The 115,343-nt window shown below is 42.1% G+C and carries 101 protein-coding genes, 1 tRNA gene and 1 pseudogene (2 of these 103 running past the window's edge); 49 read left to right on the forward strand and 54 right to left on the reverse strand.

Annotated features, from left to right (window positions below):
• The 3 genes from PSYCG_RS10610 to PSYCG_RS10620 form a co-directional block, all read right to left on the reverse strand.
• On the reverse strand, positions 1-529 hold the 5' portion of the coding sequence (locus PSYCG_RS10610) for a hypothetical protein (protein WP_020444195.1). 467 nt of this gene lie to the left of the window's left edge; only the first 529 of its 996 coding nucleotides appear in the window; the start codon lies at positions 527-529; the stop codon falls past the left edge of the window.
• 81 nt (positions 530-610) lie between these two features.
• Positions 611-1,453, reverse strand: coding sequence for an SDR family oxidoreductase (locus PSYCG_RS10615; protein WP_020444196.1), 843 nt, complete (start codon positions 1,451-1,453; stop codon positions 611-613).
• 49 nt (positions 1,454-1,502) lie between these two features.
• Complete coding sequence (locus tag PSYCG_RS10620; RefSeq protein WP_227500743.1) at positions 1,503-3,581, reverse strand: DUF4105 domain-containing protein; 2,079 nt, start codon at positions 3,579-3,581, stop codon at positions 1,503-1,505.
• A gap of 217 nt (positions 3,582-3,798) precedes the next feature.
• On the opposite strand from PSYCG_RS10620, the gene ampD reads away from it, so the two are divergent.
• The 4 genes from ampD (at position 3,799) to PSYCG_RS10640 (ending at position 7,418) form a co-directional block, all read left to right on the forward strand.
• Positions 3,799-4,386: a 1,6-anhydro-N-acetylmuramyl-L-alanine amidase AmpD gene (gene ampD / locus PSYCG_RS10625; protein WP_020444198.1), complete on the forward strand. Its 588-nt coding sequence runs from the start codon at positions 3,799-3,801 to the stop codon at positions 4,384-4,386.
• Between the two features lie 45 nt (positions 4,387-4,431).
• Positions 4,432-4,950 (forward strand): hypothetical protein, encoded by a 519-nt coding sequence (locus PSYCG_RS10630; protein WP_020444199.1) that lies wholly within the window; start codon positions 4,432-4,434, stop codon positions 4,948-4,950.
• 180 nt (positions 4,951-5,130) lie between these two features.
• On the forward strand, positions 5,131-6,681 hold the full coding sequence (gene murJ, locus PSYCG_RS10635) for a murein biosynthesis integral membrane protein MurJ (protein WP_020444200.1): 1,551 nt from the start codon (positions 5,131-5,133) through the stop codon (positions 6,679-6,681).
• A gap of 122 nt (positions 6,682-6,803) precedes the next feature.
• Positions 6,804-7,418, forward strand: coding sequence for a hypothetical protein (locus PSYCG_RS10640; RefSeq protein ID WP_020444201.1), 615 nt, complete (start codon positions 6,804-6,806; stop codon positions 7,416-7,418).
• 39 nt (positions 7,419-7,457) lie between these two features.
• Here the strand turns inward: PSYCG_RS10640 and PSYCG_RS10645 are convergent, their stop codons facing one another.
• The gene (locus tag PSYCG_RS10645) at positions 7,458-8,093 is read right to left on the reverse strand and encodes a GNAT family N-acetyltransferase (RefSeq protein WP_020444202.1); all 636 of its coding nucleotides are present in this window, start codon (positions 8,091-8,093) and stop codon (positions 7,458-7,460) included.
• Between the two features lie 255 nt (positions 8,094-8,348).
• On the opposite strand from PSYCG_RS10645, the gene ribF reads away from it, so the two are divergent.
• Complete coding sequence (gene ribF, locus PSYCG_RS10650; RefSeq protein ID WP_020444203.1) at positions 8,349-9,392, forward strand: bifunctional riboflavin kinase/FAD synthetase; 1,044 nt, start codon at positions 8,349-8,351, stop codon at positions 9,390-9,392.
• Between the two features lie 114 nt (positions 9,393-9,506).
• Here ribF and PSYCG_RS10655 read toward each other — a convergent pair whose 3' ends face one another.
• From PSYCG_RS10655 to PSYCG_RS10670, 4 genes are all read right to left on the reverse strand, one after another.
• A complete protein-coding gene (locus PSYCG_RS10655; protein ID WP_020444204.1) occupies positions 9,507-9,746 on the reverse strand; it encodes a DUF2789 domain-containing protein in 240 nt (79 codons plus the stop codon).
• 293 nt (positions 9,747-10,039) lie between these two features.
• Complete coding sequence (locus tag PSYCG_RS10660) at positions 10,040-11,023, reverse strand: malate dehydrogenase (protein WP_041772642.1); 984 nt, start codon at positions 11,021-11,023, stop codon at positions 10,040-10,042.
• 297 nt (positions 11,024-11,320) lie between these two features.
• Positions 11,321-11,980: a ribonuclease T2 gene (locus tag PSYCG_RS10665; protein WP_020444206.1), complete on the reverse strand. Its 660-nt coding sequence runs from the start codon at positions 11,978-11,980 to the stop codon at positions 11,321-11,323.
• 457 nt (positions 11,981-12,437) lie between these two features.
• Complete coding sequence (locus tag PSYCG_RS10670; protein ID WP_020444207.1) at positions 12,438-14,630, reverse strand: lytic transglycosylase domain-containing protein; 2,193 nt, start codon at positions 14,628-14,630, stop codon at positions 12,438-12,440.
• A 475-nt stretch (positions 14,631-15,105) separates the two neighbouring features.
• On the opposite strand from PSYCG_RS10670, the gene miaB reads away from it, so the two are divergent.
• The gene (gene miaB, locus PSYCG_RS10675; RefSeq protein ID WP_020444208.1) at positions 15,106-16,596 is read left to right on the forward strand and encodes a tRNA (N6-isopentenyl adenosine(37)-C2)-methylthiotransferase MiaB; all 1,491 of its coding nucleotides are present in this window, start codon (positions 15,106-15,108) and stop codon (positions 16,594-16,596) included.
• Between the two features lie 247 nt (positions 16,597-16,843).
• On the opposite strand, the gene PSYCG_RS10680 is transcribed toward miaB, so the two are convergent.
• The 4 genes from PSYCG_RS10680 to PSYCG_RS10695 form a co-directional block, all read right to left on the reverse strand.
• Positions 16,844-17,593, reverse strand: coding sequence for a LysE family translocator (locus PSYCG_RS10680; protein ID WP_020444209.1), 750 nt, complete (start codon positions 17,591-17,593; stop codon positions 16,844-16,846).
• Positions 17,594-17,695: 102 nt separating this feature from the next.
• A complete protein-coding gene (gene argE / locus PSYCG_RS10685) occupies positions 17,696-18,946 on the reverse strand; it encodes an acetylornithine deacetylase (RefSeq protein ID WP_020444210.1) in 1,251 nt (416 codons plus the stop codon).
• 34 nt (positions 18,947-18,980) lie between these two features.
• On the reverse strand, positions 18,981-19,478 hold the full coding sequence (locus tag PSYCG_RS10690; protein WP_020444211.1) for a nucleoside deaminase: 498 nt from the start codon (positions 19,476-19,478) through the stop codon (positions 18,981-18,983).
• 96 nt (positions 19,479-19,574) lie between these two features.
• The gene (locus tag PSYCG_RS10695; protein ID WP_020444212.1) at positions 19,575-20,240 is read right to left on the reverse strand and encodes a UPF0149 family protein; all 666 of its coding nucleotides are present in this window, start codon (positions 20,238-20,240) and stop codon (positions 19,575-19,577) included.
• 214 nt (positions 20,241-20,454) lie between these two features.
• On the opposite strand from PSYCG_RS10695, the gene PSYCG_RS10700 reads away from it, so the two are divergent.
• Entirely contained in the window at positions 20,455-20,898 is a 444-nt protein-coding gene (locus PSYCG_RS10700) for a hypothetical protein (protein ID WP_011514369.1), read from the forward strand.
• A 107-nt stretch (positions 20,899-21,005) separates the two neighbouring features.
• Complete coding sequence (locus tag PSYCG_RS10705) at positions 21,006-21,485, forward strand: cell division protein ZapA (RefSeq protein WP_020444213.1); 480 nt, start codon at positions 21,006-21,008, stop codon at positions 21,483-21,485.
• Positions 21,486-21,579: 94 nt separating this feature from the next.
• On the opposite strand, the gene PSYCG_RS10710 is transcribed toward PSYCG_RS10705, so the two are convergent.
• The 4 genes from PSYCG_RS10710 to PSYCG_RS10725 form a co-directional block, all read right to left on the reverse strand.
• The gene (locus PSYCG_RS10710) at positions 21,580-21,906 is read right to left on the reverse strand and encodes a hypothetical protein (RefSeq protein WP_020444214.1); all 327 of its coding nucleotides are present in this window, start codon (positions 21,904-21,906) and stop codon (positions 21,580-21,582) included.
• A 149-nt stretch (positions 21,907-22,055) separates the two neighbouring features.
• Positions 22,056-24,149 carry a glycine--tRNA ligase subunit beta gene (gene glyS, locus PSYCG_RS10715; RefSeq protein ID WP_020444215.1) on the reverse strand — a complete coding sequence of 698 codons (2,094 nt, stop codon included), beginning with the start codon at positions 24,147-24,149 and terminating at the stop codon, positions 22,056-22,058.
• A 9-nt stretch (positions 24,150-24,158) separates the two neighbouring features.
• Positions 24,159-25,139 carry a glycine--tRNA ligase subunit alpha gene (gene glyQ, locus PSYCG_RS10720; protein ID WP_187289147.1) on the reverse strand — a complete coding sequence of 327 codons (981 nt, stop codon included), beginning with the start codon at positions 25,137-25,139 and terminating at the stop codon, positions 24,159-24,161.
• Positions 25,140-25,592: 453 nt separating this feature from the next.
• On the reverse strand, positions 25,593-25,805 hold the full coding sequence (locus tag PSYCG_RS10725) for a PspC domain-containing protein (protein WP_020444217.1): 213 nt from the start codon (positions 25,803-25,805) through the stop codon (positions 25,593-25,595).
• Positions 25,806-26,368: 563 nt separating this feature from the next.
• Here PSYCG_RS10725 and nadR point away from each other — a divergent pair.
• From nadR to PSYCG_RS10740, 3 genes are all read left to right on the forward strand, one after another.
• Positions 26,369-27,415 carry a multifunctional transcriptional regulator/nicotinamide-nucleotide adenylyltransferase/ribosylnicotinamide kinase NadR gene (nadR, locus tag PSYCG_RS10730; RefSeq protein WP_020444218.1) on the forward strand — a complete coding sequence of 349 codons (1,047 nt, stop codon included), beginning with the start codon at positions 26,369-26,371 and terminating at the stop codon, positions 27,413-27,415.
• Positions 27,416-27,476: 61 nt separating this feature from the next.
• Entirely contained in the window at positions 27,477-28,238 is a 762-nt protein-coding gene (gene pnuC / locus PSYCG_RS10735; protein WP_020444219.1) for a nicotinamide riboside transporter PnuC, read from the forward strand.
• 199 nt (positions 28,239-28,437) lie between these two features.
• Positions 28,438-28,893, forward strand: coding sequence for a DUF962 domain-containing protein (locus PSYCG_RS10740; RefSeq protein ID WP_020444220.1), 456 nt, complete (start codon positions 28,438-28,440; stop codon positions 28,891-28,893).
• Positions 28,894-29,149: 256 nt separating this feature from the next.
• Here PSYCG_RS10740 and PSYCG_RS10745 read toward each other — a convergent pair whose 3' ends face one another.
• Positions 29,150-29,941 (reverse strand): glucose 1-dehydrogenase, encoded by a 792-nt coding sequence (locus PSYCG_RS10745; RefSeq protein WP_020444221.1) that lies wholly within the window; start codon positions 29,939-29,941, stop codon positions 29,150-29,152.
• Positions 29,942-30,294: 353 nt separating this feature from the next.
• Positions 30,295-30,369: transfer RNA gene (locus PSYCG_RS10750), tRNA-Gly, on the reverse strand.
• Between the two features lie 498 nt (positions 30,370-30,867).
• On the opposite strand from PSYCG_RS10750, the gene PSYCG_RS10755 reads away from it, so the two are divergent.
• The 4 genes from PSYCG_RS10755 to PSYCG_RS10770 all read left to right on the forward strand — a co-directional run bounded on the left by PSYCG_RS10755 (position 30,868) and on the right by PSYCG_RS10770 (position 33,202).
• A complete protein-coding gene (locus tag PSYCG_RS10755; protein WP_011514379.1) occupies positions 30,868-31,680 on the forward strand; it encodes a M48 family metallopeptidase in 813 nt (270 codons plus the stop codon).
• Positions 31,681-31,888: 208 nt separating this feature from the next.
• The gene (locus PSYCG_RS10760; RefSeq protein WP_011514380.1) at positions 31,889-32,233 is read left to right on the forward strand and encodes a BolA family protein; all 345 of its coding nucleotides are present in this window, start codon (positions 31,889-31,891) and stop codon (positions 32,231-32,233) included.
• Between the two features lie 74 nt (positions 32,234-32,307).
• On the forward strand, positions 32,308-32,667 hold the full coding sequence (locus tag PSYCG_RS10765; protein WP_011514381.1) for a SirB2 family protein: 360 nt from the start codon (positions 32,308-32,310) through the stop codon (positions 32,665-32,667).
• A 133-nt stretch (positions 32,668-32,800) separates the two neighbouring features.
• Entirely contained in the window at positions 32,801-33,202 is a 402-nt protein-coding gene (locus tag PSYCG_RS10770) for a hypothetical protein (RefSeq protein WP_011514382.1), read from the forward strand.
• A gap of 118 nt (positions 33,203-33,320) precedes the next feature.
• Here PSYCG_RS10770 and trxA read toward each other — a convergent pair whose 3' ends face one another.
• Complete coding sequence (gene trxA / locus PSYCG_RS10775; protein ID WP_020444223.1) at positions 33,321-33,755, reverse strand: thioredoxin; 435 nt, start codon at positions 33,753-33,755, stop codon at positions 33,321-33,323.
• Between the two features lie 90 nt (positions 33,756-33,845).
• A complete protein-coding gene (locus tag PSYCG_RS10780; RefSeq protein WP_020444224.1) occupies positions 33,846-34,718 on the reverse strand; it encodes an MBL fold metallo-hydrolase in 873 nt (290 codons plus the stop codon).
• Positions 34,719-34,909: 191 nt separating this feature from the next.
• Between PSYCG_RS10780 and PSYCG_RS10785 the strand changes: the two genes are divergently transcribed.
• The 6 genes from PSYCG_RS10785 to PSYCG_RS10810 all read left to right on the forward strand — a co-directional run bounded on the left by PSYCG_RS10785 (position 34,910) and on the right by PSYCG_RS10810 (position 41,120).
• Complete coding sequence (locus tag PSYCG_RS10785) at positions 34,910-35,353, forward strand: ArsR/SmtB family transcription factor (protein WP_020444225.1); 444 nt, start codon at positions 34,910-34,912, stop codon at positions 35,351-35,353.
• Positions 35,354-35,423: 70 nt separating this feature from the next.
• A complete protein-coding gene (locus tag PSYCG_RS10790; RefSeq protein ID WP_020444226.1) occupies positions 35,424-37,136 on the forward strand; it encodes a SulP family inorganic anion transporter in 1,713 nt (570 codons plus the stop codon).
• A 177-nt stretch (positions 37,137-37,313) separates the two neighbouring features.
• A complete protein-coding gene (locus PSYCG_RS10795) occupies positions 37,314-37,640 on the forward strand; it encodes a beta-lactamase hydrolase domain-containing protein (RefSeq protein WP_020444227.1) in 327 nt (108 codons plus the stop codon).
• Positions 37,641-37,763: 123 nt separating this feature from the next.
• Positions 37,764-38,096 carry a TIGR01244 family sulfur transferase gene (locus PSYCG_RS10800; protein ID WP_020444228.1) on the forward strand — a complete coding sequence of 111 codons (333 nt, stop codon included), beginning with the start codon at positions 37,764-37,766 and terminating at the stop codon, positions 38,094-38,096.
• 169 nt (positions 38,097-38,265) lie between these two features.
• Positions 38,266-39,123, forward strand: coding sequence for a bile acid:sodium symporter family protein (locus tag PSYCG_RS10805; RefSeq protein ID WP_020444229.1), 858 nt, complete (start codon positions 38,266-38,268; stop codon positions 39,121-39,123).
• A 461-nt stretch (positions 39,124-39,584) separates the two neighbouring features.
• Complete coding sequence (locus PSYCG_RS10810) at positions 39,585-41,120, forward strand: reverse transcriptase domain-containing protein (protein WP_020444230.1); 1,536 nt, start codon at positions 39,585-39,587, stop codon at positions 41,118-41,120.
• Between the two features lie 91 nt (positions 41,121-41,211).
• Here PSYCG_RS10810 and ahpF read toward each other — a convergent pair whose 3' ends face one another.
• Positions 41,212-42,789, reverse strand: coding sequence for an alkyl hydroperoxide reductase subunit F (gene ahpF / locus PSYCG_RS10815; RefSeq protein WP_020444231.1), 1,578 nt, complete (start codon positions 42,787-42,789; stop codon positions 41,212-41,214).
• Positions 42,790-43,313: 524 nt separating this feature from the next.
• Here ahpF and PSYCG_RS10820 point away from each other — a divergent pair.
• The gene (locus PSYCG_RS10820) at positions 43,314-43,562 is read left to right on the forward strand and encodes a YdcH family protein (protein ID WP_020444232.1); all 249 of its coding nucleotides are present in this window, start codon (positions 43,314-43,316) and stop codon (positions 43,560-43,562) included.
• A gap of 157 nt (positions 43,563-43,719) precedes the next feature.
• Here the strand turns inward: PSYCG_RS10820 and ahpC are convergent, their stop codons facing one another.
• Complete coding sequence (gene ahpC, locus PSYCG_RS10825) at positions 43,720-44,286, reverse strand: alkyl hydroperoxide reductase subunit C (RefSeq protein WP_011514393.1); 567 nt, start codon at positions 44,284-44,286, stop codon at positions 43,720-43,722.
• A 278-nt stretch (positions 44,287-44,564) separates the two neighbouring features.
• Here ahpC and PSYCG_RS10830 point away from each other — a divergent pair, with 278 nt between their 5' ends.
• Positions 44,565-45,473, forward strand: coding sequence for a hydrogen peroxide-inducible genes activator (locus tag PSYCG_RS10830; RefSeq protein WP_020444233.1), 909 nt, complete (start codon positions 44,565-44,567; stop codon positions 45,471-45,473).
• Positions 45,474-45,518: 45 nt separating this feature from the next.
• Complete coding sequence (locus PSYCG_RS10835) at positions 45,519-46,190, forward strand: hypothetical protein (RefSeq protein WP_020444234.1); 672 nt, start codon at positions 45,519-45,521, stop codon at positions 46,188-46,190.
• Here PSYCG_RS10835 and PSYCG_RS10840 read toward each other — a convergent pair.
• The 7 genes from PSYCG_RS10840 to PSYCG_RS13725 all read right to left on the reverse strand — a co-directional run bounded on the left by PSYCG_RS10840 (position 46,168) and on the right by PSYCG_RS13725 (position 54,784).
• Entirely contained in the window at positions 46,168-46,773 is a 606-nt protein-coding gene (locus PSYCG_RS10840; RefSeq protein WP_020444235.1) for a methyltransferase domain-containing protein, read from the reverse strand. The two genes, PSYCG_RS10835 and PSYCG_RS10840, sit on opposite strands and share 23 nt — an antisense overlap.
• A gap of 106 nt (positions 46,774-46,879) precedes the next feature.
• Positions 46,880-47,548 carry a M48 family metallopeptidase gene (locus PSYCG_RS10845; RefSeq protein WP_020444236.1) on the reverse strand — a complete coding sequence of 223 codons (669 nt, stop codon included), beginning with the start codon at positions 47,546-47,548 and terminating at the stop codon, positions 46,880-46,882.
• Between the two features lies 1 nt (position 47,549).
• Positions 47,550-49,127: a DUF1513 domain-containing protein gene (locus PSYCG_RS10850; protein WP_020444237.1), complete on the reverse strand. Its 1,578-nt coding sequence runs from the start codon at positions 49,125-49,127 to the stop codon at positions 47,550-47,552.
• A 3-nt stretch (positions 49,128-49,130) separates the two neighbouring features.
• Complete coding sequence (locus PSYCG_RS10855; RefSeq protein ID WP_020444238.1) at positions 49,131-50,294, reverse strand: imelysin family protein; 1,164 nt, start codon at positions 50,292-50,294, stop codon at positions 49,131-49,133.
• A 121-nt stretch (positions 50,295-50,415) separates the two neighbouring features.
• A complete protein-coding gene (locus PSYCG_RS10860; RefSeq protein WP_020444239.1) occupies positions 50,416-52,089 on the reverse strand; it encodes a di-heme oxidoredictase family protein in 1,674 nt (557 codons plus the stop codon).
• Between the two features lie 279 nt (positions 52,090-52,368).
• Positions 52,369-53,817: an imelysin family protein gene (locus PSYCG_RS10865; protein WP_020444240.1), complete on the reverse strand. Its 1,449-nt coding sequence runs from the start codon at positions 53,815-53,817 to the stop codon at positions 52,369-52,371.
• A gap of 313 nt (positions 53,818-54,130) precedes the next feature.
• Positions 54,131-54,784: an OmpA family protein gene (locus tag PSYCG_RS13725; protein WP_020444242.1), complete on the reverse strand. Its 654-nt coding sequence runs from the start codon at positions 54,782-54,784 to the stop codon at positions 54,131-54,133.
• Positions 54,785-55,390: 606 nt separating this feature from the next.
• Here PSYCG_RS13725 and PSYCG_RS10875 point away from each other — a divergent pair.
• From PSYCG_RS10875 to minE, 5 genes are all read left to right on the forward strand, one after another.
• Complete coding sequence (locus PSYCG_RS10875) at positions 55,391-56,359, forward strand: acyltransferase (protein WP_020444243.1); 969 nt, start codon at positions 55,391-55,393, stop codon at positions 56,357-56,359.
• 181 nt (positions 56,360-56,540) lie between these two features.
• Positions 56,541-57,656, forward strand: a complete 1,116-nt coding sequence (locus PSYCG_RS10880; protein ID WP_020444244.1) for a hypothetical protein — start codon at positions 56,541-56,543, stop codon at positions 57,654-57,656.
• An 86-nt stretch (positions 57,657-57,742) separates the two neighbouring features.
• A complete protein-coding gene (minC, locus tag PSYCG_RS10885; protein ID WP_020444245.1) occupies positions 57,743-58,615 on the forward strand; it encodes a septum site-determining protein MinC in 873 nt (290 codons plus the stop codon).
• Between the two features lie 338 nt (positions 58,616-58,953).
• The gene (gene minD / locus PSYCG_RS10890) at positions 58,954-59,766 is read left to right on the forward strand and encodes a septum site-determining protein MinD (protein ID WP_011514406.1); all 813 of its coding nucleotides are present in this window, start codon (positions 58,954-58,956) and stop codon (positions 59,764-59,766) included.
• 2 nt (positions 59,767-59,768) lie between these two features.
• Positions 59,769-60,056, forward strand: a complete 288-nt coding sequence (gene minE, locus PSYCG_RS10895) for a cell division topological specificity factor MinE (protein ID WP_011514407.1) — start codon at positions 59,769-59,771, stop codon at positions 60,054-60,056.
• A gap of 174 nt (positions 60,057-60,230) precedes the next feature.
• Here minE and PSYCG_RS10900 read toward each other — a convergent pair whose 3' ends face one another.
• The 9 genes and pseudogenes from PSYCG_RS10900 to pilG form a co-directional block, all read right to left on the reverse strand.
• Complete coding sequence (locus PSYCG_RS10900) at positions 60,231-60,758, reverse strand: cytochrome b (protein WP_041772309.1); 528 nt, start codon at positions 60,756-60,758, stop codon at positions 60,231-60,233.
• 85 nt (positions 60,759-60,843) lie between these two features.
• On the reverse strand, positions 60,844-61,338 hold the full coding sequence (locus PSYCG_RS10905) for a hypothetical protein (RefSeq protein ID WP_020444247.1): 495 nt from the start codon (positions 61,336-61,338) through the stop codon (positions 60,844-60,846).
• 5 nt (positions 61,339-61,343) lie between these two features.
• Entirely contained in the window at positions 61,344-62,354 is a 1,011-nt protein-coding gene (locus PSYCG_RS10910) for a chemotaxis protein CheB (protein WP_020444248.1), read from the reverse strand.
• A complete protein-coding gene (locus PSYCG_RS10915; protein ID WP_020444249.1) occupies positions 62,347-69,252 on the reverse strand; it encodes an Hpt domain-containing protein in 6,906 nt (2,301 codons plus the stop codon). Before PSYCG_RS10915 ends, PSYCG_RS10910 begins: the two co-directional genes overlap by 8 nt.
• Before the next feature lie 30 nt (positions 69,253-69,282).
• A complete protein-coding gene (locus PSYCG_RS10920; RefSeq protein ID WP_020444250.1) occupies positions 69,283-70,251 on the reverse strand; it encodes a CheR family methyltransferase in 969 nt (322 codons plus the stop codon).
• Positions 70,252-70,440: 189 nt separating this feature from the next.
• Positions 70,441-71,445 (reverse strand): annotated as a pseudogene (locus PSYCG_RS10925) (methyl-accepting chemotaxis protein); the annotation flags it as partial.
• A 526-nt stretch (positions 71,446-71,971) separates the two neighbouring features.
• A complete protein-coding gene (locus PSYCG_RS10930; RefSeq protein ID WP_020444252.1) occupies positions 71,972-72,502 on the reverse strand; it encodes a chemotaxis protein CheW in 531 nt (176 codons plus the stop codon).
• 3 nt (positions 72,503-72,505) lie between these two features.
• The gene (locus tag PSYCG_RS10935) at positions 72,506-72,868 is read right to left on the reverse strand and encodes a response regulator (protein ID WP_011514415.1); all 363 of its coding nucleotides are present in this window, start codon (positions 72,866-72,868) and stop codon (positions 72,506-72,508) included.
• Between the two features lie 165 nt (positions 72,869-73,033).
• Complete coding sequence (gene pilG, locus PSYCG_RS10940) at positions 73,034-73,411, reverse strand: twitching motility response regulator PilG (protein WP_011514416.1); 378 nt, start codon at positions 73,409-73,411, stop codon at positions 73,034-73,036.
• A gap of 659 nt (positions 73,412-74,070) precedes the next feature.
• Here pilG and PSYCG_RS10945 point away from each other — a divergent pair.
• The 7 genes from PSYCG_RS10945 to PSYCG_RS10975 all read left to right on the forward strand — a co-directional run bounded on the left by PSYCG_RS10945 (position 74,071) and on the right by PSYCG_RS10975 (position 82,704).
• Positions 74,071-75,282 carry an efflux RND transporter periplasmic adaptor subunit gene (locus PSYCG_RS10945; RefSeq protein WP_041772647.1) on the forward strand — a complete coding sequence of 404 codons (1,212 nt, stop codon included), beginning with the start codon at positions 74,071-74,073 and terminating at the stop codon, positions 75,280-75,282.
• Positions 75,283-75,564: 282 nt separating this feature from the next.
• On the forward strand, positions 75,565-76,287 hold the full coding sequence (locus PSYCG_RS10950; RefSeq protein ID WP_011514418.1) for a response regulator transcription factor: 723 nt from the start codon (positions 75,565-75,567) through the stop codon (positions 76,285-76,287).
• Positions 76,288-76,424: 137 nt separating this feature from the next.
• Positions 76,425-78,518, forward strand: a complete 2,094-nt coding sequence (locus PSYCG_RS10955; RefSeq protein WP_020444254.1) for a sensor histidine kinase — start codon at positions 76,425-76,427, stop codon at positions 78,516-78,518.
• A gap of 322 nt (positions 78,519-78,840) precedes the next feature.
• Positions 78,841-79,611 carry a methionine ABC transporter ATP-binding protein gene (locus tag PSYCG_RS10960; protein ID WP_020444255.1) on the forward strand — a complete coding sequence of 257 codons (771 nt, stop codon included), beginning with the start codon at positions 78,841-78,843 and terminating at the stop codon, positions 79,609-79,611.
• 19 nt (positions 79,612-79,630) lie between these two features.
• Positions 79,631-80,317 carry a methionine ABC transporter permease gene (locus PSYCG_RS10965; RefSeq protein WP_020444256.1) on the forward strand — a complete coding sequence of 229 codons (687 nt, stop codon included), beginning with the start codon at positions 79,631-79,633 and terminating at the stop codon, positions 80,315-80,317.
• Between the two features lie 266 nt (positions 80,318-80,583).
• The gene (locus PSYCG_RS10970; RefSeq protein WP_020444257.1) at positions 80,584-81,537 is read left to right on the forward strand and encodes a MetQ/NlpA family ABC transporter substrate-binding protein; all 954 of its coding nucleotides are present in this window, start codon (positions 80,584-80,586) and stop codon (positions 81,535-81,537) included.
• Between the two features lie 318 nt (positions 81,538-81,855).
• Entirely contained in the window at positions 81,856-82,704 is an 849-nt protein-coding gene (locus tag PSYCG_RS10975) for an aldo/keto reductase (RefSeq protein ID WP_020444258.1), read from the forward strand.
• Positions 82,705-82,819: 115 nt separating this feature from the next.
• Here PSYCG_RS10975 and ccmE read toward each other — a convergent pair whose 3' ends face one another.
• The 5 genes from ccmE to ccmA all read right to left on the reverse strand — a co-directional run bounded on the left by ccmE (position 82,820) and on the right by ccmA (position 86,246).
• The gene (gene ccmE, locus PSYCG_RS10980) at positions 82,820-83,320 is read right to left on the reverse strand and encodes a cytochrome c maturation protein CcmE (protein ID WP_020444259.1); all 501 of its coding nucleotides are present in this window, start codon (positions 83,318-83,320) and stop codon (positions 82,820-82,822) included.
• Positions 83,321-83,571: 251 nt separating this feature from the next.
• Entirely contained in the window at positions 83,572-83,793 is a 222-nt protein-coding gene (gene ccmD / locus PSYCG_RS10985) for a heme exporter protein CcmD (RefSeq protein ID WP_011514425.1), read from the reverse strand.
• A 44-nt stretch (positions 83,794-83,837) separates the two neighbouring features.
• Positions 83,838-84,626: a heme ABC transporter permease CcmC gene (gene ccmC / locus PSYCG_RS10990; RefSeq protein WP_020444260.1), complete on the reverse strand. Its 789-nt coding sequence runs from the start codon at positions 84,624-84,626 to the stop codon at positions 83,838-83,840.
• A gap of 207 nt (positions 84,627-84,833) precedes the next feature.
• The gene (locus PSYCG_RS10995; protein WP_187289148.1) at positions 84,834-85,490 is read right to left on the reverse strand and encodes a heme exporter protein CcmB; all 657 of its coding nucleotides are present in this window, start codon (positions 85,488-85,490) and stop codon (positions 84,834-84,836) included.
• A 126-nt stretch (positions 85,491-85,616) separates the two neighbouring features.
• Positions 85,617-86,246 (reverse strand): heme ABC exporter ATP-binding protein CcmA, encoded by a 630-nt coding sequence (ccmA, locus tag PSYCG_RS11000; RefSeq protein WP_020444262.1) that lies wholly within the window; start codon positions 86,244-86,246, stop codon positions 85,617-85,619.
• Positions 86,247-86,377: 131 nt separating this feature from the next.
• Here ccmA and PSYCG_RS11005 point away from each other — a divergent pair, with 131 nt between their 5' ends.
• The 3 genes from PSYCG_RS11005 to PSYCG_RS11015 all read left to right on the forward strand — a co-directional run bounded on the left by PSYCG_RS11005 (position 86,378) and on the right by PSYCG_RS11015 (position 89,423).
• The gene (locus PSYCG_RS11005; protein ID WP_227500744.1) at positions 86,378-87,415 is read left to right on the forward strand and encodes a hypothetical protein; all 1,038 of its coding nucleotides are present in this window, start codon (positions 86,378-86,380) and stop codon (positions 87,413-87,415) included.
• A gap of 74 nt (positions 87,416-87,489) precedes the next feature.
• Positions 87,490-88,410: a YbjN domain-containing protein gene (locus PSYCG_RS11010; RefSeq protein WP_020444264.1), complete on the forward strand. Its 921-nt coding sequence runs from the start codon at positions 87,490-87,492 to the stop codon at positions 88,408-88,410.
• A gap of 95 nt (positions 88,411-88,505) precedes the next feature.
• Positions 88,506-89,423, forward strand: coding sequence for a histone deacetylase (locus PSYCG_RS11015; RefSeq protein ID WP_020444265.1), 918 nt, complete (start codon positions 88,506-88,508; stop codon positions 89,421-89,423).
• Positions 89,424-89,453: 30 nt separating this feature from the next.
• On the opposite strand, the gene PSYCG_RS11020 is transcribed toward PSYCG_RS11015, so the two are convergent.
• Together PSYCG_RS11020 and coaBC are read right to left on the reverse strand one after the other, a co-directional pair.
• Entirely contained in the window at positions 89,454-90,230 is a 777-nt protein-coding gene (locus PSYCG_RS11020; RefSeq protein ID WP_020444266.1) for a sulfite exporter TauE/SafE family protein, read from the reverse strand.
• A gap of 126 nt (positions 90,231-90,356) precedes the next feature.
• Entirely contained in the window at positions 90,357-91,724 is a 1,368-nt protein-coding gene (coaBC, locus tag PSYCG_RS11025) for a bifunctional phosphopantothenoylcysteine decarboxylase/phosphopantothenate--cysteine ligase CoaBC (RefSeq protein WP_020444267.1), read from the reverse strand.
• 118 nt (positions 91,725-91,842) lie between these two features.
• Between coaBC and radC the strand changes: the two genes are divergently transcribed.
• The 3 genes from radC (at position 91,843) to PSYCG_RS11040 (ending at position 97,545) form a co-directional block, all read left to right on the forward strand.
• Positions 91,843-92,526: a RadC family protein gene (radC, locus tag PSYCG_RS11030; RefSeq protein ID WP_020444268.1), complete on the forward strand. Its 684-nt coding sequence runs from the start codon at positions 91,843-91,845 to the stop codon at positions 92,524-92,526.
• Between the two features lie 320 nt (positions 92,527-92,846).
• Entirely contained in the window at positions 92,847-95,786 is a 2,940-nt protein-coding gene (locus PSYCG_RS11035) for an acyl-CoA dehydrogenase (protein WP_020444269.1), read from the forward strand.
• A 385-nt stretch (positions 95,787-96,171) separates the two neighbouring features.
• The gene (locus PSYCG_RS11040; protein WP_020444271.1) at positions 96,172-97,545 is read left to right on the forward strand and encodes a dicarboxylate/amino acid:cation symporter; all 1,374 of its coding nucleotides are present in this window, start codon (positions 96,172-96,174) and stop codon (positions 97,543-97,545) included.
• A 126-nt stretch (positions 97,546-97,671) separates the two neighbouring features.
• Here the strand turns inward: PSYCG_RS11040 and PSYCG_RS11045 are convergent, their stop codons facing one another.
• Positions 97,672-98,427 carry a TSUP family transporter gene (locus PSYCG_RS11045; RefSeq protein ID WP_041772313.1) on the reverse strand — a complete coding sequence of 252 codons (756 nt, stop codon included), beginning with the start codon at positions 98,425-98,427 and terminating at the stop codon, positions 97,672-97,674.
• Between the two features lie 566 nt (positions 98,428-98,993).
• On the opposite strand from PSYCG_RS11045, the gene nhaA reads away from it, so the two are divergent.
• Positions 98,994-100,196: a Na+/H+ antiporter NhaA gene (gene nhaA, locus PSYCG_RS11050; RefSeq protein ID WP_011514438.1), complete on the forward strand. Its 1,203-nt coding sequence runs from the start codon at positions 98,994-98,996 to the stop codon at positions 100,194-100,196.
• A gap of 78 nt (positions 100,197-100,274) precedes the next feature.
• Complete coding sequence (locus tag PSYCG_RS11055) at positions 100,275-101,639, forward strand: oxygenase MpaB family protein (protein WP_020444273.1); 1,365 nt, start codon at positions 100,275-100,277, stop codon at positions 101,637-101,639.
• 84 nt (positions 101,640-101,723) lie between these two features.
• On the opposite strand, the gene PSYCG_RS11060 is transcribed toward PSYCG_RS11055, so the two are convergent.
• Positions 101,724-102,461: an NUDIX hydrolase gene (locus tag PSYCG_RS11060; RefSeq protein ID WP_020444274.1), complete on the reverse strand. Its 738-nt coding sequence runs from the start codon at positions 102,459-102,461 to the stop codon at positions 101,724-101,726.
• 159 nt (positions 102,462-102,620) lie between these two features.
• Here PSYCG_RS11060 and PSYCG_RS11065 point away from each other — a divergent pair, with 159 nt between their 5' ends.
• The 3 genes from PSYCG_RS11065 to PSYCG_RS11075 all read left to right on the forward strand — a co-directional run bounded on the left by PSYCG_RS11065 (position 102,621) and on the right by PSYCG_RS11075 (position 105,475).
• The gene (locus tag PSYCG_RS11065) at positions 102,621-103,142 is read left to right on the forward strand and encodes an HPP family protein (RefSeq protein WP_041772315.1); all 522 of its coding nucleotides are present in this window, start codon (positions 102,621-102,623) and stop codon (positions 103,140-103,142) included.
• A gap of 318 nt (positions 103,143-103,460) precedes the next feature.
• Positions 103,461-104,024, forward strand: a complete 564-nt coding sequence (locus tag PSYCG_RS11070; RefSeq protein WP_011514442.1) for an NUDIX hydrolase — start codon at positions 103,461-103,463, stop codon at positions 104,022-104,024.
• 131 nt (positions 104,025-104,155) lie between these two features.
• Complete coding sequence (locus PSYCG_RS11075; protein WP_020444276.1) at positions 104,156-105,475, forward strand: serine hydrolase domain-containing protein; 1,320 nt, start codon at positions 104,156-104,158, stop codon at positions 105,473-105,475.
• A 114-nt stretch (positions 105,476-105,589) separates the two neighbouring features.
• On the opposite strand, the gene PSYCG_RS11080 is transcribed toward PSYCG_RS11075, so the two are convergent.
• On the reverse strand, positions 105,590-108,652 hold the full coding sequence (locus PSYCG_RS11080) for an insulinase family protein (protein WP_020444277.1): 3,063 nt from the start codon (positions 108,650-108,652) through the stop codon (positions 105,590-105,592).
• Positions 108,653-109,015: 363 nt separating this feature from the next.
• On the opposite strand from PSYCG_RS11080, the gene PSYCG_RS11085 reads away from it, so the two are divergent.
• Positions 109,016-109,477 (forward strand): universal stress protein, encoded by a 462-nt coding sequence (locus PSYCG_RS11085; RefSeq protein WP_011514445.1) that lies wholly within the window; start codon positions 109,016-109,018, stop codon positions 109,475-109,477.
• Positions 109,478-109,647: 170 nt separating this feature from the next.
• Here the strand turns inward: PSYCG_RS11085 and PSYCG_RS11090 are convergent, their stop codons facing one another.
• Entirely contained in the window at positions 109,648-110,589 is a 942-nt protein-coding gene (locus PSYCG_RS11090; protein WP_020444278.1) for a LysR substrate-binding domain-containing protein, read from the reverse strand.
• A gap of 227 nt (positions 110,590-110,816) precedes the next feature.
• Between PSYCG_RS11090 and PSYCG_RS11095 the strand changes: the two genes are divergently transcribed.
• Positions 110,817-111,902, forward strand: a complete 1,086-nt coding sequence (locus tag PSYCG_RS11095; RefSeq protein WP_020444279.1) for a YeiH family protein — start codon at positions 110,817-110,819, stop codon at positions 111,900-111,902.
• 253 nt (positions 111,903-112,155) lie between these two features.
• On the opposite strand, the gene PSYCG_RS11100 is transcribed toward PSYCG_RS11095, so the two are convergent.
• The 5 genes from PSYCG_RS11100 to PSYCG_RS11120 form a co-directional block, all read right to left on the reverse strand.
• Positions 112,156-112,365, reverse strand: a complete 210-nt coding sequence (locus tag PSYCG_RS11100; RefSeq protein WP_010201661.1) for a cold-shock protein — start codon at positions 112,363-112,365, stop codon at positions 112,156-112,158.
• A gap of 245 nt (positions 112,366-112,610) precedes the next feature.
• Positions 112,611-113,033: a YbaN family protein gene (locus tag PSYCG_RS11105; RefSeq protein WP_020444281.1), complete on the reverse strand. Its 423-nt coding sequence runs from the start codon at positions 113,031-113,033 to the stop codon at positions 112,611-112,613.
• Between the two features lie 166 nt (positions 113,034-113,199).
• Positions 113,200-113,610, reverse strand: coding sequence for a hypothetical protein (locus tag PSYCG_RS11110; RefSeq protein WP_020444282.1), 411 nt, complete (start codon positions 113,608-113,610; stop codon positions 113,200-113,202).
• Positions 113,611-113,626: 16 nt separating this feature from the next.
• Positions 113,627-114,922, reverse strand: coding sequence for a VWA domain-containing protein (locus PSYCG_RS11115; protein WP_020444283.1), 1,296 nt, complete (start codon positions 114,920-114,922; stop codon positions 113,627-113,629).
• Between the two features lie 8 nt (positions 114,923-114,930).
• On the reverse strand, positions 114,931-115,343 hold the end of the coding sequence (locus PSYCG_RS11120; RefSeq protein WP_020444284.1) for a hypothetical protein. The gene runs 1,222 nt beyond the window's last position; 413 of the gene's 1,635 nt are visible here — the last part of the coding sequence; its start codon lies off the right edge, out of view; it ends in the stop codon at positions 114,931-114,933.

The following is a 115,343-nucleotide window of genomic DNA, read 5'->3' on the forward strand; positions in this document are numbered from 1 at the left end:
TGGTTTTAGCATTAATATCTTTATCACTCTCTTCGCTCTCCGTCTCTGAAAATCCATAACGATTCAATCTTGGATACGCCCGAATTGCTTGTTGAATATCTGACATATCTAGCAAAACCATCTCATTTAACGACGACATTAATGGCTGCTCGCTCTGATTGTGATAAAAACTATCAGGCAGCGCTATCAATTTAGCAGCGTTTAGTAATGATAAATGTTCTGCTAATGCCTCTGACGCAATAAGCGACCATTTTGACAAGCTGTCCTTATCAGGCTGATAAAAACGGGCAGCATTGCCATATAATCGGCGTAATTGCCCATTTAAGCGTCGCGCTGGTTCTGGAATATCCGTTAGCGGTCTTGCAGGATCTAATGGCACTTGCGTCGGATCAAAATTAGGATGGACAATCGCAGGCTGGTCACTACTGAATAAAACGGCTGATTGCGCCGCATTATTATTTGCAAACTGACCCTCTGCCACAAGATCAACACTGAATAAACCCTCATCAGAAGTAAAAGGCTGGGTCATGAAATCTCCCTAAGTGAGTGCTATTATAAAACAGCATCCATGAACAATATATTTGAAAACGTATTTAAGCGCTATAGCAACTTATGAGTCTTGATGATGCAAAATATCTTCATATCCCATTTGCCAATCAGGATACGTCAGCCACGCTAACGGAATATTGCTATGTAGGCGCTTTCCGGTCATGGCGCTATTCTTATCATCAAGTACTGGCAGTGCTTCACCCAGTCGCTCACATAGCCAAGTGGTCAGCGTAAAGGAAGTCACTGGCAAATAATCGGTTGCAATATAAACAGGCTTTGGTACCTCTATCGTCAGTACTTTGGCGATAATATTGACCAAATCAGAGTCCATAATGCGATTGGTCCACACGCCAGCTACTATCGGCTTTTTCTCTGACTCTTTAGCTTTACGCACACGCATTAAGCGCTCGCGCCCATAAATACCACTTGGGCGGATGATAATTGCTTTATCATCAAAACCTTGTTTCAGCATTTGCTCTGCTTGCAATATCACCTGTGATGCTTCGCGTTTAGGCAGCATCGGCACGGTATCTTTATCGATCCATTCACCGTTATCTTGCCCATAGATACCAGTTGAAGAAATAAAAACAATGCGCTGAAGATTGGCTAGTTTATCCGCAAGCAACGCTAGATGCTGGTTAATCGCCAAGTAACTATTGTGATAACCATTGGTTGAGTACTCATCAGGGGTGACGATGATAGCAATATGAGTAAAGTCTTGCAGTTGCTCAGCGCTAAGCGTCAACGCATCTGCTTGCATAAATTTAGCTTTATCATCCAGTGCGTAATGCTGTCTCTCATTACGTGCCAGCCCTGTGACATTTAAGCCATCTTGCGCAAGCTTATTGGTCACTGGTAATCCAATGTCACCTTGACCGATAATTAATATATTATGCGTATTCATCATAATTCCTGCCTGCCTTTGAAGATGCTGCTAAAAATACTGGTGGCTGCTAAAAATAACGTCGATATGACAGCTGTATATCGTCATTGGCATCAATGCGATCTTGCCATTCATAATTGGCATTGATACGTAATGCTTGTTTTTTATCGATATCGTATTGCAGCCCTAAGCTTGATATCGGCTGCCAATAATGACCGCGCACATTAGAGTCGTCGCTGCTGCCATGATACCAATATGGCAATTGCAATTCAGCCTGTGCACGTAACTGATTGTTAATCTGATAACGGCAGCCAGCGTTTACGCCTACGCCGACACGAAAGCCTTTATTGATACCACGCCCCGTTTGCGCGGTACCTGCCAAAAAGGTATAACAAAGCTGCGGCGGCATCTCGCCTGTACCTGCACTAGGCGTACCAAATGCCCATGACCAACCAGACTCATAGCCCAAGCTTCCAACTAAATGGTCAGTACCGTCTTGCTGCGAGCCATCGTTTACACGCGTGGCCTCTATACTCGCGCCCCAGGTTTTGCCCTTCTTAGCCGAATTGACAGGGTTAAAAGAACGCCCTTTAATCAAAGTCAAATTCTGTAACACCACACTTTTTGGCTGATTGGCTTTATCATTATCTGTGTCATACAAACGCACAGTCGCAGAAGCACCTTCTAAATCAAAGAACTGTGGAAAACCAGACGGATGATCAAGGGTATCGTGATAGCCTGCGCGCGCGCCAAGATCGATGTAATTATTATCGCCGCGCTGACCAATGCCAATACTGCCCATTTGCAGCGAATGTCGATTGAGAGGATTGGTATCTGAGACCGCAATCTGGTGAGTCAGTAACGTCTGACCGTCAGATGACATGCTCGAAACTTTATTGAGCTGGGCCGACTTAATCTCATTAACCGTCTGTTTTGGGTTGTTATGGTAGCCGAGCTGCTCACGCTCCTGTTTGACTTTGTTCAATTGCGCTTGGCGTAAGGTACTATCAGCCGGCGTATAATTGGTGCTAGCAAGAAAACCTTCTTTGTTCAGCAGCTGTACCACATCTGACGGAATAACGGCATAAGGCAGCTGACTTAATAAGTGCTGCTCTGGACGTACCACATCTATCAAGCGCAAAATCTCAGAGGCGCAGTTGTCAGAGGTAAAGTAATAGGGCAATTTTAAATCTTTGGTTTCCCAAACGTGCAATATGATTTGCTGTACTTCCTCTGGGGTCAAATCCAATTGATATGTCCACGCATCACGCTCATCGTCTTGCAGATATTTAGCCAGCTTTTCTGGATAAGGGGCAATCTCGATCAGATTGTTATAACCGCCCGTCATAGATTTGATGGCATACAATACAAAGTTATCTTTGGTATCGCCATCGACCGTATCATTTAGCGCATAAGCATGATGAATTTGGCTTGGATCAGCCACACTTGCTTTTGAATCGATACGCAACAAGGTATGAGCAAAAGCAGACAGAGGATTGTCTAAGTATTCTTGGGCAAACATAATAGACAGCTGCTCAGGTGCGAGTTTCTGCATCCAAGCTGTCAGCTCTGGACAAGTTACCTGCATCGCTGACTTCTCAATAGCCAAGGTATCACTTAGCCATTTTGCTCTTGCTGGGAAACGGCATAGCGCAGAGTTGCTATTACTAGCTTGGACAGTATTATTAGTTTTAGAGTTATTAGCCATTTCATCAGCAAAGGCAACAAGCATCGCATCAAGCTCAGCGCCTGAATCCTCACGCCCATTTGGGCTCAAAAAGAAGCGAGCATCATCGACCGCACTGATATTTTTATTTTTGCCAAACAAGCCTTTTTTCTCATCAGAGAAATATAATAAGCGGCGCCACGTCGTATCTTGGGCAAGATTCTTTGTCTTAGCCTGCTCACGCCATAGATTTAGCAGCTGATTTGCATCTGTTTCGGCTTTAGCATTGTTATTATTAGTATTGGCATCGGTATTAAGCGCAAGCTCACCAGTCGTAACCAGTGATGCAGGCGTTGGTAAAAATGCTTGTGCTTGCGCAGTTAGCAGCAGTCCAGCTATCGCCAATGACAAACGTGCACGGCGGCTAAGCTGTATTGGCGTACCATCTAGCGCAATACGATTTGAAACTGAGTGTATGGACATAAGTAAAATCTCGCACTGTAAAGGTGATACGCTTATCGCGTGATGGACGCTCATTAAAAATTTGAACATTTATGAGTAACAATAGACTTTTAGCAAAATATTATTGACGTCTCTCTTGTTTATACTGAAATGACGATATATTTGCTATTTATTTATACAAAATTTACGATAAAACGCATTCTTCTGCTGATTAATAACCACGATAAAAGAGAGCATTATGTCTATAGCATCATCAATGACTATCAACGAGGGTCAATTATCTGCCGCCACGTGGCTTGCATCGCCAAACACTAATAAAAGACCTGAACATATCAGCATTAATACAATTGTTATTCACAATATTAGCCTACCGCCTAACGAGTTTGGCACGTGCGGTTCTGATGGCAACCACTACGTCAAAGCCTTGTTCACCAATCAATTAGACTGGGACGCCCATCCTTATTTTCAGACAATAAAAGGCGCTGAAGTTTCCGCACATTTATTTATCGAGCGTGACGGTACTATCACCCAGTTTGTGAATTTTAACGAGCGTGCATGGCATGCCGGCAGGTCGAGCTATCTTGGTCGAGCCGAATGTAATGATTATAGCATTGGCATTGAGCTTGAAGGGTCAGATTTTGTGCCCTTTAGCGCGGCGCAGTATGAATCATTGGCAAACGCAATCGTCGCAATCTATGACGCGTATCCCAAAACCCGTCGGCATCTGACTGGTCATAGTGACATTGCACCCGGTCGCAAGACTGACCCCGGTGATTGTTTTGAATGGACGAAATTGCGTGAAATGGTAGCTGCGCTATCAAAGTAATCATTTCTTGATTTTAATAATGACTATTTATCGATTGGAAAAATTATGACTTGGATTGAAGTGGTCGATTCGGCAGTAAAAATAGGTTTAGGCGCATTGATAGCAGGCGTTATTGCTTTTCTATTATCCTCAACACAACATCGTAATGAGCTTAAAAAAGCTAAAGTAGACCGCGAGTTTGAAATGCTAAAAGAAGTCGCAGAAAAAGTTGAGAATTTTAATACTATTGCTCTGAATTATTGGGCATTTGCCACTGATTGGCGGCGTAGACTGGTTCCAGATTCATCTCTTCCTAAATCTAACGGATTCCTAGATTCTCAAAATAAATTATTCGATAGCTTTAGTGAGCTAACGAAAGCAGAATCTTTATTACTACTATTTGGCTATGGTAGTGCTCAAATTAAGCTTAGAGAATATGGCGAAACAGTTATAGCTCTTAAAAAGAGAGTCGAGTCTGTAGATATACCTTTCGACCATAATGATACAGCCAATTATAGAAAATCTATGATTGATAAACGTTCTGAGCTATTTAGACTTCTAAATGAAATCTATAAAACTATTTAATCCTCAATTTACTTTTCGCAATGAAAAATAGCCGCACATCTCATCAACGTTTTTTAACACTTGATATTCCATATTCAATGCATTTACCTAGGTTATGAAAGTGCTATAATCTGACAGTTTTTTTGACTCTCGTAAATCAGCAAGCAACCATCACTAAACAAATTGGCATAATAGGTTCTCATGGCAAAAAGTCGGTTATTTCGTTCAACCATGGTAGTCAGTAGTATGACTATGCTGTCGCGTATTTTAGGTCTGGTACGCGATATTGTGTTATTAGGCGTCTTTGGCGCTGGCGGTCTGATGGACGCTTTCTTGGTCGCCTTTAAGATACCGAACTTTCTGCGACGCCTGTTTGCTGAAGGCGCATTTAGTCAGGCCTTTGTACCTGTTTTATCTGAATATAAAGAAAAATATAGTCTACGAGAAGTACAGATATTAGTCAGTCGCACGTCAGGCGCGCTGATGTTAATTCTATCGATGCTTACCGTAGTGGTTATTTTAATGGCACCGTGGGTCGTGACTTTATTTGCGCCCGGTTTTTCTGATCAACCTGATAAGTTTGCGATTACCGCTGAGCTGTTACGCCTAACCTTCCCTTACTTATTATTTATTTCCATGACCGCTTTTGCCAGTGGCATTTTACAAAGTTACGGACGTTTTGCGGCACCTGCCTTTGCACCTGTATTACTCAATCTGTGTATGATTGGTGGCGCGCTGGTTTTTGCACCTATGTTTGAGACGCCCATTATGGCGCTCGGTTATGCGGTCGCTATCGCTGGTTTATTACAGCTCCTACTGCAATTGCCACAGTTATCCCAGCAAAAACTACTGGTGATGCCCAAAATCGACTTCCAGCATGAAGGCGTCAGACGCATATTAAAGCTGATGCTACCTGCTATCTTTGGGGTATCGGTTACTCAAATTAATCTGCTATTAAATACTATCTTTGCCTCTTTGATGATTGGCGGCTCAGTCTCGTGGCTATATGCCGCTGAGCGTATGAGCGAGTTACCACTTGGTTTAATTGGCGTGGCAATTGGTACAGTCATTTTGCCCAGCCTATCAAAAAGTGAAGCCCAAAAAGACGATGTCAGTTTTAAAAAGACCATCGATTGGGCAGCTCGCTTAATTATCTTAGTCGGTGTACCTGCATCGGCAGCACTGTTTATTCTGTCTGACGTGCTTATGCAAGCGCTATTTTTACGTGGCGAATTTACTTTACGTGATGCGCAAATGAGTTCGCTTGCGCTAAGAAGCATGGCGGGTGGCATCTTAGGCTTTATGTTGATTAAAGTCTTTGCCCCTGCGTTTTTTGCTCGTCAAGATATCCGCACACCCGTCAGAATCGGTATTATTTCCGTTTTTGCTAATATGATTTTTAGTGTTATCTTCATTGGGATATTTTACTTCCTTGAGATTCCATTGCATGGCGGTCTGGCACTTGCGACGACTGGCGCCTCATTTGTGAATGCAGGCTTACTGTATTACTTCTTACATAAGCGTGATATTTTCCGTTTTGGAAGTCACTGGAAAAAACTGTTTGCGCAGTTTGCAATCTCTACCAGTGCCATGATCGCTGTGCTTTATATCATGCTACCGTACTTTCCAACCGATAAGGCACAGTGGCAACGTTTGGTTGCGCTGCTGATTATGTGTGTGGTCGGTGCGCTGGTTTACGGCGGAGTATTATTGGCAACAGGCTTCCGTCCTCGCCAGCTCAAACATGGTTAAAAGGGTGTAATAAATTATTGGTTTACCAAACCAAAACAAGCTCAATATGAGAATTGACAGTGCATACTGCTGATAGTTGCCATAATGGCTTATTGTTAAATTACTCAATATTAAGGTTTTATATGACTACTCAGCAGCTTGCAGCTCAACGCTTACCTATGATTTTTGCGACTGGTCTACTCAGTGCTGGACTATTAATAAGCGGTTGTAGCGACAATAACAAGGTAGAGAACCAGCCAGCAGACGAGACAACAGACGGCTCATCTGCCGTAAATACTGTTAACAGCACGGATGATGTCGATAGTACACCTGATGTTAATAAGACTGATAGCATAGCTAACAGTGATACGGCTAAGACAGATAACGACATCGTCAGTCAAGATATCAGCCCTATCGCAGCAGCTGTAAAAGAGCCAAGTATACTAACCAATCGAACCGAAGTAGGTACACCAGAAAATACAGTGAAACTAGCGCTTGATACCTTATATTATGGCGACGTTAAAAAAGCGGCGTCATACTATAAAGTCGATATGGAGAATTTCGCTGAAGAGTTAAAAAACACTCAGTTTGCCTTTAAGCAGACGGTTGAAGCGGTCACTATTATTGATACCAAATACAATAGCGATAAAACAAAAGCCACGGTCACAGGTGAGCTAAGATTAAAAGGTCAAAGTGAGCCTGCGCCTTTGGCTTATGAGCTGCAAAAAATCAATGGTGAATGGAAAATTTTGGGGTAAAAAATGCTTATTTAAAGCAGGAATGTAACCATAGTTATCTTAGATATTATTGTCATTATCTAGCACCCGTTTACCCAGCATCACCACATCAGCGATAAATCCATCCATATCACAAACTTGTGGCATCAACCCCCATTGCTCAAAGCCAAGCTTACGAAATAACCCCAAGCTTGGCTGGTTATGGGCAAAAATAAGCGCTGCAACATTACGAATACCGAGGCTTGGTGCTTGCTGTAACATCCAGCGAAGCAATAAACTGCCTAGACCTCGACTATGATAGTTGTTGTGAATATAAATGCTGATCTCGCTACTAATATGATAAGCCGGACGCGCATACAAATCACTAAAGCTGCCCCATGCGACAATTGACGGGTGTTTTTTATGCATATCGTCTTCCACAGCTATATCTATCATTCTAACGACATAGATAGGTCGTGTTGCACTCTCGATATGTTCTACAAACCAAGCTGCCCGCTCTTCATAGGTCACTGGTTCTAGATTGGCTGTTGCCTGCTTACCAGCAATACTTTGATTATAAATGGCTAAAACTTCAGATAAATCATCTGCAGTCGCATACTGCACCATAAATGTATCGCCAAACTTATTCGTCAATATAGGCAAATTAGTCCGATCAAAAATAGGTTTAGAATGTGGGTTAGCTGTTATTGCAGACATAGCACCTCCGTAATGGGTTATTCATCGTTAATAGTTTGATCACCCTATAAAGCGATATCTAGGTAGTCAAACAAGCTTCAGTCAGTAAAATAACTGTGATATAAAACGGACAATACCGTTCTGCCATTATCAGCAGACTATAGGATGTTAGTCTGGCTATTTTACTTTATAATGGCTGATTTTAAACACATCGATTTTATATCCAAATGTGTTTTTCATTTTTTATCTGGTTTCATCTATCATAGCTGAACATTTATGAATACCTATTTTCTTGAGCAACTGCTGGCGTCTTCAGACGCTTCGCCTACCAATACCAACCCAGTAGCTTTAGCGCCCTGTGTGCTCACTATTGGCAATTTTGATGGCGTGCATTTGGGACATCAAGCGATGCTTACTCAAGTGCGCGAACTTGCAAAGGCGCGTAATCTTGGCTCTGCCGTGATGATATTTGAGCCACAGCCAAGAGAGTTCTTTGCTCCTGCTGCTGCCCCAGCCCGTTTAACCAATCTTGCTGAAAAGCAAGCGTTGCTAGCAGAATATGGCGTTGAAACCTTGATTGTGGCAGGCTTCGACAACGAATTTCGCTCATTATCAGCGCAGGCATTTGCAGATATTTTAGCACAGCGTTTAAATGTACAAGCCTTGGTATTGGGTGATGATTTTAAATTTGGGCATGATCGTACTGGTGACAGTCAGTTTTTACGCGATTATGGTTTGCATGTGACCAATCTAGATACGATTACTGACGATAATCATAAAGCAGCACGCATCAGCTCCACTCGTATTCGGGATCTCTTATTGGCAGGTGATATCAATGCGGCTAATGCATTACTTGGTCGAGATTACGCTATTACTGGCACGGTCGTTGGCGGTGATAAAATTGGTCGTACCATGGACTTCCCGACCGCTAATATTGACCTAAAACGTATTAAGCCTGCCTTACATGGTATTTTTGCGGTCGATGTGGTTAGCGTAGATAGTGATGGCAATGTTATACCAAGCGATTTAGTCAAACGTGCAGATGATGGTCATAAAGGCATAGCAGGTTTGCAGGCACACAGTTTGTTTGGTACTGCTAATATCGGCACTAGACCTTCCGTCGACAAAACCCATGATTGGCGTTTGGAAGTACACTTTCCACAACTACAAGCCGACTTATATGGTTTAACCTTGCAGGTGCGTTTTTTGCATTATTTGCATGGAGAACGTCATTACGAAAGTTTGGATGCGCTAAAAGAAGGTATTCATCATGATGTACAAGAATTGATTGAATGGCGAGACAAGCAAACGGACGGTTAAGTAGTGACCCTTTTAAGCAAATCATTGATAAATAAAAACCCACAACTTTAAAGGTTGTGGGTTTTTTAATGGCTGGTCTATTATCAGGATATTTTTTATTGCCTAACTGATAACTTACGCCTGTGGGTGCAAACGTACATTCAATTCATCAATCACTTCTACCCACGCTGCATCTTTTTCCCACTCTTCTTGTAGGAACATACGTTGGTTGTCATTCCAGATACTGGCTTCTGTCAATTTTTCTTCTTTTGCTAATTGATTGTTTTCAATAAAACGATCAATCGCTTCGTCTGAGCTCTCAAGACCCAACTGAGCAAACAGATCATTCATATTATATTCAGGTTCGCCTAACATACATTTTCTCCTTAAATGGCAAAATTTACTTATGCTTATTATTTAAATGAACCTGATTATTGTAGCAAGCTTTATAGTAATAGCTGTTAATCAACGTTTATCTAACGTTATCAATTGTATTAACCTTTAAGCATTATGCGGAAATAGGAATCATAAGTAGGCTATGTATCGATGAAATATAAATAATGCTGACAGCACGCTAAAATTCAAACAAAAAAAGCCCTCATTTATCATGAGGGCTTTTTACTTAGTGCTGAATATAAACAGCCCTAATATGACAATAGCCTAAAAGCTTACGGTAATAAGTGTGCTACTGCATCACGCTCTTCGCTCAGCTCTTGCTCAGTGGCTGCCATTTTCTCTTTTGAGAAATCTGATGACACATCAACGCCATCTACGATAGACCAATCGCCGTTAGCACAAGTTACTGGGAATGAGTAAATCAAACCTTTAGCAATACCATACTCACCGTTTGAATAGACACCCATAGATACCCAATCATTCTCATCAGTACCCATTACCCACGTACGTACGTGTGCGATAGCAGCATTGGCAGCAGAAGCGGCAGATGATGCACCGCGTGCTTTGATGATTGCAGCGCCACGTTGTTGTACTTCTGGGATATAAGTACCTTCATACCATGCGCGATCAACCAAGTCTAACGCCGGTTTGCCATTTACAGTGCTCGCCGTCAAATCAGGATACTGAGTTGATGAATGGTTACCCCAGATGATCATTTTCTTCAAGTCATTAACCGTGCTGTCAGTCTTGCCAGCTAACTGTGCCATTGCACGGTTATGATCTAGGCGAGTCATGGCAGTGAAGTTACGTGGATCTAAATCCGGTGCGTTACGCTGAGCGATAACAGCGTTGGTGTTAGCAGGATTACCTACTACTAATACTTTAACATCACGGCTTGCAACATCATTCAATGCTTTACCTTGCGCTGAGAAAATCGCAGCATTGGCTTCTAGCAAATCCTTACGTTCCATACCAGGACCACGAGGGCGTGAGCCTACGAGTAACGCATAATCGACATCTTTAAAAGCCACAGTCGCATCATCAGTTTGGACGACACCAGCCAATAATGGGAATGCACAGTCTTCTAATTCCATGACCACACCCTTTAGGGCATCAAGTGCTGGAGCGATTTCAAGTAATTGCAGAATCACTGGCTGATCTTTACCTAGCATCTCGCCAGAAGCAATACGAAATAACATAGCATAGCTGATATTACCAGCGGCACCAGTCACGGCAACGCGTACAGGCTGTTTCATTGACATTGAATACTCCCTAATTATTGATTAGATATTCACGATTCTAATTGGTGATTATCGATTTAGATAGCGATTTACTCGCTGAATGCTTACTCGATTAATATAGTAGTCATAAACCGAGAGCTAGTGTAGCACTTCAGTCTATTAAGCGTCTAGATAAAGCCATAAACCCATCCCTAACTATATTGTTACATTTTATACGATGATATATTGGCAATTTATATAGCAGGATAGAAATAGGTTAAACGTAGGGTAGGCGATGTAAAAGGAGAGATAATCAAACCAGACAAAGAAGGATTATTTACCGCCTGAAATAACGAATTTACTGCCACAATTGTCCACGACATTATGACAGTTGCCAAATTCACTGCCTTCATAACAGACATGTACATCCGTCAATATCATTTGACGTTGCGTACCTGCCTGACAAATCAGATCGACACTAGCAGGAGTCATACCACTATTCAAGCTGGTCATTTGACCGATAAAACGAGATTTTAATACCGTATAACTATTGCCCGTGTTTAGCTCATTTGGCAGCTTGAGAGCGCCCGCATAGTTAGTGATTTGGCGGAAGTAATTACTGGAGCTTAATGGACTACAAGCGCCATAACGTTGCCACGCTTGGGTACGCACTGTGGTATCGGGCATAATACGATTGACGACTTTTAGCTGTAGCGGTGTGATACGCGGTTCACTACCACGTCCGCAGCGTTCTCCATAACCCATGTCCAAACCAGACACAGTCAAAGAATAGCCTTCGAGACACTGACGCATACGTGAACGCGTTGGTTGCAAGTTACATAATGCTGGTGTCATCTCAATCATCAGCACGCGATGACCACTTTTACTCGCGTTAGCCGCTTGGGCAGACATAGCCATTGTCCCTTGCAACAGTAGCAAAGTGGCGATACTAAAAGCTGTCCAACCGCTATAGTTATACTGTTTACTTGTCATATTGTCACTTACGTACTCTGATATCACTGTTTTTTGGCATCAAGCCCAGTTTGGTTTAGAGAGTTAACCGATGCCTAGCGTGCAACGATATAGGCAGATTGAGGTATTTTTATTATGTGAAGGTAAAGTATTGAGTAATTATAAAAATCAGCTTTTGCAAAATAGCTTCTAGATTCGGGTAGTATTACTCAAATTGGCTAATCAAGCTCAAAGCAAAGATTGATTACCTCAAAAACACCTTATGAAAAAATCACTCATAATGACAACAATGGTAGCAAAAACTCTCTTTTAATCTATAGCAAAAACGTAAACATGCATGATAGATGAATCATCTATATTGACCATTGTCATTATTAAAAAAATTTGGTCGTCAAAATACGATTGCTAAGCTAACAAATTGCAGCTGTAAAAAAACCATTAACCTTTTATCGTTAATGGTTTTTTACTATTACTCAAATTAAAATGCGGCAGGTACGGTACCCATACGCTGAGTGATTGGCTGACCATTACCTAATAAGCTGCTATAGATGGTGGCATTTTCCATCACATGTTTGACATAATTCCGTGTTTCAGGAAAAGCAATAGACTCAACGTACTGATCCGCCGCCAGTGAGCCATAGGTTGGCTGCCAACGCTTGGCATTGTTTGGACCAGCATTGTAGCCCGCCGTCGCCAATACAGGCTGACTGTTTAGCTTCCCAAAGATATCACCCATATACCATGTGCCATAACGGATATTGGTATCACCGCTATTGGCACGACTTGCGCTATATGTCTCGCCCAAATTACGAGCAATATATTTTGCGGTATCTGGCATGACTTGCATCAGTCCACTTGCGCCGACATTTGAGCGCGCAGAGGCTACAAATCGGCTCTCTTGACGCATGATGCCATATGCCCAAGCGGGATCGATACCAGCCGACTGACTATAGCGTACTACAGCATCTTGGTGCGGCATCGGATGCGATATTGCAAGACTATTGACGTTGTCAGTATTGTCAATGGCATATATCGCACGGTCTAGCCAGCCCATATCATAGGCTTGACGCGCTGCTGCAATGATTAATTTTTCATCACGGTTATCACGTGCTTTTTTGACCGCCCAGTTCCACTCACGATTGGCATAAGCTCGGCTGGCATCAGCGTTATATAACGCAAATGCACGGGCAAAATGTTGATTTTGCATGACGCGCGCACGATCCGCGCTACTGACATTAGGTAAATTACTACCCCCCAAACGGCTGGCATCAAAACGTTGACCAACTTTTTCCTTTGCCATCAAACCATAATATTCGTTACTTTTAGCGAGATTTTGATACATTTTCTTAGCAGTATTGCGCTTGCTGCCATCATTTGACTGCTCATAAGCACGTGCCAGCCAATATTGCCATTGATTGGCTTTTTGGGTTTCGGCATCCATTCTTGAGATGGCTTCGACCACATCATCCCAGCGACTAAAACGAATCGCTGCCATGGCATAATATTCTGCTTCTTCAAAACTAAAGTCATTGTCTAAGCTGTTACGGAACCAGTCTACGGCTTCAACGTTAAAGCCATCATCGGTATTGTGATTCATGCGTTGCACACCAAGAGTACGATAAGCTGCGCGGCGAGTATCATCGGTTAACAGTTTGGCTGAACGCTGATTGTCTTGCTTTATATCAAACTCTAACTGCAACGCCGCCTCACGATAAGACTTTTCGGCAACACGTCCCATCGCATAAAGGTACAAATATTGATTGGTTTGGCTGGCAGGTTCGCGGGCGAAACGACTAAAGAACGATGATGGATTAAGCTGGATGTCACTCAGTGATGCATAAGGAATGGGCATACCTAAGCGCGAAGATAACGCCATGATATCACCGGTTTTGCCTTTACGCAGCATACGTTTGAGGCGAGAAACTCTCTCTGGATTGCTAATTAAGGCGTTATTATTCATCTCAAGCGCTAGCTGATCACATAGAGCTGGCTGTTTTTTGGTGGTCAACCAGACATCAGACTTCGCTGCCATAGCACGCATGGTATCGCCGCCATTATTAAACCCAAGCGCAACCGCGCACTTCTCACTGTCATCGGCATTGGTGATCAGATTTGCCACTTGGCGCACGGCAGCATAATCATTTGAACCCGCTTTGGTTTCAGCAAAATCAGCAGCCAGTTTTTCTGCCATGACCGTATCTGGGTATTGGCGCACAAACTGCGACACTGCCGCAGGGCTTTGCGAATTCAAATCTACATTCATCCGCCAGTAAGTAGGATACATGGCAAATAAGCCACCGCTCATAACTTGCTCATAATCATAAAGCGCATTGACATCGCCGCGCTCTGCCGCAATGGCTGCTGCGGTGAATGAACCCACGCCATTATCTGATTGATAAGCATTGTTTTGTTGAGAAGTGTTTTGTTGACTGTTTGGTTGATAGCCATCAGGCTGATAGCGCTCTACTTGATATTTGCCTTGTTGCTCAGAACTGCCGCTCTCACCCCATGTCAATTCTGCACAGGCTACTTGCGAAAAGCCCAAAGCACCGACAGCCGCTGCCAAGCTCAGCGCGCTTTTTTTAAGCGTCATTGTTTTAGAACTCTTATGCGTATTATTTTGATATATATTTTTATCAATCATATCAGGAGCAACCTGCGGCTTTTTCATACTGACTCTCTTTTATAGTGGGTCTTATATAATGGGTCTTAAATAATATTTTAAAAAGGCTTTTAAAAAAGTGACTCTAATCAAATGATTCTAAAATATAGGTTTAAAAAATACATTCCTAAATCGATATTTTAGACAGATAGAAATCAGGATTTATTCAATGACGCTAATAGGATGGCATTCATCATACTATACTCGTTGCACTTTCAACCATAAGCTTTACTTTTCATTAATAAATTGGATAGCACCGCGTAACACGAAGGTGTTATCGCGTACAAATCGGCATCAATCATTATGCATCTTAGTTATAACCAAATAACGATCGATAAGCAATTGATACTATTATAAATAATCCAATCTACTTATAATAATGAGCAGACGCTAACTTTTCACATTAGCGCGGGGTTGTGATAAAATACGCCACCTGTTAATCGGCTAGCCCGCTATATTTTTGGTCAATCATGGACTTATCCTTATGAGTGTTACTGTATTCAATCCCCGCATCGATGACGCTGCTGCCTCTGACATTACCGCTGTCACGCCTGCGGTCACTGCACTCAATGAACTAAGTTCAGCACAAGCTCCTGTAAAATCAACTACCAAAAAGGTATTTGTCACCACCCAAGGCTGTCAGATGAATGTCTATGACTCGGGCAAAATGCTTGATGTGCTTGGTGACTCACATGGTATGGAAGTGACGCATAATATCGACGAAGCCGATGTACTGCTGATGAATACTTGCTCCATTCGCGAAAAAGCCCAAGAAAAAGTCTTTTCAGAATTGGGTCGCTGGCGCAAATTGAAAGAAAAACGCCCTGATCTTGTTATTGGTGTTGGTGGTTGTGTGGCTTCGCAAGAAGGCGATAACATTCAAAAGCGCGCGCCTTATGTCGATATGGTATTCGGTCCGCAAACGTTGCACCGTTTGCCAGAGCTGTATGACCAATCGCATGAGCAACGTGAGATTGCGCCTAAGAACCGTATTGGTACGGTGGATGTATCCTTCCCAAGTATCGAAAAGTTTGATTTTTTACCAGAGCCAAGAGTAGAAGGATTTAAAGCTTTTGTTTCCATTATGGAAGGCTGCTCTAAGTATTGCTCATTCTGCGTCGTGCCTTATACACGTGGTGAAGAATTGTCACGTCCACTGGACGATGTATTGGCTGAAATTGACAGCTTAGCGGCACAAGGTGTGCGTGAAATCAATCTACTCGGTCAAAACGTTAATGGCTATCGCGGCGAAAAAGACGATGGCAGTATTTGCCGTTTCGCAGAACTCTTACATTATGTGTCACACGTCGATGGTGTTGAGCGTATTCGTTATACAACCAGCCATCCGCTAGAGTTCACTGATGATATCATTGACGCTTACGCGCAACTGCCAGAGCTGGTATCACACTTGCATCTGCCTGTACAAAGCGGCTCAAATGCGATATTGGCAGCAATGAAGCGCAATCATACGATTGATGTTTATATTAATCAAATTAATAAGCTCAAAGCCATACGTCCTGATATTCACTTATCTAGCGACTTTATCATTGGCTTCCCAGGTGAAACAGATCAAGATTTCCAAGATACGCTGAACTTGGCAAAAGAGTTAAACTTTGATCACTCTTATAGCTTTATCTATTCTAAGCGTCCAGGTACGCCAGCAGCAGAACTACCGGACGATGTGAGCTTCAAAATTAAGAAAGAGCGCTTGGCAGAATTCCAAAAAGTTATTATCGACTCAACGCTTGCTAAAACCCATGAGATGGTCGGCACCACGACTCGCGTCTTAGTCGAGCAAGTCGCCAATCGTCATCCTGATTGTTTAATTGGTACAGCAGACAATACCCGTACCGTAATGTTCCCTTATGCGATAGATGAAATGGATGAGATGTTGGGTAAAATTGTGAGCGTACGTATTACCGATTTTGTGAGTCCGCACATGGTAAAAGGCGAGATTGAAGCAGTTTTGGCTTAATCATTGGTGCAAATAAAATATCGAAAAAGCCGTTCACTATTCATTAGTGAACGGCTTTTTTATGACTAAATATCAGCCTTGATATGAATATAGTCAAACCACTATAAATCAAACACAGTGCCACTGGGATAAGTTTTGCGCCGCCTCTGTCTGCGCAGGCACAGCAAGCAAGAAAAATTTATACCAGTAGCGCGTTATAATATTTGTACTTATTTTATTTAAGACTGAATATGATTAATCGCGACTTTTAAATCATAAAACTATTGAACACATCAGCCAATAAAGCGACTGCAATTAATATAAATATAATGCCGCAACCACGATTGAGCCAAGCTAAACGCTTACCAACATCTAACCACCCTGCCAGCTTTTTACCGCCTAATGTATATATTATCTGCCAAATCGTCTCACTGAGAAACAGTCCTAAGGTAAGCACAATATATTGCGGCCATAGTGGCGCACCAAAATTAATGAATTTAGGAAAGAAGGCTGCAAAAAATAAAATTGCCTTTGGGTTAGAAAGTGATACCCACATGCCTGTGCGAAATAGCATAGCATTACTAGGTGCCATCTTGACCGCAGCACTAGAGAGCGAGCGCGGCTTGAGTGTCTCAGATTTATGAATGCTATCAGGGCGATTTGAGCTTGTTGCTAACTCTGCGCTAATTTCTTCGCTCATAGCATTGGCGTCATTCATTAAGCTACTATTGCTGCCACTATCACGCCACGATGCAACACCCAAATAAATAAGGTAAATGGCACCGACTGTCTTAATGACCGTCAATAACCATGGCGACTGACGGCTAATGACATCCAAGCCTAGTAGCGTCGAGAGCAACAGGATAAACAGCCCAAGGCTGAGACCTGCCAGCGTCCATAATGTCCGCTTGACCCCGTAATTAATCCCATACTGAAATGCCAGTAGCATATTCGGGCCCGGTGTCGCTGAGATAAAAAACGTACTTGCAAAAAATACCGCAAACAGATGCCAAGACATCAACCAACCCCTACTGTTTTATTTTAAACTGACTAAACGAAAAAATAAACACCGCCATAAAGACGGTGTTTATTATACCAACCACGACCTAAACCTTGCGGTTTATCTATCCATAGTACAACTTTCTAATAGACGCTGTAAGAAGCTATCACAGCGCTCAATCTCATTTAACTTAACATATTCATCGGCTTTATGCGCCTGTTCAATACTGCCGGGACCACAGATAATCGTTGGGATACCGCTATTAGTAAACTGCCCGCCTTCGGTAGCGTAAGCAACTTTATGGCGTTGAGTGTCACCTGTCAGTGCCACTATCAATTCTTGTAGCTCAGCACTATCATTATCTGTCATTGCCGGTACGCTTTCTTCTTGCATCAGCTCAATGCCGGTATCGGCAGCGCGCGCTTGCATCTGTGCACTTAATTCTGCGACTTTTGCTTGAATCGGTAGCAGAATGTCGTTCTGTGTCATGTGTGGCAGGTTGCGATAATCAAAGGTGAACTCACACAGATTGGGCACAATATTGGTCGCTGTACCACCTTGTATGGTGCCCACAGACAATGTCGAATAAGGGACATCGAACAGTGCATCATTATCATCACGATGGCTTATTTCTTCTGCCAAGGTATCAACATAGCCAATCAAACGACTGGCATAACTGATGGCGTTCACACCTGTTGCTGTCAATGATGAGTGCGCAGATTTGCCGTGGACGCGGCAGCGATAAACAGCAATACCTTTATGCGCCACGACCATCGCCATATTGGTGGGCTCACCGACGATACAATAATCAGGAGTGATACCGCGAGCTTTTAAGTCTGCCAAAATTAATGGCGCACCCAAGCAGCCGACTTCTTCATCAAACGACAACGCCAAATGCAATGGACGGCGCAGTTGACCATTGTTAGAGAGCTCGACAGCTTGTGGCAATAGCGTCAGCGCACACGCAATAAAGCCTTTCATATCGCAAGCACCGCGTCCATATAGCTTGTCACCACGAATCGTCGCAGTAAATGGCTCTGATGTCCATGCTTGACCATCAACTGGTACGACATCAGTATGCCCTGATAGCACCAAACCATGATTGATGATATCAGCACTGTTATTAGCATTGCCACCTGCTGCTACGGTGACAAATAAATTGGCTTTATTTTTGGCATCATTAAAGGTCAAATCTACGCTTAAGCCTAATTGCTCACAATAGCGTTGCACATCTTCAATCAATGCCAAATTTGAATGGCGACTGACCGTATCAAAAGCAATCAGCCTTGTAAGCCAGTCAATGCTATTCGATGGATAATCAGTATCCATTACAGCGTGAGATAAGCCATCAGTACGAGTTGATACAGTCATAAAAAATCCTTAATACGATAAAGATAAAAAGAGCTTAGCGTCTTTGAAATGCACGTTGTTGCAGCATTTTTACTTCTGCATCTAATCCAGCAATCGGACCTTCAACTGGCACATTTGGTGCTACCTCTTGAATACTTAATGAATTGATTGGTGATGAAGATTTTACACCCATCTCCTGCATCCATTCATCCAACTGTTTTGAGGAGCTAACATAAACAATGCGACCAAGCCCTGACCACGCATGAGCGGCGGAGCACATAGCACAATGCTCACCGGAAGTATAAACCACTGCTTGCGCACGCGCTTCAGCCGTCATATGCTTTGCTGCCCATTGGGCAACAGCAATCTCAGGGTGATAAGTAGCATCGACGCTATTGGCGCGATTACGGTCTTCGTGCAACACTTGACCATCACCAGCGACCAACACACTCCCAAATGGCTCATCACCTGCCTCTAAGGCTTCGGTAGCAAGCTCAATAGAGCGGCGCAAATGAATCATATCATCTGCTTTATCATCATTCCCAGTTATCATCTCAATCTCCCTTTTATTACCTTATAGCAAATTACAGTCCTTTATTAGGCTTTATATTACTCCATATCTTACCAAACCCTTTATGACGGATCTGACTTACGATGGATGGTTTTGATTCATCACATCAATGACTGGCGGCATAGGTTTTGGCCTAGTATTAGAAGCCTTACCTTCTGATTGTAACTCTTTAGTGGTTTTGGCATCGATAGCAAGACCAGCAATTAGCGCAATGTCTTTCACAGGCTTACGCTGACGAGTGGCAAAGCTCACTGGTACCATACGTGCAAATTCATAAATGTACAAATAAGACTCTTCGCCGCCTTCGAAATCTTCATCATCTTCTAAACGAATGCCACCAATTTTTGCCAAATCGGTAAGCATCTCGTTTTCTTCACTGCTCAGACGACAATCTGTGATGCCAAAACCTGTCATAAAACCATTTGCCCACTGTTTCAATGCCATTACGCGCTCGTATAGGTCATGTTCATCATCTGGCACAAGCGGCGTATAGGAATAAGCATCATCCTTGTCTTTTAGCTGAAATACGGTGTCTTCGGCTTCTTCAGTCAGCAAGGTCAACGCTTCGTCAGGTAATGGCGCAAAACTCAATTCTTCAAATACCTTGGCCCATACCTGTTCATCAGGCGCGTCGCAAGCAGTCATCAGCCCCGTCATTAGACCATGTACCTCACTGATAGACACATCAGTCCAGTCGTCAAAAGCCTTTAGCCACGTATTCCAGCCAGAGATATTGTCATTCATAATAGATGTCCTAATAATTGATGGTTAATGATTGCTTATAAAATAAAATCAGTACAATGTTATCGATGAGGCAGTGATTCATAAAAAATAAAGAGATCAAGCCCAATGCTGGTAATTACTTTGTTGGTATAGATATTATGCGGTCACCTATGGCATTATTAAACGCAGACAACAACATTCATTTACGCTTATTTGTTAAGGATAAAAACTGACTATGTATGACCAACTTAGAATATTAGAAAAAATGATACTCGACATCAAAAAACAGTATCAGCTTGTCAGTGCTGAACTTAGCAGTCTCAAGCAACAACCATTAACCGACCCGAAAGAACTGAGCGCCCTAAAAACTAAGTTAGATAGCAGCTATACAGAACGCGATGGTGCCAAAAAACAATTTAATGATCTTGATAAACGCTACCAAAGCTTGGCTGAAGCGCACCATATGATCGGTGAAGAGCAAGATAAACTTCATAAGCAGATTGAGCTACTAGCACAACAAAACCATGACCTAAAACAGCATAATAATGAATTAAAGCAGCAGTATAGCGATATCAAGCAGCAAAACAGTGACTTAAAAAAGAAGAATGAATTGGCAGCGGAGCGTACACAAGTGGTATTGCAGCGCTTAACCCGTATTGATCAAACAGAAAGCCAGTAGTGTCTTATAGTCAAAAGTTAGCACTATTTTCGTTAATGAAGCTCACAAACGCTCACGATGACAGTATCCCTCTTCCACTTTATTGACCAGACATTGTAGGATTTATCATGACCGACAACCATAACAAAATCACTGAAAAACAGAAAAACAGCTCAGTAAAGAATGCTCAAGTAGAAACCAACCAAGTAAAAAATAGTCAGGCACAAAAAACTGAGCCTCAAGCACAAAGTACTGTATCAACTAATGCAAATACGCAAAGCAGCCCCGCTGCTAAAGTAAATAGCGCACCTGAGCCGCAAATCAAGAAAGTCGATATTGCGATTGCTGGCATTACTTATCCTATCTACTGCCCAGTACATGAACAAGAAGAGTTGCGTTCAGCAGTATCTTATATAAACGATTTTGCTTTAAATTTAAAAAGAGACGCACCAAGTCTTAGCCAAGAAAGCTTACTGGTATTATGCTGCCTAAATTTATATGAAAAAATCCAAACTCATGAAAGAGGTGAAGAAGATCGCGGGCAACAAGATAAGCAGTCTATGGCTTTGCTAAACAAAGTTATTCAAGATGCTCATTCTATTTTATAAGCCAATGCAGTTCTTGATACTTATAAATCTATCAAACGCTTAGTTTCATAAACTAAGCGTTTTTTATGATCATTAGATAATGCTGTTTTTAGACTTATGGCTGATAAACCTTACCTGCATGAAAATCTGCTTGGTGCTCATAATTGCAAAAGAAAAGCTCACCAGATGCTGATTTATCCGTAATCTCTGACGCCATGTTGGCATCAGCATCAACGCTGACATCAATCGTTTTAGCGTTAATATTGCTTTCAAGCACGCCACGATATTCAGCCAAGCTATTGCCACAAAAGTCACACTGACGCGGTGTAATAACATCGCCTTTTTTGGGCATCATGCTTTTGGGCGCACGCGGGTACATGAACTTATAAAATCCCCACATCGAAACCCAGATAATGATGATGATAATAATAACAGCTAACACGGCAGCGCTCCTTCAAATATGGCTGAATACATTATAAACGCAACGCTTCAGAATAATCATATAAAAAACTGGCCACAACAGTGAGCCAGTTTTTATTTTATAGAATACATTATTTAGCCGTTATAGTGACTAAGCTATCAGGGACCAAACTATAACTGTAGCTCACTGATATCAGCCACAGTTAAAAACAATGCGCGTACTTGCTTAAGCAACGCTAAGCGGTTGGCTTTAAGCGCCGTATCTTCACTATTGACCATCACATTATCAAAGAATTGCGTCAACGGCTCATCTAAGCTAGTAAGCGTTTGCAATACTTGCGTATAGTCAGCTTGCTCAAGTAATGGTTGTACCACTGTCTGCGCTTGCTTCACACTCGCATATAAATTTTGCTCAGCAGATTCAGATAGTAGAGCTTCATCAACAGTGTCAGCAACGCTCACTTCTGACTTGGCTAATATATTGGCGACACGTTTGTTTGAATCAGCCAACATTGAAGCTTGTGACAATTCGCTAAATGCTTGTACGGCACGAATACGCTGATCAAAATCAAGTGGCATATGCGGGTTAATCGCTTGTACTGCCTGAATTGTATCGACGCTAACGCCTTGCTCGGTATACATTGCCCGATAGCGCGAGTTCAAAAATGCCATCACTTGAGTAAATGTATCGCCCATCTTGGCAATCTTGCTACCTTCCGCGGTACTATAGCCCTTAATGGCTTGCTCAACGAGAGCCACTAGATTAATTGGCAGCTGCTTCTCAATCAAAATACGCAGAATACCAATAGCAGAACGACGTAAGCTAAATGGATCTTTTGAACCTGTCGGTGCTTGGTCAATGGCAAAAATACCCACTAACGTGTCCAAACGATCTGCTAATGCTAAGCAAATACCAATTGGCGTCTGTGGTAATACGTCACCGCTGAACTTAGGCAAATATTGCTCTTCTAAACTTGCCGCGACTGCTTCTGGCTCATCATTCAAACGTGCATAATAAGTACCAGCGATACCTTGTAATTCAGGATACTCGCCAACCAATGAGCTTGCCAAGTCTGCTTTGGACAAAATACCCGCACGCACCGTTTCATCTATACTAATCTCACTACCTTGTTGTTGCATCAAGGCGGCGATAAATGCAGCAAGCTTGGCAACGCGCTCAGATTTTTCCCAAATCGTACCCAGCTTGTCTTGGAAGACGCGAGTTTTTAGGCTTTCTGTCAGCGCAAATAATGGCTGCTTTTGATCTTGTAAGAAGAAAAACTCTGCATCAGCCAAACGTGGACGCACGACCTTTTCATTACCTTCAATGATTTGGTTCGGATCTTTTGACTCAATATTGGTAATAAAGATAAAGTATGGCTGCAATTTTCCTGCTTTATCGGTTAAGCAAAAATACTTTTGATCCGCTTGCATAGTAGAAATAAGCGCTTCTTGTGGCACTTGCAAAAAGCGCGCTTCAAAGCTTGCACGCAGGGCAATAGGGAAATCAACCAATGCAGTGACTTCATCTAATAAACTCTGCGGCACGATAGCGTCAGAACTAACCTCATCTGCCAATGCCTTGACTTGGTTTTTAATCAGCATTTGACGCTTATCAAAATCTACCACCACTTTTAAACCATCAAGCAGTTGCTCATAATCATTGGCGTGCGCAATGTTATGGTAATCAGGGCTATGGAAGCGATGACCACGAGTTTGCGTCCCTGTCTGATGACCTTGAATGGTCGCATTAATGACAGCATGATCTTGCATCAAGACTGCCCACTGTACGGGACGCACGAACTCATTGCGGCTCGCGCCTGAACGCATACGTTTAGCAATCGGCAAATTATCAAGTGCGGTTTGAAAAATAGCAGGTAGCAGCTCAGTGGTCGCTTGACCCTGAATCGTTTGCACATAACCGACGTAATCACCTTTATCGGTATTAATAGTGGTCAACTCGCTGGCTTCAATACCCAAGCCTTTTGCAAAGCCCATCGCCGCACGGGTAGGATTACCATCAGCATTAAAGGCAGCTTTAATCGCAGGTCCACGTTTTTCCTCAGTACGATCCGGCTGTTTATCGCTAATGCCTTGAATCTGTATTGCTAAACGACGCGGTGCCGCAAAGGCTTTGATACTATCGAAGCTAATATTAGCGTCTGCTAATTGCTCGGTAACACTTTCTTGTAATGCGTCACGTAAAGGTTTTAGACTTTTTGGAGGCAGCTCTTCACACCCCAGTTCAAATAGAATAGTACTCATGGGATGCTCCTATTTATTATTGTTAGTTGATTGGTTTGTGTTTAATTCTTCAGTTGCCATGTCAGTGTCTTCTTTTGGCAAATACTTATCGAGCGCCGCTTGACGATGCGCCTCATCCGCCAACGGAAAGCCCAGCTTAGCGCGTGCTTCGACATAACCAATAGCAACCTTACGAGCAAGCGTACGCACACGTAGGATAAAACGCTGACGCTCAGTCACTGAAATGGCACCGCGCGCATCAAGCAAGTTAAAAGCATGTGAGGCTTTTAGTACCATCTCATAGGCTGGTAGTGGCAAACCTTCAGCAACCAATTTATCCGCTTGCTGCTCATAAAAGTCAAACATCTGACCCATCATTGGCACATCTGCGTGTTCAAAGTTATAGGTAGACTGCTCAACTTCGTTTTGATGGAAAACATCACCATAAGTGACACGACCAAACTCACCATCTGCCCAAACCAAATCATATACGCTATCGACGCCTTGCACATACATTGCCAAGCGCTCAAGACCATAGGTAATCTCGCCAGTCACTGGGAAACATTCAATACCGCCTACTTGCTGGAAGTACGTAAACTGGGTCACCTCCATACCGTTTAGCCAAATCTCCCAACCAAGTCCCCATGCACCTAGCGTTGGCGATTCCCAGTTGTCTTCCACAAAACGCACATCATGCACCAATGGATCAATACCAATTGCCTCAAGTGAGCCTAAATACATCTCTTGTATATTAGGCGGATTGGGCTTAAGTACCACTTGAAACTGATAATAATGTTGTAAACGATTTGGGTTATCACCGTAGCGACCATCGGTTGGACGACGTGATGGCTGCACATAGGCCGCGTTCCAGCGCTCAGGACCTAATGAGCGCAAAAATGTTGCGGTATGAAACGTACCTGCGCCGACTTCCATATCATAAGGCTGTAAGATCACGCAGCCCTTATCCGCCCAATAATTCTGCAAGGTCATGATTAAATCTTGAAATGTCATCGGTTGAGAGTCTTTTTCTTGTGTCATCGAGGTTGTCGCTTGTGATGTCATAGTTTGGATTGTCATAGTTTGGGGCATCGTAATAAAGCCACTGTGGAATTAGTATTATGAAATAAAATATTGATAGCGCTCGTATCGCCTATATAGCAACGAGTCTATTTGACTGCTCACCTTACTAAAAATTGACTATTTTATCTATATTTACCTGAACTAAATTTACACCCTATGCCGAAATATTTAGTGTATGGATCATCAATAAGTAGATTTATGAGTGAATTCTAATTTTAAAAGCAATCAATGGTATGGATAAAAAAATACCCAAATGCGTGAGCATTTGGGCAGGAGGAAAGGTATGTCTTGGGCATCCTGATTGTTCAGGCTTTTTGTTTTTTGGGGTATTGCAATTTCTTATTGAACTATTTTACTTTATCACTACTCTTATAAATCAATGCTTTACTGATAAGACTGACCATTTGCCTTCGGCATGATGATCCATAATATGATATAAATCAAAATACCAGGTACTGCGGCACTCAAAGTTGAGACAATAAAAAACAGTACTCTTACCCAAGTTGGTGACCAACCGACATATTCTGCAATGCCACCCATCACGCCCGCTATCATGCGATTATTCTGTGAACGATGTAATTTTGCTAGCTTAGCCAAATCAAATACCTCTTTTTATTATTTATTTTAGTATTACTTTTATGAACTGCTTTATGATTTATTTAAAGACATTAAAGACGTTAAAGACGTTTTACGTTTGTCTTTAAACTTATGAATAAGTATAGCAATTATTTCTCTTCTATCTGTTGGCTGTGTAGACGTGCTTTGTGAATTTATGCTACTTAAGCTTACTCTAACCTCTCATTAACACCCGTAAACCTCTGATTTTAAATAGTTATTTCAAATTGTTTCAGAGGTAGCTTTGTTTCTCGCATATTACACCTTTTGTTACATATGCTATATTCTTTAATGAAACCAAATGCTTAGACCTTATTATTCTATCTTAAAAATAATCGCTTATTTATTGGAATCATAATCTAGTAAAACGAAAACATAATAAGCAGATAAATCATTATTTTATTGATAAATACACCATAAAATAGGGACTATTTACAATAATCTACGGGTAAGTATTCACGAACCTTTATACCATGCTTATAAATACTAAAAACTTTAGACAACTAAAAATAAATTGCACTCAGTAAGTGTGAATAAGGACAGCTATGTACGAGTCAGGATTGATGATTGGACATTTTGAGCCGCTACATTTGGGGCAAATGCGCAGTATATTGGACGCAGCAGGACAAGCAAAAAACTTACATATTGTCATTATGACGCATCCATCGCCGCATCCAAATTTTAAAATCACGTTGCAAGATAAAGCGCGTTGGTTACAGATGGCTTGTGCTGATTTAGCTTTTATCCATATTCATACCACTGATGAGATTGAGCTGCCAGTACATGAAAGCTTTGCAGATGTGACGATTGATATCACTGCCAGTAACGCTAAGCTGCAACATTTGATAGATGCGTTAAACTTGCCTACTGAAACTGTATTATTTGTCGCAGAGAACCACCCTTTAGCACAGTCTGATATTGGTAAGCAGCTAATCATGCAGGTGGTCACAACACCGTTACAGCCTGACTTTGACTCTTATACCATTGCACGAAATCCGGTCGCATATTGGTCAGCGCTACATCCGCAAGCACGCAGTAACTATACTAAGACGGTTGCTATTGTCGGCGGCGAAAGCTCAGGTAAGACGACATTGGTGCATAAGCTTGCCAATTATTATGGTGCTAGCTTTGCGCTTGAGATGGGACGGGTTTATGTCGGTACAGATTTGGGCGGCACCGAAATTGGATTACAATATAGCGATTATGGACCGATTGCCTTGCACCATGCGCAAGCGATTCGTGATGCAACAAGCATAGCCACGGCGCCAGTGACGATAATTGATACCGATTTTGTCACGACCCAAGCTTTTTGTGAAGAGTACGAGGGTCGCACCCATCCTTTTGTGGCCGCTTGCATTGATGAGTTTCGCTTAGACCATACGATTATGCTCGATAACAATGTGCCTTGGATTGATGATGGTATGCGCTCTTTAGGTACGCCTGAGGCACGTGGTCGTTTTGAGGCGCGTCTATTGGATATTTTCGCCCGTCATGATATTAAGCCACATATGATTGATCAACCAGATTATGAGGCGCGCTATCAGCAGACATTGTTATTTATCGACCAGTATGTTTATGGTCAAAAGCCGTAAAAGATAACCCAAATTAAAAAAGCATCACTGACACTATTATTTATTTTAGGAATATAACGCCATGCGTATTCAGCTACTAGACAATATCACTGGGAAATGGGCCATACAATGGATTGTCATTTGGTTCATTTGCGGTGTGCTTGCCTTATCTACAGGGTTTTGGCTGACCACCGAACATACCACGCTCGATTGGTTTTACTTAGGCGTGTCTTTTATCGGACTGGTATGCGTGGTTTCATTATCCTTTCGTAAAAACATCTTAGGCAATGGCTTTGGTATGGGCGCAACAGCCGGTGAAGTGGTCGTACAAGCGACCTCTGGCGCTGTTGGTCTGATGCTTGCGCCTTTGTTCAATTTCTTTACCCACGTCTATGGTATTTTTTATTGGTCAAAGCATACTGATGCTGATGGTGATATGGTGCCCAAATCTGCGAGCAAATGGATTTGGCTACTGACCATTAGCTTTATGGTGATTGGACTTGCCTTATTCCCAACGGTAAATAATTTACTAGCAAGCTATGGTTATGCGGTCGTTGAAGATGATAATAGTAAATTTTTAGGCCTTATCTCTTTCTTTTGGATTAACGTTATTGCTTTTATACTGTCTATCACCGCTCAGGCAGCGATGATTCTGCGATATTCGTTTAACTGGTGGTTATGGATTTTATCCAACTTCGTTTGGTTGACCGTAAACTTGATGTCAGGCAATTACATCTTTGCAATTCAGACCATGGTCTATCAAGTAAACTCGTTTGTCGGGCTCTATGAATGGTACCGCAGCGAGCAAGAATCGGTCGAGACACCGACACACATCAGAAAATAAAGACTAATAGGCCGATTCTATATGAAAATTAATGTGGCACTTCAGCTTGAGTAGATGAAAGGGTCTTAGATTAGAGTATTTGACTCTACGGTCTAACAGATAAAATGGTGAATTACTCAGATTAGTGCTACAACTGGTAGTCGTAAGTAACTTTATTTATCTATTAATCAGTCATTCATTTACTAACAAGGAGGTTGGTATGTCTGTCACTCAGAAAAAACGAATGTCCAAGCGCACGCTTGAGCAATGGCTCAGTGAGTATTCAGTCAGTCATCAAAATCTTATCAATAAAAAAATCCATTGGCTCTGTGTTCCGGCTATTTTTGTCAGTCTACTTGGGATGGGGATGTCGCTATCCGTTTGGTTTACCTTAATAATGAGTGCCTTGGTATTGTTATTTTATATGCGCTTATCAACGCCACTATTTATGGCAATGGGTATTTTTATTCTTATTTGTCTTTCAGTAATGACTCTATTCCCTTGTGGTTTTAAAGTTTGGGCGGCTGTCTTTGTGGTGGCATGGATTGGGCAGTTTATCGGTCATAAGCTTGAAGGTAAAAAACCTTCTTTTTTTGAAGATTTACAATTCTTGTTAATTGGTCCGGCATGGGTTGCAAATAGCTTAATGGGACGTAAGCGAGCTAGTGAATCATAGCTAAATCAGATAATGAGAGTCGATATTATTTTTAAATGGAAACGACTATACAATAAAGAAACGGCACCCAATCTCTTATTAAGTGCCGTTCCTATAGTCAGTCCTAAAGAAAAGAAATACAAATTTTATAAAGCACTACTGGGGTTAATTTTTCTTGCTTGCTGTGCCTACGCAGACAGAGGCTGCGAATAATTAAACCCAGTAGTTCTGTACTCTTTTAAAAGTGGATCACCTATATCATAAAAACTACTGTCTATTAATCCAAAGTCTGTACACCACCACCATTCACAAATATGGTTTGACCACTGACCCAAGTCGATATTGGCGCAGCAAAATACAACATAGCACCAGCGATATCATCAGCCTCACCCAAACGCTTAATAGGCGTATTTGCAAGCATTTTCTTCTCAATCTCTGGCGTTAGTACCGTCTTCAAAGCGTGGGTACGCGTAGCCCCTGGACCTACCGCATTGACGCGTACTTCAGGACCAAAGTCATGCGCCAAGTTTGCTACCATGTGATTGACAGCCGCTTTTGAGCCTGCATAGCCGCTCATATTCGGGCTTTTATTAACACTTGACATCGAGGTAGTAAATACAATCGAGCCATACCCTGATTTTTTCATATGCGGCGCGCACAGTTGACTTAAGCGCCAGCCACTAAAGACGTTTAACTCAAAATCACGGCGAATGTCATTGACCGATGCTGTGGTTGGGTTTTCACGACCGCCACCACCGCCGCCCGCATTGTTGATTAAGATGTTAACAGTCCCAAACTCAGCGACTACTGTATCGACCATAGTGACCAAATCATCGTCTTTTAGAATATTACATTCTACGGCAAGCGCTTTTACCCCAAGCGCCTCAATATCTTTTACTGCTGCTTGTGCATCTTCAAGTTTTAAATCAGCAATCGCAATGTTAGCACCCGCTTCTGCCAAACGTAGCGCTGTGGCTTTACCAATACCATTTGCGCCGCCCGTCACAATGGCAACTTTACCTGACAAATCGAATAGTTCGTTAAATGCTTTATGTTGAAATTCTTGCATAATGATTCCCCAATATAGATGTACTCAGCTCGTTTACAGCACTATTAAATGCATAGCTATTGAAAGCGTGCAGCTAATACCTGCATTAGTCTTAAGAATAAGCAGTTGCCAATACGACTATTTCAACGCGATTGTGATCGAAGCGCTGACTAGAAATAATTATGCGTGGGATAGCTTGTTCTAATGTGCTAAGTTCACGCAGTTTTTGTAATGATTTATATTTGACTGAGTATCATGCCACTATAGGCATTGGCTGTGGATGCTGCTAACTGATTGCTAACCCAAATTTCAGACATAAAAAAAGCCTCACTTCTTATAAGAAGTGAGGCTTTAGTGCTTTTACAAGCCATATTTGGAGCGGGAAAAGAGATTCGAACTCTCGACCCCAACCTTGGCAAGGTTATGCTCTACCACTGAGCTATTCCCGCTTAATATCAATCTATAGCGTTATTGCTAACAGCTACGTCTCGATAGGCTGGCTATTTTAGCAAATATTCTGAGCATGTCAACAGGTTTTTTTAACTTTCTTATAGATATCACAACTTTTAGGTGTTTATTAGGACGATAATTCTCATATACAATTGATTTTATGGTTTATTTTTCTAACCATCGATATCCAATTATTTTTATAAATAATTGCTCAAATGTTCTCTTTAACGTATTTGCTAATTATTCGAGCAGATTTATCAGCAAGTTATACATGAATACCACTTACAATCCTACCTTGTATTGTTACTTTTGCTCTATTGGTTTTCAACAGTTAACATAATTATACTTATGCACAAGGACGGTTCAGGTAGAATTTTACTGTTTTAGTAGATTGAGAGAAGGTAGTAGAACGTCAATAATAAGCTTCCCTTACCTCTACTGCATCAACATTGCTGTTATTTACTTTAATTTTCTTATTTATAGCGAGGACATTTACTATGAAAAAACTACTTACCACGACAGTTATGGCAGCTTCATTGTCAGCACTGGCATTAACAGGTTGTACTAGCACGACCAGTACGGGTGCCGTTGGCGTTGATCGTCAGCAGTTGCTACTCGTATCAAGTGAGCAAGTATTGCAACTATCCGCTCAGAGTTATAATAAAACGATACAAGAAGCACGATCGAAACGTTTGCTTGATACCAACACTGCCCAGCTGAATCGCTTGAAGAATATCTCTAACCGTTTGGTCAATCAAGTTGGCGTCTATCGCCCTGATGCGGCAAAATGGCCATGGGAAGTGCATACGATTAAATCTAATGACTTGAATGCTTTTGTGCTGCCGGGCGGTAAAATCATGTTTTACACAGGCATTATCGATCGTCTGAACTTAAGTGATGATGAAATCGCTGCTATTATGGGTCATGAGATGTCTCATGCCTTACGTGAGCATTCACGTGAGCGTCTATCGCGTCAATATGCAACTCAGACCGGTATCGGTGTCGCAGCCAGTATTTTTGGTCTATCACAAGGTCAAGCTCAGCTTGCAAACGTCGCTGGTGACCTAGGTTTGAGCCGTCCGCATAGTCGCACTCAAGAAGCTGAGGCGGATCAAATCGGTCTTGAGCTAATGGCACGCGCAGGCTACAACCCACAAGCCGCTATTACCTTGTGGCAAAAAATGCAGCGCGCCAGCCAAGGCGAGCCACCACAATTCTTAAGCACTCACCCAACCAGTAGCAATCGTATCGCTGAGTTGCAGTCACTGATGCCAAAAGTAATGCCGTTATATCAAAGAGCACGTCGTTAATAGTGTTTTTTAAGCAGAATTTTTAAAGTAGACACTCATAGGTCATGACAAGCAGAGCCCATATCATCATGTGGCGCTCTGCTTTTTTATACCTGTTACTCATAGAATGCATTCCATCAATACCATGCAGACTCGATATCGGCGTCTGCTATAATGGTGACGATATATTGTCTAACGACAATGAAGCTTAATAGAATAAAGGATTGTTATGACTACCATTACCTCTACCACCAGTAGCACCCCTACTGCCGACGCACTTAGTCAGCAGTTGCAAGAATTACAACCGCTGCATATGCAACTCGTTAACGAATCAATGAATCATGCCGGTTATTTTGACGGTAAAGAAAGTCATTTTAAACTTATCATGGTCAGCGAAGCGTTTACAGGCAAGCGCTTGGTTGCCCGTCACCAAATGGTTTATCATTTGGCAGATGCATTATTAACCTCAAAAGGTGGTCAAATCCACGCCTTAGCGATTCATGCCTATACACCGACAGAGTGGCAAGGTCAAAACCCTGATAGCCCGTTATGTGCTGGACAAAATAAAGGCTAAATGATATTTATTTTTTGCAATAAACAATCAAATGCTATCGATGAAAAATATAATTTTAAAGGGAACCATATTTAATGAAACATTTACATATGCTCATGGCCGTGCTGTTGATTGTGCTGTTTTTATATCAAAGCTATCTGGTATTAAGCGCAAATAAGCAAGCACCACGCGTGGTCAAGATATCGTCGCACATCCTCTACGCTGTTATGATTCTTTCGGGCGTTGGTATGCTGATGCAATTGATGAGCGCCAATGCACCTGTACAATGGGTATTTGCCAAAATCATCTTGCTTGTGGCTGCTATCAGCGCCAGTATAAAAGCCTTTAATAATACTGCAACACCGAGCCAAAGAAAAACCGGTATTCTCATTGCTGGGGCAGCATATGTGGGTATTGTGATACTTGCCTTTACCAAACCGGGTAACTTATTCTGATAAGCACTTAGATAAGCACAAATACTCCTGCAATGAAAATGACGAAATATTCTATGTATTTTCAATATCTTAATGAGACTATTTTTGCTATCTTAAATAAATAAAAACGCAATATTAGCTTACTGGAGCCGCTATGAAAACTCTTACTGTAACAGCATTACTAGCAACCGCTGGCATTTTTGGTCTCTCAGGCTGTGCTTCTACGGGTAATATTACGCCGCAATATATCCCGCCAAGCACCTATCAGAGCTATGATTGCCAAGCATTAAATCAAGAATATATCCGTGTTAATAGTTATGTGAATGCTGCCCGTAACGAGCAATCAACCTTAGCATCGACAGGTGTGGGTGTTGGGATATCTGCAGGGCGCTGGGGCATCTCCCCTAATATCAGCTTTGGGGTTGGTCAAAGCAACAACAATAAAGCTCGTGATGCCAAGTTATCGCGTCTATACGGCGAACGTGATGCGATTATCCAATCTGCCCGTATTCAGCGCTGTAGCTTTGCTAATGGCATTAAGATTTATGGTGAGTAAGCCAACACAGCTTTCATCCATCAGGCATCATAAAAAAGCCAATACGTGACAAACGTATTGGCTTTTTGTTGGGTTCAATAAATTCAGAGTTATGAGACAGCATTTATGGCAATAACAACTACTTTAGGCTTTGTACCCATTGAACAATTTGATGGCTTGGTAGCGCTCCCGACTGCCGTGCTATCTCTTTACCATTTTTAAATGCTACCATCGTTGGTAAACTGCGAATATTATAAGGCGCCGCTGCTTGCTCATATTTATCGGTTTGTATTTTAGCAAAAACGACTTGTGGTAACTGGCTGGCAGCTATCTTGAACTCCGGTGCCATCATAAGACAAGGTTGACACCAACTAGCCCAGAAGTCCACGATGGTCAGCACTTCATTTTTTTGAATGACTTTACTGACGGTTTGGGCATTTAACTCATGCGGCATTGCAGTCAGTAAAGGCTTCGCACATTTACCGCAGTTTGGTGCAGCACTGAGTTTGGAATCTGGTACACGATTCGTTGCTTGGCAATGTGGGCATACTACATGAGCATTTTTTTCACTCATAATAAGACTCCGTTAAATTATCATAAATATGGAATTATCATAAAAAGACATGGATGAGTTGGATGAAACAGCACTGTACTAACACGATGTTTATTCTCCAAGGACATTGATAGGTACTTTTAGATAACGTGTACCATTATTCTCAGGTTTTGGAAAATGACCAGCATCGATATTGACTTGTACTGCGGGAATAATAAGCCTTGGCATCTCAAGATTGGCATCACGGCGCTCACGCATCTCTACAAACTCTGCTTCGTTGATACCCTCTTTTACATGAATATTGCCTAATTTTTGCGCAGCGACCGTCGTAGTTGGACAATGTTTACGACCCTTACTGGGATAGTCATGGCAAAGATACATCATCGTATCTTCGGGCAATTCGAGCAATTTTGTAATCGATTGGTATAGAGTTTTCGCATCCCCACCTGGGAAGTCACAGCGCGCCGTACCCACATCAGGGGCAAATAAAGTATCACCGACAAACACCACGGTTTTTTCGTCGTCAGTGGCAAGATAAGCCATGTCAGCACGCGTATGACCGGGGACATACATAGCAGTAATAGTAATGCCGCCTAGCGCTAAAGTGTCGCCATCATCGGTCAAAACATCAAACTGACCGGCATCGGTGCGAAAACTACTATCAAAGTTAAAAATCTGCTTAAATATTTTTTGTACTTCAGTAATGTGCTGACCGATCACTAACTGCCCACCAAGTGTCTCTTTGACATGAATAGCTGCCGATACATGATCAGCATGGGCGTGAGTTTCGATAATATAGATCAGCTCCCAACCATGCTCTTTGACAAATTCAACCACTTTATCAACGCTCGTTGTAAGCGTACGTCCTGACTTGGCATCAAAATCCAATACGGGATCAATAATCGCACACACTTGCTGCTCAATGTCGGCGAGCACATGGGTATAGGTTTCTGTATCGCTATGTAAGAATGAATGAACTTGCATGGCTACTCTCCATTTTTATATGAATGTTTTAATTTTCGATGAATTGTTACGTATAATAGGACGATATCTATCGTATTTAAAATAAGTCTATTAATTGGCTATAAGCATCAATATAGCAATTATTTTATAATATATCAATTTATATAATGTAAATAATGATAACTTGCTATAAATGGCGATATGATTGATAATTGACCCTATACAGTTATATACAATTTTTTCATTTATATTTTTATCTCTTATCTAAGGAGCTTGCTCTGATCACTTCTACTTCAGTACTGAGCACATTTGATACCAATGGTGACAGCAATAACGGCGTTGCGCCAAAAGACCTTGCTGAAAAAATGCAGCAAGCATCGATGCAAGCCAGCCAACTGCTTAAGTCACTCTCGCATCCTGATCGCTTGCTCCTCCTCTGTCAGCTGACTCAAGGAGAGTACTGCGTCAGCGAGCTTGAAAGCTTAGTTGGCGTTGGGCAGCCAAGCTTATCGCAGCAGCTTGGTATTTTGCGTAAAGATGAGCTAGTAACGACACGCCGTGAAGGCAAGCAGATTTACTATAGTATCGCTAGTGATGATGCATTAGCCGTACTAGAGCTGTTATATCAGCGTTTTTGTGCCCCTGCTGAGGCATAGATGATTGGCTAAATCTCATTGATTAAATTCTGGTGTTCATGAACATTTTTTATTGTGAGGACGTACTGCCATGCCCTCTATTGCCACTCGACTGATACCTTTTTGGTTACGTCAATACCAGCTGTCTGCCTTGCCAACCGATATCATTGCAGGGATAGTCGTTGGCGTACTCGTTATTCCGCAAAGCTTGGGCTATGCGGTCTTGGCAGGCTTGCCTCCGGTCTATGGCTTATATGCGGCTATCGTGCCTGTGGCGGTATATGCGTGGCTCGGCTCTAGTAATGTACAAGCCGTCGGACCTGCTGCTGTGACCGCCATTATGACTGCAAGCGCGCTGCATCCTTATGCGGATAAGGGCGCTGAGCAGTATATATTAATGGCAGCCCTACTAGCACTCATGATGGGTGCGATTTTGTGGCTGTCAGGACAGCTGAAATTGGGCTGGATTATGCAGTTTATCAGCCGCGGCGTCTCTGCTGGATTTATCAGTGGTGCCGCTGTGCTTATCTTTATAAGCCAGCTTAAATATCTAACTGGCATACCCATTTCAGGCGATGGCTTAATCGGTTATTTATCGAGCATGCAGATGTATGCCAATCAGCTGCATCCGTTGACGCTAGTGATTGGTATCAGTGCCTTTGCACTCATGCTTCTTAATCGCTATGGCAAAAAATGGGTTTGGCAGTCTTGGCTATCTGCCTCTTATGCAAAATGGGCAGAGCGCCTGTTTCCTCTTATACTGCTGACTGCTGCAATCGCTCTCAGTATCGTTTTACATTGGACGACAAGCGGTGTGGCAACGATTGGTAATGTACCGCAAGGACTGCCAAGCTTTACAGCGCCATATCTGCCAGACTTTCATGAAGCGCTCAATTTATTACCGACTGCAGGACTGATGGCGCTGATTGCGTTTGTATCGAGCAGCTCTGTTGCTAATACTTATGCACGTTTGCGCGATGAGCTATTTGATGCCAATCGCGAGCTGACAGGGCTTGGACTGGCTAATGTTGCCGGTAGCTTTTTTCAAAGCTTTCCTATCGCTGGCGGATTTTCGCGTACGGCTATCAATGTCGATTCAGGTGCCAAAACGCCTTTAGCGAGCTTGGTCACAGTGTTAGTTATGATAGCTGCCTTGATAGCATTTGGGTATCTGCTTGCCCCGCTGCCCTATGCAATTTTGGGCGCAACCATCATGGCAGCTATCATAGGTCTTATTGACATAGCGACGCTAAAGTCGGCATGGCACCGCGACCGCTTAGATGCAGCAAGTTTTATCGCCGCGTTTGTCGGCGTATTGATATTTGGGTTAAATACAGGGCTCGTGATTGGACTTATGGTGTCATTTGCTAGCTTAATTTGGCAGTCAAGCAAACCGCATGTCGCTATCGTTGGGCAGCTAGCAGGGACAGGTCATTTTCGTAATATTAATCGTCATGATGTAGTGACCTTTCATAATCTGTTGATGCTGCGTATTGATGAGAGCTTGTTTTTTGGTAATAGCGAATCAGTGCATCGTCACGTGGTACAAGCCACACGTCAATATCCAGAGGCAAGCGAGATTATTCTTATTATGTCGGCCGTTAATCATATTGATTTGACCGGACAAGAGATGCTGATCAGCTTAAATCAAGAGCTATTAAATCAAAATAAGCATTTGAGCTTTAGCTTTATTAAGGGACCTGTCATGGACATAATTGAGCACACACCGGTGATTACTGATTTATCGGGACACGTTTATTTAAGCACTATGGATGCAGTTAATGGTTTAAAAGACACTCATTAATGTTATTTGTACTGTTTATTAGGCTAAGAATAATTAATGGCTATCTATAACATATAGATATGATAAAAGCTGTGTTATGCTAAATTATTAGGACTACTAAAAAAACTACTAGCCTGTAGCGCTTTTTTTGAACTCATTATATCCTTTACTTTTTTATAACCTTTATTGATATTACTTATGACCGATGACTTAACTATTTATAAGCAAATTTACCCAAGCCAATGTATCAAAATTGCAGAGCTTGGCTACCGCTCTGTGCTCAATATTCGTCCTGACGCTGAGGTTGATTCGCAGCCTAATAGCTGTGACTTTAGCAGTGCAACGGCGAAAGCCAATTTGAATTATCAGCATTTACCCTTTGATGATGAGCGCTTGAGTATGGCGACTGTGGAGCAGTTTGCTGCTTTTTATCGTACGATGCCAAAACCCATATTGATGTTTTGTGGTACAGGCGCACGTGCCAAGCTGTTGTACCAAAGCGCATTGATGCAAGGGCTGCTATAAGCGTTGATATAAAAAGGCAATAAAGCTTACATACTTTATCTTTAGAAAATTATCCATTGCGCTTAGGCTTTGTATTCTCGTACTATCTATTTAATTTTAATATAAAAAATAAAAGGAGCTCTTATGAGCCATCAAGTAAGTATCACCGGACAAATCACCCCTGACCAAATTCCAATGATTGCAGAAAATGGTTTTAAAACCATTATTAACAATCGTCCAGATGGTGAAGAGCCGAACCAGCCAACCAGTGCTGAGATTGAAGCCGCGGCTAAAAAAGCAGGACTTGCTTATAAAGAAGTATCCTTTGCTGGTAGTGAGCTCAATCAGAACCATGTTGAAGAGTTTGCTGACTTTTTTAATCAAGCTGAGCAACCAATGTTGATATTCTGCCGTACGGGCAATCGCTCAACTGGCATCTATGAAGCGGCTAAGCGTATGGATTTGCTAGACGACTGATATCATAATCAATAATTTAAAGCAATAAACCAAGAAGCCCATATAAACATATGGGCTTTTATAATATTTAAGACTATATTTTAGATGCTGTAAAGCAATATATCGCCACAAGGAATGGGCGTTATAAATATAATGCAAGTATAACCGTTAACTTTACAAGGAATGTTCCATGAGTAATACCGCATTAGCTCTGCTGCCATTAGCCCTTGCTTATATTATGTTTACCTTAGGAACAGGGCTTAAGCCCAGTGACTTTAAGGTTATCGCAAGTCACCCCAAAGCATTCTTTATAGGGTTGATTAACCAAGTTGTCTTTGTACCACTCGTGGCTTTAGCAGTCGTCTTACTGATGTCGCCACCACCTGCCATCGCCTTTGGTATAATGCTGATTAGCTTTTGTCCCGGCGGCGTGACCAGTAATATGCTCACCTACTACGCCAAGGGTAACGTAGCACTGTCGGTCGCGCTCACGGGCGTAGTCAGTCTATTATCAGTGGTGACCCTGCCTATCTTAATCACCTTGGCTTTAAATCACTTTATGAAAGACCAAGCAGGCTCTATCAGTGCGGTCAAAATCGGCGTTGTCATGTTTTTATTGACCACCTTGCCAGTGACGATAGGTATGCTCGCCCGTTATAAATTCACTGATTTTATGGTACGTAGAAGCGGCATCTTAAATGGCTTAGCCAGTGTCTTTTTTGTGTTAATCGTCCTTGCTGCTATTGCTACTAATTGGCAGCTATTACAGGAGCAATTGGCTTCTATTGGACTTGAGCTTGTGCTGATGATTGTCACCTTATTTATCATCAGTATTTTGACAGCAAAGGCGTTACAGCTAAGCTGGTTTGATACCAAAACCATCGCTATAGAAACCAGTATTCAAAACAGTACGACCGCGATTACCTTAGCCCCTATTATTATGGGCGTGAGTACATTGCCAGTTATTGCCTTACCTGCTGCCTTATATGGCGTACTAATGTATGTGATTGCACTGCCAATTATTTTTCTAATCAGGAATAAAAACTGATTGAATAAGTAAGCCTTAATGAGACTATAAGCTATGCCCGTCCAAATTTTGGATGGGGTTTTTTATTTGTTTTCTTAGATAGATTGAACTGCATTTAGTTACTAAATAATTTTACAATAAATCAAGGGTATGCTAAATTCAATATTGTGAGGGGAAAAGCAATTAATTCAAGTTTGGTTCTATATCTAGGTACCTGCAAAGGTCGCCGCTAAGTAGAAAGCTACTTAGTTAAGCAAATATCATATTGTGAGCAGTCAGCACATAGATTATGTACGATTAGTGTAACAAGGTATTGAAGCATCATAGTGACAATTTCCGTAAGCATGAAAGTTATTATTTCCAACAAAAGGGGTGTTACCTCCTATGGTAACGGTAGGACAGTTTTATCACGTTTTTATTAATCGCTCTAAGTGCAAAAATGCTAGCCCCGTTCCCTCACTTCTAATATAAATTATAAATATATGAAAAATGAAGAAGACCTAGATAGCTGGTATAAAACTAAAAGATATCCTCATATTGGACTACCTTCTGAAAATCGTCGACAGACCATATCATATATAAAGAATAGAGATAGAATAGCCGTCCATGGCTTCACTCCATTCATCCATAAAGTCATATCTACGAATCGTTATAGAAAAGAGTATGACACTGATGGAAAATTGATAAATAATGGAAAACGCACTGACAAGAGTACAAAAGATAGAGATATCTATTATGCGAATAATCTAGACTCAAATATTTATGCCTACTACTCTCACTTACTAAACGTAAAGTATGAAGATATATTAGAAGATAAAAATCTAACTAAGGTAGTTACTGCTTACCGAAAGACACCCAAAGAACTAGAACCTGACGGCACTCGAAAATCTCCTAAGAAAAATAATATTTACTTCGCAGACGAAGTTTTTGAATATATTAAAAACAACATAGATTACGACAATGGTATTGTTGCTATAGCTTTTGATATTAAGAACTTCTTTCCTAGCTTAAACCATACCGTTCTCAAAAATAAATGGTGTGAAGTCCTTGATATAGATCACCTACCAAAAGACCATTATAACGTGTTTAAGAATATCACTAGATTTTCTTATGTCGAAGAAAAGCATCTTTTCAATTTATTCAAAGACAATATCTTAATCAGAAAAAATGACGGAAAAGTCACAGATAAATCCATAAAGCGAATTGAGCATTTATATAATAAAAATGCTATTGCCTATTGTAAAATGCAAGATATACACACAATTCGAAAGAAAGGGCTAATAAGGTCGAGTAAAAGAATTGGCAGCACACTTGTAACAGATGGCATTTGTCAAGGTTCTGCTATCAGTGCAACATTAGCAAACATATATATGCTAGGCTTTGATGAAGCAGTTTATGATGAAATATCGAAAATTGGTGGGCTTTATCGGCGTTACTCTGATGACATGGTTGTCATCTGTTCGATGGAACATAAATCACGTATTATTCAGCTTTTCGAAAATAAAATTAAAGATATATCACTAAAAATTCATAAGAACAAAACTCAAGTTTTTCACTTTTCTTTCTATAACGGTAAGATTATTTGCAAGCAAGAATTTAATAGCCGAATAACGCCAAATAGTATCAACAGAAATTTTGAGTATCTCGGTTTCAGTTTTGACGGTGAGTATGTACGACTAAAGACAAGCTCTCTAGCCAACTATTACCGAAAAATGAAAAAAGGCGTGCGAAGAAGTGGATTTTATAGCAGCAAGATAAATAACGATACAAGAGGTGAAGTTTTTAGAAAAAGACTATATAAAAGATACTCATATATTGGTGCTAAACGCTGCATAAAATATAAACGTGTGCAAGGTACTACAAATCAATGGCAACCTGACAAGTATGCCATAAACTGGGGCAACTATATAACATATGCTAAAAATGCCCATAAAATAATGGGCAGCTACAGCAAAATTGACTCACAAATTAAAAATCATTGGAAAAATCTACATAAAGAAATTGAGAAATCTAAATGATGACTTACATATAAAAAATTTCCAGCTGTCTATTACTAAAAAGCCATCTCCAATGAGATGGCTTTTAACATTAAATTCAAAGCTAAATAACTTACTGCATAACCAAATATTCAAACGCTGATAATGCTGCTTTACTACCTTCACCCATTGCAATATTAATCTGCTTAAAGGGTACAGTCGTAACATCACCACAAGCAAAGATACCTTTGCGATCCGTACGGCAGCGCTCATCAATTTCAATCTCACCAAAGCGGTTTAAATCGACGAAGCCTTTAACGAACCCAGTATTTGGTATCAAGCCAATCTGTACAAACACCCCTGCAACATCAAGCTCTTTATTCTCGCTGCTATTGCGATCTTGATAGACGATAGACGATACTTTACCATCAGTCGCTTTAATTTCTTGGGTCGCTGCACTGGTAATGATATCGATATTTGCCTTTTCTTTGGCTTTATTAATCAATACCTGATCCGCTTTCAAATCATCAGCAAACTCAAGCACGGTCACATGCTTCACGATACCAGCAAGGTCTAATGCCGCTTCGATACCAGAGTTACCACCACCGACGACGGCAATATCTTTACCTTTGAAGAATGGACCATCACAGTGCGCACAAAAAGCCACGCCTTTACCGATGTTTTCTTCTTCGCCAGCGACCCCAAGCTTACGCCACTGAGCACCAGTCGCCAAGATAATACTACGCGTCTCAAAGGTCTCACCGGTATTTAGATGAATGCGATAGTTTTCATCAGCTGTCTCACTAATCTCTTTGACGCTGACATGCTCTTTAAGCGTAATATTATATTCGCGCAAATGCTTTTCGAAGTTCACCGAGAGCTCGCCACCTGTGGTTAAAGGTACTGAGATTAAGTTTTCAATATCTTGCGTATCTTTTACTTGCCCACCGATACGGTCAGCCACCATGGTGACTTTTAAGCCTTTACGCGCGGTATAAATTGCTGCAGCAACCCCTGCAGGACCTGCACCAATAATCGTCACATCTTGTTGCTCTAACTGTTCAGCATCATCTTCAGCTTCTGCTAACAAATCAGGAAATTGTTCTTGTAACTTCTCAATCAATTTAGCCGTGTCAATCAGACCATTAGCAAACGGCTTGCCGTTTAAGAATACTGCTGGTACGCCTTGGATATTATTCGCTTCTACTTGCTCTTGGAATAGTGCACCATCGATCATCTCATTACTGATGTCATCGTTTAGCAGCGCGAATTGGTTTAGCGCTTGCACAACTTCTGGGCAGCTGTGGCAAGAAAGTGACACGTAAGTTTGAAACTGTAGTGGCTTATTAAAGCGTTTAATCAGCTTTTGAATGCCTTCGTCAAGTTTTAAGGTATGACCACCAGCCTGTAAAATTGCCAATATCAGCGAAGTAAATTCATGACCGCCTGGAATACCACTAAAGACAATACCTGTATCTGTCAAAGCACCATCAATGTGACTACGCACAGCAAAACTAATTGCGCTTGGCAAACTGTCATCGTTAGCTTGTGCGTCAAAATTAATCTTATCTGTCGTACCAGCGATTTTGCTCAAAAAATCAATCAACTCAGCACGCTTGCTGTGCTCGCCACTACCTAAGACAAAGCTGATTGGGCGGGTCATATTTACACTATAGCTCTTTACGGCATCTAATAAGCTTTGGTCTATCATAATTGTTCCTTGTTATTATCGAATATGTAACGTCAGCATCAGTGCTGCGCGTTTAAATGAGTGAGAGTCATATGCCAATACTGCTATTTATATGCGGCATATAACCTTTGATACGTCTATTATCAAAGGTTTGAGGGTTTTGAGCAAGCGGATAAACTCAAACCTTATGTTTTATAAAACCTATCATAAATCAATATTTTTATTTAATTTCAAAATTACTTCTAAATGATAATCAATACTAACTATAGTATCTAAGTATTTTTTTCGCTACAATCGAGTGAAGCGGATAGAAGAATTCTATGCGTGTTATGGCAGATTTACTTTTATAAGTATTCGATAAATCTGTTTATTAAACATACTTTTTAAAAGTAGATTCGCTGGCATTAAACCTCATCGTTATTCAGTTAAATAACGGTTCGGTTCCATAAAATCTAAGTCTCATAATTATAGTAATTCATCAAAACAATCTTAAGACCATGCGCGGATGCTTATACAAGCTTGCGCTTCATAACAAGGATGACAAGATGAGAAAGACAGATACATGGCAAGATAACAAAAATATTATTGCTGAGCTTAAACAAAAAGACAGTCACTTTGCGACTATCTTTGATGAGCATGCCCAGCTAGACCAGCAAATCAATCAGCTTGATAAAGATATAGTCACGCACGCGAGCCGTGAAGAAGAAATCGAGCAGATGAAGCGGCGCAAGCTGCATCTAAAAGATGAGATTTATAAAATAATCGATAAAAATAAATTGGGATCTCATGCCTAACTAATAGCTATTTAGACCATTAGCTATCATGAAAAATGATAAAATTTAGATGAGAAAAAACCCCATTAGCATAAGTTAATGGGGTTTTTCTATACTTTGTTTAGTATGATGAATAAGCAGATACTGCCTTCTGTCACACTATCCAAGCAATAGTTGCTTAGATTTTACCAACCAGATCAAGACTTGGTTTTAAAGTCTCTTGACCAGCTTCCCAAGCGGCTGGGCAAACTTCGCCGTCGTTTTCACGAACATATTGTGCCGCTTTTACTTTACGTAGCATATCTTTTGCACTACGGCCAATGCCGCCTGCATGGATCTCAGCAACTTGAATTAAGCCGTCTGGATCTACTAAGAATGTACCGCGCTCAGCTAGACCAGCTTCTTCGATCATGACGTTAAAGCCACGAGTGATACGGCCAGTAGGATCACCGATCATTGGGTAAGTTACTTTACCGATTGCTTCTGAAGAATCATGCCATGCTTTATGGGTGAAGTGTGTATCCGTTGATACTGAGTACACTTCTACGCCTAAACCTTTTAACTCGTCGTAATGACCTGCCATGTCTTCAAGTTCAGTTGGGCAAACAAAGGTAAAATCGGCTGGGTAAAATAGGAAAATTGCCCAGCTGCCTTTTACGTCTTCTGAAGTAATGGTTTTAAATTCACCATTTACGAACGCATCTGCTGAAAATTCTGGGATTTCTTGATTGATAATAGACGCCATGGGTGGCTCCTTTTTTTGATTGATTAAAGTTTCGTTAATTTAAATTTATTTATAGATTTGCATCTATTAACCCTTACACTATCGGGGCTACCTGACAAACTATACGCGAATTCTATGGTTAATCCAGTTAAAAGTTTTTAATGTGATGTTTTGTTTTATTAAACTTGTTAAACTATTCTCTCTACTTTTTATATCTATACATCAGTGAACATTGATAGTGTACACAAGATAAATAAGTAAAACAAATTGCATGAAAAACTCATTATTAGAGAGGTTTTATGATTACTTTACGTCAACTTGAGTTCGCCTTAGCCGTCGCCAAACACCGTCATTTTAAACGTGCAGCAGAAGATTGCAATATCTCGCAATCAGCGCTGAGCTTGGGTATCGCTGAGTTGGAAAAACAGCTTGATACACAGATTTTTGAGCGAAATAATAAACAAGTCTTGATCACCCCTATCGGTGAAGATATCTTGGTGCGGGCGCAGCGGGTGTTTTCTGAAGTCAACGACTTGACCACCCGCGCGCATAGCCATCAATCGCCGCTTGCCTACCCTATGACCGTTGGTATTATTCCAACGATTGCGCCTTATCTGCTACCAAAAGTGTTGCCTGCGCTGCGTGAGCACTATCCAGAATTTCGTATGACCATCGTTGAGCAACAAACAGAACGCTTGCTTGAGCAAGTGCGTTATGGACATATTGATACCGCTATTATTGCCCTACCTTATGCGGTAGATGGTTTACATAGTTTTGAGTTTTGGAGCGAAGACTTCTTTGCCGTCTTTCCAAAAAATGATGTACATGCCAAGCTCAAAACGATCAACGCTGATGAGCTGGCAACGGCAAATCTCATGTTACTTGGCGAAGGGCATTGCTTGACTGACCAAACGCTATCTGTCTGCCATTTTGACCGTGCGCAGATGAAATCCAGCTTTTCAGATGCCAGCTTAAACACACTTATTCAAATGGCACTTGCTAATATGGGTACGACGTTAGTGCCAGAAATGGCGTTAGAGCAGCTGCATCTGCAAAACCAAAATGCAGTCGCGATACCACTAGCTGAGCAAGGCCCTCATCGTCATATTGCCTTTGTCACACGTCTAAATTATGCCCGTGTCGATGATGTCAATTTGCTTGGGAAAGTGTTTAAGCAGGCATTTGAAGACGCTGCCAATAAGAAGTAAGTAACAATTTCTAAATGATAGACAATTATCAAACGAAGGTTGAATATGGACGGATTGTCACAAATAGAGACTGAGCTTGGTAAAGTTTTTGAGTGGCATTTAATAGCTATTAATAATGCTATCAAGCTCGCGAAAGTTAAAGCGCTTTGGCAAGATATCGCCGTGCGCTATAATGAAACCCAGCGTGCTTATCATAGCTTGCACCATATTCAGCAATTATTTTCGCAGTTCGAACAGATTAAGCATCAGCTGCATGAGCCGCATATTATCGCTTTGGCGCTCTATTATCACGATGTCATTTATGATCCAAGGCGCTCAGATAATGAACTAAAAAGTGCAGAATATGCGGTAGAAGCATTAAAAGGATATCTGAGTGCTGAGCAATGCCAACATATCTACGCACTGATTATGATGACAGCCACTCATGAGCTGCATGAATGTCTAGATACCGATACCGTTAGTGATGCGGCTTATCTCTTAGATATGGATTTAAGTATTTTGGGTACGCCTTGGTCTGAATATCAGGTCTACGCACAAGCGGTGCGTCAAGAGTACCGCCATATAGCAAACGAGGATTATCGTACTGGGCGTATTGCGGTCTTGCAGAAATTACTCGCACACCCAGTACTTTATTTGACAGCGTATTATCATAACTACTTCGAAGTGCAAGCTCGAGACAATATCAAGCGTGAAATCAGTCTTTTACATGCATCTTGATAAAAAGCTCACTGCCTTGCCGTGCTGGGTGTGAATTGTAACTCGGCTCCATAATATCAATGTCAAAATGAGTCGCAAAACGCTGCTGATATTCATCTTTTGTACCGCCAAACGGTGGCTCATCTCGCCCAAAATCTTTGTCAAATAGCAACCCAATCAGTTTACCATTCGGTTTCAGTAATGCTGCCATCTGCTGCACGTACTCGTCACGGCGTGATAGATTTATCGCACAAAAAAACGTCTGCTCAAGCACCCAATCAAACTGATATTGCTCAGGCGATAACTCAAAAAAGTCGGCACAGATTAGATGCTTAGCTGGAAAGTCAGGATAACGCTCAGCAAACGCTGCAATCGGCGCAGGGGCAAAATCAACCAAGGTGACATTGGTAAATCCTTGCTCATGCAGATAACCGACCTCGTAAGCGTTACCTGCTCCCGGCACTAAAACAGCCTGACTTTTAGCAGATTCAGGCAATTGGTCAATATAAGCTTTGAGCGGTGGTGACACCTGTCCCATATCCCAGCCGATACTATCCTCTTCATAACGCTGCTGCCAAAAATGCGCTTGATTGACGTTTTCCATATGACATCCCTGTAGATAAATCTATTATTTAAACGACACGATTCGTACCGTTATGTCTTATCATATCAGGCTTATCGACATTACTGAAACCACCTAAGTATTATTTCTAATCGAGCTGACCACCTTTACCTGCCAGCATATCGTGCCAATGCTGATAGTCAGGCATGGCAGTCGCCACCGTTTGCCAAAAAGCTGCACTATGATTGGGATGATGTAGATGACACAGCTCATGGACGATGACGTATTCGGTGCACTCGATAGGATAAGCAGGCAAATAGATGGATAGCCAAATACGGCGTGCGCGAGTGTTACAGCTGCCCCAGCGCGTATGCATCTTTTTTAAGCGTATCTCGTTGGCTGTCGCACCGACAATCGGTTGCCACTTTGCAAATAATGCAGGCATTGCTTCAAAGAGTTGTTGCCGATAGTAGGCAATCTTTTTATCGTGGTTTAAGGTGAACGACTGTTTTATACCCCACAATAGCAACGTGCTGTCAGCCGTTAAAGATTCCTTTGAAGCAAATTGTTGGCGCTTATATTGTTCTAAGACTTGTGAGTGGTTTTCTATCGCCCATGGCACACGCTTCGCTATAGCCTGTGCAATTTGTGCTGAGCTAATAAACAATGGTACAGACACCATTAGCTTATGTGGCTTTAAGCGAAAATTAATATTTTTAACCCGCTTTTGGCTTATTTGTAATTCAATGCCTGCCTCTGACAAACATTGAATAGTGTTTTGCAACAAAGGACTATGGTACTCAGGTGTCACATTCATATCATAGTGCTTGCAAATGATTATCAAAAGACATTGTATGGCGTCTGCTATCTGTGCCGATATTGTCATTTTTGGCGATAGCGTCTGATTTTAGTTCTGAGTCTAATATTGTTAAATCATTGACAGTTAATCTGGTTAATTGACCTTGCCCATCACTAACGATAAAACCGGATTGTTGCTCTATATTAGTCTTAACAACATCGTTACCACTGCATATATTACGCCTATAAACGGAAGCACCTGCACAATCTGGCAAACTGACAGAGTTGATTAGAGCTCGAGTCGTTAAATCAAATATTGCTGCACAGCCACCCATTGGCGTGGTTACACATAGTAAATTGCGTTTACTATCAATTGCAACGCTAGCGATATATTGGTGGAAGCGTTGCCATTGGTTATTTGGCATATTAAGGGGTTTAAAGTCAATATCACCGCGCTTGTGCGTTAATATTAATGGCACATTGATATGCTTTTCACCTTGGAACTGAATGCCTATCATCACTGTGCCATCATCGTGCATGGCTAGATGACGCACACTCATTTGATTATGCTCAGGCATAATTTGTTCAAGTAAATCGCCATTATGGCGGTTTAGGTACACCAATGATGGGTGCATAGTATCGAGATTAAGCTCTTCACGCGATGCTCTCTCGGTCTTGATACCGCCATTAGCAATTACCAACGTTTTACCGTCTGGATGCATAATGAGCTCATGTGGACCTATACCGTGCGATTCAAATTCTGCTATTTTTTGATAACCATTTTTAACATCATAAACACCGATTTTACCGTCTAGAATTAGCGTGTCATTTTCAGTCACGTATAACTTTGAGCCATCTGAGCTATAGCAAGCATGACCATAAAAATGACGGTTGTTTGCAGCGTTGATCACAAATTTTACTTGTCCTGTCGCAGTATCAAGCACCCAGAATTTTTCACTAGGACGACGACCCATGACCACTACATCACGATTTTGGTTGTGATTAACAAAGGTGTTTTGAGAATCAAAGGCAGGTTGGACGACAATATCATGGACACGTTCAGGCATGGTCGTTTGCCAAACGATTTGTCTATCAGCATCAATACCGACTACACCAAAATCATTTTCATCACTCTCACTTAGCAGTGAGATGTCTTTTGGCATAGAAGCCACGCCACTGACCCAGTATACAGGGCGAGTCAGCATAGTAGTGTTATGCATTGACCTAAAATCATTCGCAGACAAATCACGGCTACTAGGCTGGTTATCATCCATTGGCAGGCGATACGCTTGTTGCCACGTTGACGCTGCCTGCTGGCAGGCGTAGCGCAAACGTCTAAGCGTTGACTTGGAACCAGTAGCAGCTGATTGCACAGCATTCAATTGAGCATAAATACCACTTACATAATCTTGCAGGCGAGCATCAACTAGGCGTTGCTTACGATAACGGTGATGAATACCGACGAATGTTGCCGTACCAAGCGCTGTCAATAATGAGGTTGTCAGCAGCTCATGGCTAAACGGTTTTGCTTTTAGCGCATCCGACTGCCTATGATTTTTATTCACTGAGACCTTTTGACTCGCTTTGATAATAGCCATTATTTAATCACCGTCGTTACTGTTAAAGCCGACACGGAGACCAAGTGCCGGAATCAATTGACGCTTAATTAAGCGCGTAACGTTAGTAAGATGATCATATAATTCTTGCTGCGTGGCTTTATCGGCAGTGGCTAAATCTTCTGGCATTTGTGCCAATAACGTAGTGGTATCAGCGAGCGCAGTCGATAGATTGTCAGCCACGTTATTTTCACTATTGCTGCCCAAGATAGCAGTCAGTACCGGATCGGTCATGGCTTTATTTAAAGCCGCTAATTTTGCATTGATAATCGCGCGGCTTTGCTCTGCGGTCGCAGCAGGTAGATGACCTTTGGCTTTACCGCTCAAGCCTAATGGCTGATCAACGGCGTTAGATTTCATCGTCTCAACCAACGACAGTAGGGAATTAATCCATTGGTTCAATCCTTGGTCGCTCTCAGCAGTTTTATCAATTGCTAATAGCTTAGTCGTATTTTGTTGCCAGTTTTTCTCAATAGCTTTTAAGCGTGTGCTCAGCGCACTACTCGCGCTTATAACATATGCACACTGACCAGCGTCCAAGCTGTCATTGGCATAAAGCACCTCTTCTAAACCGGGCACACCTTGGACAACGGCACTTTCGTTAGCAAGTTGTTCAGCCGTCAGTTTTGGATTGGCAGCGATAAGATCCGCCACTCCGCTATGTACCAAACCGCGCTCGTCAGGGTAATAATTGATATAAAGATTACTCATACTGGCGGTAGCAGGACCGAAGTTGACCATTTCAGCACTTGCCCATGCTTGTGCCAATACTAGCCACTGGTCACGTAGCGCTTGCAATTCATCACCGCTGACTGGCGCTTGTTGACAATGTTTTTGTGCCAAATCATGCAACAAATCACTTTGTTTCGCCGCGTCAGCATAAGCAGGTATGACAATCTCATTAGCGACATGGGTCAAATAGGTCTTTTCAGTCTCAGCACTGATATCGACAGCGACTATTTTTTCAACATTCTTATCTGTATTGCCATCAACCGCAGCATTTTCGCCAGTTTTCAGCTCAGCACTGTCTTGTGCAACTTGGCTATCTACTTCAGCCGCTTTATTGTCATCAGCAGGTTTGACGCAGCTAATAAGTATACCAGCACTTAATGCCGAGAGCGCCATTGCTAGCGCATGGTTTATTTTCATAGAGTTCTCAGTAATATTATCAATCGTTATCGTCGAGTATCAGTATCACAGTGATAGAGCCGTCAGGCGGATAACCTTATCTATCTGTCATTGAAAGATTAAAAAATACACAGTCAGATGCTTATAATGACTGTAAAAACGCACTCAATTCAGTACGTCCTTGTTTATCAAGCATCAGCACTTTTTGCTGCTGTTTTTTGGCTTCGCCGCCATGCCATAATACTGCTTCCATCAGTGTGCGGGCACGTCCATCATGTAAAAACGTCGCTTGTGGATCAACGGTTTGAGCAAGTCCAACTCCCCATAAAGCCGGCGTACGCCACTCATAAGAGTTGGCTAAAAACTCAACTTGCCAGTTTTTTGGCGGCAGCTTGCCAGCGATGGTGCGATCCGCAAGCTCATCACCCATGTCATGTAACAGCAGATCTGTATAAGGATAAATCACCTGTCCATGCTGCTCAAGATGATCATCAGCGGTTTTTGGTAGCTGATATCTTGGCGTATGGCAGCTTTGGCAGCCCATATCATAAAAGCGTTTTTTACCTGCTAATACCACCTTATCCTCTGCATTACGGCGGTGCGGTACTGCCAAATTGCGCGTATAAAATTCTACAAATTTTGCCACCTCATCATTAACTTCAACCGGTGGTTTGCCATTGCCTTGCTCATCTGCGCCCGTTATCGCATTCTTACAAGCGGTTTGTGTTGGCATGCAGGATTCATGTGGGCGGATATTTGAAGTTAAACCCATGTCTTCATTAAAGGCGCTTTGATTTTGAGTAATCAGCTTGGTTTGCCCTGCTTTCCAGCCAAAGCGACCTAAGGCAACTTTACCCGTTTGTGGATCCATGACCCAGTTAAATTTACCCTTAATATCATTGCTGTTTTTATGATTGCTAGCCGCTTGTTTTTTAATATCCGCATCAGGTATTTGTTCAAGTAGCCCAAGCCCAATCATAGGTAAAGCAACACGTGGCGATACCATCATCTCATCATCAAACGCACCATACCCTGGATTGGTCAAGTTAAAGGTTGGTGCGCGCAAGGTTTCGATATGTCCATCGGCAAAGGTAACTGGTTTATCTGTCCACTGCACGGCAATTCTTGCTTCTGCTGGCACGCCTTGAATACCGCGATCTTGCAATTGACCACCATACATAGGATGAGCAACTTTCTCAATAAGTGAATCTTTTAACTGCTGACGCTGTTCATCCGTGGTCGCTGGCATCGCCAAACGAATCAGAAAACTATCGGCATCGTCCTCAGCAGTCATAGGAGCATGACCACGACCGTCTTTGACATGGCATGACTGGCAGGCAGCGACGTTAAATAACGCACCAAGACCATCACGGCTATCCGTACTGGCAGGCGCAATCACCCACGGCTGACGGAAAAACGCATTACCAATAAAGAACGAGCCTTTGCGAGATGCGGTAATGTTCGATGAAGGTTTAGAGTAGCTCTCACTGCTAGTAACGCTAATCCCAGTATCACCGCCTTGCTTGATTTCTTGCGGCTCAAAGCTTGCAAGCTGCTGCATAGGTACGCCAGCGAGTGTTTCGATGGTTCTGAGGCGTTCAGGAGTCAACACTTCTGATTGCAAGCTGTCTTTATTGACTGCATTATCATCAGTGTCTTTGACTGGCTGACAAGCACTGAGTGATAAGACACCCACTAATGCCAGCGATAAGGTAAATGGCGCAGACATGCCGACAGAGGCAGTTTTAAACTGGGATATAAGAGAAGAATGGGGTATGGGGCGTGGTTTGCTGATAAAACCTTTCTTGACGTGCATAGAGTACCTTAGTTCTGGTATAGAACCATTAAAATCGCATGCTATAAAATTTTTTATTGCTAGTCGATAAGTGGCAGCGACACGCTGATTTATCTGGCTATTTTAATACGCTATGAAAAAACACGTTGCCAAGCAAAATTGACAACGTGTTTATTATACCTATATTGTTTTCTTATGAAAATAAGTCTCATTCACTGTTAGCGACTCATTAGGCATTATCGATCAATGCTATGTCAATCATTGCTATGCTTGCTGTTAAAACAGTAGATTAGTGAGCAATTAAAACTGCGAACCTGCATCTGCATCTAAATTGTCAATACCGACGGCTTTTGCAGCATTTTCAATTCCAGCTGTCAGCTCTTGCAGACTTGTGATACTGGTTTCAATCCAACCGCGACGCTTGTTTTGCTCTTCAGCAGAAACACCATGTTTACTCGCCTGTCCTACAGTGGCAATCATCTGATCAATCTTGATATTTTCTTTTTCACCTTTTTCAACAATTATATTAAAGGCCGCTTCTACTTTTGCAAAATCAGCAGCCAATTTATCAGCAGCTTCGGTATTGCCAGTATCGATAAGATAGTTTTTCAGTCCATAACCACCTACGGTTTTGCCCGCGACTGTTTTGTAGCTACCATTAAAGACATTTTGGATACCGCGAGCGTTATTGGCATAGCTTAAGTGTGTCAAGTCACTAAAACACTCATGCTCATCTTCAGTAGAGCCAGTGACGAACGCTACTTGGATGCGCTGAGAGGCAAGCTCCCCAAGTGCTAAGCTGCCCATTTGATACATAATTTGGCGCAGACTATTGCTATCCCTACGTGCCATCATGTCGCTACGCAAGGTGTTTTCACTGTCAGGTTGCCACTGCGCTTCCATCGCGGTCAAATCATCAACCAGTAGTTGAGTTGCTGCTTTTAGATACTGTCCGCGGCGCTCACAGATACTAGCGTCAGGATTGACACTCTCGCCGCTAGTGCATTGACCATCAGTCGTTAGATAATCACTGAACGGGCGGTTGCCAGCACCTTCAGCGACGCCATTGGTATCTTGACCCCATAGCATAAACTCAATAGCATGGTAGCCTGTGGTCACATTGGATTCACTACCACCAATCTCATTCATCTCTGCGAGCAGCTCAGGCGTGATGGTACTGGTATCTTGCTTGAGGCTACCAACGCTAATGCTATCGCTATTAATGATGTTGTCTTTACTATTGTACTCGCCTTCATAGTCAGCGCTTACGTAGTCAATCAATGCTTCATCTAAAGGCCAAGCATTCACCTGCCCCTCCCAGCTGTCCGTACTACCAATATTACGATTGTCGTTGGCAGTCACAAAACCTTCATCGAATCTAAATACTTCAGTCTGTGAGTATGGCTGGCGCGCGGCTTTATAAGCGGCTTTTGCAGCATCCAAATTTGCTTGCGTTGGTATTTCTACATAAGTATTGACGGCGCCCTGTAAAAGCTTTGCCATCTCTAACGAATCTTTGTATGCAGCATGTGCCATATCCGCATAACTGATAAGCAAGCGATCCATATGAGCTTTATCAGCAGCTGATGAAGTTTTGCTAGCTGTCTTCTCTGCGGTTTCAACTGGTGCATCTGTGGTCGCTTTTTCATCAGACTGTTTGCTACAACCTGATACCATCAATATCCCTGTCAGTGCAGCAGCTAAAGTAGTCGGTAAGATTTTACGGCTTGTCACTGTCGTGATATTCATAGATGTCCTTGATGGGCTACAAAATAAAGAAGAGATAAGATAAATCTTTCACATCGATACTAGTAATGAAAATAGGCGAAACCAGCACTGTATCGGGCATTGAAACAGCTTGATTATAGATAATAGCAATGATCAGTTTGCTATTGAAAACTGAAAAAATAGCTATCCGCAAAATAAATGCATGGGAATTATAATGTTATTGATAACTATTATCAAATATAATTTCTTAATGAAAGACAAAATTCAAGCCAAAAAAAAGGCCAGCTTTGTGCTGACCTTTTTTTGATATTAACTATTAGCTAATCATTTAAAATTAACGAACGCTTTGTGGTGCGTTAACTGTCAGCTCAACACGGCGGTTCTGTTGACGACCAAATTCGCTATTGTTATCAGCAACAGGACGTGACTCACCATAAGCAACAACATTGATACGGTTAGATGCTACGCCACGGGCACTCAAGTAGTTCGCTACTGCATAAGCACGGTCACGTGATAACTTCATGTTATAAGCATCAGTACCTTTGCTGTCTGTATGACCAGCAATAGTGATGGTGTTTTGGTTATACTCATTCATAGTTGATGCTAGTTTATCAAGCGTTGGCTTAAATGAGTTGTTCAAAGTCGCATCATCAAACGAGAAAGTGATGCTACCTGGCATAACCAGATCAATGTTACCGTTAGCGTTTGGCTTAACCGTTACGCCAGTACCAGCCATCTGTTGCTCAAGCTGACGAGCTTGACGCTCCATATAGTAACCAACGCCAGCACCTAATGCAGCACCAATAGCAGCATCACGACCAGTTTTATCACCACCAGTAGCTTTTGAGATAGTCGCACCACCTGCAGCACCAGCTAGAGCGCCGATAGCAGACTTGTTAAGACGTTGTTGTCCAGTGTTAGGATCAGTGACACAACCGGTAAGAGCCAAACCTGAAGCGATTGCTGCAACCATTAATGTATTACGCATAATATGTCCTCTTAAGTTGAAAAAATAATCGTACTTTTATAAAAGACGCTAACGACAAATTAGCCATTAACTATATTGTTTGGGTGTTTATCGACACTAAAAGTATTATGGCAATCTCATTCTAATTCTGTGTAATATTTTGTCACATCTATGTATGAGAAGTGCATAAGTGTTGATAAATACGACTTTGTTAAATGCATAGTTTGCTATCGCAAGTCACGTTTACAGCCGTACACTCTATTCTTTTCTGCTAAAATCACTCAGCAACATTACAAGAATAAAAGTAAGGGTCTTATCACTTAAACGCTCTTTTATTAACAGCCAGTGCGAAAATATAAATATGAAATCACTCTACATAGAAGACTCTTTACTTATTAAAGCCTTATCTATAAAAGGCTGCCGTTAACTATTAATATTAGCAGTATCTGTAGGCTAAGTGAATATGACTATACTATCAAGAGTCTAGCAAAATCAAAATGTGTAAAAATAAGACTTATTATGTGTTGTCCTATTACCTGTAAGCTAAGTCTTTGAGGCTATGTAGTGTTAGAAATACTTAAAACATACTATTGATATATTTGTAAAATTAACAGAGAGGAATGGGTCATGCGTTTAAACGCCACCATGCAAAAACTCCATCAGCGTGCCCCTAAATTGGGTAAAGCGGTTTCGCTAGCAACGGCAACGGGTGTCATTGCTGCCAATAGCTTCGGTGGTAGTATTCCCTTGTGGTTGATGGGTATGGGCAAAATTATCACTGGCGCGCATATTGCCGATCAAACAGTGATTAAAATTACCAATCACTGGATTAGCAGTAACAATGCCTTAATAAACAATCTCTTACCACGCAAAGATTGGCGCATTACTCTACCTGATGACGTTCATGTGCATGGCAAATATCTGCTTGTCAGTAACCATCAATCTTGGGTTGATACCAGTATTGTGCAGTACATTAGCGAAAAACGCTTACCCCTCACGCGATTCTTTACGAAATTTGAGCTGATTTATATTCCAATTGTTGGTCAGGCTTTTTACTTCTTAGATTTCCCGATGATGCGTCGTCACTCTAAAGAAGCGGTTGCCAAAAACCCTGCGTTAAAAGGTAAGGATATCGAAGAAGCAAAGCGTGCTTGCGCCTTGTTAAAAGACAAACCTTTTACCTTGCTAAACTATTTAGAAGGCACACGCTTTACTAAAGAAAAGCATGATAAGCAAAACTCGCTTTATACCCATCTGCTAAAACCAAGAGCTGGCGGTTTATCGCTGGCGATTAGCGCATTAGGTGAACACATCGATGGCATCTTAGATATGACCATTGTCTATCCTGATGGGGTACCAACTTACGGGGATTTGTGGAAAGGCAATATCAAACGCTTAGGCGTTGATGTGCGCTATCTTGAAATACCTGATGAATTATTTTCTGGAATTAAAGAAGGTGGTTATGAAAACGATGAGGATATCAAAGCACAAATGTTTGATTGGGTAGAGCATATTTGGCAACAAAAAGATCAGCGTATCAGCACCATGTTGGCTGAGTTTGAAACTAATCCTAAGGCTGACAATCTGAGTAATTAAAATGACAGTATTGCTTGAAAAAAGATAAATGGCAAAATACCAAATTATAATGGTTGATGGCTTGTTTTTTGGCGTTATTCATTGATAATGTGAATGACTATCCGAACACTCTGTTGATTTTGTCGTGATTGGTGTATTACTACTCATGACTGCTGCCATTTATTACTTATAAGGATTGACTGTGCCCGCCTCTTCTATTACTCGCCCGCCCATAGAGTCAACGTCCACGCTCAATCAGTCCTCAGTAGGGTTAGAATTACCAACAGGGTTACCAGAGACTCCGCCTTCAAGACCAAATCGTCCTAAACCAAATCGTTTGAAGCTGACGTATGATATTGTGATGATTATCGCCATCAGTATTGATTTATTGCTTATCAGTACTGATGCTATCTTAATGAGTACTTTTAGTCATGACGCAGCAAACTGGCTTGGAATTTGCAATCAATTAATCTGGTATCAAAGTAATATCCATGACTCATTACGTACCGTGGGCGGCTTTTTTACCTTGTTTTTGATTGCAGAGCTGCTATTACGCTGGGCGATTGCCATCAAAGAAAAAATCTATTACCGTTGGTTCTTTTTCCCTTTTATACACTGGTACGAGGTATTAGGCTGTTTTCCGCAATTGCGTGCGCTGCGATTATTTCGCGTTGTCATTATCGGTCGACGCCTATATCAGCTAGGCTATCAAGTATTGCCGCAGCCATGGATCAATAGAATCAACTTCTATATCGATGTCGTATTGGAAGAGTTGTCTGACCGCGTTATTTTGACGACCATTCAGACCTTTCGGCAGGAGCTTACTGATCCGAAGAGGCAAAAATCGTTTATCGACTCTACCATCTCGCGCAATCGTGATGAGATTGAAGCCGCTATACTGTCACTACTGCGTAAAGAGATGATACCAAAACTACAAGCACTGACCGAGTCAGCAGGTGGCGGCGCTATTATCGCTAGTGAAGTGGGCAATGCGATCCAAGATGGGCTTGCCAATACGCCAGAATTGCGCCGCTATCTGCGTATGATACCTATTGCGGGTAGCTTGATTGAATCACAGCTACAACATGTGGGGCAAAATATTGGTGAAAATGTGGTTTATGCGCTCAACGAGCGTTTGCTTGACGCCGAACGCCTTGATGCATTGATGGTCGCTATCGCTAGTGGTATCGCTCAGATCGATACAGACAATCCGGCATTAGACCATCTCATTGCTAGCATTATCGATGATGGTCTGACAGAATTTGAAGCGCAAATAAAAGTTCAACAGTGGAAGCATCAAGACTTGCTTAAATTATAGAATCTTTAAAGCTTTAAAATAATGATTTGATAAGAAAAATATCACCACGAATATAGCATTACGATTACCTTTTGAGGATGTAGATTATGACCATTGCCGACAACTATACCGACACTTCGTCAGCCACGCCTGCTTTAGCCTTTTATGGCAAAATGCTGACCTTTTCACGGGTACAGTTTAGTACCGATGACTTTGTGGCGATTGCTGCTCAATTACAAAGCACGTTGAGCAATAAGAGCAGTCATATTCCTGTGTTGATTGATAGCGAGGTTGAGCAAGATCTATCAGCACTGGTCGAGTTGCTATGGTCTTGGGGTTTACAGCCTATCGGCGTCGTAACAGGTTTGCTAGATGCGCAAGCACGTGAGCTACGCTTGGCAATATTTCCAGCAGATGGTAAGCGTATTGAGCGCATTTTACCCAGTAAAAAAGCGGTCACGCAATTAAGCCAAGTTGCTGCTTCTACAACGGCTGCTACTGATAATAGTGAGTCTAAGACGGATAACGTGAGTGCTCATCAAGCGCTACAAACAAGCGCAGAAATGCAAGCTGATTTATCTGTAGAAACAGCAGAAACCCTTATCAGTACTGAGCATATTACCAGTCTTATCTATGATCAAATGCTGCGCTCAGGACAAAGTCTCAATCATGTTGGTGGCGATTTGATTTTGACCAACAGTGTCAATAGTGGTGCTGAAGCTATTACTGATAATAACTTGCACGTTTATGGTCGTGCTCAAGGTCGCTTGGTCGCAGGGGCTACGGGCGATAAAGACGCACGCATTTTTTGCCAAGTTTTTAACCCCTCTCTGGTGTCAGTCGCCGGTACTTATTGCTTACGTGACAATCTGCCTGAGCATGTGATTGATAAATCGGTCGAAGTGCGGTTTTTAGAAGGTCAAGGTTTGGTATTTACGATCATTGATGAATCTCAGATTAATAAAGGCGTCAAACCCTAGTTATTTATGTAGATATTGTTAAGGTTAAAAAGTAAATATGTCAAAAACCTTTTTAATTCATATTGTAGTAAGTTTATTTAACAAAACTGCGCTATGATGAATTTTTAGCTCTGCCACTATTTACTATGCCTGCGATCTTGTATATGAGTTAAGTAATCGCTTAATTTTATATCTTAGCCGTTTGTATGCTTTAATAGAGACTTGCTATAAGTTCTGCTAGATTTATGCTAGGCTTACGCTCGCAGAGAGTATATATACAGCGTATGGACGACCAGAAAGCATAATGCTTTATATAATATATCTCTCATCAATTCATCAATTTATAGGAGTGTGCCATTGTGGCGAAGATTGTTGTAATCACTTCGGGTAAAGGCGGTGTGGGTAAAACCACGACCAGTGCTTCTTTTGCCGCCGGTTTAGCATTACGTGGCTATAAGACAGTTGTTATCGATTTTGATGTAGGCTTGCGTAATCTAGACTTGATTATGGGCTGCGAAAATCGAATTGTTTATGACTTTGTCGATGTAATCAATGGCAATGCACGTCTATCACAAGCGCTTGTCAAAGATAAGCAATTGGAAAATCTTTACATTCTACCTGCCAGTCAAACGCGCGATAAAGATGCGTTAACAGATGACGGTGTGGCAGAGATTATGGAAGAGCTTTCTAAGCAATTCGATTACATTATTTGCGACTCACCTGCAGGTATCGAACGCGGCGCGCAGCTCGCCATGTATCATGCGGATGAAGCCATCATCGTTACCAACCCTGAGATCTCATCAGTACGTGACTCAGATCGCATCATTGGTATCTTGCAAAGCCAGACCAAAAAAGTGGCTGAAAACCAAGGTTCTGTACGTGAGCATCTGATTATCACACGCTATAATGCAGAGCGCGCAGCAGCCAATGAGATGATGGATATTGAAACCATCTCAAATGACATCTTAAAAGTTCCATTACTAGGCGTTGTTCCTGAGAGCCATTCCGTGCTGGAAGCTTCTAACCACGGTGAGCCTGTGATTCATTATACCGACTCTATTGCTGGTCAATGTTATGATGATATTGTCGCTCGCTTCCTAGGGGAAGAACGTCCGTTACGTCATATTGATGTGAAGAAAAAGAGTCTATTACAGCGCTGGTTTGGGGGTTAATAATGAGTAAGAAAAAAGGATTTTGGAGTAGCTTATTTGGTACTGACGACAGCAATGCAGGCAGTGCCAATATGGCAACTGAGCGCTTAAAGGTTATTGTCGCAAGTGAAAATCGCTTAAACAATCGCTTGACCGCAGACCGTATCGAAAAAATGAAACGTGAGATATTAGAAGTGGTCAATAAGTATGTCAATGGCGTACAGATTGATGATGTCAATATCAATCATCGTTCTGAAGACAGCTTGGACGTGCTTGAGATGAATATTAATTTACCTGAGCATAAAAAGTAAATTTATAGTTAGCCCACATTTATTTTGATCATTAAAAAAAGCCCTGTGTATGATACGCAGGGCTTTTTTACGGGTATATTTTACACTGTGGAAACTACGAAATAGATGCCATCTCTTAATACAAAAGTGCTATAAGCAGCACTTTTGATATGTCGTAACGATATTAAAAGTCTATTACTTGATACGTGCTATGAGGTTGTCTTTTTTCACAAACTGATGATACAAAGCCGCCCCGATATGAAGCACAGTAAAGGCGATAATCATTGGCCAAATGATATCTACATGCCAGTCATTAAAGAGTCGAGCCAACCCTCTATCTGGGGTTACTAGTACAGGTATTTGAAATATACCAAATATATCAACCGGACGGCCACCATACAAAGACATCATTAACCCTGCTATTGGCATCGCAATCAACAGAGCATAAAGTACAAAATGCGACAATCGGGAAAGCAGCATTTGCCATTTCGGCATCAATACTGCTGGTGGCGCTTTGGTAAAGATGCGATTAATGACTCGTGCTATCATCCAAAATAACAGGCTAACCCCAAAGGCTTTATGTAGCCCAATATAGAGATTGCTATCTAGGTTGTCATATAAAAAAATCATGGTCCATGTAATCAGCAATAAAATCGCGCTAATCCAGTGAAAAAATCGACTAGCAAAGGACCATTTTTTTAGGTTGGAATGAGTAGTATTCATAAATTTACTGTGTTACCTCTGTCGCTACTGATTGCTTAATAAGCGCTTAGGCATAGATATAGACAGTGACTATCTAATGAGCAAACTAGCCGTCTAAATCTACTAGCTGATGCGCAATTTTATCTAAATCTGGCACCAAATACAGCATATTATCAATCATGACCGTCTGAAAAAGATAGGATAGCACAACCTCTTCTTTTACACGTTCATGAACCGTATCGATATTGCTATTTGACTTGATAAAATGCTCAGGCAGCTCAACATCTTTCACATCAGAGATACGCGCCTGTAGTTGGCGCACCTCACCTGAAGTTTGCAAAGCAATACGATGCGCTGATGTATTTCCTTCCAATATAACCATCTTATCTGGCGTTTGATGGCTTGGCAACATATGGAACACAGCGATTTGTTGCTGTTGCCACTCATAAAATTGTGTATATTCGCTGTACTCATCTATACTCAAAATCAAACCACTAGGAACAAGCCAATCCGGCTGATCAAGCGCTGGAATGATCGTCACATCGAGCATACCATTAGTGGTGGTCAGTAAGCTTACTGCCTCAAATGAATGTTTTAACATCTGTCTCATAAGTCGCTCACAATAAATGAATGTGGAGTGTCGTTTGTCGCTTTATTAGCAATATAGTTGGTCAGCTTTTCTGCCAATGCTTGAGGACTGCCGATAAAGGTACAATATCCTGAGTCAATGATAGCCTGTGGCTGACTGGGACAAGTACTCAAACTTGGGTCTTGTGCCCATAATTGACTGTCATTATCTTGTATCAAATCTAAATACTGCGTGCCATCATTGCCCATACCTGAAAAGATAATGTTTATCAGCTCGCTACCATAAACATCGCTGGTGTTTTTGAGAATCTGACCAATAGCAGGTTTATAATCCCCTACCCAAGCCTGATCTAATAAGATAATGCGACCAGTTGAGTCACAGACAATCTGTTGATCGATAGGTACGATCAGACATTGACCTGTACGCATGCGCTGCGAGGAAGTAATCATCTGGCAGTGCCAGTCATTATGGCGATTTAATATACGTGGCAAGGTACTAATCATGGTTTGATTAAAATGATGCGCTAGTAAAATACTTATCGGCAGTGTTGGCGATAGGTGATCTAAGAACTCTTTAACCGCACTAGGACCACCCATAGATGCCCCTAAGAACACCACATAACGCCAATCACTAATATCATCCTTATAGACAGAATTATCGATAAGATTTGGCAAATCCAGCAGTTGCGCAAGCTTACGTTTGAATTTACGTTGCCATTTAGCGTACTGCTGCGCCTCATTAAGATAAGGTGCTTGACTAAACCCGACCAACATCGCTACAGGATTGGAAGCAGCTGTCATGGTCGCTAGATGCTCATCGTAATCACTGTCTATCAACCAGATATCAATAGCGCTTTCATAACCATCAAACTTATCCTTCAACTGCGATGGTGTAACGCAATCCACCAGATGAAAGCCACAGCTCCGCACTGTATCAGAGAACGCCATCCGCTGCTGATGGTCTTCTGCCACCACCAGTACTTTAATCTCATTTTTATCTTTTAACGCCAAGGCACGTATGTTACCCATGATGAGTTAGGTGGACCTTTTCATCCAATAAACTTTGGATTTTATCAAGCAGCTGGTTTTCTTGGAAAGGTTTGCCCATATAGTCATTTACCCCAATCTCAAGGGCACGTTCACGATGCTTCTCACCGGTTCGTGAGGTAATCATGATAATAGGCAGATGCTGCAAGCGTCCATTATGTCTGACTTGGGTAGCAACTTCAAAACCGTCCATGCGCGGCATTTCAATATCAAGCAGCATTAAGTCAGGCGTCATCTCTTGTAGTATCTCAAGCGCATCGATACCATCTTTGGCAAGTACCACATTGAACCCTTGACGCTCTAAGAATCGTGATGTTACTTTTCTGACTGTGACTGAATCATCAACGACCAGAATCGTGGTATTGGAATCCATATTTCTTTGTTCAGTAGCTTTAGAATGCGTGACGTCTTTGACTAAAGCCGCGTTACGCATCAAGGCTATCAAGTCTAGAATGAGCATCACTGAGCCATCGCCCATAATGGTAGCCGCTGAGATACCAGATAAATTTGAGAACTGTTGCCCCAAAGGTTTTACCACTACTTCAATACGTGAGCCTGCTATTTGATCGACTTGTAAGGCCATATTCTGACCACTGCGGTTTTTGATGATAATAAGCGGCACGCTAGTATTGGTATTAACGACCAGCTCATTGAGCTTATTACCAGATAAAATCTCATTTAAATAGCGTACACGATAGTCGGTATCTTCAAAATTGAGAGTCGCCTTACCCGATTGATAATAGTCATAGACTTTTTCTGGATTGATACGTACAACGCGTTCAATCTGCACCAAAGGTATGGCATAGTAACGATCAGCTGCTCGAACTACCAAAGCATCGGACACAGCTACCGTTAATGGTACACGGATGGTAAAGCTCGATCCTTTGCCAAGCTCTGATACCACGGATACAGCACCACCTAGCTGACGAATCTCACTGATAACAACGTCCATACCGACGCCGCGCCCTGATATCTGCGTGACCTGTTTGCTGGTACTAAGACCGGCATTAAATATATATTGCATGATATCAAGGTCGCTAAGATTCCTATCTTTGGCGTCGATCAAACCCTGAGAAATGGCTTTTTCACGTACCGCCTCTACATCAATCCCTTGTCCATCGTCATTGAGCAAAATGACAATTTCACTTCCTTCACGTAGTACTTCTAGCGTGATTTGACCGCTGCGCTCTTTACCTGCTGCCAGCCTTGCTGCCACATTTTCGATACCATGATCGACTGCGTTACGTAACATATGCTCAAGCGGTGAGGTGATACGCTCTAGAATGGTTCTATCCATCTCATCATCAGCATTGATAATTTTTAGCTCAACCGACTTATTCAGCTCATTAGCCGTTTGGCGGACAATACGCTCAAGCCTTGGTGTTAATCGCGTAAAAGGAACCATACGTGAGTTCATCAAACCATCTTGTAGTTCAGTCTGCGTCCGAGATAACTGGAGCAATAGACTTTCACTATCACGCGTTTTTTCTAATAAAGTATGGTTAATTTCGACCAAATCCGATGCCGACTCTGACAAAGATTTTGACAGCTGATTCAAAGAAGAGTATTGATCCATCTCTAGCGGGTCAAAACCTTCATGATTGACCAGCTCTTCATCAATCTGCGATAAAATCTGTGCCTCAAGCTCAATTTCCATACGGCGCAACTGATCCGCTAGACGCTGTACGGTAGTACCCATCTCTTCAATACTGTTGGTCAAGCTACTGATGCCCATATCGATACGAGCACGGTTAATCGCAGACTCACCTGACAGGTTAATCATATGCTCAATCAGACTGCCTGAGATACGAATCATCTCACTATTATTGGCATTTTGCTCTTGTTCAGTCGCATCGTTAACCATCAGCGGCATGGCGCTGATATCTTCTTGGATATAGGTTATTTCTTGGTTTTCTTTGGCAATTAAAATCGTTTCACGCTGAGCTTGCAGGGTTTCTGCTGGTACCTGCTTTAAACTATTAGGGTTTTTACTAAATTGCTGTAATGCCTCAATTAGTAAACTAGGTGTTGGCGGATTCACTTGCTGTGATAGGATAAAAACAGCATCTGCTAGCCAGTCATAACAAGCAGCCAGCAACTCCAGCACTTTCGTGGTTGCAGGGCGGCGCTGAGCAACAAAGTCTTGATAAACTGATTCCATTTCATGAGCTAAATCAGCAATACCAGTAGCAGTAACCATACGTGCGCCACCTTTTAAGGTATGCAAGTCGCGCTGTAGTGCTTGCAGCGCAACCATGTCACCAGCATCATTTAAGAATAACTGTAGATATTCATTACGATTGGTGAGCGCTGCTGCCTCTTCTAAGAAAACTTCTAAAATATCAGCATCAGGTAAACCATGCGCCCACGATTGCTGAATGATTTTATCTAAACTTAACGCATCTGCCTCATTTGCTACATGTTGGGTATCTTGATTGGCAAAGATTTGAGGCTCAGCTGCCACATGGTTATTTGGCATAGGAATAATAAGCTGTACCGTTTCTGGCAATGCTTGTGCTTTTAAAAACTGCTGTAATTGAGCCATGAGCTCAGGCGCAAAAAAAGACTTTTGATAACGTACAATGTGTGCTACCTGCAGCGATAAGGTATCTTGTACCACTTGCATAATCTCAAGCCACTGTGCGGTTGGCTCGCGTTTAGATTCTACAAACGCCTCATAAACGCTTTCTGCTTCATGAGTCAAGTCGCCAATACTGCGGATACCCGCCATACGCGCACCACCTTTGATGGTATGCAGATGGCGTTGGAGTACCTTTAAGGTATTAATATGGGTGATGTCTGCACGCCACTTACTAAAACTATCGACCAGCGCATCATCAAGCTCTTGCGCCTCTTCTAAGAAGATTTCTAGTAGCTCAATATCCGTATCAATATTTTCTAGCTCTAGCTCAGGTGCGGCAATACTTTGTACAGTAACCTGTTCTTCATCGGCTATATTTTCATCACTTTCATTCTTATCTTGCACGATATTGTCTTGCACGATACTAGTTTGCACGGTGTTGTATTGCTTGATACTCTCTAACCGCTCTAGTACTTGCTCATCAATTTTTAATGACGTACTGCCTGCTAAAGCATCAAATAAACCAACTAACTGCGCATGACCTGCAAGTAGGATTTCTTGGATATCAATATCTGCCGCTTCTTTTGGATACTGGCTCAAATAATGATAAGCATCTTGTAAGGCATCAAGAATAGAGACGAATTTTGGAAAGGCTTGTGCTTTGTCAGTTAAATATTTAATTTGTAAAATTTGCTCAGCGATATAGGCTTGGATTTGCTCGATATCAGCACTGTTAAGCGCTTCATCTAATTGCCACTCGGCATCTAATAACTCATCAATATTGCCATCTAACAAGTCATTAATCGTTGGTTTATCCTCAGTGCTTGCCTCACTATCGTCATCTTGCTCCTCAAGCATCGCCTGTAACGAGGCGATATCCTGCTCGCTTTGCATATGCTCTGCCGACATATCTTGCTGGTTTGCATGTTGTTTATAGTTATGGAGATAACCATCAATAAGCGTGACAGATTGGGCCAGTGCAGTTAAATGGCTTGCATTCATCGGTATATCCTGCTGCTGTAGAAGCTCTAAGCTTTGCTCTATCGTCGCACTCACTTCACTAATGGCAGTCAATGCACTAGAGCCAGAAGCTGCTCTCAAAGTATGGAATGCGCGCACAATCTCGTCACTTACCTCGACATATGGCTCATTTTTATGATGACGTACAAAGTCATTAACGCCTTCTAACAACTCTTCTGCCTCTTCAATAAAGATGTCAAAGAACGCCTGTTCTTCTTCACTTTGAGGCATGACAATAACTGGTGCTTCTGCCATTTTTTCATTGACCGAATAAATCGTCTGCAAGGTGCGATCAATGGCTTCATCATTTTCCAAATCTTGAATACGACTGTCTAAATCAATGTGACTTGGCGTATGCTTAGCAGGCTGTAACCATTGATTGTATAATGCACAGTAACTGAATTCATCACCTAATTGTTTGCTATAAGCATTAGCACAGGCAACCCACAATGGCATCATAGTAGGATAATCTTGGCTTTCACGCTCGAAAGTGCTTAGTAACTCAGGATATACGGCCAATACATCACCAATCAGCTGCTGTATATCCGCTGAGGCAGTTATGCTCTTATCTAAAATGCGATTTAGCATGTTTTCTATAGACCATGCTAATTCAGCACTGTAATGAGCACCGACCATCCGACCAGAGCCCTTCAGAGTGTGAAAGCCACGGCGTATGTCTTTCAGTTCAGTCAAATCAGTAGGTGAAAGCTGCCAATGTCCATATAAAGGGATGATTTCATCTAAGACTTCATTAGCCTCTTCTATAAATATCTCTTTAATATCAGGATCAGCATCGTTTGCATCTGTCACTAGCGACTGTGCTTCCAAAATAAATGGCTGCAATACCAAAGGGAGCTCTAAATCTGACAATGCATTCAAAGTGTTAGCTGGCTCAGAGACTGAGCTTATGGCTTGCGCGTGTAAATTATGGTCAAGTATATGATGATCTGATGCAAAGTCCGATTCTTCAATATCAGCTGTTAATAACGTAGGTGCAGCTACTGGTAAACCTGCATTTAGTGGTTGCTGAGTCATCAAGTTATGACTTTGCAAAAGAGTAATAGCAGGGTCAAAGCTTGGTGGCTGTTGTGCTGCAAAGTCAAATAACATAACGGGTAGGCGTTTAGTGGTTTCTGTTATCAACGTTACCACATCGTCCGTTACGGATAAGGTTTTATCCAATAAACGGTTGAGTAGATTTTCGATAGACCATGCCATCTCACTGATGCTAACAGCACCAACCATACGTCCCGAGCCCTTTAAGGTGTGGAAACCACGACGTAGTTCCGTTAATGGTGTCAAATCTTGCGCATCTTCCTGCCATATTGGTAAAAAGTCTTCTAGATCACCAATCACTTCTTCAACTTCTTCAATGAATATTTCTCGAATGTCTTCATCGATATCGAAGGTATCAGGATTTAGCTGTTGGCGCATTTTCAACAGAGCTTCGCTTGCCCCTGTCTCTATAGACTGTTTATTGTCTAATAGTGAGTCAGTCAACGTCTCAGCATTAAAAGACGGTTCAGTGCTAGGCGCAATCTCACCGCTGTCGTCATAGCGCAATACATCATTGGCGGCTGGTTTTTGGGTGAGGAAAGTATCGTTGACTGCTTCAGGCGCATCGATATATGTATTAAGTAGCTTGGCTGCCGTATCAATATTAGTATTTGCTTTTTCTAGTAGTGTTTGATCAACAAACTGTTGCGCAAGATAATCCAATAATAACTCAATGGCACTCAAACTCTCTGCCAACGCCTCGGTAACGTCCCAGCGCAATATGGCAAGGTTATGAGTATGTAGCTGTGCAAATATATCGGCTATCTTATCGACTACTTTACCAATCGCTGGCAGCCCCATACTGTTAAAAGTCTGGCTCATGCTCATAAAAATTGCCTGCTCTGGCAATAATTCTAACTGTTGGCGTTGTATATAGTTATGAAAATCTTGCTTAACTTCTTCAGCCGCAATACGTAACTCACGTAAATCCACATTAACAGAACTAACATCTAAACTGTTTGCTGGTTGCAAGTCATTATCAGTGCGAGCAGAAATAGTGAATGCATCTACATCATCCATTTTGATAGAAATCATTTGTTCTGTATTATAGACAGCGCTATACAACTCTTGTAGCTGACGTTCAATCTGCCATTGTTCTTGCGTAAAATCCTGCTCTGATAAGAGGCTACGCTCTACATTAGTCGCAATAGCATCGATTTGTGAGGCAAATAATGTCCAGCCACGACTTTTAAGCTGGTTATTTATTTTCGCTAAAGGTTTTAGCAAAGTATGAGGCTTATCAAGTGCAAAAATAATCGTCTCAATCTCACTCAATATACGAGGTAAGAGACGTACTTCAGCGTCTATCTGTACACCGCCATTCAACAAAGATTCAGCATTATCACTGTTATAAATAAGACTACTTAATTCGCTATAAATATGACTAACGAGACTTTGAATCTCGCTTATAGGTGGCTCAATCTGATCTTGATGACTGTCTATCAATTGATCCAGCTGACTTAATATTCCTGCATATTGCTTAGGTAGTGGTATTTCATTTTGCCCAAGATCCTGTAGCCACAGCTCAGCCAGATACCACAAGCGCTGCAAATCAGCTTCTTGCGCCGTTTGCCATAAATAGTGGCTGACCTTTTGTAGCACAGTCAGGATAGCAGGCTTATTCATATTGGCAGCGAGCAATTTTTGCGTCTGTTGGCGCCACACTAATAGCAATTGCCGATGCTGTTGACTATCTAAATCTGACACTGCCCTACTCACAGGTAGGGTTATGTCAATATCATCATAATCCGATAAGCTAGCCAAATGACTGTCTGTCGTCAATGATAACGTATCTGCAAGCGGCTCTGTGACTATATCAAACTGCGATAAGACTTGCGCTAGATCAGTCAGCGTTTTATTCATTAAAACACTATGATATCTACCTGTGTGCACATAATGTTCCAGCTCACGCTGTAACACTTTATGAGCAATCTGCCCTATTCTGAGTTTCTCAGCAGCCAAATTTATATCTAAGCTGCCATTATCCAAACCATCAAAAACACTGGCTTCTGCTAATAAGCTAAGCTTATTAGCTAAACTTGCTAGAGTAGGCAAATTAATCATGATCAGGGCACCAGCAATTTCATGATAGTACTGTGCCATTTGCTCATTATTAGTGCCTGCTGTCTCTAATTGCCAGCCATCAGCTACCTGTGTTAATTGCTGATTAAACAGTGGCAATAACCACTCAAGCGTTACCATGTCATTGGGCTGGTTTTTCATAGATTCATCCTGACTCTTTTAGGCGCTAATTTAGGTACTGATTTTTTGCCACGCATTGAGATGTGGGTGCGCAATACGGCGCATATTTGAAGGACGCCAAAATAGCGCCTCACCTGGAGCCAATATAATATAACCACCTAAGGCGCATTGTTTTGATAATCGAGCTAAAATATCACGCTGATCAAACTTGCGAAAATATAGCAGCATATTTTGACAAACAATCACCTGTTGTAGATGCGCGGTAGGCGGTTTTTCATCCATAATATTGTGTAAAGCAAAACGGACCTGCGATTTTAACGTTGCTGTGACCTGCCAGTAGCCATAGCTACTACTTGCCGTGGTTCTATTTAGATAAGTGTTACCAATACTCGCTTCGTCAGCCATGATTGCTGGTGATAATGGTTGCACAAACTGCTGACAATATGGCGGGATTAATGATTGCTGTTTAGCGTCATATTGACCCAATCGCGCCTTTGCTAGTACTTGTTGACTGACATCTGTACCCAAGATCGTGTAATTGCTCAATTGCTTTGCAGCCAAACTCATTGCCAGAGACCACGTCTCTTGTCCGCTCGCGCAGCCCACACTCCATATGTGAAACATCTCACTAGTATCAGCATCTATCCGCTTGCGGCGCTGATGCTGCTCTGCACATTCTGTGACAAAATTGATAGAAGGCAGATGACGGAAAAATCGGCTTTCATGGATCAATACTTTATCAAGCAAATGCTGGCGTAGCTCATTGTTAAACGGCAACTGCTGCCACAACTGGATTGTAGTCAATCCATAAAACAATGCCGTGTGAATCACCGCGTTTTCCAACCAATTACATTGAATATTAGGTAAAATAAAACCAATCTCACACTCTATATAGCGTTGCCACTGTCTAGTATCAAAATAATCGTCATGCCGTATCATTTTCACATTATCTTGCATGAGGCTGTCTATTGATGTAGCTTCAATTATATGAATACTGCCTTTTTGAATATGATGATTCATGCGACCTGCTATTAATGTTGCTGCTCCAAATTTTATAATGTCTGTTTAGAGCAGCAATTTGGTTAACATTTCCATAGGAAAAATCATAGCTATTATCGACAGTTATTACATACTGGCTGAGACTCTCTCATCCATATCGAGATATTCATGATCCATGCTTTCATGATTCAACTGCTCATCATCATTTGATATTTTAAAGCCGGTGACTGATTCTTGTAGTGCTGCAGCCATTTCGCTTAGCTCACCAATAGAACGTGCAGTCGCCATCGTACCAGAAGACGTTTGAGAGGTAATATTTTGAATAATGTTCATGGTATGAGAAATATGACCTGCCGACTCCGCCTGTTGCAGAGCAGCATTTGAAATATTCTGAATGAGATCAGCCAAAGTATTAGAAACGGTTTGCACCTCTTCTAGTGCTTCACCCGCATCTTTTGCCAAACGTGCACCACGTACAACCTCAGAAGTGGTTGATTCCATCGACATAACCGCTTCACTGGTATCTGCCTGAATGGTTTTTACCAACGTTTCAATCTGTTTGGTTGCATTTGCCGAACGCTCAGCAAGACGCTGAACCTCATCAGCAACAACCGCAAAGCCTCGTCCAGCTTCACCTGCCATCGATGCCTGAATCGCTGCGTTTAATGCCAAAACGTTAGTTTGGTCTGCAATATCGTTAATCAAACCAACGATATCACCAATTTCCTGTGAAGACTCACCAAGACGTTTAATACGTTTCGAGGTTTCTTGAATCTGATCACGGATAACGTTCATACCTTCAATAGAGCGCTGTACTACTTCTGCTCCATTGTAAGAGATGGCAACCGAACGCTGAGCAACCGTTGCAGATTCTGCAGCGTTATTCGAAACTTGGTCAATGGACACCGTCATCTCATTAATAGCCGCAGACACACCAGCGATTTCTTGTGCTTGATGCTCAGAGGCTGCCGCAAGCTCGACTGCATTCATCTGTGTTTGCTCTGATGACTGCGAAACGCGATCTGCGGTACTGTTAATAACCAGTACCAATTGGCGTAGTTGGTCAATAGCAAAGTTAACAGAATCGGCAATTGCACCCGTGAAATCTTCTGATACTGTTGCATTAACCGTCAAATCGCCGTCTGCCAAATCACCCAACTCATCAAGTAGGCGCAAAATAGCAATCTGGTTACGCTCGTTTTCTTCTTGGATTTGGCGCGCACGTTCAGACTCAGCTTCCGCTTCTTGACGACGACGTAAGGTCTCTTTTTCAATAAGGAGACGTTCTGAGCCACCGCGCTGCTGTAGCAACTTATAAAAAGCGAAAAAGATACCCAATACACTGAGCACAAAGACAACTACCGGTATTATGACAGCCTGATTAAAATCGGTTAAATACTCACTGACCGAGGATATGGCATTGATCAGCGCCAATAGAGCACCCATAGCCACTAGAGCACAACCGCCTAGTAATAGCTTCCATTGACTGTTTGCATTTGTCGCGGCTTTATTTACACCGCTTACAGGGTTATTTATAACATCACTCATCGCACTTATTCCTTTCAAACAATCGTCAAAGTCTTATTGTGACTGACTCTGAAATCATAGTGTTATCAAAACAACCGTGATGAACAAAGCCTGTATGAATGCTGACACACCACCGGATCATGTCAGCTATGATTCTTCTGCCATCGTTTTAATGAACACCTCATGATCAAACATGACGGGTCATTAAAGACAGTTATATTGCAGCATCGGTATACTGTAGATCCTGTGTCAGTAAGCTTGGCATAAACACATACCAATCTTGTTCATCTTTGAAAAATTTGCCATGGTTATAAGGTGCAAATGGCGAATTCGGTTCAATGGCTTCTGGACGATATTGGTCTTGAGTAAACTGTTCGATACCGATCACTTGGTCAACAAGTAACCCTGAAAACACATTATCATGGTCGATGACCATGACTTTACGTTGACTCATTTGCGCTAACCGACTCGGCACTTGTAAAAATCGAGACAAATCGGTCAATGGCAGTAAACGCCCACGAATATTAGCAATACCAAGCATCCAAGGCTTTACTAAGGGCACGCTGGTATATTCTGGCATGGATAATACTTCTGCTACTTGACCCATTGGCGCAACCAAGCGTTGACCGCCAATCTCAAATACTACCCCTTGCCAGTCAAATTCTTGTCCGCCGCGGCGTCCGCTTTTACGCGAACGTGCCATATCTGCTATACGCAGAAGCTCAATAAATCCTCTCGATGCCACAAGCTACTCCATTACTTTACGAATGATCTGGACCAGACCGCTTTCATCAATAGGCTTGGTAAGATACTCTTTTGCACCTTGACGCTTGCCCCATACACGATCGGTTTCTTGATTTTTGGTACTGATCATGATGATAGGAATATGTGCTGTTGCCTTGTCACGAGTGATTTTACGAGTTGCCTGAAAACCATTCATTTCAGGCATGACCACATCCATCAAAATGACGTCTGGTAGATGAGCAATGGCCATCTGGCAGCCTTGTTCACCATTGGTCGCTTCCAATACTTGATAGTTATTTTTAGAAAGCATGTCGCGAAATTTCGCCATCTCAGATGGTGAATCGTCAATGACTAATACAGTAGTCATAGTTATTTCCTTTATTTTCGATGATATCTGTTAGATATAGAGTGTTAAAACAAACCGATTAAAGTAATATTTCATGCTGAACTGAATGCATATTACTGATTATGACAACAATATTTTATCGTTATATGAAAAAGTCTTGACCACTTTTTATGATCATTTTACAGATTAACGATACTGATTAATTGCCTCAAAAAGCTCATCCTTACTAAACGGTTTGGTCAGATATTCATCAGAACCTACAATACGTCCACGGGCTTTATCAAATAAACCATCTTTAGATGACAACATAATCACAGGTTTACTGGCATAGTCAGGGTTATTTTTAATCAAGGCACAAGTTTGATAACCGTCCAAACGTGGCATCATGATATCCACAAAAATAATATCTGGATTATGATCGACAATCTTAGCCAAGGCATCAAATCCATCAATGGCAGTGACAACTTCACAGCCCGCTTTTTGCAGCAAGGTTTCTGCGGTACGGCGAATGGTTTTTGAGTCATCAATAACCATTACTTTTAAACCATCAAAATTATTTTCCATTCTTATTGTCCTATTAACGACTGTTTATTCATTATGCGATATGTTCACAGTACTACTCACGCGTAGTACTGTTTACTCACAATGAATTATCTTAGTATGTTGGGCGTTATGGTAAATTTCTTACAGCGTTATTATAGCCATAAATTCAATGATTACTCATACTCTGCAACCATTAATTATCGCAGGCAAATTTAATGAATAATGTAATCGAACCCTCTATCAATAAACGAGTATCTCTTATTCAATATTGCTTGCTATAAAAACAGTTGAATATCTAGTCTCATCAAAAATCTACTATATTGAAAACCGAAAAAATCAACCAAGTTGCAAGTGAATAGCTTCGTTGTTAAATGTCGTCTTTCCAATCGTAGCCATTATATAGAACCAGCACTCATCTTACTGAATAATTTACCTTTGTGATAAAAATGTATCAATATATTTTGATATGTTCGTTTTAGCACAGTTACCAGCCATTATCCAGTAATTAGTGAAATTATGTTCTAAATTTAGCCACTTAACGACTATTCTCTATATAAAAACGGCATTCTACAGCGTCTTATCTAGCGCTTAAAAAAACCAGTTAAATACAATATGGTAGAACCATTTCCCATACTTGTAATTCCCTATATAATAAAAAGTCGTTTATGATGGTGATTGGTATGACATTTTTTATGCGCTCGCTGCATTACATGCGTTTTATATGCTTACAGACTGCGCCGTTAAAAAAGAGCGTTTATATATTGAGCGCCCTATTTCTTATCGCCTGCCAGCCAACATCTCCTACCGAAGCATTAAGTAGCGACAATAATGAGCCAGTTGATATACCACTCATTAGTACCGATAGTGTCACCATCACACCTGATCATATTTTAAGTATCAAACCTACCCGTTATCAGCCCAGCCTTGGCTTACAAGGTCGTATCGAACCTATCAAGCAAATCAACCTTATGGCGGCACAGCCGCTGACGGTAGAGCAAGTATTAGTCAGTGACAATCAATGGGTGAAAAAAGGTACGCCGCTACTCACGGTTCGACGTCAGGAAATTTTAAACAAAGCAATAGGCTTTGATGATACTGAAACCAATATAGAAGCAGAATTAAATACAACTGCTAGTAATGCTGATGGAGCTAGCACTTCTGACAATACTAGCCAGCCCTCTGTCTTAAATAAAAAAACTAATGTTATTAATGATAATAATAGAGCCGAGCTTACTAGTAATAGCAAAGACAGAACAACGGCAAAGCAGTCCTCTGATTTAATCACATTACGTGCCCGCTTTTCAGGACGCGTAGAGAATCTGTCGGTGCAAGCTGGACAAAAGATAGAAGCTCAAACAGTGTTATTGAAGCTCAGTGACGAAACGGAATTGCATTTTATCTCAACGTTGCCGATTGAAGCTGAATCGCAAATTTCTGTCGGTCAAACCGTCAACTTTACTGCCGAAGATAGAGTAGATAAATTTACCGGTCAGGTCAGTAAAGTGCAGGCGGTAAAACAACCGATACAGCTTTTGGTTTATGTGAATGTGATCAACAATGAAGTCAGTCGCAATCAGCTAGCGCCTGATATGCAAGTCACTGGCAGAGTTGACTACGGGCAGATAGAAGTGGGTACTATTGTGCCTAAAATTGCCCTACATAATGTTGACTTGACACAAATACAGGTGCCGCCTTACAAACCGCTGCGTTCTTTGACTGCCAATATCTGGATTATAGGACAAGACCAACGCTTAACCCGCCAGCCTATTGAAGTGATTGAGTACGATCCACTGACCAAACAATATTTAATCGCAGGTATCAGTAGTGACAGTTTGATTTGTTTGGCGAACTTACCCATTGAATCTAAAGGCAAAAAAGTAGTGGTGTCATAAGTACAGAGACATGCAGTTACATTGTGTAGAAACATTAACAAAGCACGCCTTGTTTAATAACATCCTGTTTAGGCAATATAGCGTATTATGGATAGTACAGATTGCATACTTTTATTGCATAGCATTAAAGCATGGCTTGTATCTCTTATATGGATAGCCACTTATAATTTACATGTTTGTAATATGAGCATTTGGGATAATTGAAAAATAAGGGCAGACGCCACTTTTATAAATTGTAAAAGTGCATTAAGAGAAATTATAACAACAACTAGAGGAAACATTATGAGTAAGCAGATTTTGTTAATTGAAGATGATCCAGATTTAGCAGAATTAATCAGTGATTATCTGACCATGAATTATTATGATGTGCATCATGCAGGTCTTGGTCAAGAAGGGCTGGATTTGTTAGATACCAAAGAGCGTGATATTGACTTGGTAGTACTTGACCTCATGCTACCCGACATGGATGGTATGCAAGTTTGCCAAAAAATCCGTGGCAATAAAAACAATATGACCAATAAAGTGCCGATCATTATGTTGACAGCAAAAGGTGATACCACAGACCGCGTATTGGGTCTTGAGATGGGCGCTGATGACTATATTGCCAAACCGTTTGAGCCGCGTGAACTGTTAGCTCGTATTCGTGCGGTTATTCGCCGCCATGAGCAGCCAAACCAAGCGGACAGTCAGTCAGATAGCTTAACTTTTGGTCGTTTGAGCGTGTTCCCTGACAGTCATGAAGTGACTATCGATGATTTACCTGTACGCTTGACAACGCATCAGTTTCAATTGCTACATTATTTTGCCACTCATTCAGGCAAAGTACTAAACCGCGAGCAATTATGGCAAGCTATGCCAAATGATGACAGCTCAGACAATATTGATCGCGCCATTGACGTACATATTTCGCGACTTCGTGCATTGATTGAAGACAATCCACGTCAACCAAAGCGTATTATTACAGTGCGCGGCGTCGGTTATCAGTTTGCCACTGACCAAGTGTAGTCAGTAGTAAACTGTTGGTAAATAAACAGTCAAACAGCTTTAAAATAGTTCATTAAAAGGGGTGTCATATGTATGATAACCCCTTTTATGTTTGACCATACAAAGTGGCATAAGTTTTTGATAATAGAGATTATTTAATGCAGCAATTGGGTTTTCGTTCCGTATTTGCCAAGCTATTTGCCAGTGTCATGCTGGCGCTTATCTTGTTTGCTGTTGCGATGGTATTATTGACACAGCTGGTACATGATAAAGATGCGGGCATTCGCTCAGAGGTATTGGCCACGCAAATTTTAGGACAGATCGATCCTTTTTTGCATGAGCTAAATATCGCAGTTAGTAAGGAAAATCGCCTACAATCGCGTTTTATGCTAGCCGTAGTCAAAAAAAGCTTCGATATCTTCGATGAGTCATTGCAGGCAAAAATGGGCTTATATGACAGCGAAGGTCATCTGCTGATGCAAACAGATAATAGCGATTTGCCGCTAGAGCTTCCTGCTACGCCGTCTTTGTTCTCACGTGTTTTCCCCTCTTTTGCAGAAACGTCACCAACCAAGCAAGCACAGGTTTATAGCAGTACTGGCTATACGCTATTATATGAGTCACGCTTGCCACCCAAAAAGCCGGTTCTCTCTGCGGCGCTTAACTTATTTACTGGCACGCTCTTATTGCTACTCATTATGGCAGGCGTCCTTTGGTGGATTGCCCGGACCATTACTTGGCGTATTAATCAGATGAGTCTACAGATGGCTCAGCTTGGCGATGGTGACTTTACCGTACGGGTAAATGCACGCGGCAATGATGAAATCGCCTCACTGGCACGTGGATTTAATCAAGCAGCACAAAAGATTGAACACCTTATTGATGCCAATAATTTATTACTTGCACATGCCTCTCATGAGCTGCGTACGCCCATAACACGTATTCGCCTACAGATTGAGATGATGGACATGCTGACAGGTCCATTGCCAAGTGACAACAAAGCCAAGTTTGATAAGCGCGCTCAAGCCATTAATCGCGACCTCTCAGGTCTCAATGATTTGGTTGAAAGCATTCTATTAGTGAGCCGTTTGGATGCTGGTCACGCCTTACAGCAAGTTGAAAATTTAGATTTATATGATTTGGTGAATCAAGAACGCCAACACTATCCTGAAGCAACGTTAATTGGTGAGCACATTGTAATTGACGGTCAATCATCAATGCTCACCCATCTAATTCGCAATCTATTAACCAATGCCATGCTGCATGGAAAACCACCAGTCACTGTGCTGCTGTATGGCGTGCAAACCCTTGAAGAAGCTGAAGATATCCCTGATTTTTTATTGCAGACAGTATTGTGCAGTAGTTTTATAGACTATAACAGCTCAGACTTTTATTCTGATGAGTCATCTTATAGTACAAATCCGCTTGATCATCAGCAAGATACCGTATCAGAGCCGAATAATTCTATTAGCGCAGCGCTTCCAAAGCCAAAAGCAGCAAATAGTGAGTCTGTAGTTATATTACCAGCACCAGCTATTTATCAAAATGGTGAAAATTTGGTGAATGATGCTCATATTAGTACTGACAATGAATCTGATAATACTGTGAATCAAGATAGCGATAGTACTATCTTAGAGCAAGTAGAGCCTACTAATACGAGCGAGACACTTGAAAAGGTTGGTAATTCTTCATTGTTTGATAATTATCATAGTTTTACATCAGATTTGACCGATAAGCTAAAGAAAGTGATGTGGCGTGCCGTGCCTGAGAAGCAACGGTCTTCTGAAGATCCTGACCATGCTATTGATGACATCTCTGGTAAAAATGCTATCAATAGCAATAAAGAAGATGTGAATAAAAATGGTGATGTGGCGATAAAAGAAAGTGATAAAGCAATTGATAAAGAAAGTCCTGAAACGTCAAATACCACCCGTAAAGAAAGCCTATTTAGCAAACATCTCAAAAAATCTAAACCGGAGCCAACACGTCCGCTTCCGAAGTATGTGGTATTGGCAGTGATTGATGAGGGTGATGGCATCCCTGAAAATAAACGTGAAGAAGTTTTTAGCCCCTTTGTGCGTTTGCAGCAAAAAAATAAAGGCTCAGGTCTTGGGTTGTCCTTAGTATCACAAATTGTCACCGCCCATCAAGGAAGAATCACTACTGACACTATCAATGGTCACACGCGATTTTTGGTGGTATTGCCTGTTAAACTCGATCCGCATTACCATCATCATGACAATCGTGACTGATTTTATTCATTCATATCATAAACAAACTCTCAGAAGTGCTATAGAAGAAGAAATGCAAGCCTTTAGCGTGCATAGCGATCAATAAGTCAGAAAAACATACCATAATGACATCCTACCTATTTCATTCTATATATCTTGATATTGACTAAGCTAAGTTCAAAGTCAATCATCGATGCCTGTATCAAAAACCTTGCATAATATGCTATATTAGCGCCCCTTATTATGGGGTTATCGAATGTGGTTTTAACTCAACTGCTCAGCAGTCAGAGAGACGACGACCACTTCATAACCACTAAAACATTTATTGAATTTTGAGCCTTCCATGAGTGACATGATTGTCTTAAACGATGTGACCAAGAGTTTTTTGAGTGACCGGTCTATAAAAGATAAAAACGGCAAGCCGCATTGGTTTACTGCTGTCGAGCCGACGTCACTAACCGTCCAGCAAGGTGAGATTTTTGGCTTGATGGGCTATTCAGGTGCGGGTAAATCAACACTTTTACGCCTGATTAATTTGCTTGAACGTCCTGATTCTGGTCAAGTGATTATCGATGGTACAGACCTGACTTCTTTGTCTGCCAGTGACTTGCGTATCGCCCGTCACAATATCGGTATGATTTTTCAGCAATTTAACTTGATGTCTAATCGCACCGTCTTTGACAATGTTGCTTTTAACTTAACGGTTGCAGGCTACCCTCGCGCTGATATTCATAAGCGTGTCATGGATTGTCTAGAAATTGTTGATTTAACCGACCGCGCTAGTCACTATCCTGCGCAGTTGTCAGGCGGACAAAAACAGCGTGTTGGTATCGCCCGTGCGATTGCGCCAAGCCCAAAAGTACTCCTTGCTGATGAGCCAACCAGTGCGCTCGACCCTGCCACTACGCGCAGTTTGTTGACTTGCTTGCGTGATATCAATGAGCAGCTTGGCGTCACTATCGTCATTGTAACTCATGAGATGAGCGTCATTCGCAGACTATGTGACCGTGCAGCCTTGTTACATCAAGGACAATTGCTCGAAGTAGCAGACATCCGCGATGGTCTCATTCAGGCCACCACCCCAATTGGCAAAGGCTTAGTCCACGAAGACTAATGAGGCAGGAGAAATGAACATGATAACTGGTGCAGAATTATCCGCCTCAATAGACAAGCTACTCGCCCTGCGTAAAGAGATTTGGCAGGCATTTTTAGATACTTTTATTATGCTTGGTATCTCAACGATAGTTGCCATTCTTATCGGTGGTCTGTTTGGCGTCTTCTTATTTTTATCCAGTGATCGGCAGTTTTTACAAAATAAAACGCTCTATGCTGTACTTGGTGGCATTACAAACTTTATGCGTGCTTTTCCATTCGTCATTTTGATGATTGCCATGAGTCCCTTTACCAAAGCTATCGTCGGTACTGGTATTGGTCCTATCGCCGCATCATTGGTGCTTGCAATTGCTGGCTCATTTTACTTTGCGCGCTTGGTTGAGCAAAACTTACGTGAAGTGCCGCGCGGTATTATTGAAGCAACTGAATCGATGGGCGCCCGTCCCTTTACCATCATCAAAGTACTGCTTAATGAAGCACGCTCTGGCTTGGTCTTGTCCGTGACCATCCTTTGTATCAGCTTGCTCTCTTTTTCAGCAGCGGCTGGTATGATTGGCGGCGGCGGTTTAGGTGATTTGGCAATTCGATATGGTTACTATCGTTATCAGACTGAGGTGATGGTATTCATCGTCATTATGCTGTCAATCATGGTCATCGGTATTCAAGCCTTAGGAAATTGGGTTGCGACTCGATTGGATAAACGTTAAAAACCTGTGATCACTTGGCTCATTGAAGTTAGATATTGATGACTGAGTGATGCTTGATATGAATAGTTTACAGGGTCTAATGCTGATTCATCCTAAGCAAATGCTTGACTTTGTAACTGATTCCCTTTAATTTTGATACTATCTTAACACTCGTTAACTTAGCAGCATTACTATTCATAATGTTGTCTTTTTTAATGCGGTTTTTTAATTCTATTTTTAATCTCAGTATTTTATCCTTTGACTCCTACCCTTATTAAGGAAGTTCCATGAAATTAACAGATATCAGCCGTCAAGTAGCGACTGCATTTGCTGCTGTTGGCGTATCAGGCCTAGTGTTGGTCGGTTGCAATAATTCATCAGCACCAGAAGCCACCAAAGAGCCAGTTACTGAAGGCGCAACCGAAACTACCAATACAGAAGCCACTGCTACCAGTGATATTGATCCTGAACACAGCAAAATCGTCATCGGTACGACCGAAGGTGACTTTGCAGATATGGTTCGTAACCAAGTAAAAGGTTCATTAGAAGCACAAGGCTATGAAGTTGAACTGGTAACCTTTACTGATTATGTCCGTCCAAACGTTGCGTTAGCAGATGGCGACTTAGACATCAACATCTTTCAACATAAGCCTTATCTAGATACCTTCAAAAAAGAAAACAACCTTGATTTGGTAGAAGTCTTCCAAGTTCCTACTGCCCCATTAGGTATTTACGCTGGTAAAAAAACCAAAATCGAAGACGTTTATAAAGGTATGAGCGTTTCTGCGCCTAATGACCCAAGTAACTTTGCTCGCGCATTAGTCATGATGAATGAGCTTGGCTGGATTACGCTAAAAGACAATATCGATCCATTGACTGCCTCAAAAACTGATATCGCTGATAATAGCAAATACGACATAAAAATCGTTGAGCTAGAAGCGGCGCAGTTGCCTCGTGCGCGTGACGAAGTAGACTTTGCCATTATTAACGGTAACTACGCGACTGATTCAGGTATCAAGCTGACTGAGGCGCTATTCCAAGAGCCAAGCTTTGCTTATGTAAACTGGTCTGCTATCAAAACTGCGGATAAAGACAAAAAATGGGTAAAAGACGTCACTAACGCTTATAACTCAGATGCCTTTAAAAAATATGCTCACGACAGCTTCCCTGGCTATAAATATCCAAAGATTTGGGGTGCTGACACTACAAGTAGCGCACCTGTAGAAGCTGCTGCTAAATAGTCATTACTAGTTAATAGATTTAATACGACTCATCTATTCAAATGATTCTGTTTTAAGTAATAACAAAAATCCCATTATTGATAAATAATGGGATTTTTTTGATCTTTATTTTAGTAATGATAAGCAAAAAATAGTTTAAATGACGTTACAGCCTGTTTGTCGTTTGTAGGAAAGCGTCACCTGCCCTTTCACTTACCGCCATTTCTTTTTATAGTGGTTAAGCTTATTAGAGATTGAGAACATTATATTTCTGATCAAATACTTTATTAATAACTATAAAAGCTATTAGTAGATCACAAAAAAGACAAGGATAATAATATGCGTGCTAAAACTTATAATATTCGCACCGCTGGACAAGCAAACATTCCGGTACTAGGACTGGGTACCTGGCAATCAACCGGTCAAGACTGTATCGATGTCGTCAGCCAAGGTCTAAAAATGGGCTATGAACACATTGATACGGCTCAAGCATATGGCAATGAAGTCGAGGTTGGTAGAGGTATCAAGCAATCAGGTGTCGCTCGCGATAAGTTCTTTTTAACGACCAAGATATTCCCTGATGACATGAAGTTTGAGCCAGAGAAACTCGTTGCCGCTGCTAAGCGCTCATTGGAAAATCTAGATACCGATTACGTTGATTTACTGCTGCTACATTGGCCTGATGATCGTGTGCCCTTATCTGAGACCATCCCCGCGCTTTGTGAGCTGCAAAAACAAGGGCTGACTCGTAATATCGGTGTATCTAACTTTAATATTGCTAACATCATTGAAGCCAAGAGATATGCTGACGTGCCGATTGCGGTCAATCAGGTTGAGTTTCACCCCTTTATTAAGCAAAAAACGTTGCAGACCTTTTTAAACAATCACCATATTTTATTGGAAGCGTATTCGCCGCTTGCCCGCGGAGATGTTTTTGATAATAAAATCATTAAAGACATCGCTGATAAACACGGTATCACCGCCGCACAAGTGTCGCTGGCGTGGATTCTAGCCGATAAGCACCGTATTGCGATTCCAAAAACGTCTAATCCTGAGCACTTACAAGGCAACTTAGATGCCATCAAAGTAGAGTTGAGTGCGGATGAACTTGAGAAAATCGGCAGCTTAGCGCGTAGTGACGGGCGTAAAATTAAGCATCCAGATTATTCGCCAGAATGGGATGATTAATAAATAACTCATACTTATTTAAGTATTAGGTTCGCCAAAAAAAAGCCAGTGATAAGATATCGCTGGCTTTTTTTATGTTTAACGCTTTCTATAATGACCAGTATTTTCAGCGCCATTACTGCTGTAAAGTCTTGGTCTCATGAATTTTTTCAGCAGGATTGTATTGCTCAGAAGAAGGAACTGCACCAATGCGATTATTTTCTTTCATCGATTTAGCAACTTCTGGCGGCATATAGTTCTCATCGTGTTTTGCCAGCACTTCACCTGCGACAAAGGTATCACCTTGCATTTTACCCGTCGCGACAACACCTGAGTTCTCAGCAAACAAATCTGGCAAAATACCTTGATAAGTCACGGGGACGGTCGATTGAAAGTCTGTGATGGCAAATTCAACGCTCAATGGGTCGTTTGGCGCACGCTGTACACTACCAGCAACCACCATACCACCAGCACGAATACGTTTGTCTTGTGGCGCTTCACCTTGCGCAATGGCGGTCGCGTCAAAGTAGTAGTCGGTCTGTTGCCCTATAGCATAAATCACCAACACTACGGCTATGGCTGCCCCTGCAAGCGTAAACATAACCCACATCAGTTTTTTACGACGAACTGCGTTCATACTACTACCTCATTGATGAGTCGCTGTTTTAGACATTATCCATCTATAAAACAGAAAATATTAAAGAAACTACCATTAGAAAAACGTCCTAAAAATGTCTTTCTAATCGTACTCTTCTAATAACTATATGGTAGCATTTTATGAATAACTCAATAAGGTTACCCACCTTTATAGAAATCCTTTATCTGCTCATTTATGTATCAGCGCAATGTATCAAATCCAGATATTAAGGGTATGAGATAAAATGATTTCTAGTGAGTATTTTTAGTCACCGGTGTTGGCGTTTTGGTCGTGCGCTGTGCCTGACGGGCTTGTTGAATCGCCAGCTGCTTGATAAGGGCTTGTCTTTGACGACGGCTATAAAATACAAAAGCCAGCATCATGCCAACGGTAATCGCCCAGCATGACCAGACAAAAACGCCATGCTTACCCATTGCAATAAACTCAGAAAAACTATAAAAGTAAGGCTGCATCATATTTTCCTAGCCGTTATTTAGTTGGTCGACAGTCATTACAATCATTTGGCGTGTCCACGGATGTATTCTTTGACCCATGCTTTACCTTGGTCACGATGCAAGATTAAAGTGTTGGTACGGTAAATCGCTAAGGTTGCGACCAACAGGTAACTACCAATAATCATCAATAATAACGGCAGCCACATATCTGCTGACATCTTAGGTGCCGCAGTCAAGGTAAAGGTCGAGCCTTGATGTAAAGTATTCCACCACTCTACTGAATACTTGATAATCGGCAGATTCACTGCGCCAACGATAGACAAAATAGCGGCAGCTTTACCGCGATTCGCCGTATGTTCAAAGGCGGCAAACAATGCCATGACACCTGCATATAGAAATGCCAAAATCAGCATCGATGTCAAGCGCGCATCCCAAACCCAGTAGGTTCCCCACGTAGGTTTTGCCCAAATAGAACCCGTCAGCAAACTAATCACACACAATAAAAACCCCAGAGGAGCAAGTGCCTGCGCCACAAGGCTGGCGGTCTTAATTTTCCAAACTAAGTAAATTACCCCAAGTACCGCTAAGGAAAAATAAATTGAAATAGCAAGGCTGGCTGCTGGTACGTGAATAAAGATAATACGATAGCTATTGCCTTGTAAATAATCAGGCGGTGCAAAAGCCAGCCCCCAAATACTGCCAATGAGCAAGCAAAGACTTGCTAGTATCGCCAACCACTTGACCCAAGGCGAAAAGATGCGAAAGAATTCCTTGGTACCCACCGTGGTCAGGAAAACTTGCCAAATGCGTTGCCACAGGCTAGGAGATGAGACATTATTTAGGTTGGGCATGGAAATAAACCTATTACGCAGCTAGTGATTATCAAGTTAAACGCATGATTCATACAATTATCCGCTAACCTGCTGGCGTTAAACGCTGGATAGAATCTACACGTGAGTATGTGTTTAATAGACTATTATAGCAAAGTTGCCAGTTTTCATCATGTTGTTAATATAAAAGGCTTTAATAATAGAATGAACACCATGCCAGTATAAACTTTAATTCAACCACGACATTTTTAATGTCATAGCAATCACCCATGGCATCACTAGCACTGAGATAATACTACCTGCCAGCAACAACGCCAAAATAGGCAGACCGTTAAGACCCGTAGCAAATAAATCAACCGCACCGGTGGCAAAAATCAATACCGGCAACTGCATCGGCAAAGCGATTAAAGGCACTAGCACAGCGCCATTCTTCAATGATAACGTCAAACTACTAGCAACCGCTGACAGCATTAACAGCATCGGACTACCCGCAACAATTGATGCCATCAATATCCATGCCTCAAACCAACTCAGCTGAAATAAAGGCACAGCAAGCAAACTTAATGCGGCCACAATGCCGCTACTAAAAATCCAGTGAATCACCAAACGGATAAGCACCCATAACGGCAGCGACGCTTTGGCGACAACCAATTGCGCAAGTGTGCCATTATCAAGCGCCGGCTTAAACAAACCATCAACACCCATCACCAATGACAATAAAGCGGCAATCCACACTGCCGACACCCCAAGGCGTTGTAATAGTGCAGGCTCGCTTCCAACTGCTAGCGGAAACAAGGTAATAATCACCAAAAACAGCACTAACGGATATAACCACTGTACCGCTCCCTGCTGCTTTACTTGCCACTCACGGCGCCACAGCTGCATAAAACTGATACTGCGCACATCAGCTGTATGAGCATTTATGATTGATAATGAACTGTCTGTTTCTATCATTTATACACTCTTCCACTGATGCCTATCGCATTTATACTGACAATGATACTGATAGCGTTATACCATGTAATCGGACAAATCGAGCACTTGATTGGCAACGCCGACTACTTGGTGACTGGTCATTAATATCGCCCCGCCTTCATGAGCAAAATCGCGCAATCGATCTTCCATGCGCGCTACCATATCAACATCGAGTGCGGTGAATGGCTCATCAAGTAACCATAATGGCGTCACTTCAGGCGTCAGTAAATATAACCGCGCAAGGGTAATTCTTCGAGTTTGACCCGCGGATAAATGACTTGAGCTTATGGTTTCAAATCCTTGTAATCCTACCCAAGTAAGGGCATCATCAATATCAGCAGCGCTTGGTGTGATACCATATAAATTGAGCAAAAAGGTGAGATTTTGAGCAACAGTGAGATTGGGATGAATGCCCAATTGATGCGATACATACAAAGGCTGAATAGGTAAGCTAACTGCCCCTTGATAATAAGTTTCACCTGTTAGCACTGGCAATAATCCAGCCAGTTGCATAAGTAACGTGGTCTTGCCGGTACCATTGGCACCAATTAGATGGCAAATGCTGCCTGCAGACAACTTGAGTGACACTCCTTCACATAGAGGGATTTCACCACGCTGAACGGTCAGCTCATCAAGCGCAAGTAAGGCGGTATTCAGAGCCGTCATTACAACCTCTCATTATTTATTGACCCGCAGTCAATATTCATCACAAACCAAGACGATGTTCGTGGCATAATACTTTATGCCCCATAACCATACAGTATAACAAATTGTCGATTACTATGACCTCAAAACCTATGCAGACTTCAAAAGATATTCAAACCCCAAATACGCCTATGCTAACGATAAACAGCTTAATTGATGCACAAGTCACGTTTATGCAGCACTGGCTACGTAAGCAAGCTGAACCGCTGAGCATGGAAGCTTGGCAGTGGTTTGGTGCGCAGCCATTGGACAAATATATCAGTAGCGATGATTTACAGCGCCTACTTAATGATTGGCTACTAGACCATCCACTAAGCGAGGTAATGCGTGCCGATATCCGCGATATCTTGCATAGTATTATTTATCATCCAGCCAATGAAAATGTGCCGTTATCAGAGCTTATCGATGATACACAAGTTGAAACGCTAGCGAACTATGTCGGCAGCCATGAGCAGCAGCGTAATATCTTGATTCATACCTTGGTTGGCAACGATACATTTGCAGATTTGTTGACCCAAACGCTATACCACGCCATCAACGACTTTATGGAAAATACGCTAGAAAAAGCGGGCGGTGTTGGCAAACTGATGAAGCTTGGGCGCAGCTCATTTGAAAAGGCAACCAACAGAAATCTTGATGAAAAATTGCAGACTTACCTACATCGTAATATTAAAGATTTGGCGCATCGCGCAGAAGCCAATGCTCAAGAACATTTATCCAATGAAGAGGTGTCGCGATTATTGGTCACTGGTTGGGCGCGCATTAAAGAGCAGCCGATTAGCCATCTCCAAACCTATTTACGTGATGAGCCTAATAATAGCAGTATCGATCATATTGAAGCCAGTATTCAGCAGAGTTACAACCGCTTACGCATCTCCCCTTATTTACATAGCCTTATAGCAGCAAGCGTTGATACTTGGTATCGCAACCATCAGTCCGATACCATAGCACAGGTGGCAGAAAGCTTACATATTAATGAGGCAGCAATGATGCAGCTGTCCACTACCCTAATGCCTATCATCAATGATGCGTTTGAAAGCGAATGGTTGACCGCGCATCTGCGTGAAATGCTACAAGCGTTTTATAGCCAGCCCAATATCAAAGACAGTTTGAGTTTCAGCAACCAGTAATTTATTTTTGCCTGCTTTTTTATGTGTATTTTTTCTTAATCTTTATATTTCATTTGTTGGTTAGCACACTATTTATGAGTCAACGTAATAAACTCAGCTTATGGCAAAAAATGACGCAGTTGCTAACCACATCCACTGTGCGCTCTGTTATTGAGAAGATCAAATCGTCGAAGAATTTGCCAAATGCTGACTTTGATGATGAGATTGATAGTCAGGTGAGTGCTTCACAATTAGCAACTGACAATATTAGTACGGGTAATGTTAGTACAGATAATATTAATACTAATCATAAAGAAACTGACCCTAACAATGTTGACAACACTGTCAGCGACAAAAATGCGCCTAGCGCAGACGCAAATGTCACCGATAACATTGATACTACGAATAAACCTATCGAAGTTGAAACCGATATTGATACAGCTATTGGCAAAGATTTCGAAAATAGTGCGGAGCAAAAAAGTGAGAGCGACTTATCCATTGTCGATTATCTAAAGCAATACTTCGATGATAAAGGGTGGCATTATAATCATTATCAGCCCAAAGCAAAAGACAGCCAAAAATCTCATTATTTGTCTTTAAGAATGCGCAATAAGCAGCTTGATTGTGGTTATCTGTTTCGAGTACAAGAAAAAAATAAGCTGCTGGCAATCTATGGTATTTTGCCATTTTTGATACCAGAGAGTCATCAAAGTGCCGCTATGCTACTCATTACTCAAATCAACTATGACATGATGATTGGCAATTTAGAGATGGATATCAATGATGGTGAGATACGCTATAAAAACGCCATTGATATCGAAGCGGTCGGTCTTGACGACGATATCCTTGAGCATTTATTGCAAAGTATCATTGCCATGACGACGGTTGCTCATGAGATATTCAGTGATTTGGTCAATAACCAATACCCTGCTGAAGAATTACCAGACCTTCTGTTGCAGCTACGCCAACAATCCGATTCAAGAACCTTCTTTTTGCCTACTCAATTTGTACAGTGAGACTGGATTGTTTTTCCAGTGAAACCATCAGCTCAAACTTACTATGTTAGACAACACTCTACTCAGAAAGCCTTCAATACGATATTAAAAATACTATGTTAAAAATTGCCTACTCCGATATTTTTCGTTATTCAGTACCCGAAAAACATCGTTTTCCGATGCAAAAATACACTATGATTCCTGAGCGCTTATTAGCGGAAAAGACTATTAGTGCGAATAACTTTTTTGCGCCCACACGCTTAAGCGAAGATGAAATCTTAACGACGCATACTGCTGACTATTGGTATCAACTTAAGACCCAAACGCTACCAAGAAAAGAAGCGCGAGCGATCGGCTTTGAGATGACGCCTGAGTTAGTAGAGCGTGGGCGCTATATTGCTCACGCGACTTATGAATGCGCGCTTTTTGCACAGCAATACGGCGTCGCGATGAATGTCGCGGGCGGTACCCATCATGCCTTTGCCGATCATGGTGAGGGGTTTTGCGTCTTTAATGATGTCTGCGTCGCGAGCAATTTACTATTAAATCGCGGACAAGCACAAAGGATATTGGTCGTTGATTTAGACGTCCATCAAGGCAATGGCAATGCCAGTATCATGGCAGATGAGCCACGCGTTTTTATCTTTAGTATGCATGGCGCAAAGAACTATCCGTTTCGTAAACAAGTATCAGACTTAGATATTGAGCTAGATAACGATACTGGTGATGAGCAATATTTACAGATTTTAGCGCAGACCTTGCCAAGACTGATAACGGATTTTGCACCTGATATGATTTTTTATCAGTCGGCGGTTGATGTACTAGCGACGGATAAATTAGGCAAGCTAGGTTTAACCATAGAAGGCTGCAAGGCGCGTGATGAATATGTCCTACGCCAAGCCAAAACTGCCAATATTCCAATCGCTATCGTCATGGGCGGCGGTTATTCAGAGGATATTAATGATGTGGTTGAAGCGCATTGTAATACCTTTCGACTGGCGCAGCAGATGTTCTTTGATGAGGCGACTGACTAAAATTTAGCATCAATTATATTCTGGCTTCTGCTAAGCCATAAATGACATAATCCCCTGCCAGCCGATACGTATACCAAGTACTGTGAGGATCACTAAGATAAGCTGACGAAAGCGTGCTTGTGGTAGATAACGTCGTAAGCGGATGCCAATTAAGAGCGCGGTGATTGACATGACACTAAGTAAAGCAATCAGTTGCCATTCACCATTGCTTAGTGCCATGATAGGCTCACGCAATACAATGATTTGGGCAATTTTACCCAAGAAATAGCACATATTACCGACTTTAGCGATAGTATGCTTATCGTTGCTTGCAGACAATAAATACATCATCAATATGGTCGACATAGCATTGGTCGCGCCGCCAATCACGCCTGCACTAAAGCCAACGATGATTAACACAGGCTTGGTCGCAGGTAGACGAAGTTGCTTACCAAGCAAGCTGCTTATGACGTAAAAGCCAATAACGGCTGCCAATAACAATAAAATATATGCGCTATCGACCCATAGTAAGAGCTTCGCGCCTAAAATACTACCGAATAAGCTGGTCAACGCCAGTAACCAATAGCGCCTGCCATAATAGATGAAATTTTGCCAAATCGTGCGACCACCACCTGCCAGCCAAGTCATCGCATTGAGTAATAACGATGGAAAAATGACTAATACAATAGCATGTGGTAAAGGATACATACTGGCAAGCGCGGTAGTAGTCACCAAGGTGATACCTAGGCCACTAATACCGTGTAGTAAGGATGCCAGAGCAAAAATCGCAATGAGCAATAACGTTTGAGTACTATCGCCATCTATCATGTTAGCCCTACTAGTCAAAACTTCATATCTTCTTCGATATGTATTATGCTTATGCAACAAGTAATCATACTAATCGTCATTACAATGCGTACTGTAATGAGCATCATTGAGTACCACTAAACATTACTAAACACTGTGACGTTGCCAAATCGCCTCACCAATAATTGTCGTTAGCTGCTCAGCAATTTTATCCTTACTTGCTTTATCAAGTATGATGCTATCGTGCTCATAATGTGTTGAGAAAAAAACCTCCATCGCATTGTCATCACTGGCAAAGCCAATATCAGCACGTGAGACGTCATTGCAAGCAATCAAATCTAAATCTTTAGAAAGCAGCTTACCACGAGCATAACGTTCAACATCTTGAGTTTCTGCTGCAAAGCCAACGACAAACAACTCAGGATGAGCAAGCGAAATCGTCGCTAAAATGTCAGGATTTTTGACCAAGCTTAGCGTCATTGCGTCTTGGGTTTTTTTAATTTTTTGTGGTGCCGCCTCTTCCGTTCGATAGTCAGCCACCGCAGCGGTGGCGATAAAGATATCAGCCATTTTCACGCTACCGTCATCGATAGCATCAGTATGCTCATCATCGCAATCACAATCGCCATGAAGATGAGCATGCGTATGTTCGTGGCTGTGATCGTGAGAATGATCATGTTCATCTTCAACCATATACTGTAGTGTACTATGCGTGCCTGTCACACACTGCTGCGCGACCGTCAACATCTCTTTAGCTGACAATACATCAATGCGTGTGACATTGAGCGGTGTTGGCAAAGCAACTTTGCCACCAGCAATCAAGATAACGTCTGCACCAGCAGCAACACAGGCATGCGCCAAAGCAAAACCCATTTTCCCCGTAGAATGATTAGACAAATAACGCACCGGATCAATGGCTTCAACAGTCGGTCCTGCGGTAATCACGACTCTTTTACCTGCCAATAACTGAGGCGTCGTCTGCATTGCTTGAAACAGTAAAATTTCTTCTAATAACTGTTCAGGCTCAGGTAAGCGTCCTGCACCCACATCGCCACAAGCTTGCTCACCACTAGCAGGCGCAATGATTTGGTAATTCATATCACGCAAGGTTTGCACATTTAAGTTAACGGCAGGATGCGCCCACATCTGTTGATTCATCGCAGGCGCGATAATGACTGGCGCTGTCGTTGCAAGACAGACTGTGGTCAGTAAATCATCTGCCATACCCATTGCCAGCCGCGCTAACGTATTGGCAGATGCCGGCGCGATGACCATAAGGTCTGCCCATTTTGCAAGCTCGATATGACCCATGCCCGCTTCCGCTTTTTCATCGAGTAACGAGATATGCACCTCATTACCCGTCAAAGCTTGTAGGGTTAGTGGAGTGATAAAAGCCTGTGCACCTGACGTCATAATGACGCGCACCTCAAAGCCTGCCTTGATTAATAGACGGGCAAATACAGCAGATTTATAAGCGGCAATACCGCCAGTGATAGCAAGCAGGATATTTGACATAAGCGTGGCATCAGCAAAAAATTGAAAGATAAAATTGCGCTTATAGTAGCAATTATGCGATAAGTTAGGGAAAGTTTTCTAAATTTATCTCGTCGCAAGTGCATCTTAAGGAATAAGCATGGCAATCAAAGACTGGCATGAGGATGATAGACCACGTGAGAAGCTATTAAAATTTGGCGCCGCGCACTTATCCGACGCTGAGATATTGGCGATATTTCTGCGCACGGGCACACAGTCGCAGTCAGCCATTGAGCTGGCTCGCCATCTGATCGAGCAATTTGGTAGCCTAGCAGAGCTGTTAGCAGCGCCGCAAGAAACTGTCCTTGCTTGTCACGGCATCGGTCCTGCCAAATACGCGCAGATACTCGCCTCACTTGAGATGGGCAGACGCTATTTGGACAGTCAGCTTAAAACGGGTCAAGGACTTGGACGCTCGCAAATGGTCAAAGACTATATCAGCACTCAGTTGCGGGGTGAGCCGCGAGAAGTATTCGCTGTGCTATGTTTGGACAATGCCTTGAATCTAATCAATTTTGAGATATTGTTTACAGGCGGCATCTCTTCTTGCTCCGTCTGTATCAAGCATGTGCTACGTCATGCGTTAAGCCATGCTGCAAGCCAGCTTATTATTGCTCACAACCATCCGCATACCGATGCTAAGCCATCAACGGCGGATAACTTGTTAACCTATGAGCTCAAAAAAGCTTGTGACCTTATAGATTTGTCTTTGATTGACCATGTCATCGTTGGGCGCAATGAGACTTTATCTTATGCTGAAAACGGTTTAGCGCCTTTTAACTAACGTTTAATGACTCGCATTTGGTTATATACACAAATCTTGATACATATTATCGACACAGCGTAGCGTTTTCGCTCTTGATAGTTATAAACAACTGTTTCATATTGGTAGTTAACTTCATTTTTGGGAGAGCCTTTATTCCCGATGCGAAGTTTTTATTTTATATCAGCTCTATTTGAAATCACTAGTGTCAAACAACTAAAACTATTTTTCACTATAAAAAAGGAAGCTTGGAATATAAAACAACAATCATAGTTATTTCAAACTTTCTTATTCACTTATATTTTGACGCTTTTTTATTAAGCGTTGCAAAGGAGGCAGTTATGGCCATTGGCTTATTTATTTTGGCAGTCATCATTCAATTAGCCATGGTCTTGGCCATCTTTTTGTTGTCATTATCGCGTGTCACAGGCAGCATCGTTGCTTTAATCACTGTCCTCGTTACTGCTTTCATCAGTCCATGGTCGCTTATCCTAGGTCTGCCTATTGCCCTACTTTGCCTAGTGCTGCTTATTACCCCTATTCGTCAAAGCCTGCTTACCAAGCCTGTTTATAAAGCGTTGGGCGGTGCCATGCCAAGTATGAGTGACACAGAGCGTGAGGCACTTGATGCAGGTACTAGCTGGTGGGAAAAAGAGCTGTTCATGGGCGCGCCTGATTGGGATACGTTTGCAAAATACCCCTATCCAGAATTGTCAGAAGAAGAGCAAAGTTTTATAGACAATGAAGTAGAAGTGCTCTGTGCAATGCTTGATGAGTGGCAAATTCATCATGAAGATAAAGAGCTGTCACCAGAGGCATGGCGATTTATCAAAGCCAATGGCTTTTTGGGTTTAATTATTCCCAAAGAATATGGTGGATTAGACTTTAGCTCATATGCCCAAAGTCGTGTGATGAGTAAGATTGCCTCACGCTCGCCGACTGCGGCAGTGACTTGTATGGTACCGAACTCGCTTGGTCCTGGTGAGCTATTGATGCATTACGGTACCGATGAGCAAAAGCAGCGCTGGCTACCGGGTCTAGCGAAAGGTGAAGAGGTTCCTTGCTTTGGCTTAACAGGTCCAGAAGCAGGCTCTGATGCAGGTGCGATTCCGGATACTGGCGTGGTTTGTTATGGCATGCATGAAGGCGAGCAAGTGCTTGGTCTACGCATGAATTTCTCTAAGCGCTGGATTACTTTAGCCCCTATCGCCACAGTAGTAGGTTTGGCATTTAAAATGCACGACCCCGAAGGTTTACTTGGTGATCTTGAAAAAACCGATTACGGTATTACTTGTGCGCTGGTTCCAGCCAGCCACCAAGGGGTTATTATCGGTCCGCGCCACAATCCAATCGGTTCGCCATTTATGAATGGGACAGTCGATGGTCAAGATGTCTTTATACCGCTAGATTATATTATTGGTGGAGTGGAAAATGCAGGACGCGGCTGGCGTATGTTGATGGAATGCTTGGGTGTCGGTCGCGGGATCTCATTACCTGCCCTATCGACTTCTGCCAGTGAAATGAGCTATTTGTCGGTTGGTGCCTTTGCAAAGGTTCGTGAGCAATTTAAAATATCCGTCGGCAAATTTGAAGGCGTGCAAGATGCCACCAGCCGCATTGCCAGTAATACTTATATGTTAGAAGCTTTTAGGCATCTGGTGACTTGTGGTCTAAACCAAGGTGGTACGCCATCAGTGATGACAGCAATGGCAAAATACTATGCCACTGAGACCATGCGTTCAGTGATTAATGATGGTATGGATGTCGTTGGTGGTCGCGCAGTACAAATGGGACCACGCAACTTTTTAGCAATTCCTTATCAAGCGATCCCAGTATCAATCACCGTTGAGGGCGCCAATATATTGACGCGCTCGTTGATGATTTTTGGTCAAGGGGCGATGCGCTGTCACCCTTATCTATTCGATGAGCTGCAACTACTACAAAGCGAAGATAAAGAAGGCGCGCTCAAGCAGTTCGACAATTTATTCTTTAAGCATTTGGGCTATACTTTTAATCGCGGTGCGAAGGCGTTCGTCGCAGGCTATGTTGGTGGCAGCAATGATGCGCCAAATTTTGCGGATAATTTTACCCGTCCCTATTACAAAGATATTAACCGCTTAAGCGCAGGATTTGCTTTAACTGCTGACATGTCTTTAGGGTTATTGGCTGGTGATTTAAAACGCAAAGAGATGCTATCTGGGCGCTTAGCAGACATCCACTCTCATCTATTTATCTGTACAGCTATTTTGCAGTTTTATGAATATGGCAGCAAATCAGTCGCTGAGCGCTTGCATGCTGAAGTGGCGCTAAAAAATAGCCTTTATACTATCCAAGAAGCATTCCTATCTTTATTTGCCAATTTTCCAAATCAGTTTGCAGCCAAATTAGTGAGCTTTGTGACTTTTCCCAGTGGTCGTATCTTTGCCCCAGTGAGTGATGAATTAAAACGCCAACTGGGTGATACGTTTATGGATGATTTTGAAGCAAATCCTTTCCGCGACTATCTTAAAACCATGGTTTATTATAATACTGAGCCGGATGATGTCACGGGTCGTATGGAGCATGCTTATCAAATACTGCTCGAAGTCGAACCCTTATGGCAGAAATTTAAAAAAGCAGAACATAAAGACAGTTTTGAAGGTTTAACTTTTGAAGATCATGTGGTCTATGCCAGTCAAAATGGCGACATTACTGAAGAAGAAGCTGAACAGCTAATAACCTATAATTCGATACGCTATGATTCCTTATTGACCGATACATTTGATAAGCATTTATCAAAAGTGCAAGAACGTGCTAACCCACACAGTTTAGAGAACGCTGTACATAGGCTAACTGACTATGCTGAACTAAAAAGCGATGCTCAGTTAAAAAACAATGCTCAGTTAAATCAGGCATTAAACCCTGATAATCTGCAGCAGACCTCTGAGAATATCGCATCAGTTGATTCAATGCCAGACAATAACCAACCAACAGGAGATACTAACCCTGATCATGGTTACGAAAGTGATGGCGATGTAAAAATGGTCAATGAACAAGATACCGCCAAGGAAATTAATGCACAGACTGATTTTCAGGATTCACATCCTGAAATAGAAGCCCTTGGCTCGCGTCACCGTGATGCAGCATCGCATCTAAATGAACGTATGAGTTATAACCATAGATTAAACAAAGATAAATTTGCTAGCACAAGTAGCGAGCAAGACAATCACGAGCAGCAAACAGAAACCAGTGACCCTACATGGAAAGATGGTTTGCGCCGTGACGAAAACGACAATGTCTAACTAAGATTGATCTACCTATCGCCATTTATCTATATTGATTGAAGCAAGTGAGATGATCTCATCAGAGCCATCTCGCTTTTTTATTTTACCGTTCATATTATTTTTTATGCAACTTCAACAAGGATTCATTCAGCCAAATTCATATGAATTTTTGACAGATGAAAAACCCGAACATACTAATATTGTAATGTCACGTTATTTAAGTCATAAAAAAATCTTGCAGTATCCCTAACTATTCTTTTATATTGTCCCCCAAAATCTGACTTAAAGGTCAGTTCATATATTTATAGACGTCACAGTAACAGTCATGACAGCAATCTTGCCCTCATATTGAGCGCGCTATTGTGTCTATTGCTGTGCGTAACGGACACCAAGGATAGCGTTTATGTGGAAAAGTATGGGTTTGACCGGCAAAATCATTGTTGCCATGGTGCTCGGTATTATACTGGGTCTATTTATAAACTACTCTGGCTTGAACACGGAAGGCAGCTTTGTTAATAATTATGTCACCAACGGTTTTCTTGCCATTGTCGGTAAGCTGTTTGTTAACTCGCTAAAAATGCTCGTCGTGCCACTGGTCTTGATTTCACTGATCTGCGGCGTATGCGGTATCGGTGATATTCGTCTATTAGGGCGTATTGGTACCAAAACCTTTTTCATCTATATGGTGACGACAGCACTGGCGATTGCAACTGCTATTGGGCTTGGCGTGCTGTTTGGTATCGGCAAAGGCATGAATATAGCAACAGAGGCGGCGTTTGAAGCTGAGAAAGCGCCACCACTACTCGATGTGTTTTCCAATATTATTCCCTCTAACCCCATCAGTGCGATGGCAAACGGCGACATGCTATCAATTATCTTCTTTGCCGTTTTGATTGGTATTAGTATTTTAATGGTAGGAAAACCCGCTAAAGGCTTGGTTCAAAGTTTAGAGCTAATCAATGAAGTCATCTTAAAAATGGTGACTATCATTATGAATCTTGCACCATATGGTGTCTTTGCGCTATTGACCAAAGCCATGGCAGAGCTTGGCTTAGACCTGATTTGGTCATTACTTGGTTATGTTGCGGTACTGGTTGGCTCACTGGCGTTCCATTTCTTTGTGACCATGATGATTGTCCTCAAGCTGTCTTCAGGCTTGTCAGTCAGAACGTTTTTGGCAAAAATGCGCGAAGTACAGATTTTTGCTTTTAGTACTTCAAGCTCGAATGCAACGATTCCAATTACCTTGCGTACGGTCACCAAGCGCATGGGTGTTAATAACTCAGTTGCTTCATTCACCATCCCTTTTGGCGCGACGATCAACATGGATGGTACAGCCATCATGCAAGGCACAGCGACCATTTTTATTGCCAATATTTATGGTATTGACTTGGGTATAACTGAGTATTTGACCGTTATTTTGATGTCAGTGCTCGCCTCTGTCGGTACGGCAGGTGTTCCGGGTGTTGGTCTCATCATGCTGTCAATGGTATTTGCCCAAGTCGGTCTACCGATTGAAGGTATTGGTCTTATTTTAGGGGTCGACCGTATCCTTGATATGTTACGTACAGCAGTCAATGTCGGCGGTGATGCTGCGGTGACCGCTATCGTCGCAAAATCAGAAGGTAAAATGGATTTAGCGATTTATAACGATCCTGATGCTGGCTCAAAAGATGTCTTTGACGGTCATATCGATGAGAACAGCGAACGCGAATTCTCTGAAGTCTTTAGCGATGGCATTATGGGCAGCGAGTATGACGATGTTAAGCGCGGCTAATCGTGATCAGTGATTGCCTATAAATAAGTCATAAAAAAACCTCAGCCGATTGGTCTGAAGTTTTTTTATGCAGCAAGTACGTTTTTAGACCAAGAGTTGCATTCCTCTTGATCAATCTACTCTCCACTAACCGAGTACATATTTAGTCACCATCACAAGACAAACCAATACAATCATGGGACGAATGAGTCTACTGCCGCCTTTTACTACCATATGCGAGCCAAAATACGCCCCTATAGTTTGCCCTACCATCATCGCCAGCCCTACTGTCCACAATACATTACCGCCCAATATAAAGAAGATTAATGAGCCAATATTGGTCGATAAATTCAGTACCTTTGCCGCACCAGTTGCTTCGATAATTTTTCGACCACGTAATGCCACATTGCCAAGAGCAAAAAACATACCTGTCCCAGGTCCCATATAGCCGTCATAAAAACCAATTAAAGGGGCGGCAATTTTTTGCCAAACACCTTCTGAGATACGAGGGGCAGCTTCCACTTCACCAAGTTTGGGGGCAAACAAAGTATAGATACCAATGGCTGCAATCAAAAATGGAATCAGCTTTTCTAACAAGTCAGGTGGCGATAACTGAACCGCGATAGAGCCAAAGATAGAGCCAATAAAAGCCGCAATAATTGCTGTTTTAATATTCTTGGGTTTGACCACACCCTTTCTAATCATGGTAATAGACGCTGCTAGTGCCCCTGATGCTGCTTGTAGCTTATTGGTACCCAATGTCAATACAGGCGGGATATTGGCAAGTAGCATGGCAGGAATGGTCAACAAACCACCGCCACCAGCAATAGCATCGATAAAACCTGCCAACGCGGCTACAGCGGTCAACATTAAAATAACTTCAATAGAAAGGGATACGTCCATGACACTGACCTGCAAAATTTATGATATAAGAGACACAAGCCTTAAAAGATTCAACCAATTCTACTTTTTAGCAGCATTTTTTTAGCAATATTTTTTGATAGTATGTTTTTAAAAACGCTCATTTAAAAGTAGTTGGATGAATATCAGGCAAAAAATATGGATAGATAATGTGTATATTATTTTGATAACAGCTAATGCTATAAGAGTCAAATCCGATGCTAACCGTTACGTAAAGCGGCTTATTATAAAGATAAAACTGCGAAAAAAGCCATAACCCTAGCAAAGTCTGCTAGATTTATCGCACAAGGTACTTTAAAAAAAGCTTTTTTCGTCATGAAGCTTTCAAGTTAAAAGGTAAAACCGGTAACCTATTTCATTTGTTTATATGAATAAGAATATGAGAAACTAGGGATATACGTCTATTACACTGGTATTATAAACATCAGTGCTAACAAAGACTCATGCCCATATGTGGTCGCGTACTTAAGGCGGAGCCATTACAGACATACAAAAATACTTGAGCTTTTGAATACTTTCGCACGTTTTATTTAGTTAATGAGGACAATATGGCAATACATAAAATCAGAGCGTTTTTTAATCTCGAGGCTTCGGGCGGTATCGTCCTAGCGCTGGCAGCTATCGCAGCAATGATTATTGCTAATACTTCTCTAAATACGTGGTACGAATCCTTTATTCACGCACCTGTCGCTATTCAAATTGGCAGCTTCTCAATCGCTAAAGATGCGCATCATTGGATTAATGATGGCTTGATGGCAGTGTTCTTCTTTTTAGTGGGACTTGAGCTTAAGCGTGAAGTGTTAATCGGCGAGCTGTCCAATGTAAAGCAAATTATCTTGCCAGCAGGGGCGGCTCTTGGCGGCATGATCATGCCAGCCATCGTCTATCTGTTTTTTAACTATAATGAACCTGAGTTTTGGCGAGGTTGGGCGATTCCTGCCGCAACCGATATCGCCTTTGCTCTTGGTATTTTGAGTTTACTTGGTAATCGCGTACCCAATTCATTAAAAGTATTCTTAGTCTCAATTGCTATCTTTGATGATATCGGCGCGATTATTATCATTGCTTTATTTTATACCAATGATTTATCGCTTGGTTCACTGGCTATCGCGGGCTTATGTCTGCCGTTTTTATATCTGCTTAATCGCCGTAACGTTACTAGCATAACTCCTTATTTGCTAATTGGCGTTATCATGTGGGTTGCCGTACTCAAATCCGGTATCCATGCAACGTTAGCTGGGGTTGTATTGGCGCTATTTATTCCTTTATTTGATCGCACTGACCCTGAGCATTCCCCGCTTGAAGAGCTTGAGCACGACCTACAAAACACCGTTTCTTACGGTATCCTGCCATTATTTGCTTTTGCCAATGCGGGCATTTCGCTTAAGGGCGCAGGGTTTGGTGAGCTGTTTCATTCTGTGCCGCTTGGTATTGCCGCCGGATTGTTCATCGGTAAACAAGTAGGCGTTATGCTGATGTGCTGGTTAATCTTTAAACTGGGCATTTCTACTATGCCAAAAGGCATGAACTTTAAGCAAATCTACGGCGCAGCATTGTTATGTGGTGTGGGCTTTACCATGAGTTTGTTTATCGGTGGGCTTGCATTTGCCGGTGAGACGCCATTATTTGATGAGCGTTTGGGTATCATTATGGGTTCAATCGTCTCTGGTATCGCAGGTTATATGATGCTCAAAGCCACTTTAAAAGATGAGGTTAATGTAACCTCTGTAGACTTAACGCGCCATTCTTAATGCACGATTGAGCTACTTTATCCCACAGTAGCTCAATCAACTTAATAAAAAGCAGTTGATACAGAGTTGCTTATAAATATGGATTCCATCGACATCTCTAAAAAAATCGCTAAAACAAGTGCCGCCAGTGCTCGGCAAGGTGCAGGCTGTCATCAAGCGCCTGTTTCTTATCAGCGTCATGGACGCACCACTGCCATTGATGACCATAGTGATCTGCAAGTATTAAAACGCATTAAGCGCTATCTACTGCCAAAAGACTTTGTCATATCGCAAGATTTGTTAGAGGAAATAGTTGCAGGCTACGATATTGGCGATCCAATAGCAGATGATCTAGCCTCTGATGGCATTCGTTTTGCCAAGCCATTACAGCAGTTTATTATTGATAAGAAAGCGGACTCTAACCTCAAGAATAATTCCTCATTCAACGCATTAACTGAACAATTTAGTCGCCATCCCGATTGGTTTGATCCTAAGCTTGCCCAAATCGGCGCGGTTGCCTATCGCCGTTATCCACTGATGCTGATTTGGTTGTTGCGTAATGTGGCTCTCATGGCAGGCTATAGTATCCCTGCCTTATCGCTACCGCTGATTCAGACTGGCGCACTGATGCATGACGCTTTACCAAGATTGATGCGTACCTACGCCTATATCTTGGCGGTCTCTGAGCACCCTCAATTGCATTTAGATTCAGAGCATAGCAAACCTAATATTGAACGAGTATTGGCTATCGGCTCTGAAGGTTGGCAGCAATCCATTAAAGTACGTCAAATACATACCTCAGTACGACAGAACTTGCTCAAAGGTAAAGGCAATGCTGCTAAAGGCGTCATACCAGATTCCAACCAACATCACAACCCAGATGGCAGCTGGAATACCGCATATTGGGGTATTCCTATCAATCAAACCGATATGATTGCTACTCATTTGCAGTTTTCACTGTTGATTATGCGCGGATTAAGATTGCTTGGCGCCCGTATTAGCACTGAGGAAGCAGAAGGCATTTTGCATTTATGGAATCTTGCCAGTTATTGGATGGGGGTTGACTTAGATCGCCTGCCAAAAGATGAAGCCGCCTGTTGGGAATGGCTCTATACCTATTTGTCGATTCAGCAGCTTGATTTTAAAATGGGACGACCACTGGCAAAAGCCCTGCATGATTTGCCACGTCAGCTGATGGGTGAGGACAATCGCCGTGGGCGTTTTGTTGAGATGGTCAATGCCAGCGTGACCCGTACCTTGGTTGGTGATGATATTGGCGATGGGCTAAACCTACCAAAATCAAAAATACGCTTTGGCGTATTGTCTTCCGTGCCGATTCTATTTGCCCTAGATACTGCCCGTCAACACAATAGTAGAGTCGCCAACAAGCTAGAAGCATTTCGTGCTAAACGCCAAGACAATATGAACTGGTGGTTAAAGAAAAATGATGAGTATTATAAATAGAATGCATTCATTCATTATCACTAACGTTTATAATAACGATCCTCCTTTGCCAAAAACATGATTATTAGCGAGTATCTAACACTTCTATGATCGAGTATCTTGTATGCGGTAATACCACTCTAGTTGCCGATCAAAGCCTGTTTCTAATAAACTGGCAATGACTCGTCCCGTCAGACCCCACACTGTTTCGCCATCTACTTGCCAGCTCGGTGTCAGTAGCGTTGCTGCCTGATCTTGCAATGTATATTCTATGGAATATTCGACTGTCGGCTGAGTTAATAAAGTCTCAAAATCTGCCCAAAAAATGCGTGATATCTCACCAAGCTCTGGCACCAAAAGCAGATCTGGCGCAATAAGAGCCACAATAGGACGTACACTCATACCACTTTTAGAGGTTTGGATAGGCAGTTGACCAAGCAGCTGAACTTTATTAGGCGGTAGCGCAGTTTCCTCGCAAGCCTCACGTAGGGCGGTAACGACATTGTTACCATCACCTACTTCATGTTTGCCACCAGCACAGGATACCTCGCCAGCATGACTGTTCATATGAGCAGCGCGGCGAGTCAGCAGAAGCTTAGGATGGCGCTCATGAGTGATAGCGACCAAGATAGAAGCATCGGCGATTGGGGTTTGATAAAGACTATTTAAAATACGGGCACTGCGCGAATGGTCGTGAGAGTCATAAAGCGCGGGACTAGCAATAGCCTTTAAGGTCTCGTGCTGCACCCGTTCAGCCAACTTTCTGATCGTGGGATAACGTATAAAATCTGGTACAGCGACTGTCATTTCATCAAAACGTACGGACTGTGAGGGATTTAGCATTATAATTGCCCTGTATTTTTATCAGTATTAGCCATCAAAGCGTTGAATCGTTGCAGCAAGCAGATTGCGACAACCGTCAGACAGACTTGGTCTTTTATCATTGTACGACTGCAATTGGTCCTCATGGATCAAGGGTGTCATTCATATATTATTTAGGAAATGCTCGTGGATAAGATTTTTTCATTACATAAAATGCAGGGCAAAACTGATGATTGCCCGCAAAGATTGCCATTAGTCATCATTGCCATTGCTTGGGCTGGCGGAACATTTGCCACTGCTGTATTGGCATTACTGGGAAATTGGCAAAATATCGCGATGATTTTGGGCTCATTTGGCGCCAGCTGCCTGCTTATTTTTGCTTATCCAGAAAGCCCTTTTGCTCAGCCAAGAAACATTGTCGGTGGTCATCTTATTACTACCTTTACTGGCTTAGCTTTTATGTCTTTATTTGGGGTTGAGTGGTGGAGCTTGTCCCTTGCCGTTGGTACGGCAATTGCTCTCATGTTACTGCTGCGCGTACCGCATCCACCTGCAGGATCCAATCCATTGATTGTGATGCTCGGCGGCGTAAAGTGGCATTTTTTGCTCACTCCGACGCTAGTAGGTGCCCTTGCCTTAGTAATGGTAGCGCTCATTTACAACAACATTGGTCGTGGCAGACACTACCCGCGCTATTGGTAACATAGTCAATTTAAAATAGAGTCACTTATAGCCTAGCGCAATCTGATAATAACTGCATACCTTTTGTGTGACTGATAGGCTTGGTCTATTCTGTTAGCACACAAGGAGTTCCAACGGTGATTCAACTCACAAAATACGCTGTTATTATCATTGCCAGTATGAGGAAGATTTGTGTTATCTTAATATAAAGGGCGATTGTCAGATAATCATCTGATATTCGATAGCCCTAGTATCTGATACAACAACAATTATAAATCTTAAAGTTATATGTCTTAAATTAACCTTATCTCTCTCATTTCATTATATAAGGCAGTCGATATGCGCTATTGTCTACAATGCGGTTGTGAAGCAGAACGCAAAATACCAGCTACGGATAATATACCGCGTTTGGTATGCCCAAACTGTCATTATATTCATTATGAAAACCCAAAGATAATCTGTGGTTCACTGGTCGTCCATAAACATCGGGTGCTGCTCTGTCGACGCGCAATCGAGCCACAGTATGGCTTATGGACGTTGCCTGCAGGCTTTATGGAAAACGGCGAAACCATGGCCGAAGGTGCCGCGCGTGAGAGCTTTGAAGAGGCTGACGCGGTCGTGATCAATCCACATTTATATTGCTTGTATGACATTCCAGATATTGGTCAAATCTATAGCATCTATATCACCGAACTAAAAGACGGTGCTTATGGTATCGGCTCTGAAAGTCTTGATTGTGCGTTATTCACAGAAGAAGACATTCCTTGGGATAAGCTTGCGTTTGAAGCGGTACGCCGTACCCTAAAAAGCTATTTTGCAGACCGTCAACATTACGACAGTTATGATCAATTCCCAATTCATCAAGAGATCATTGGCAAAGACCAAGCCATTAAGCGCTATTAATAACGAAGCTCGCTAAAAAGCTGACTTACAAAAGCAAGTAGTAAAGACCGTTGATAAGAATTAAGCTCAAATCTTATCAACGGTTTTTTATTGCCTAATATTAACTGCTTAAGCTAAGTCGCGAGGATACCATGCTGACACTACAACACTCTTTTGCCCTATTACCGCTAACTTTAGCCCTAGGGCTGACGAGTGTAAGCGGTCATGCTGAAAACACTTCTTTAACCGCTAAGGAATCAGACCCGCAAACGCTCGGCTGGATGCAAGGATTCCCGCCTCCAAAAGACAAGCTAATCACTCAACCACAGTCTGACTTTTTTAGCTTTCCCAAACTGCGTTGGACAGTCTGTCATATTCGAGAGCTAATGCCCACTACTGAAGTCAGTCGCGGTATCGGTGCACCATCCAAACTTGACTATGCACTCGATAAAAATATTGATGCCATTACCTTTACCCCAACCAATAGCAAACGCCCTATGACATGGCGGCAGTCACTTGATGCCAACTATACAGACGGCATCATGATCATGCATCATGGCAAGGTCGTCTATGAGCGTCAAAATGGTTGCCTCAATGAGCTGGGTAATCACGCCGCAATGTCGATGACCAAGTCAATGACAGGATTATTAGCAGAAATCCTCGTCACCGAAGGTAAGCTTGATGATAAGGCATTGGTTGCCTCTATTATTCCTGAGCTGGCAAAAAGTGGCTTTGGCGATGCCACCGTACGCCAAGTGATGGATATGACCACGGCGCTCGATTATAGTGAAGACTATGCCGATCCTGACGCAGACATCTGGAAGTATTCAGAAGCGGCAAGCCCGTTACCAAAACCCAAAGGCTATAGCGGACCCAATGGCTATTTTGAATATCTGCAAACGGTACCTAAAAAGGGCGAGCACGGTGTAGAGTTTAACTATCGAACCATCAATAGTGATGCACTCGGCTGGATTATTTCACGCACCACTGGCAAGGCAATCGATGACCTGCTCTCTGAACGTATCTGGCAAAAAATCGGTGCCGAACAAAGCGCGTATATGACGGTCGATGCTAAGGGTACGCCGTTTGCTGGCGGCGGCATCAGTGCAGGTTTGCATGATATGGCACGTATTGGCAGCTTGATGCTCAATAAAGGCGAGATGAATGGTGAGCGCTTATTCCCAACAGCGGTAGTCGATAATATCGAAGCTGGCGGTGATAAAGGCGCATTTGCAAAAGCGGGCTATAAACAGCTCAATAATGGCAGCTATAAAAGTATGTGGTGGCTGTTTAATAATCCCACGCCTATTTATGCAGCACGTGGCGTCCACGGTCAAACGGTCTATGTTGATCCAGCAGCCGATATGGTCATCGTTCGCTTTTCCTCATACCCTGAAGCCAGTAATGGTAAAATCGACCCAACTTCGCTACCTGCCTATAAAGCAGTCGCTAATTACTTAATTAAAAAGTAAGCCTTTAAGAAATAGCGCTTTAAAATACTCAACCAAAACAAAACCGCCGCTTTCAATATAAATACTGGAAGCGGCGGTTTTTTATATAGATACTGATTTTTTACAAGTTAAAAGCTAGCTTTTAATTTTACAGACTTTAAAGCCAAGCTCTTGTACTGCTGCTTCTTTATCATAAGGCGCTAATACCGCGCGGACATGCTTTTGCCCTTGCAGGTATTGCTTAGCAACACGTTGCAAGTCAGCTACTGTTACAGCCAAAATTGCTGCACGCATTTTACGTTGCCAGTCAACACCGCGATGATGCAAATCAGCGAAGCAGGCTTTAATTGCCTCACCTGCTGGAGAGCCTGGCTTATCCATTCCTGAGATAATACCTAAGATGGCTTCTTCTAACTGCTCATCGGTTTGCGGTTCATTCAACAGCCATTCGATACTGGCATCGAAATGGGCAAAAGTCTCAGCACACTGTGGATCGCGATAGCTAAAGAACTTAAAGGCACAAGCATTGGCGTCGTAGCCCGCACCACCGCCATAAGCACCACCGCGCTCACGAATGGCGCTATGCAGATAGCCATTGCGCAGGTAAGGCGCTAATACCATCAGGGCTACCGTATCAGGATGATCAGCCGTAGGAACGGTATAAGCACTGGCATTATGATAGACATTGGTTGGAACCAGCCATGCCAAATCGTCAACGGCTACTTCTTCTGTTGCAGCTGTGTTTTCACCACTTAATGCAGCATTTAGCGATAATTCCGTAAACTCACTTGGAATATTTGCTTCGATAATCGCATCAGAATTTTTTAACTGCGCTGCAATCTTCGGCGCTTGACTGTCTTTCCAACTCTCAACGATTAAGTTACTCAAGCGTTCAGTTTGTTCGGCTTCGCAAATAATAACCGCGTGCTTAGGCAAACTAATCAAACGCTGATGTAAGTCCATCAAACTCGTCGCAAGCTTATCCCACTGTGCATCATCGCTACTGGCATGGGTTAAGAAGTCTTTTAGCGCATTCAATGCTGGCAGACCGCTACGCACATACTCTAGCTGCGCTTGGCGACTCATGCCGCGACTAGCCGTTTGCATGGCATAAGAATGCCCTGAACCGGCAAGGTTTGATTGCCAGCCTGCTTGACGCTGCTGCAAGATTTCTTTGATACGATCATGCTCACTAAAGATACTGTGCTCCATGACTTCTTTGAGCAAATCTATTGCTTCGGGTTTACGATTGAGCGCTCGCGTTGCCACCACAAAGTAGCTGCTAATCGCTTGGCTGTCATCGACATTGGTACGTTGGCTGATACGAGCCGTCACACCAGAAGAATGCGCTGCTTGCTTCGCTTGCATTTCATGAGCGCTTAGAGAATCCGTACCCAGCTCTGATAATAAGCTCAAATAGATAGGCAACAGCGGATGATTAATCACTTCATTAACTGGCAGCTCTTCATTCTTATCCCCGCCAATCTCATCGGTTAACGGTACGATGATTTGATAATAATACAAGCCGTTAGTGCCCGCTTCATATTCGAATAACGTACTTTCTTTGCCACTTAAATTAATCTGCTTTTGGGTGCCTTGCTTAAAGCTGATATCGGTCGGTACGTCTTCTAGACCTACTTTTGGTAATAAGCTTAAATCATCAGGCGCTGCTTGGCGCACTGCCAAATCAAGCGCTTGTTGTTTTAAGATAGCTTTATCATCAGCGGTCAAATCCATCTCGATGGTATCAAGACGAGTCTGCTCAGCTGCTGCCAAACGGGCTGTTTTTTCACTATCAGGCGTCATTGTGACGCGCACACGATGCTGGTTATCTAACAGATGCGTCTTAATTAAATTTGGCAGCCACTGCGCATCTTTTACTTGCTCACGTAGCCACTGCAAATGCTCATCAACTTCCCAAACATCAATAGGGTTGCCATCGTGAATGGCAGTGCTAAAGCCTTCTAGCATGAGATTTAGACCATAAGGCATGCTATCGCCGCCGATATGACGCTGATCAATCTCGATTTGATGCAAGATAGTTTCAATGGTTTCATCATCAATCGGTTTGCTGGCGACCTCTTTAAGCAAATCAATAATACCCTGCTCTACTGCTTCAGCATGTTCAGGGTTAGAGCCGCGTAAACCGGTATAAAAGACCATTTCATAATGACTGTCATCCAATCCCAATAATGGACTTGGCGCTTTACCGAGTGGATGGCTGTCCAAATAAGCACGTAGCGGCGAACCAGCATGCTCAATCAATACGCCTTCTAATAGACGCAAGGCCAAACGCTGCTTCGGATCAGTAATCGATGGTAATAACCACGCAACCACATGATGGGTTTGGTCAGGACCGGCTTCGTCAGCCGTATAAGTATCAACTGCGTTAATCGGTGCAGACAAACGCTGCTCTGGACGCGAGACGTGTTTTTTGCCTGCTTCAAATTGAATCAAAGCATCGTCATGGATTTTTGCTTGCGTTTCAGCGACTGGAATATTACCAAAGCTCATAATCACACTGTTTGACGGATGATAATGGCTCTGATGGAATTCAACCAGCTCATTATGAGTCAAGTCTGGGATATCAGCAGGATCACCGCCCGAATTATAGTGATAGGTCGTTGTTGGGAACAGATGATGGGCGACCGTATGATACAGCTGGTCAATCTCGCCACTCATTGCGCCTTTCATCTCATTAAAGACGATACCTTTAAACTGTGGCTTATCATTTTCGTCCAACTCAACACGGATGCCTTCTTGGGCAAAATCGAGTGGATGAATATTGGGGAAAAATGACGCATCAAGATAGACAGCAAGCAAGTTAAAATAATCATTTTTATTTTGTGTGGCATACGGATACGCTGTCCAATCTGCAGCGGTCATCGCATTCATAAAGGTATTTAATGAGCGCTTAATCATCGAAAAGAACGGGTCACGAACGGGGAACTTTTCAGAACCACATAAAGCCACGTGCTCTAAAATATGCGCCTCACCTTTTGAATCCATCGGCTGGGTACGAAAGCCAACCAAAAAGGCATTTTCATCACTCGGATGCGCCAAGTGATAATGCATCGCTCCGGTTTTGATATGCTGACTGATCAGCACATCCATCGATAATGCATCGATATGGCGGTGCTCAATCAGCTCAAAGGCAGGATGCAGGGTTAAATCAGCAGTAAATAGCGTGTCAGTCATGGTTATCCTTATGCATTAATTACTTCAGTATCATCTTAGCCAATAACCAAGGTATGAAATCGATATCAGCAATTAAAATAGTAAAATTTATATTTATAAAAAGATCGCTTTGAATAAACAATTAGAGTTATCAAAGCATCATAGGTCATCTTCGAATTGAATGGCATTTATCAGCTAAAAAGAATTTGCCTAACGACAGTAGATGGGGCTAATACGCTAGTAAGTCAAGACAGTGGGTGGAGAAAAACAATAAGTCATCAAGAATAACGGATAAAGATAGCGCCCGATTTAACAAAGCCTACTTAACAGCAGTCATTAGTAGTGCTATAGTTAAAATCATCTGCCACAAGGAAGGAGCCGCTCATGAGTTACCAACATATTTTATTGGTCACCGATTTACTATCCGATGCTGACTTGGTTGCTCAAAAAGCCAAGCGTATCGTTGATAATCGTCCTGACTCCAAATTATCGGTATTACATATCGTAAAAGATACCATGGTTGGCTTTGGCTACGAGCTGGTGCCTGCCTCAAGCTTATATGATGAGATTGATGATGAGCGTTGCCAAGAAGCGCGTGCAAAACTGGCGCAGTTTTTGGATCGTAATGACTTACATGTGGTCAACTCTGAAGTGACAACTGCCATCTCAAATAGTGAAGGCATCGTCAACTATTGCCATAAGAATGACGTTGATTTATTGGTTATTGGTCGTCATGAACGTCATGGGATAGCAGCTTGGCTTAGTGGCGCAACGGCAGATAATATCTTGCCAAATGTACCTTGTGACAGCTTAGTTGTGAGACTTGATAAGCCCGTTAATAAATAAGTGTAGGCATAGAATTAATACAGTCGATACTAAATAAGCTGAATGCACTTTATTATAGGGCGAAACTGGTACAAATTTTTCTTGCTTGCTGTGGCTGCGCCGACAGAGGCTACAAAAAATTTATCCCAGTTTCGCTATATTTTTTAATACGGAATTGACTATAGCTACCTTTAAACACGATCCTCTTGAATAATATCAATAAAGCTTTGCCAAATCGGGCTTTGATGGCGCGCTTTATGCCATACCAGCCACCATGTACGTGACAAATCAATTCCTGCAACCTGCACTTGTACCAGCTTCCCTGTTGCAAGCTCTGCTTCAATGACGTGCTGTGACAGGCACCCAAGTCCAATATCAGCGCTGACCATATGCTTAATCGCCTCCGACTGCTGTATTGCCATAATCACCTCAGCATTGGGCAAATGCTGCAATAATTGCTCATCGATGATCTGCCGCGTACCTGAACCCGCTTCTCGTACCAATAGTGGTAGCATTGATAGTTGATCAATATTCAGCTCATAGCAATTATTTGCATCGTTGTAATAACCTACATCAGTCAACCATTTGCTGTTGTGCTTAGCAAAAATCATCAATGTATCAGTGCGCCACACGCGCTGCTCAATCACCTTCATATCTACTGGGCGCGGCATCCCTTCGACTAAAGCAATATCAATATTTAGTTGCTCAACTTCTGCTACTACCTCTTGAGTATTGGCAATATACATATCAACATCTGCATCTGGCAGCGCCTCATAGAGCTTGGCAAGCAGCGGCGGCAGTACGTAATTGCCAATAGTCGTACTAGCACCGATATGGATCTGCCCTGCTTGGTGCTTATGATAATGTTCTAGTGTCAACGACTGCCCTAAGATAGCTTGAGCTTGTATATAAATAGGATGGGCATTAGGGTGCTGATTGAGCCTGCGCCCGACCCGCTCAAACAATGGCATTTGCAGCCTTGCTTCTAATTCTGTCAACGCACTACTGACCGCCGACTGCGATAAATGCAGCACTTCACTGGCACGGCTGGTACTACCTGTTTGATAAATACTGACAAACACTGATAATTGCTTGAGGGTAATCTTTGGTAATCCCTGCATGGCTTTTTTCATAATTTCTCTGACATCCTATCTTATTGATACAATCTAAAAATCATCTGTTATTTTAAAAACCCTCTATTATCTAAAAAACTATCTTTTTAACCCTAAGACTGTCTATCAACCTATAAAATCGATAATTTGTATCTAATTAATCTGTTTTTATTATAGATTGGTCTATCTTATAATGTCTATTCATAAGCTTATGCTTATTTCGATTATAAACAATAGGACAGTCAGTCATGTACGCCTTGACCCGATCAGTGAACAACTATTTTCCACGCAGCGGCCATCTAGCAGGGCTCATCGTCGTGCTGATTGGCAGTTTATTTTGTTTATGGCTCAATACTAGTGTAAACACATGGACAAATGGGCGCATCGTAGGACTGTCATCACTGACGCTGGCGATTTTAATCGGGATGATACTTGGCAATACGGTCTATACCAATTTTGCTGAGCGTTTAAATGAAGGAGTTTGTTTTGCTAAAGGGCAGATTTTAAGACTCGCCATTATGTTTTATGGTTTTAAACTAACAGTGACCCAAGTTGCTAGCGTGGGTATGCCAGCAGTTATGACGGATGCACTGGTACTAACATCGACTTTTTTATTGACCTATTGGATAGGTACCAAATTATTAAAAGTCGATAAACAAACCGTGCTATTGATAGGCTCAGGTGCCAGTATTTGCGGTGCTGCCGCCGTCATCGCCGCCGACCCAATCGTTAAAGCAGAAGCGCATAAAGTCACTATCGCCGTGGCGACAGTGGTGGTCTTTGGTACGGTTGCGATGCTACTCTATCCGTTTTTATACCATCTTGGTTGGTTGCAACCTTGGTTAAATGCTCAGCAGTACGGAGTTTATACGGGTTCAACCATTCATGAAGTGGCTCAAGTCGTCGTCGCTGGTAACGCAGTCAGTCCTGAAGTGGGTGATACAGCTGTTGTCACCAAGATGATTCGGGTCATGATGCTCGCCCCTTTCTTACTGGTATTGTCTTTTGCTCTGACCAAAGGCTGTAGTGAAAATGGTGAAAATGCTTCATTTATGAGTCGTATTAAAGAAGTCAAAGTCCCTTGGTTTGCCTTTATATTTATTGCCATCGTCTTACTGCACACTTGGGTGCCGATGACCGCAAGCTTTGAGCGTAGTATGGTCATGCTAGACGATGTGCTGCTCACCATGGCGATGTTTGCGCTGGGCTTAACTACGCATCTGAGCGCTATTAAACAAGCGGGCGTCAAACCTTTAATACTTGGGACGATTATGTTTGCTTGGCTGATCGTTGGAGGTGGATTTATTAATATTGGTATTAGCTTGATTGGCTAAAGTAAACTACCAAATATCCTTGCCGCTCGTTATCATTATTGCTGTGAGTTATATAGATCAAAAATGCCGACGACCAGCGTAGTCATCGGCATTTTTGGTTCATTGTCTGATTTAAAAGCCACTCAACATAAAGCGCACGTTATAAATATTAAGCTTTTAGTTGCAAATAGCTTATCTTAAATCGTAGACGAAAAAAAACGAACCCGAAGGTTCGCTTTTTTTTCATCTTGCTCTAAGCGTCTATAAAGACAGATTAGATAGCAACGATGTTATGGGCTTGTGGGCCTTTTTGACCTTGAGTTACAGTGAACTCAACTTCTTGGCCTTCAGCTAAAGTTTTGAAACCTGAACCAGTGATTTCGCTGTAATGAGCAAAAACGTCTGCGCCAGTTTCTGGAGCGATAAAACCAAAGCCTTTAGCTTCGTTGAACCACTTAACTGTACCTTTTTGAGTATCTGACATATTGATAATCCTACTTTTAAATTTATTAATGGTCTAGTGACCGGTAACGCTTGCAAATAGCTACTGAACGATAAATATTAAAACGAAGGATTATAACTAATACTACGAGGTAATGATTTGGTGCAGAACTGCTCTTAAGCTTGGAAGTATTATAAGGGCAAGATCCCATTTTCGCAAGTATTATCTTAGATTTCATGTAACCAAAGCCGCTTTTTGGCTGTTTTTCGCCCTAAAATCAACGCATTTTAGGCATTTGGCAAACGGAACAAATAGACCGCTACCCCAGTACAGACCGTGGCTACCAGCCAAGCTACCCACATCATATCTGCAGGAATGTTAAAAAATAACATTGTTGTTGAAATTGCCATCATTATCGTCGCTAGCCACTTGCCATATAAAGGTACAGCATGGCGATCTTCCCAATCTCGGACGAATTTACCAAAATATTTATGATTAATCAGCCAAAAATGAAAGCGTCGTGAGCTACGCGCCCAGCACCCTGCCGCTAGTAAGATAAAAGGTGCGGTCGGCATGACAGGTAATAATACCCCAATGATACCCAAGGCAAAAAACAACCAACCAAATATCAAAAACATCCAACGCACCGTTGGATTGTTATGTTGATTGGTCTTGGGTCGGTAATAAAAAGATTTTTTTGATTGAGTCATGATAGTTTTATCAGTCAGTGTGAGACATTAGGTCATCAGGTATGGACTACCTATATAAGTTATCAAAGATAAAGAAATTGAAACCTAGGTTCAAGACTGATTTTGCACGGTTTTGCTACCGATACGTAGCTTGTTTAGCAGTTAGGTAAATATCGGTCGTTATTCACTATGGTTTGGCAGGATAGCTTTCCCAGTAATCAGCGATTGCTTTTGGAAAACAGTATTCTTTTGGCATCACAGTAATGGCGATGGGTACTAATATGGATTTGGTCACACCGCCGATACTGTCACAAGTGGCATCGGTAGGTACGTCATAATAAATCACGCGCAAGGTATTCTGCGGACAAAGGTCTGAGCACTGAAAGGATTTGACCACTGCAATACCGTTATGCACGCCAATGACCTTCTGCTGCGCGCCTTCGGTTGGTGCTGATTCTTTTTGCTGGGCAGCTCGAATAAGATCAGCATCTGTTAAGATGTTTTCATTGGTAGGTAAAGAGACGCAAGCGCTTAGACTCACAAACAAAGCACTTAAAGTGAGGGCTTTTGTAGTTGATGTTGTTTTCACAGTGAACATGGCGGTTACTCCTCAGTTATGATGTTATCAATCCAATCTTACGAGCTTCTTTTAGCCATATTGGAAACTCTTCTAGCATATTCTCATACAAGGCTTCTTCGCTGATATCGTCCAAGTCATCGAGTTCAAAGAAGTCGCAATTATCAATCACGCGCCCTGTCATGTCGTCTAGTTTTTTTAGGATGCCATAACTACGACCACCCAAGCCCACAAACTGCCAAAATATCGGTAGTTTCGCGGCTTCCGTCATGACTCTCGTGATACCGCGATTGTCATTCACTCCGCCATCACTGATAAATAGCACGTAGATAGGCACATCCAAGCCGTCCTTTTGATAAAACTCCGTCACGGCTTTCATGACTTCTGCTTCATTGTTGATGCGTGGACCAAGTACCCATTTGCGCCAACCACCATGAGCGTTGTCAATGAAACCCTCATAGTTGCTCAGCCCAATCTCGCCCAAATGCTGCGGATCTCGGGCAAATGCCCAGCAGTCTAGCGCTTTGTCATCATCAAAGCTCACTGCTAATGGCAATAAGCGGTTAACCACCTCTTGCACGCGGCCTTTTTTGTACTGCCTGTTCATTGAGCCTGAGGCATCTAACACCAGTGCTACCTTTGCGGTTAATTGCTGCAATTGGCGTTTCTCAAGCGATATCGTGGCTTTTTTGGCCAGATTGACCAGCTTTGGCGCTTTGTCTAGCATGACTTTCTCTAACGACGGTTTTGCTTGAACTGGCGTTACGGTCGGCTCGAGTACTTGCGGGCTACTCTCTTCTACGTCACCACCGAAATGCTGCACGATGGCGGCAAGGCCACCATTAAAGCCTTGCGCGACGTTAGATACTCGCCAAACGCCACTCTTACGATACAGCTGCATCAACATACTGGCTTGCTGCTGGGCAAAGTCTGCTGCTTGATATTCTGCCTGCACTTTTTGTGACTGCTGCCAAATGCCAATCTCTAACGATTGAATTTGATTGAGCGGCGTATCGGCTGATAACACAAAAAACAAGCTGTCTATATTAGTAGCCAGCTTGGATAAATTCACTTCAAATTCGGCTTGGATGCCTTTGTTCGCCGTTGGCTGCGACTCGTAATGGGTGAGCTTGATTTGCCCACAAGGTGAGGTTGGCTGATTGTAAAACACCATATAATCATCATTGATCAGTTTGCCCGCTGCGTTTAAGGCAAAGCAGCTGATGTCCATCTCTATTGGGCTTTGGCGGGTGAACTTAAGCGTGATTGGTGCGGTATCATCAATAGCAAGATTGCTTAAAGGCGAGCGTTGTCCGACAGTGAGATGGTTCATGGTGTTCCTTAACGTTGAGTGTGTCGTTTAACAGCTACAACAATTTGCCAAATCAGTATGCCAAACCAAATATAAAATAGTAAGCTGATAAATTCTATACCGCTACTGTTCTCTAAAAAACGACTGAAGGGTAGGAAGTTTTTTGCAGCTTCATTAACTTGAATTGACAAACAATCAAACCAAGGATGTAAAAGATAATCATAACTTTCAAAAAATGACTTATGAATAGATAATAAACTTGTATAAATTACTAAGCTTAAAAACAGTAGTATACTAGGCTTAATATAACTTCGTCCAAAATCTGAAATTTCTTCATTAGCACGATAGATTAATCTATCCCATTTGTCGCCACCATCATTAAGTTCTTTTTTATAAGCACTCATTTCTTCAACAAAAAATCTATTCGCTTCAAGTCGGTTAC

It is taken from the genome of Psychrobacter sp. G (assembly GCF_000418305.1).
GTDB lineage: Bacteria > Pseudomonadota > Gammaproteobacteria > Pseudomonadales > Moraxellaceae > Psychrobacter > Psychrobacter cryohalolentis.

Bases quoted from the DNA above. Each gene is read 5' to 3' on its own strand.
- PSYCG_RS10615 (WP_020444196.1), bottom strand. From the start codon at position 1,453: ATGAATACGCATAATATATTAATTATCGGTCAAGGTGACATTGGATTA.
- PSYCG_RS10620 (WP_227500743.1), bottom strand. From the start codon at position 3,581: ATGTCCATACACTCAGTTTCAAATCGTATTGCGCTAGATGGTACGCCA.
- ampD (WP_020444198.1), top strand. From the start codon at position 3,799: ATGTCTATAGCATCATCAATGACTATCAACGAGGGTCAATTATCTGCC.
- PSYCG_RS10630 (WP_020444199.1), top strand. From the start codon at position 4,432: ATGACTTGGATTGAAGTGGTCGATTCGGCAGTAAAAATAGGTTTAGGC.
- murJ (WP_020444200.1), top strand. From the start codon at position 5,131: ATGGCAAAAAGTCGGTTATTTCGTTCAACCATGGTAGTCAGTAGTATG.
- PSYCG_RS10640 (WP_020444201.1), top strand. From the start codon at position 6,804: ATGACTACTCAGCAGCTTGCAGCTCAACGCTTACCTATGATTTTTGCG.
- PSYCG_RS10645 (WP_020444202.1), bottom strand. From the start codon at position 8,093: ATGTCTGCAATAACAGCTAACCCACATTCTAAACCTATTTTTGATCGG.
- ribF (WP_020444203.1), top strand. From the start codon at position 8,349: ATGAATACCTATTTTCTTGAGCAACTGCTGGCGTCTTCAGACGCTTCG.
- PSYCG_RS10655 (WP_020444204.1), bottom strand. From the start codon at position 9,746: ATGTTAGGCGAACCTGAATATAATATGAATGATCTGTTTGCTCAGTTG.
- PSYCG_RS10660 (WP_041772642.1), bottom strand. From the start codon at position 11,023: ATGAAACAGCCTGTACGCGTTGCCGTGACTGGTGCCGCTGGTAATATC.
- PSYCG_RS10665 (WP_020444206.1), bottom strand. From the start codon at position 11,980: ATGACAAGTAAACAGTATAACTATAGCGGTTGGACAGCTTTTAGTATC.
- PSYCG_RS10670 (WP_020444207.1), bottom strand. From the start codon at position 14,630: ATGAAAAAGCCGCAGGTTGCTCCTGATATGATTGATAAAAATATATAT.
- miaB (WP_020444208.1), top strand. From the start codon at position 15,106: ATGAGTGTTACTGTATTCAATCCCCGCATCGATGACGCTGCTGCCTCT.
- PSYCG_RS10680 (WP_020444209.1), bottom strand. From the start codon at position 17,593: ATGTCTTGGCATCTGTTTGCGGTATTTTTTGCAAGTACGTTTTTTATC.
- argE (WP_020444210.1), bottom strand. From the start codon at position 18,946: ATGACTGTATCAACTCGTACTGATGGCTTATCTCACGCTGTAATGGAT.
- PSYCG_RS10690 (WP_020444211.1), bottom strand. From the start codon at position 19,478: ATGATAACTGGGAATGATGATAAAGCAGATGATATGATTCATTTGCGC.
- PSYCG_RS10695 (WP_020444212.1), bottom strand. From the start codon at position 20,240: ATGAATGACAATATCTCTGGCTGGAATACGTGGCTAAAGGCTTTTGAC.
- PSYCG_RS10700 (WP_011514369.1), top strand. From the start codon at position 20,455: ATGTATGACCAACTTAGAATATTAGAAAAAATGATACTCGACATCAAA.
- PSYCG_RS10705 (WP_020444213.1), top strand. From the start codon at position 21,006: ATGACCGACAACCATAACAAAATCACTGAAAAACAGAAAAACAGCTCA.
- glyS (WP_020444215.1), bottom strand. From the start codon at position 24,149: ATGAGTACTATTCTATTTGAACTGGGGTGTGAAGAGCTGCCTCCAAAA.
- glyQ (WP_187289147.1), bottom strand. From the start codon at position 25,139: ATGACATTTCAAGATTTAATCATGACCTTGCAGAATTATTGGGCGGAT.
- nadR (WP_020444218.1), top strand. From the start codon at position 26,369: ATGTACGAGTCAGGATTGATGATTGGACATTTTGAGCCGCTACATTTG.
- pnuC (WP_020444219.1), top strand. From the start codon at position 27,477: ATGCGTATTCAGCTACTAGACAATATCACTGGGAAATGGGCCATACAA.
- PSYCG_RS10740 (WP_020444220.1), top strand. From the start codon at position 28,438: ATGTCTGTCACTCAGAAAAAACGAATGTCCAAGCGCACGCTTGAGCAA.
- PSYCG_RS10745 (WP_020444221.1), bottom strand. From the start codon at position 29,941: ATGCAAGAATTTCAACATAAAGCATTTAACGAACTATTCGATTTGTCA.
- PSYCG_RS10755 (WP_011514379.1), top strand. From the start codon at position 30,868: ATGAAAAAACTACTTACCACGACAGTTATGGCAGCTTCATTGTCAGCA.
- PSYCG_RS10760 (WP_011514380.1), top strand. From the start codon at position 31,889: ATGACTACCATTACCTCTACCACCAGTAGCACCCCTACTGCCGACGCA.
- PSYCG_RS10765 (WP_011514381.1), top strand. From the start codon at position 32,308: ATGAAACATTTACATATGCTCATGGCCGTGCTGTTGATTGTGCTGTTT.
- PSYCG_RS10770 (WP_011514382.1), top strand. From the start codon at position 32,801: ATGAAAACTCTTACTGTAACAGCATTACTAGCAACCGCTGGCATTTTT.
- trxA (WP_020444223.1), bottom strand. From the start codon at position 33,755: ATGAGTGAAAAAAATGCTCATGTAGTATGCCCACATTGCCAAGCAACG.
- PSYCG_RS10780 (WP_020444224.1), bottom strand. From the start codon at position 34,718: ATGCAAGTTCATTCATTCTTACATAGCGATACAGAAACCTATACCCAT.
- PSYCG_RS10790 (WP_020444226.1), top strand. From the start codon at position 35,424: ATGCCCTCTATTGCCACTCGACTGATACCTTTTTGGTTACGTCAATAC.
- PSYCG_RS10795 (WP_020444227.1), top strand. From the start codon at position 37,314: ATGACCGATGACTTAACTATTTATAAGCAAATTTACCCAAGCCAATGT.
- PSYCG_RS10800 (WP_020444228.1), top strand. From the start codon at position 37,764: ATGAGCCATCAAGTAAGTATCACCGGACAAATCACCCCTGACCAAATT.
- PSYCG_RS10805 (WP_020444229.1), top strand. From the start codon at position 38,266: ATGAGTAATACCGCATTAGCTCTGCTGCCATTAGCCCTTGCTTATATT.
- PSYCG_RS10810 (WP_020444230.1), top strand. From the start codon at position 39,585: ATGAAAAATGAAGAAGACCTAGATAGCTGGTATAAAACTAAAAGATAT.
- ahpF (WP_020444231.1), bottom strand. From the start codon at position 42,789: ATGATAGACCAAAGCTTATTAGATGCCGTAAAGAGCTATAGTGTAAAT.
- PSYCG_RS10820 (WP_020444232.1), top strand. From the start codon at position 43,314: ATGAGAAAGACAGATACATGGCAAGATAACAAAAATATTATTGCTGAG.
- ahpC (WP_011514393.1), bottom strand. From the start codon at position 44,286: ATGGCGTCTATTATCAATCAAGAAATCCCAGAATTTTCAGCAGATGCG.
- PSYCG_RS10830 (WP_020444233.1), top strand. From the start codon at position 44,565: ATGATTACTTTACGTCAACTTGAGTTCGCCTTAGCCGTCGCCAAACAC.
- PSYCG_RS10835 (WP_020444234.1), top strand. From the start codon at position 45,519: ATGGACGGATTGTCACAAATAGAGACTGAGCTTGGTAAAGTTTTTGAG.
- PSYCG_RS10840 (WP_020444235.1), bottom strand. From the start codon at position 46,773: ATGGAAAACGTCAATCAAGCGCATTTTTGGCAGCAGCGTTATGAAGAG.
- PSYCG_RS10845 (WP_020444236.1), bottom strand. From the start codon at position 47,548: ATGAATGTGACACCTGAGTACCATAGTCCTTTGTTGCAAAACACTATT.
- PSYCG_RS10850 (WP_020444237.1), bottom strand. From the start codon at position 49,127: ATGGCTATTATCAAAGCGAGTCAAAAGGTCTCAGTGAATAAAAATCAT.
- PSYCG_RS10855 (WP_020444238.1), bottom strand. From the start codon at position 50,294: ATGAAAATAAACCATGCGCTAGCAATGGCGCTCTCGGCATTAAGTGCT.
- PSYCG_RS10860 (WP_020444239.1), bottom strand. From the start codon at position 52,089: ATGCACGTCAAGAAAGGTTTTATCAGCAAACCACGCCCCATACCCCAT.
- PSYCG_RS10865 (WP_020444240.1), bottom strand. From the start codon at position 53,817: ATGAATATCACGACAGTGACAAGCCGTAAAATCTTACCGACTACTTTA.
- PSYCG_RS13725 (WP_020444242.1), bottom strand. From the start codon at position 54,784: ATGCGTAATACATTAATGGTTGCAGCAATCGCTTCAGGTTTGGCTCTT.
- PSYCG_RS10875 (WP_020444243.1), top strand. From the start codon at position 55,391: ATGCGTTTAAACGCCACCATGCAAAAACTCCATCAGCGTGCCCCTAAA.
- minC (WP_020444245.1), top strand. From the start codon at position 57,743: ATGACCATTGCCGACAACTATACCGACACTTCGTCAGCCACGCCTGCT.
- minE (WP_011514407.1), top strand. From the start codon at position 59,769: ATGAGTAAGAAAAAAGGATTTTGGAGTAGCTTATTTGGTACTGACGAC.
- PSYCG_RS10900 (WP_041772309.1), bottom strand. From the start codon at position 60,758: ATGAATACTACTCATTCCAACCTAAAAAAATGGTCCTTTGCTAGTCGA.
- PSYCG_RS10905 (WP_020444247.1), bottom strand. From the start codon at position 61,338: ATGTTAAAACATTCATTTGAGGCAGTAAGCTTACTGACCACCACTAAT.
- PSYCG_RS10910 (WP_020444248.1), bottom strand. From the start codon at position 62,354: ATGGGTAACATACGTGCCTTGGCGTTAAAAGATAAAAATGAGATTAAA.
- PSYCG_RS10915 (WP_020444249.1), bottom strand. From the start codon at position 69,252: ATGAAAAACCAGCCCAATGACATGGTAACGCTTGAGTGGTTATTGCCA.
- PSYCG_RS10920 (WP_020444250.1), bottom strand. From the start codon at position 70,251: ATGAATCATCATATTCAAAAAGGCAGTATTCATATAATTGAAGCTACA.
- PSYCG_RS10935 (WP_011514415.1), bottom strand. From the start codon at position 72,868: ATGACTACTGTATTAGTCATTGACGATTCACCATCTGAGATGGCGAAA.
- pilG (WP_011514416.1), bottom strand. From the start codon at position 73,411: ATGGAAAATAATTTTGATGGTTTAAAAGTAATGGTTATTGATGACTCA.
- PSYCG_RS10945 (WP_041772647.1), top strand. From the start codon at position 74,071: ATGACATTTTTTATGCGCTCGCTGCATTACATGCGTTTTATATGCTTA.
- PSYCG_RS10950 (WP_011514418.1), top strand. From the start codon at position 75,565: ATGAGTAAGCAGATTTTGTTAATTGAAGATGATCCAGATTTAGCAGAA.
- PSYCG_RS10955 (WP_020444254.1), top strand. From the start codon at position 76,425: ATGCAGCAATTGGGTTTTCGTTCCGTATTTGCCAAGCTATTTGCCAGT.
- PSYCG_RS10960 (WP_020444255.1), top strand. From the start codon at position 78,841: ATGAGTGACATGATTGTCTTAAACGATGTGACCAAGAGTTTTTTGAGT.
- PSYCG_RS10965 (WP_020444256.1), top strand. From the start codon at position 79,631: ATGATAACTGGTGCAGAATTATCCGCCTCAATAGACAAGCTACTCGCC.
- PSYCG_RS10970 (WP_020444257.1), top strand. From the start codon at position 80,584: ATGAAATTAACAGATATCAGCCGTCAAGTAGCGACTGCATTTGCTGCT.
- PSYCG_RS10975 (WP_020444258.1), top strand. From the start codon at position 81,856: ATGCGTGCTAAAACTTATAATATTCGCACCGCTGGACAAGCAAACATT.
- ccmE (WP_020444259.1), bottom strand. From the start codon at position 83,320: ATGAACGCAGTTCGTCGTAAAAAACTGATGTGGGTTATGTTTACGCTT.
- ccmD (WP_011514425.1), bottom strand. From the start codon at position 83,793: ATGCAGCCTTACTTTTATAGTTTTTCTGAGTTTATTGCAATGGGTAAG.
- ccmC (WP_020444260.1), bottom strand. From the start codon at position 84,626: ATGCCCAACCTAAATAATGTCTCATCTCCTAGCCTGTGGCAACGCATT.
- PSYCG_RS10995 (WP_187289148.1), bottom strand. From the start codon at position 85,490: ATGCAGCTGTGGCGCCGTGAGTGGCAAGTAAAGCAGCAGGGAGCGGTA.
- ccmA (WP_020444262.1), bottom strand. From the start codon at position 86,246: ATGACGGCTCTGAATACCGCCTTACTTGCGCTTGATGAGCTGACCGTT.
- PSYCG_RS11005 (WP_227500744.1), top strand. From the start codon at position 86,378: ATGCAGACTTCAAAAGATATTCAAACCCCAAATACGCCTATGCTAACG.
- PSYCG_RS11010 (WP_020444264.1), top strand. From the start codon at position 87,490: ATGAGTCAACGTAATAAACTCAGCTTATGGCAAAAAATGACGCAGTTG.
- PSYCG_RS11015 (WP_020444265.1), top strand. From the start codon at position 88,506: ATGTTAAAAATTGCCTACTCCGATATTTTTCGTTATTCAGTACCCGAA.
- PSYCG_RS11020 (WP_020444266.1), bottom strand. From the start codon at position 90,230: ATGATAGATGGCGATAGTACTCAAACGTTATTGCTCATTGCGATTTTT.
- coaBC (WP_020444267.1), bottom strand. From the start codon at position 91,724: ATGTCAAATATCCTGCTTGCTATCACTGGCGGTATTGCCGCTTATAAA.
- radC (WP_020444268.1), top strand. From the start codon at position 91,843: ATGGCAATCAAAGACTGGCATGAGGATGATAGACCACGTGAGAAGCTA.
- PSYCG_RS11035 (WP_020444269.1), top strand. From the start codon at position 92,847: ATGGCCATTGGCTTATTTATTTTGGCAGTCATCATTCAATTAGCCATG.
- PSYCG_RS11040 (WP_020444271.1), top strand. From the start codon at position 96,172: ATGTGGAAAAGTATGGGTTTGACCGGCAAAATCATTGTTGCCATGGTG.
- PSYCG_RS11045 (WP_041772313.1), bottom strand. From the start codon at position 98,427: ATGGACGTATCCCTTTCTATTGAAGTTATTTTAATGTTGACCGCTGTA.
- nhaA (WP_011514438.1), top strand. From the start codon at position 98,994: ATGGCAATACATAAAATCAGAGCGTTTTTTAATCTCGAGGCTTCGGGC.
- PSYCG_RS11055 (WP_020444273.1), top strand. From the start codon at position 100,275: ATGGATTCCATCGACATCTCTAAAAAAATCGCTAAAACAAGTGCCGCC.
- PSYCG_RS11060 (WP_020444274.1), bottom strand. From the start codon at position 102,461: ATGCTAAATCCCTCACAGTCCGTACGTTTTGATGAAATGACAGTCGCT.
- PSYCG_RS11065 (WP_041772315.1), top strand. From the start codon at position 102,621: ATGCTCGTGGATAAGATTTTTTCATTACATAAAATGCAGGGCAAAACT.
- PSYCG_RS11070 (WP_011514442.1), top strand. From the start codon at position 103,461: ATGCGCTATTGTCTACAATGCGGTTGTGAAGCAGAACGCAAAATACCA.
- PSYCG_RS11075 (WP_020444276.1), top strand. From the start codon at position 104,156: ATGCTGACACTACAACACTCTTTTGCCCTATTACCGCTAACTTTAGCC.
- PSYCG_RS11080 (WP_020444277.1), bottom strand. From the start codon at position 108,652: ATGACTGACACGCTATTTACTGCTGATTTAACCCTGCATCCTGCCTTT.
- PSYCG_RS11085 (WP_011514445.1), top strand. From the start codon at position 109,016: ATGAGTTACCAACATATTTTATTGGTCACCGATTTACTATCCGATGCT.
- PSYCG_RS11090 (WP_020444278.1), bottom strand. From the start codon at position 110,589: ATGAAAAAAGCCATGCAGGGATTACCAAAGATTACCCTCAAGCAATTA.
- PSYCG_RS11095 (WP_020444279.1), top strand. From the start codon at position 110,817: ATGTACGCCTTGACCCGATCAGTGAACAACTATTTTCCACGCAGCGGC.
- PSYCG_RS11100 (WP_010201661.1), bottom strand. From the start codon at position 112,365: ATGTCAGATACTCAAAAAGGTACAGTTAAGTGGTTCAACGAAGCTAAA.
- PSYCG_RS11105 (WP_020444281.1), bottom strand. From the start codon at position 113,033: ATGACTCAATCAAAAAAATCTTTTTATTACCGACCCAAGACCAATCAA.
- PSYCG_RS11110 (WP_020444282.1), bottom strand. From the start codon at position 113,610: ATGTTCACTGTGAAAACAACATCAACTACAAAAGCCCTCACTTTAAGT.
- PSYCG_RS11115 (WP_020444283.1), bottom strand. From the start codon at position 114,922: ATGAACCATCTCACTGTCGGACAACGCTCGCCTTTAAGCAATCTTGCT.